Origin of the sequence: Psychrobacter jeotgali (assembly GCF_904846315.1) — a bacterium.
Taxonomy (GTDB): Bacteria; Pseudomonadota; Gammaproteobacteria; order Pseudomonadales; family Moraxellaceae; genus Psychrobacter; species Psychrobacter jeotgali.
Window position 1 is genome coordinate 865,071 of the sequence record NZ_CAJHAF010000001.1, and the last position, 115,343, is coordinate 980,413.

Genomic DNA, 115,343 nt, shown 5'->3' on the forward strand with positions numbered 1-115,343 from the left:
CAAGCAGCAGACGCAGTAGGGGTGCAGATTACGCGCTTTGCTAAAGCGGCTGAAAACACATCTGATGATAAGTAAAAATGCCATTGATTGGGACGGCTCAAGTGCTTTGGGCGCTTTAGATTTGGCGGCTATAAAAATAGTTCCGCCTGAGGCGCTACAACAGCAATCAGTGAGCGCTGTATTGTTAGCGTTAGGCAGCAATTATCAAGCCCAATACTATTTGCCACAAGTTCGTAAAAAGCTAGCAACGCTAGGGCAAATACAGCTTTCTACCCCTTTTCAAAATTCTGATTTTACCGCTACTCTAGAGCAGCCAAAGCCTGATTATACCAATCAATGTGTGTATTTAGTATTGACAGAAAATATGACTTTAAGCGAGTTGCAGCAAACTTTTAAAAAATTCGAAGTGGACTGCGGCAGGCAGCGTGCGTCTGAAGTAACAGAAAAAAATTCAATAAAAATAGTGCCCATGGATATTGATATTTTACTTATCAAACCGAGTACAAATAAAAATAGCCTAAGCAAAAATTCAATAAACCGTTATAATAATAAAAATGGGGAGGAGTGGGTAATTATGGCTAACCGTTATCCGTTTAAAGCGCATGAGATTATTGGGTTAGAGGAGCTAACTTTAATTGAGTATTGAGAAACAGATAGCAAGTAGGTAGGGTGCGCCCAGCGCACCGATAAAAAACTTATATCATGATATTGGTGCGCTGGGCGCACCCTACGCGCTTGATGCTAAAAAGCTGGGTTAAAAACCCAGCCTACGCAAAAATTAGATGTTTAACAGCTCTAAGCGCTTTGTTTTTTATTAGCTACTGCGCCGTCAAACCTCCGTCAACCACAAATTCTGAACCGGTTGAATAGCTTGAGTCATCGGATGCTAAGAATAGCACCATACCGCTGACTTCTTCAGCCTCTGCAACACGCTTCATAGGAATGGTTTTGGCAAAAGCCTCGACGGCATCTTTGGTATCGCCTTGAGAGATCATTGGAGTAGCAATGACGCCGGGGTGGATAGAGTTAACCCGAATGCCGTGAGGCGCACATTCTAAGGCAGCCGCTTTAGTCATACCCCGTACCGCAAATTTAGAATCGGTATAGCCGATGGCACCGCCGACCAAACCATTGATCGATGAGATATTAATAATGGAACCTTGTTTGGCTTTTTTCATCGATGGAATAACTGCTTTCATACCCAAAAATACCGAAACTTGGTTAATCTCAAGGATCTTACGGTAGTCCTCTACCGAGGTGTCCAAAATTGACTTATGGGTAGTGATACCGGCGTTGTTTACTAGTACATCAATTTTATTAAATTTGTTCTCGGTTTGTTTAACCACTTTATTCCAATCTTCTTCGCTGGTAACATCTTGCTTAACAAACAAAGCGTTATCGCCCAGCTCTTTTGCCAGTGCTTCGCCTTTTTCACTATTGATATCGGTCAAAACTACTTTTGCACCTTCGTTTATACATAAACGGGCATGAGTCTCGCCCATACCTTGAGCTGCGCCGGTAATGATGATAACTTTGTCTTGTAAACGAGCCATGATGTCTCCTAGTATTTTATTTATAATTTATGTTTTCAGTAGATATTAACTAACTATTATAAGCCATAATCACTATTCTTTAGGTAATGAAGCTTAAGGTCTTGTCTTAGATAGGTAAACCCGCTAGAAGTATTTGCAAGGCTAATGCTAAATATTAGATTGGAAGTAAAACTCAGACCTCTAAAAAAAGGAGTTATTGATGTATAAAGAGATATTAGATTTTTGTTTTAATGAAGCCGGTAGTCAAAAGTTTTTTGAAAAAGACTTGGAGTTTGATCGAATACTGATAGAGCGCTTTACTACCGTACTTGAGAGAGCTGCCGCGGCAGAATTTTATACTTGGCGCGCGAGTCCTCAGGGACGTTTGGCTGAGATTATTATATTAGACCAGTTTTCACGTAATATTTACCGCGATACGCCGGCCGCTTTTGCGCAAGACCCGATGGCGCTGACTTTAGCGCAAGAAGCGGTAGCAGCGGGCTTATTGGAGGAATTGAAGTTTGAAGAGCGCAGATTTCTACTCATGCCTTATATGCATAGTGAGTCGAAGCTGATTCATCATGAGGCCGAAAAGCTATTTAAGCAGTACACTAATGATGAAGTATATGGCTTTGAGATCAGGCACAAAGTCATTATAGATCGCTTTGGCCGTTATCCGCATCGCAATGAGATTTTGGGCAGGGTATCTACGCCTGAAGAGCTGGTATTTTTAAAGCAGCCGGGTTCGTCGTTTTAAGGGTTATCAATTGGAAATAGCAATATACTCTAAACAGAGCTATCCACTTTAGCAGCCTGATTCGGTAAGGTGAAAATAGTATCGAAACCTAGCGTAAATAAGAAGGTGTAGACTAAAAAAGCAAGAGTAAGTGATATCTCCATAGTCAGTGCCATCCATATGCCAACCCCGTACCAAATCATATAAAGCGGCAAGCAAACCAAAGTCAAGCCGCCCTCAAAGCCTATAGCATGAATGCTGCGAATGAAAAAGGTGCGCTTGTTAATTTGTTTACGCCTCTCCCAATATTCGAAAAGTGTATTGTAAATAAAATTCCACGCTACAGCAGTACTGGCAATAATCATTGCTAGGATTAGGGATTGCTGGGTATCGCCGCCGCTTAATACCACTAGAATAAGGGTAGTAAGCATGACCGCGAAGATCTCAAAAAGCGTGACGTATAGAACACGGCGTTTGATAGGGCTTAAAGTAATCAATTAAAACTCCAATGAGCCCTGATAGACTTATTAGTAAAAGTAGGCTTTTACCAGCTAGATAATATAAGTCTTATAAATCCTACTTATAAAATTTACTTTTGCTCAGCGCCTGAGCTGTCCATATCATCTTGTCCGATAACATCTAAGTCCTCTAAGCATAATTTCTCATACTCTTTGGTACAAAAGTTAGGATCAATCTTGCACATGGCGGCTTGCAGTTGATCTAGTCGATTTTCAGACTGCTGGATATGCTCGAGCATTTTAGCAAAAGCTTCAGCAACTGGATCTTGCGAGTAAGGATCGATACCGTAAGCTCGGAATGCCGTTTCCCGGGTGGTGCTAGGCTCTGTTACTTTATCTTGAGTAGTCTCTTGTTGGCTATCAGTAGTTTTAGCAGGGGTTTTTTCTTGAGTAGTCGCTGTTTTAGAAGGGATAGGGTTACCTTTTTCGTCATGATAATCAGATATCATGCGTGCCGCACTGCCTACCATAGTGGCATTTGCGGGTACTGGCTTAACTACCACCGCATTAGAGCCGATTTTGGCATTTTTGCCAACAGTGAAGGGTCCCAAAACTTTAGCGCCCGCACCTACCGTCACGCCATCTTCTAAAGTAGGATGACGCTTACCATTATTTTGTGAGACCCCGCCAAGAGTCACCCCATGGTATAAGGTTACGTCGTCACCAATCTCAGCAGTTTCACCAATAACTACACCCACTCCATGATCAATAAAAAATCGTTTACCAATTATGGCAGCAGGATGAATCTCAATTCCGGTAATAATACGGGAACCATAGGAGAGGGCACGCGCTGCGAGTTTTTGTTCATTTTGCCATAGACAGTGCGCTCCGCGGTGTAAAATCAGAGCGTGAATACCAGGATAAGTTAAAATCACCTCCAAGCTGTTACGAGCAGCAGGATCGCGGTTAAATACCGCATCAATGTCTTCTTTTAGGTCATTTTTAATGCTGATAAGCGATTTAAAAAAGGTGGCTGGTAATGACATACAGAGTCCTGTCTATTTGCAGATTTGGTTATATATTGAGTTTAAATATAGCGACATACTATAAAATATAAGCAATTTCACTGATTATTGCTAGCTTATTTAGCTAAATTTTTGTGAGCTTGGCGATAAGGGCGCTTAACAGTTGATACTCTTTTTGATCCAGTTGCAACCTTGATCCCATACGAGATAAGCGTGATGGCAGTGCTTTTAGGTGTTCGCTATCCGCAAGATTACGCTGAATCATAAGCTCGGTCATACGCTGGGTAAGCTGTTGTAATTGCTGCTGGCTGATAGCGGGCTCATCCCATTGTTGACGTACATAAGTATCGAGTGTTGGTGAAGCTAGACTAGCGTTATTATCTTTATCGCTATCATGGCGGGTAACATGAGTTTGTGCATAAGCAAAGATAAAGCTAGCAATCACTTGTACCGCTGACGCTACATTAAGCACTGGATAGTTTGGATTGGCATCGATTTGAATATGATAATCAGCGTAAGACAATTCTTCATTGGTCAGACCGCGATCTTCACGGCCGAATAAGATAGCAATATTAGGTTTGTTGTTCGTTGAAGCCGCCTCAATCGAATCTTGGGAGAAGTGTTGTGTATTCTGTTGTTTATAGAGCGCACTTTGTTTATCAATAAAGCTGAGCATGATTTTGGCGGCTTCAGTAGGCGTAACTACCGGGCGCGGCAAATGCCGACTGCGACTACTAGCGGCAAAAACCAGTTGGCAATCGCTAATGGCTGTCTCTAAAGTGGGACTGGTAATAGCTGCTGCCAAAACTTCACTGCCACCTGCGGCATGTGAGACACTAGTTTCATCGATAGGTAGTTTAGGATCAACGACTGTTAAGCGTGATAGTCCCATGGTGTGCATGGCGCGTGCTGCTGAGCCAATATTGGCAGGCAAAGTGGTGTTGACCATCACTACTTGTAAGCAGGACAGATAATCATCGATGCTAAAAGCGGATGGGGTTGAAGATAATGGTGTCAAAGGGAGCGATACAGAAGAGGGACTCATTAAGGACTCAATCGGTGATTAATTTCATTTTTGACCCGCTGTAATGCTGTAGACAATTGGTCCATAAGCGTACTTTGCTGGTCTATTTTTCGGGCACGGCAAGCTTCTTGTAAATGATCGCTTAGAACGACCAGCTGAGTGGCTCCTAAGTTAGCGCTTGCACCCTTTAGGGTATGAGCTACCTCAAAGCCAGCAGCGTTATCATTAGCCGCTTGCGCTAGTCGCAAAGCTGAGATACGCTGTTCACTATCAGTGATATAGGCTTGTATCAGCTCTACAAAATCATCCTCTAATAATTGGCGCATATCCTCAAACTGTTCATCATCAATAATCTCGCTATCATCGGTGATAGTTTGATTAGCATAAGCTTCGGTCATGGTTTAGCACCCTATAAAGTCAAAAGTAAAGCCAGAGAGTCAATAGCAGTTTAATTATAATGGAAGTGCAAATTCTCTTCATTAATCATGCTTTTGAGCTGTTGTAAATTGTCGTCATTAGGGTAAACTCGCCAGCGCTCAGATAGAGCTACATTGGCAATGGCATAATCCTCATAAATACTCAATCCAAACGGAATACAATTATCATTAATAACCGTTTCGGCATTGTTAAAGGTATCATTTGACTGTTCTTGATTCAAATTTTGATTGACCGCCATCAAATCATTACCTTCTTCATCATACAAGCTTCCACCTGCTGCGCTCTCGTAATAATTATCTGAGCTTTGACTGTCCTCATCGCTATCATAAGCCAAACGCGGCGGCGGAATAAGATGAGCTTGGGCGGATTTGAGTAGCGGCTGCAAGCGGGTTAATAAGCTAATATCATGCCCATGAACTTTTATACTAATCTTTTTGAGCCAGCGCAGGCGGGCATCAATCATACTCATGGCATTATCCAGACGGGCAAATAAACGACCATCCCGCTCGCGAATACTGCCTTTTATTATGACCACTTCATCAACTTTTAGCTGATCTTTCACTCGGTTAAAGCGCTCGGCATAACAGCTGACCTCCAGCCGTGAAGTACCGTCATCTAAAGTGATCACGTTACGATTACCAAAGTTGGCGATATCAATAATAAGCCCGGCAAAATAACAACTGCCGTTATAACCCGTATCAGTTAAGCTATCGAGGCGGGTGCCAGAGGTATAGCGTTTAAGCTCATCTAAATATTCATTAATTGGATGCCCCGTTAGATATAAACCTAAGGTGTTTTTTTCAGCTTTTAGGCGGTGTTTATCGCCCCAAATGAGCTCTGGGGTCATAACTAGTGGCGGTGCGGCGACCACCCCGTCCATTTCACCGAATAAATCCATCATGCCAAGCTCGCCGTTCTTTCGGTCTTGCTCAGCCGCTTGCACCGCGCTTGGCAATTGACTCATTAAAGCGCCGCGAATCTCATAAGCTTCATCGCTTGGCAGGTCTGGGCGCAAAGTAGCGGCAAAGTCATCAAAACAGCCCGCGCTAATTAAAGCCTCTAGCGTACGTTTATTGACCTTTTTGATATCGACACGACGGCAAAAATCATATAGATCCTTAAAAGGACCGTCTTGGCGCCGGGCTGACACGATAGACTCAACTGCGCCTTCACCAACGCCTTTAATCGCGCCCAAACCATAAATAATATTGGTTGGGGTGTCGGCGACAAAATGCCACGCGCTGCGGTTAACCGAGGGGTTGTCCACGCTTAAACCAAAGTTCTCACGGCAGTCATTGATAAAGAACACCACGTTGTCAGTATTGTTCATATCTGAGGTCAGTACCGCTGCCATAAACTCGGCAGGGTAATACTGCTTAAGATAAGCGGTTTGGTACGCCAAAACCCCATAAGCGGCCGAATGTGAGCGGTTAAAACCGTAACCGGCAAACTTCTCCATCAAGTCAAAAACCCCGCCTGAGGTCACCTCATCAATACCTTGAGTCGTCGCCCCTGTCACAAAGATATCGCGCTGTTTGGCCATCTCTTCTGGTTTTTTCTTACCCATAGCGCGGCGCAGCATGTCAGCGCCGCCCAAGCTATAGCCCGCCATCACCTGTGAGATTTGCATGACCTGTTCTTGGTAGACAATAACGCCGTTAGTGTTCTCCAAAATAGGCTCAAGATTGGGATGGTCATAAATCACCTCTTCACGACCATGCTTACGGTCGATATACATCTCAACCATACCGGCATCAAGTGGCCCTGGGCGATACAGCGCACACATAGCGATGACGTCTTCGATATTGGTTGGTTGCAACTTGGCAAGGTACTTTTTCATACCCATGCTTTCTAATTGAAAGACGGCGGTGGTTTTGGCATCTTGGAGTAATTTATAGGCCTTGCTGTCATCAAGTGGCAAGTCTTCTAAGACTAAAGCATCTTTGCCTTCACGCGCCCGGCGCTCATTAATGTTTTTGACCGCCGCATCGATGACGGTTAAGTTACGTAGACCCAAAAAGTCGAACTTGACCAGACCCACGTCTTCGACGTCGTCCTTATCAAATTGACTAACCCTGTGACCTTCATCGTCACAATAAATAGCGCTAAAATCGGTAATTCTATGGGGTGCAATTAAGACTCCGCCGGCGTGCTTACCGACGTTTCGGCAAACGCCTTCGAGTTTAATCGCCATCTCCCAAATCTCAATAGCATCCTCATAATCCATATTATCAGGATTAGAGATTAAATCTTTGAGCTGGGGTTCTTGCTCCAGCGCTTGGCTCAAAGTAATGCCCGGAGTTTTAGGAATTAATTTAGATATTTTATTGGCAAGGAAATATGACTTACTTTGCACTCGCGCCACATCGCGCACCACCGCTTTGGCCGCCATGGTACCAAAGGTAATGATTTGCGAGACCGCCTCACGGCCATAAGTCTGCGCCACATAATCGATCACTCGATCACGGCCTTCAATACAAAAGTCGATATCGAAATCGGGCATAGAGACCCGTTCAGGATTCAAAAAGCGCTCGAATAATAAGTCGTAATGAATAGGGTCAAGGTCGGTAATATTAAGCGCATAAGCGACTAAAGACCCTGCACCAGAACCACGACCAGGACCAACGGGTACGCCGTTAGCTTTTGCCCAGCGGATAAAGTCCATGACGATTAAGAAGTAACCGGGAAAACCCATCGATAAAATAACTTCAAGCTCGTACTCCAGTCTTTCATCGTAAGGCTTACGAATATCAGGCCAGTTGTCACTGCGCTGGTTTATAGGAAATAATTTCTCTAAACGGTTATCAAGTCCCCGCTTGGACTCTGAGCGGAAAAACGACTCAATGGTCTCACCCTCTGGCACCGGAAACTCGGGCAGCACGTTGATACCTAAGGTCAAGGTAACGTTGCAGCGTGTTGCTAAGTTTAAGGTGTTTTCGACTACCTGCGGAATATCGGCAAACAGCGCTTCCATTTGAGCTTGAGTCTTAAGGTACTGCTCGTCTGAATAGAGCCGTGGACGATTAGGGTCGGCAAGGACATAGGAGCCTGCGATACAAACGCGAGCTTCATGCGCATCAAAATCATCTTGCTCTAAAAATCTGACATCATTATGAGCCACGATAGGGATGTTATGCCTGCTACCAGCATGGATAGCAGCTTTAATAAAAGCATCTTCGCCTGAGCGATTAGTGCGTTTAATCGCCAAATATAGACGATCATCAAACTGGGCTTGCCACTCGCTAATGAGCTCGTCCGCCTTTTCGGGCATGGAGCTGACCAATGCTTGACCCACATCTGATTTTTCTGTAAATAACACAATAACACCGGCCGCATGCTCGAGAATATGGCTACGCTTGACGATAGGCGTGCCATGATTATCAGGGTCGGCGCGTCCATCAGTGAACCCAAGGGAGACAATACGGGTGATGTTTTGATAGCCCTCATTATTCATTGCTAATAATACTAGGCGGGTATCCTCATTATCCATAATGACTTCACTACCGATGATAGGCTTGATACCCGCACCCAAACAAGCACGATAAAACTTCACCGTAGCATAAAGATTAGATAAATCAGTCAAAGCCAAGGCGCGCTGATTATCCGCCGCCGCTGCCTTCACCAAGGACTTAATGCGCACGATAGAATCGGTAATTGAATATTCACTGTGAATGCCAAGGTGTACAAATGCCATAGAGGACTCTTACTAATGCGATCAAAAAGAAGGGAGCTAATTATAGGTAGCAATAAAAAGGTAAAGTCAATAGTTAAACCTTTATTATCAGTAACTTAGGCATGGATAAATAGCGAAAGCTGAAATCCATACCTGTTAATCATAGCCGATAATAGTACCATTATTTGCTGCTAACAGCCACTTATTCAAGCAAGTGATGCTAAATGTAGAGCAATAAAAACATGGCTTAAAGAGCTTATGTCAAAAAAGCTCTTTATACCTCAATGATATAAAGAGCTAGTGCAAAAAATTTTAGATTAAAAGGCTTAGATTAAAAATAACCAGCGAAACTAAATCAATACCCAACCACTGCCGCATCGACAATACGCGGATCAGAGGATCCATAAACACCATTTGGCGTCAGCATAATCGATTGAGTAGAGCCCATGGTGGTGTTTGGCGTTACTTTATGGCCCATTGATTCTAGCTTTTCAATGGTATCGACGTTCAGGGCTTTTTCAATACGTATCTCATCGGGCAACCATTGATCATGGATGCGCGGCGCATGCGTAGCCTCAGCGATATTCATATCGTGGTCAATGACGTTGGAGATAATTTGGGTGACGGTGGTAATAATACGGCTACCACCCGGACTGCCTGTGACGATATAAGGGGTGCTGTCTTTAAAGACCAAAGTCGGACTCATCGAGGAGAGGGGACGCTTATTGGCTTCAACGCTGTTTGCTTCACCGCCGGTTAGACCGTAGGCATTGGCGGTGCCGGGTTTGGCGGAGAAATCATCCATCTCATTGTTTAATAAAATACCCGTACCATCAGCGACAAGCCCAGTGCCATAAGAGAAGTTGAGGGTATAAGTATTGGCTACCGCATTACCGTCTTTGTCCACAATAGAGAAGTGCGTGGTCTGATCACTCTCGTACGGTAGTGGGTTATTGGCTTTGACGTTAGAGGCTGGCGTGGCCTTATTTGGATTAATAAGCGTGCGCAGTTTATTAGCATAAGGGCGAGCCGTTAGCCCGCTGACTGGTACCTCGACAAAATCGGCATCCCCTAAATACTCTGCACGGTCGGCATAGGCCAGTTGCATCGCCTCCGCCATCAAGTGAATAGTCTGAGCGCTATTATGCCCATAGTCCTTTAGCGGATAGCCCTCTAAGATGTTTAAAATCTGCACGATATGAATACCACCAGAGGAGGGCGGCGGCATAGAAACCACCTCGTAACCACGATAATTACCTTTAACCGGCGCACGGGCAATGGCCTGATAATTGGCCAAATCCTGCAAGCTCATATTGCCGCCTGCATTATTCACCGCTTTAACCAGCTTGCTTGCAATCTCGCCTTTATAAAATCCATCGTTGCCTTGCTCGGCAATCAATTTCAGCGAGCGGGCAAGCTCAGGCTGATAAAGACGCTCGCCGGGTTGGTAGCTGCTACCATCAGGCTTAAAAAATATTTTCTGGGTACTTGGCCATTTTTGCAGACGATCGCTTAACGCTTCTAGCGACTCTGACAAGCCTGCGGTGACTTCAATACCGTTCTCAGCCAATCCAATCGCTGGCGCCATGACTTGCCCGCGGCTCATAGTGCCATGGTCTTCCAGTGCTTTGAGTAGTCCTGCTACTGTGCCCGGTACTCCAACCGCCAAGCCGTGGTAGCGTGACAAGTCGCTAATGGTGTTACCATCTGCATCTAGATACATATCGCGGGTTGAGCTACTTGGCGCCTTTTCGCGGTAATCCAGCGCGACAGTTTTACCTTGCTTGGCATCATAAATCATCATAAAGCCGCCGCCACCGATATTGCCAGCACGGGGTAGCGTAACGGCTAAAGCAAAACCAACCGCTACCGCTGCATCAACGGCATTACCGCCATCTTTTAATATTTTTAAACCAATATCAGAGGCCAGCGCTTCTTGGCTAGCAACCATGCCGTTTTTTGCCCAAACCGGATGATGAATGGCATCGTTTGAGTAAATAGCTTGATCAACTTTAGCCTTATTGGTAGTAGAAGCAGTAGATACACGCTTAGGATCGGCAGGGGTTATACGGCGAGTCTCAGATACTACCGATGGATTGTCGCTCATAATCGCTAGATTAATCGCGCTGGTATTGATTGATGTGGTATTTATAGTGTTTTGATTATTATCAATAACACTATCGTCAGCGGCATGTGCGGACACCGACATCAGGAGTGCGCTACTGATCAATACTAGGCTGGATTTGAGCGTCAGTTTTCGCTGAAGATTATGGGATTTATCTTTATAGTCATGAGCTGCTAGATTTGGCATTGCAAAATCCTTTTCACAGATAGAGAGGTAATTGGAGAGTAATTGATAATTAGTTGAGGTTATTAATACTAAGGCTAAAATGATTAATACTAAGATAGTAACGAAAACTCAAGGCGGTAGAAAGGTATTTATCGTTTTTCATCATGACACTAAGGTCGGAAAGTGCACTTTTGCTAGTTTTGAGCTTTACCCATGGGTTTTAGTTTTAGAAAGCCTTAAGGATTTGGAGAAATATTAAGAAAGGTAATGTTTGTAGCTTATAGATGAAGGTTTGTCTGATACTATGCAGTATGAAGTGATTGTTAGTTGACAGTTAAGAGGATTGATATGCCAAAAATACTACTGGGTGATGACGACGAAGAATTGACTCAATTATTACAAGAATACCTAAATAATCATGGGGTCGACTGCGATTGTGTCCATAATGGGCAGGCGGTTATTGAGCAGTTAAAAAAGACCGAAGATGCTGCTGCTTATGACTTACTGGTACTGGATATTATGATGCCAAAAATGGATGGCTTAAGTGTGCTGCGTCAACTGCCGACAGTTAGCGATATCCCCGTGATTATGCTCACTGCAAAAGGCGATGAGATTGACCGCATTATTGGGCTGGAGCTGGGCGCTGATGATTATATTACCAAACCCTGTAATCCTCGTGAGCTGCTAGCTCGTATTAATGCCGTTATCAAACGTACTCAGAATAACCATTCTAATAAGATGCAATCAGAGCAGATAGCACTTCCTGAAAGTCGCCTGCATCTCGATCAAACCCAGCGTATCTGCCAGATAGATGGTACTGAGCTGCAAGTGACGGGTACAGAGTTTGACTTGCTATTAGAGTTACTTAAGCAAAAGGGTGAGGTTGTAAGTAAGTCTTGGCTCTCAGAACAAGTGTTGCAACGCGAATTACAACCCTTTGATCGCAGTATTGATGTGCACGTCTCACGCCTGCGCAAAAAACTTCAGCCTTTTCATGATGAGCCTATCAAAGCCATTCGTGGTAAAGGCTATCAGTTGGTCATTTAATAATGAATGCTTCGATAAAAAAACCGCTCATTAAACCGCGCTTAACTTTGTTTTGGCGGCTATTTTTGAGTCTGTTATTAACGATACTATTCACAGTGATAGCCTCAGTGGTGGTTGAACGCTGGCTAAATGAAAGAGCGCTAAGTGCAAGGATGGATGCTCAAATTGAGCAATTACTAATCAAGCGTGAAGCGTTAACGACTGCTTTAGAAGCGGGCGACTTTGCTACAGTTAGGCAACTATACCAGCAAGATAGACGGTTTATGAATCAAATCAGGATATATGATGAGCAAGGCGCCATTATTTTTCCAAGATATGGTCGTATGCAGCAGCGGCACAGGCGGATGCACCAAACAATGCCGCCATCTCAGGACTCTATAGCTCCACCAGCACCCGGAATGCCTCGACACTTAACTAATCCCAGCTCTGAAATCGAGGAAACCGTTATCAACATGGATAATCATCCTGAGATGGAGGATAGCGTCGTTACCTTACCTGAAGGGCAGAGTGTTATTTTGCAAATACGTCCACACCTAGACTTTGCTGATGTGGTAGCGCTGCAACGCAGTAACTTTATAGTGCGCTTGATATTGATTGTGCTTTTCAGTGTGCTGGTATGCCTTTGGCTAAGCCGTACGATGATTCGGCGGATTCGTCATGTACAGAGTACGGTTCGGCAAATGATTGCTGGTAATTATCAGGCTAATCCTGCTATTAATAAGCTTGGCGTCGACGAGTTGGGGCTATTAGCAAAAGATGTGGCGCAGTTATCAACGCGCTTGGTAGATAGTGAGCTGGCACGCAAACAGATGTTAAGTGATATCTCTCATGAGCTGCGTTCACCGCTGGCACGCCTTGAAGTGGCCACTGAGCTGACTCGCGACTTTGCGCCCAATGCCGAGCGTTACCTAGATCGCATCGATAAAGAGTCTGCTCGAATGAATGAGCTGATTGAACAGATTATTCATATCCAGTCGCTACAGATGCAGCAGTATACGCTTGATGATACCGAAAAAGAGCAAGTCAACATCGCTCAAATTATCAGTGAAATTGGACAGGATGTCTGTTTTGAGTTTCAGCATAAAAACGTAAGTTGGGAATGGCAATCGCCTATCGATCAAAGCGCTTGGTCGGTATTTGGCAGTCAAGAGCAGCTGCACAGTGCCTTTGAAAACATCATTCGTAATGCCTTTATGCATACCTTACCCGACTCAGTGGTTAGCGCTAAGATAGCCAAAGTACAGATGGATAATGCGCGACCAGCCATTAAGATTAGCATAGCAGACGAAGGTGAAGGGGTAGCTGAACAGGATTTGGAGCGTATCTTTCAACCCTTCGTTCGCCTTGATTCTGCGCGTCATCGCCAAACTGGGGGTTACGGCTTAGGTTTAGCGATAGTGCATGCTGTAGTTATGGCGCATAAGGGACAAATTACTGCTAAAAATAGAGAGGATGATACTCAAGGATTAATAGTAGAGATTATCTTGCCTAAGTCTTAGTAATAACCTTAGTAATCGAAAAGAGTGCTGAGTCTTAACTACTCAAGAAAAGTGCTATTACTTATTCGGGGCGTATTCTTATAGATATTCAGGATAGACCACAAAGAAAGCTTAAATCCATACATGCTGCTACTGATATCACAGAGTTACAAGTCTAAAATTTGTATGCAATTTTTGACAGTTCTCATAAGTCACCTATGCGGTGGTATCTATTTTATCAAATTTCGTTTGAAGTCATAACTCCTGAAAATCCTATTTAAAGGATTTTCCTTGCGCAGCTAAAATTGGCATACAATTTTTTAACGCTGCTCATAAGTCACCTATGCGGTGATGAAGCGTTAGGCGGTGCAGCTTTGTTTATCGGCACTTTTCTAAGCCACCTACGCGGTGGTGAAGGTCATCTAAGACTAATGGTTTGACAGGTACGTTTTCTAAGCCACCTACGCGGTGGTGAAGTTTTAAACGCATAACGCAATTTGGAATTTAGATTTCTAAGCCACCTACGCGGTGGTGAAGAGATTAGATTGCCGCAAGACCCCGGGCAAGCATTTCTAAGCCACCTACGCGGTGGTGAAGTGAATAGAGAATCCTGCAATCTCATTGATATATTTCTAAGCCACCTACGCGGTGGTGAAGACTCCTACAGGTGGTTGGGTTCGCATTCGATATTTCTAAGCCACCTACGCGGTGGTGAAGTTGATAACTTTGCTAAAACTATGGCGCATGTTTTTCTAAGCCACCTACGCGGTGGTGAAGAGTGCTTTCGTTCTTGCTAGATAGCGAATATCTTTCTAAGCCACCTACGCGGTGGTGAAGCGTAGACAGAGTAAGTGACGGCTGCTAGATCATTTCTAAGCCACCTACGCGGTGGTGAAGGAGTACTAATACCCATTAACTCATCAAATATATTTCTAAGCCACCTACGCGGTGGTGAAGTACGCTCATCGTTCAGTACAGACGGAAACCAATTTCTAAGTCACCTATGCGGTGATGAAGCTTGAAATTCGACGCTAAAATCATCAGACATTTTTCTAAGTCACCTATGCGGTGATGAAGTAGTCGGTATCCAATTGATCATATTGACGATATTTCTAAGTCACCTATGCGGTGATGAAGGGTGAGGTGATTGTACCTGTTTTTGATTTGTTTTTCTAAGTCACCTATGCGGTGATGAAGTTGGTGACTCTATGACTGAGGGCACTAAGGGCTTTCTAAGTCACCTATGCGGTGATGAAGATATTGCGCATTTGGGCACCGACTTGCTGAAATTTCTAAGTCACCTATGCGGTGATGAAGAACATCAACAGTGCAGTTTTTAAGCTGCAAATTTTCTAAGTCACCTATGCGGTGATGAAGGAGTCATGCCAATCTGTACTATTCGACCATCGTTTCTAAGTCACCTATGCGGTGATGAAGGAGCCAGTGACTGAAATCATACCGGCTTACACTTTCTAAGTCACCTATGCGGTGATGAAGTCGATGATGTCTTGTGCAAGCGCCACTGTCATATTTCTAAGTCACCTATGCGGTGATGAAGGACCCATAGCATGCCTTGACTTAAATCTTGCGTTTCTAAGTCACCTATGCGGTGATGAAGCACATTAGTCGCTTTATGTTTGGCGTGATTTTTTTCTAAGTCACCTATGCGGTGATGAAGAGGCAGCGCAGAAAAGGTAAAAATGCGTTTATTTTCTAAGTCACCTATGCGGTGATGAAGCCGGCTTAGAGATGGTCAACACCTTACGCAGTTTTCTAAGTCACCTATGCGGTGATGAAGCGGTCAGGCACTTGCACCGCTTGTTGTATCTTTTTCTAAGTCACCTATGCGGTGATGAAGAGTACAGCGGCGACTTATTCGCCCGACAATGGTTTCTAAGTCACCTATGCGGTGATGAAGTTGGCATAAATGTCCAAACGCACTTGTAGATATTTCTAAGTCACCTATGCGGTGATGAAGAACATAGTGCTGGTTTTGTACTTGCGGTAGTTTTTCTAAGTCACCTATGCGGTGATGAAGTAGTCTTATCACCAACTGTTACGCTTCCTGATTTTCTAAGTCACCTATGCGGTGATGAAGTATTATTATTAACCCTATTGCTACCGCGTCTTTTTCTAAGTCACCTATGCGGTGATGAAGCATCAGCAGCGGCAATAGCAACAGTGTCATGATTTCTAAGTCACCTATGCGGTGATGAAGACCCGTCACATAGCGCTTGATTAGCTCAGACATTTCTAAGTCACCTATGCGGTGATGAAGGCCTAAGACTGCTATTGACTGGCAATGCTGGCTTTCTAAGTCACCTATGCGGTGATGAAGCGAGTATGCAAAAAGTCGGTTATGCGCTTATTTTTCTAAGTCACCTATGCGGTGATGAAGGAAGCAGCCGCAGCATTGCCTGCTGAGAATCCTTTCTAAGTCACCTATGCGGTGATGAAGTTTGTACTTGCGGTAGCTGAATGGGAGTGCTTTTTCTAAGTCACCTATGCGGTGATGAAGCAAGGGGTCTGCAAGGTGAAAGAGGTTTTAGCTTTCTAAGTCACCTATGCGGTGATGAAGTCTCTGACCATACGCGCACAATTACCCATTTGTTTCTAAGTCACCTATGCGGTGATGAAGCTTCTATGCTTCGTGAAGCAACCGGCGGACTGTTTCTAAGTCACCTATGCGGTGATGAAGAGCCTTGGCTGACGCCAATAAGCTTATCTTCGTTTCTAAGTCACCTATGCGGTGATGAAGAAAAATGGGCGGGGGGAGTCATTTTAATTTCTTTTCTAAGTCACCTATGCGGTGATGAAGCAGTGACATCATCCAGTGTTTTCTCTGAGTCGTTTCTAAGTCACCTATGCGGTGATGAAGGCGTTTTGGGTAGTTTTTTCGACACCTTTTATTTTCTAAGTCACCTATGCGGTGATGAAGATCACTAATGATGGTATTACCGGGCATGAATGTTTCTAAGTCACCTATGCGGTGATGAAGCGCGTTATGTGACTGAAACTATACCAGCTGAATTTCTAAGTCACCTATGCGGTGATGAAGAGTGTCGAAGTGCAAGGGCTTGAAGAGCTTGATTTCTAAGTCACCTATGCGGTGATGAAGCAATAGGTCAACTTGAGATCGGACGGTGTTTATTTCTAAGTCACCTATGCGGTGATGAAGTAAACGTTTCGGCTGTCGTCTATTGACTTTGTTTTCTAAGTCACCTATGCGGTGATGAAGTAACAGCGCCGGCATTTTCTGACTCGATAACATTTCTAAGTCACCTATGCGGTGATGAAGAAGGCTCAATCGATGCATATAGGGTTTTAACATTTCTAAGTCACCTATGCGGTGATGAAGAGGAATTATAACTCAAAAAAATCAATTACGACAAGGGTTAGAAGGCAAAATACCCTATTTTACCCTCCATTTTTACCCCTGTCGTAACTGGTTGATTTTATTACAAGTTTTTAAACAGCTCAAAAAAAGGGTTTTTTGCCCAGTTTTTGGGTCATTCGTCATGACTATTTTAGTGGCTTACCAATGTGGTACGGTAACCGTATCTGCCGCATTGTTGATGCCATAACTATTAAACGACCCTTTGACCTCGTTATCTACCATCTCTTGAATAATAGATAAGGTGTAAGGCTGATTATTGCTGATGCTTCTTAAGTTGATATACGGATAGGGTTTATTATCCTGCTTGTGTTTGGCGCAGTGTATCAGCGCCGCCTCCAAAGCAATGCCTTTGTGCTCAGCGAACGCTTCAGCTTGCTTGAGCACGTTTTTATGACGGTAGCGTCTGACTACGACGTGCCCTTTGGCTTTGTCACCAACTCCATTGATGCGCTTCACATGCGCGTAGTCGGTTAATCGCTCTAACCATTTATCGAGATTTAAAGTTTCTAAGTCTTTTTGGTTTTGGGCAAAGACACGCAATTTTAACCCCAGCTTGGATGATTTGCCCTTGTCATCATAATGATAATCAGGGAAGCTGACACCGATAGAATCGATACCGTGCTCGTTTTTCATCTCCGCTAATGCAATATGCAATTGGGTAAATAGCTTACTCCAAATGAAGTAAGGCGCAATCTCAGGGTCGGGGATGATTGTTATTTCTTGATAATGGGTCAAGCTTGTTGTTGAGTCCGTCATGACTTACTCCTTGCCGCTGGCACCGAACACGCCGCCACGGATAAGTACGCCCATCACATAATGCTGCTGGTTGACGTCTGGCGCATCACCTTTTAATACCCAATTATCAAATAGGCTGTAAAAGTCCATTTTATCTTTAGGCTGGCGGAACGCTGTGCCCAATGTCGTCACTGCGCCATAAGGTTCGATAGCGATAGGGAACTCAGCATCAGGATACCAGTCATCGATAGTGCGAATGGCATTGCTCACCTTTTGTGAGTGCATGCCTGCATTGTCCTCAGAGCCTTTTCTATCACTGACACGATATAACACTTTGCTCTTTTTACTACCGGTATCAAGGATCAGTTCCTGTGAAGGATAGACCTCTTGACCATAGCCGATGATAGCTTGCGCCTCCACATATAAAATGATGAACTCATCACCATTTAAACCTGCTTTGATCCAGTCGGCAACTTGCTTAACTGTAGCGTCAGCACTGTCAAAGTTTTTCAGACTATAAGTCTTTGCTTCATCTACAGTAATAGTTTGGTCATTACACTTAACCGTTACTTTGATACTCTCGGTACCGACGCGATTGCGCCATAACCAACGCGCATTGAGAATATTAATAGCATAACGGCGAGCTAATTCATCTAATCCCTGATTATCGATATAGTCGGCAACGACTTGTTCCAAGGCTTGCTGGTAATCTTGGTCATTACAGACATTCGGCTTACCTGTAAAAGGCAAGACTTTAAGGCTAAAACGAGCGATTAAAGTATCATTATTTTCATCCAACGACGCCGAATCTACTTTTTGCAAATTGGCTTTTTCGGTCTCCGCGTCCAGTTTGGCGGGATCATTGGTAATGGCATTTTTTAAGCGATTACTGATTGTACCGCGTACGGATTTTTCTTTGATAACGACGGGGAATGCGGTTTTATTCTCGCCACTTTCTTGACTATCCGTTTGCCAAAGGTAAGCATCTGATACGTCTAGATTGCGCTCAAAAGCTAGAACAGAAGCGGTTTTTAGGGCTGTTTTTGACATGTGATTCTCCATGAATATAAGAAATGAACAGTTAAATGGAACGGGTTTTTGATTGTTTGAAATTTTTAAAATAGGACGAAAATAAATTTAAAATTTCTGATTCTGCGTCACTAAGTATAGTGATTCCTCATTATCGTAATATTGATACCAAAGGGCATCGGCTAAGTCATTAATGCGATGCGGAAATACCCATTTACCAAGGCTATAGATCGCTTCAACATATTGGCTTGGATATTCAGGATTGCGCACGTTTTGCATTATCCCAGCGTCATAAATCTCGGATATACCTTGGAAGCCTACAGGAATAGGAACGAGCCAACCTCTGCCTTGTTTAGATGATTTTGTCTGCCAATCAGTCAAGCCTTGCGCATTATCGATAGGTTCATGTGTCATGGTAGCGGTGCTTATTAGCGCATCCATTGCAGTAGCTTCAGGGTTTTGTTGTTGTAATTGTTCAGTGATACTGGTTAAATCTTTTGGAGCATTCATTAGAATAAAGGCAGGAAGTAACGCTTTACTAAAATTATTAATGTCCTCGGCTGGCACGTAATTAACAGGATCAAAACGATCTAAACTAAGTACGCTACCACCTGCCATACGCTGTTGTTGGATCTTAAATCTGACAGTTTGTAGTAACTTGGTAATTTGATCGTCTTCTAGCATAAAATCATTAGCGTACACCCCAATGACTAAAGAGACTCGTAGATGACAGCGCCCTTCTTCATTAATTGACGCCGTTTTGCCAGATTTAAGGATAGGGTTACGTGTTTGGTTAAAGGTGTAGTCTTTATAACTCGCTTCACGATAGGTTTGCGGTTGACAATCAAAGCAGGCAATGAGTACGCCATCGAGACTAATATCCTCTAATCCATCAACTGTAGCAATCTTACGGCTGAGTGCGTGAATAGCGCCAGTAAATCCAGTGATCGCTGGAAATCCATAGGTGATAGGGCTGGATACGGCGTTGGCATTTTGGATGCGAATGTTTTTGATCATCACGTAGCCCACTAAGTCTTTGTCTGAATAAATAAAACTCATGTAAATGCTCCTTGTCCAAGACGCTGTGATTCTTTTAAGGCATCAGCCATCTCCTTCTCCCATTGGTTTTGTTCGGGATCACCAAAGTCCTTTTTTAACTTTGGAAACTCATTTTTCAGTAAATCTTGTAGCCAAGCTGCAAATTTTGCCTCTATCTCTTGCTGCCAGTATCCTCTCTCAAACTCAGCCTGAAAGTCAGCTTCCCCCTCCAACTCACCTCTGAAAGGATCAAGCCATAACTTTTCGGCATAGTCTAAATTGTTATAATCGGCTGACCAGCCAGCAGGTCGATTGCTTTGCATACTATTGGCGATTTGTAATATTTGCAGCAGTAAGTCATCGAGTATGACTTTGCGAGTATCACGAATACTCATATTGTTATGACGGGTACCAATAATCTTATAGAGCGCATCTAACGTTCTGCGAGTCTTGTAAGCCATCGTTTTGGCATTAAATATACTGCTGGCATTTTTACTAAAACTAAATTCTTGCGTTTGAGTAAAGCTTGGCGGTATAGACGGCAGTAGATAAGTTTTACCGCGCTTTTTGCTCATCAGTTGGCTGACGCCTTGTGGATTACTACCACCAATATTGAGTACAGCTAAGTCTTTGATAGTGACATAGCTTGTCTGTATTTCATTAACCTTGCTTCTATTCTTCTTTGCTAGAGTATTAGCATCTGAGAACTTGATATCTTGAATTTTTTCATACAAGTGATGGGTTAAAGCGGTGGGGTAGAGGGGTATGACACAGTGATAAAAACGCTCTTGAGCTGACTGACTATCATCGATAAGTGGCCATAGAATTTGCTTATTTAACTCATCGGTCTTTGGTGTTTCAATATAGGCCACTACGAGCTTATAAAAGGTATCTTGTATTTGCTCGGAGGTTTCAGTATTGCTATGGAATACTCCGTTGAGAGCGGGATGTTTGGCTTTTATTAGCTCGCTTATAGTGGAGCTGCTGTTGTCTTCATAATAAACTTGTGTTTGCAAAAAAGCGGCAAGAGGTAAGGCGGCCGCGTTACCGCTAGCATCAGTGATAGGGTGTTTAATAGAATGATGACCTACGATAGACTGCTTATTAATAGAGTCAGAAGGAATGTAAATAGCGTTATCTCCTTTAGAGCTGGCATGAACGCCCTTGGAGATATGAGTACCAAAGCTGAGCTGCTTACTCATCCAAGCGTGTGCGTATTCCATCCACGCATCTAGTGCGTATTTATCTTGAGCTTTTTTGATATCTTCTTTAGCTTTTGTCTGCGCATCAATATCATTATCATTGTCTTGTGTCGCTTTCTCCAAGATTTTTATCAAAGATGCTGCTTTTTTATCAAATTGCACACTTAAGAAGCTATCAATAGCTTGTTTAATTTGCGACTGAGTAATATTTTTCATTTCCTAAACCTCAAATTGCAATAAAATATTTTGATCTGTAATGAGATTAACATACTATATTACTATATTGCCACTATATAATTGGTTAAACTTTTATAATAAAAATATTGATAGTGTAGTATTTTGATGTTAGCATAGTTTGACTATCGTGTAGATAGCTTAGAAAACTATTTAATTAGTTGATCTTTTTATTCTTCACCACCGCTTAGGTGGCTTATCATATTGCTATTACTTACGCATGGCGTTATTATAGTGCCATGCCTTATTCACTAATCTTAGGACAATTGTTATGATTGTATCCTTTGCTGATAAGGCAACGGCAGCAATTATTAAAGGAGAATACGCTCGACGTATCCCTGTAGACATTCAAGCTAAAGCTCAAAAAAAGCTTGAAGCCATACATGCTGCTATTGATATTACTGACCTACGAATACCCCCTGGTAATCACTTAGAAAAGCTAAAAGGTGATAGAGAAGGTCAATATAGTATTCGTATAAACCAGCAGTGGCGCATTTGCTTTATATGGTTCAACGGTAATGCAAAAAATGTTGAAATCGTTGATTATCATTAAACTGTTCGGGATTAACTCAAGGAGCATTTTATGTCTATTACGATGCAAAACGCCAAGCACATGGATTTTAGTGATGTAGCATATGGTGATATACCAAAGCGTCTACCTACCGCACCGGGTGAATACCTCAAAACTGAATTCCTAGACGAGTTGGGATTATCAGCTTATGCGCTTGCCCGCGCTACACACATGCCAGATTCGCGTCTAAGCGAAATTATTAATGGCAAACGAGCTATTACTGCTGATACAGCACTACGCCTAGCCAAATACTTCGGTATGTCTGCCCAATTTTGGCTTAATCTGCAAAGCCATTATGATCTTGAGATGACTCGCCGAGAAGTAGCCGATGATATCGATACCATTGAGCCTTATGACATAGCTTAGCTATCAGCTACAACTATGAACGATAACCGTCTTTGAGTACCCCTTCATCTTTCCAACAGCCAAAGCGCTCATCAAAAAACCATCCCAGCTTACTATCATAAACTGAGACCACTGCAAACCTCATTAATATCGTGTTTGGACTCAAGTCAGCGTGTGCTGACTGTACCTCTAGCAAAGTATTGGTAAGACTATCATGCAGCCACGGTGTAACGTGATCATTAGATAACGGCATCAGGTTTGGCTTGATGACCTTGGTTGTCGTAGGCGTCTTTGATAGGCCTTGTGCGCAAGCTTGTTCAGAGTCATACACTACATATTGATGCAAGCTTTCGTTAAACTCATCACTAAGCTCATCGATACTAAGTGCTGGCTCATCGTTATTTAATAAGGGTTTAAAATCCGTGGGTTCAATAATATATTCTGTCTGAGATTGACCTGCTCTAAAGGGCGTGAGACAACTTAGATGTACATGCGAGCGGTTTGAGGTATTAGGGTCTTGCCAGTAGCCATTGACCACATTAGTCTTATCGTTAGCCATCAGGTCTTTTATGACGCTTTGCTCAAGATCGCTTAAATATTGCGATCCATCAAAATCAGAATGGGTATCTATAGCATTATGAATTCTAGATCTAGCATCGATACGCTGTAACTCTGCTTCTCTAAAAACATCTTCACTATTATGACTGGCTAATAGAAAATCTTTTTGCTCAAATCCGGGCTTAGTAAAGACAGCCTCAGCTGCGCCTCTATTGGATTGCTTTAGTGCTCTGATATTATATTGTAATAAGCTGATATTAGGCGTATTTGCTATCTTGTCAGGTCGATGCCGCCATACCCGCCCAGCTAATTGGATAATAGAGCGCATGGATGATGGCTCTACGATTGCCCAATCATAATCGTGGTCGCGTCCAACTTCTGCTACCGCTGTAGCAAGCACGATAAAGATATGATGGGTTTTATCACTATGTGTTTTAATGGCATTAGAGATATGCTCACTGTTAAATATATCATGCTCATTATCACTACCTCGTTTAAGTAGTTTATCGAGTTTGGTTTCTAAGCGATTACGCAGGATCAAAACTTGATTGGCGTGATAGCAGCATAGGTGGTAGTGCGTAGTTTTAGCCGCTGGCGTGTCATCAAGGTTGAACATAGCCATAGCGGTATTCATAAGAGGCTGAATGTTCGCCATGCGAATCAAACCAATACTTACTTGATAAGGATTGTCTTTTTTCTTAATACTATGGTTTAGATGTAATACGCTTGCTTGGTTCAATAACGCTGTGGCAAATTTTTCATAAAAGACAATATGCTGCTCTTTTTCATAAGTGAAGGCTAATGGCAAGATATTTGCTTGACGTCTGATAGGTTGCTGTTCTAAATAATCAATTCTAGCAGCGACAAACTCGCTATGACGTTCTTTAAAACCATCTTTATTAGTACAGGGAGTAATTACACTGTTATTTTCATCGAACCAGCCACAAATGACATTAGGATTAGGCTTTTGTAGCTGAGCGTTAAATAATTGTCTACCAGCCAAGTAAGACGCAAACAACCCTTGCACCATATCTGGTGGCAGAGTCGCAGACGATAGCATTACTCTTGAGCCAAACAGCCCTGCTAGATGTACTAGCCTTGATAGGGCAGGTAAGTCTTTATGATCGAAATCGTCTGGCTCATCCAATATCAAGTCACTACTGAGCAGCCGTAAGATGGGCGCTATATGTTTGCCGCCTCGTTTGCATTCGCTAGCCTGAATAATATGGTCAATCGTACAAACGACCATAGGGGCAAATAATAGTTCCTGAGTTTTTTTACTCTCAATCACCGTGCCTAATCCTAACTCTTCATAATCAGCAATATCGATCTCACTGTCTATCCATTCATCTATCAGTGGATTGGCAGACTCACTACCCAATACCGAGTCGTAGTTTGCAGATTCAAAGCTTTCTTGGTAGTCAGTTAAAAGGTTTGCAGTATCTGTAGTATTAGAGTTTGAGTCCGTTTGGGTCAGCTCAAATAGCTGCTTCTGTGCTGTACCACCCACTAAGACTGCAAGTTGGCTCGCGCTTAATTGTAAGTCCTCTCTAAAACTAAGTCCTGTCTGTAAGGTCAATACTCTAAGACCTAAAGCAACGGTTATACGAGCGCCTTTTTTGGGATCAGACAGAGCATACATAATACGAGCATTACCAATGGTTTTGCCGCCACCAGTTGAGGTCATGTTGACCCCAAAAAAACCATGCTCTTCGCTTTGTACACGATGTTCATAAGCTTGTTTGAATGCTTTATTTTGCCATTTAAAGCGTTTGTGAGCCGTGTTCTTAACCAGAGGATCGTGCCCAATCAGTCGAGGGAGTCCATTATGAATAGCAGGGAGCGAGCGACAAAACTGCGCGGTAAAATCACCAACACCGATTAGATGTTCGTCCAATGCTTGTTTTATTTCATGGGTTTGCCGATCGGTATTGGCAGCAAGCTTATCTTTGAAGTCGACACTACCTTGTGCTCGTCTTTTGTCATTAGCATCCAAACTTGAATAATTATGGTCACCTATCATCAAGCATAGGCGTGATAAGTGTAATAAAAAGGGATCACTAATAGCTTGGTTTTGCTCAGTAGCTTGCTGACTCAGCTGTTGTAGTTGTGGATGCAGTGTTGCCTTCTTTGCCCAGCGTTTTAGTTTGCGCTGCCACAAAGAGCTATAGATAACCAAATCGTCAAACTGCCAAAAGCTTTCCTGTTCAGCATTATTCATGTCAGCAATGCTCTTAGGATTTTTGACCCAATAATCATAAGGTTTTATAAAGGCGTAGAACTTTTGTTGTTCCGCTTTAAGTTTAGGGTTGTTGGCTTTTTTAAGTTTCTCAGCTGTCGATTCATTGAACCAATATGCTGTTAGCGGTGGCAAACGATGATGAGTCACAATTAACCAAGCGACCCAACCGGCAAGCGGCGGCAATTGATCTAACTTGGCTTTATCTACGTCTTGTTGCCATACCTTTGAGGCTGGAGAGTTTGAGCTAAGATAATCAGGTAAATTTCGTAAACGCTCTAGCCACTCTTGATCAGTATTACAATCAGCAATAAGCCATATAAATAACTTTAGCGAAATCCACTCATGGCGATAGGGATCGCCTTTAGAGGATTGATGAAATAGTTTATGTTGAAAACCAATAGTCGATTTACCGATATCATGAAGTAGTGCAGCAATAGTTGCGATAATCTGCATACTTTCGAGCGATGCCCAGTTATTTTCCCATTCTCGATGTAATAGGTTACGCTTTGTCCAATTCACGGGCACCACGCCGACTTCATTAAACTGACGTTTATTGCCCACCACCCATACCAATTCTGTCAGCTGGCGCGTCTTATTACGATGACAGCTTACCGCTGTCGACTTGGTCGCTGACTTGCGCAACAGTTGCTTAACCGTCTGTAATCCATCCTCGGTAATCGCCGTCTGCCAAACATTGTCACCAATTCGGTTAGCAAAGGAATCCAAGATACGCCGTGTGCGCTTGAGTGATTTTTTCTCACATTGAGAGACAAAAGTGACAATCATTTTCTACACCTTCCAGTCGCTAGTCATCGCCAACTGCTTAACCACCTCAAACTGATAATCCAGCGCCTTATGCTTAGTAAACATATTGATGCACTCTTGGCGAAACTCTTGCTCGCTCATGTTTTCACTGGCACAAATAAAGGCAAGAGGTAGCACTAACGCATCTTTAATAATATCAGCAATATCAAACACCAATGCCCCGCGCCGCGTCTTGCCATGCATCACCGCAAAACCGTGTGGAATGCCCAGCGTCCATGCGGTTGTCGCACCGAGTCCATAAGCCAAATAATTACCATGATTGAGAAAGCCATTCGCCTTATCGATACCTTCATGTTCACGAGTAAAGCCGTCATAGCCGGTATTTTTAGCAGCCAGCTTATATAGCTGCTTGGTCAGGCGGGCTTCAAGCTGCAATAAATGCATGACCTCGATTTGCTTATCAATTTGACCAATATTGTCATTAAGCAGTTTCTGTATCGCCTCATTACTACTATCAAAGCCGTGGCGCTTAAAGTCGCTATCTTTACCCCAGACCGCTTGCAGATAAGCAATGCGTGCTATTTGCAACTGCTTGGCAGCAGCGAGGCGCTTGTCTTCATCCCACCACCAGCTCATCCAGCCTTGAATGTATTCAGTCGGTCGATACTCGCTTTGCGGGGTCATCCATTCGACGAAGACTTCACGCTCCGTGCCCATAAACAGCGGCATACCGCCGCCACCGCAAAACCCCACCAGTACGCCAGCTTGCGAGAGCAGACGCATCGCCGCTTGGGTGATAGAGGTTCCCGTACCGAGCAAGATGGAGGTGGTATTAGCAATTGGGATGTTGTAATAAAGATTGGCTTTGTCGTCTTCGGTGAGATAGAGGACGCGGCCATCTTTTTGCATGACCCGGCAGTGGGATAAATAATAGATATTGGCACGTTTGGAGTGCAAGATGGTCTTAAGGTCGGAGGAAACAAAGCTATTATCGGTATAGGGGTTGCTGGGTTTGGGCATGATAGTTCCGTTTATTTAGTATTGCCACAATTGAGTTATGGCTTTTACCTTAACGGAACTTTGTCGGTTAGACAATGAATAAAAACTGCTTTGCGACAACAGTTGTCGTAGAGCTTCGTTATTCATAGCCATTTTATATTATTGGTTTGACTTAAAGCATAGTATTTTAGATGCAATTGACCTTTTTACCGTATATGCTAAGCATATATTTGCCTTGAATGTGTTAAAACTATGGTCATTCCTAAATAAAACTGCCACGTCTTTTATTACCTGTAACTATAATCAATCAAATATGACCCTAACGGAGCTACCCAATTATGGCTTTAAATATGTACTTTAAAAACGGCATGATTCGCAAGACGCGCTGCCGAATCCCTGATGACTTAGTGCGTACCCTTTATCAAATTCATGATAATACCGATTTTCCGCAGTTAACGTGGCTCATTGACAATCTGTATGACAATCCACAAATTGAGCCTGATATTGCGCAAGAACTAGCCGATGAGATGGTCGCGTTTGAGCGCTTAATATTGTCCCTGCACCTGCCTTTTCCTCGCGTACCACTACAAAAGATGCAGACCTTTTTTGAAAAGGCAGTTAGCAATCAACAGACTATTTATAGTAGTAGCGATTGATTTTAATGTTTAGACTTTTTTTTGTTTAAACTGTTTCTATCATTTTAGGCGCGTTTGACCGCTATAAATAGACGCTGCCTAATCATACCCGTCTTGAATCACACCCTAATTAGCCCCATACTCTAAGCACTCCTAATAAAATAAATAGCCTAAGCAAATATGTCTAACAATCCAGAAAACACTCAAAAAGTATCACTCCAAAACCAATCCAATAAACCTATAGACAGCAGTCATACTACTGATCCTAATAAGCAAAATGATAATAAAAAATTAATCGCTCAAAACCCTATTAATGAAGATTTACCTGTACTCGTCAAAGACCAGCACTATCTAAGCCGTCTCGAACGTGAGCTGGCGCGCGCCGCTGTGTCTAAAAGTAAAGCAACTAAGAATAAAGATTCGAACGCTAAAACTGATAATAGTGACGAGAATAAGAACGATAGGTTCCAGAAAGAACTCGCCAAAAAACGCGCCCAATACGACAAAATAAAAACTCGCTCACAGCAAGCGGTGCAAGCACGTATTGATAGCATTCCTGAGAACCTGCCTGATAGATTAAACCTTGATTTGCCCGTCAGTCAGCGTGCCGATGATTTGGTGCAAGCCATTATCGATAACCAAGTTATTATCGTCGCAGGGGAGACCGGTTCTGGTAAGACCACCCAATTGCCTAAGCTGGCTATGATGGCAGGCCGCGGTATCACGGGGCAAATCGGCCATACTCAGCCTAGACGACTAGCGGCAAGAAGTGTTGCCAATCGTATCGCCGAAGAGTTAGGTGAGCAATTAGGGAACACGGTCAGCTTTAAGGTTCGCTTTAACGAGCAAGGTACGGCTCAGTCGGTGGTCAAACTGATGACCGATGGTATTTTGCTCGCTGAATTGGGTCACGATAGGTTTTTAAATAAATATGACACCATCATCATTGATGAAGCGCACGAGCGTAGCCTGAATATCGACTTTATTATGGGTTATCTGAAAAAGCTGTTGCCAAAACGCCCTGATTTAAAAGTGATTATCACCTCAGCGACCCTCGATACCAAGCGCTTTAGTGAGTACTTTAGTCATTACGATAACAAGCTGAAACGCCAAGTCCCTGCGCCTATTTTTAATGTCGAAGGGCGCAGCTTCCCTGTTGAAGTGCGCTATCGTCCGCTCACCGATGAGCCGGTGACCAGCTCTGATGAAGACAGCTACGATGATTTTGAAGAGAACCTGCCACGCGCCGTAGTGGCGGCGGTAGAAGAGTGCTTTAGCGATGCGCAGGATAAAGGTCATGCCGACCAAGCGGATATCTTGATATTTGCCGCCACCGAGGCGGAGATTCGTGAGCTGCAAGACGTACTTGAGCAGCACGGGCCTAAACATACTGAAGTGCTGCCACTCTTTGCACGGCAGACTTATGAAGAGCAGCAGCGTATCTTTCAGCCCTCCGGTCGGGGTCGGCGAATCGTTATCGCCACCAACGTTGCTGAGACTGCGCTTACCGTGCCCGGTATTCGCTATGTGATTGACTTGGGTTTTGCACGGATTTCACGTTATTCTTATCGCTCGCGCGTACAGCGCTTGCCGATTGAAGCCATCTCGCAAGCGGCTGCCAATCAGCGTAAAGGTCGCTGTGGTCGTGTTGCGCCGGGCGTTTGCGTTCGTTTGTATAGCGAGGAGGATTTCACCAGTCGCCCTGAATTTACCGAGCCTGAAATCCTGCGTACCAACTTGGCGTCAGTCATTTTACAAATGGCGAATCTACGCTTAGGTAGCGTCGATGATTTTGACTTTATTGAGCCGCCCGATAGCCGTTTGGTCACCGACGGTCATAAACTGCTCGATGAGCTGGGCGCCATTCCTGCCAAAAATGAAAAGTCTGCGAAATCAGACAATAAGCCAAGCGGCAAACGCCGACAAGGTCTCGACCAGCTGCGTCTGACCCGTACCGGTCAGCAAATGGCGCGAATGCCCATTGACCCGAGGCTGGCACGGATGTTGGTTGGTGGTAGCGACTTTGATTGTATGCGTGAAATGCTAATTGTGGTTGCCGCACTCGCAGTACAAGATCCCCGTGAACGTCCGGCCAATAAACGCCAACAAGCCGACCAGAAGCACGCGCTATTTCGTCAAGATGACTCCGACTTTTTATTTTATTTAAGCTTGTGGAAAGCGCTGTTTGAAAAAGACGAGGACGGTAATAAACTCTCTAACAATCAGCGCCGCCAGTTTGCCAAAAAGCACTATTTAAGCTTCCCGCGGGTGCGTGAATGGCATCAAACCCATCGCCAATTGCTACAAATGGTCACCGAGCTTAAGCTGATTACTGATAAAGGCAACGGCAAAGATGCGCTCAACAGCGACCCGACCAGCGTTGACGATGAAGAAATCAAAGCCGTACGTTACGCACATCTGCACCGTGCTTTAATGACCGGATTATTATCCACTATCGCCCATAAGACTGAAAATCGCGGTGAGTATCTGGCCGCCCGTCAGCAAAAAGCTAAAATCTTCCCCTCGAGTACGGTATTTAAACAAACGCCGCCTTGGGTGATGGCGTTTCAGATGGTGGAGACCTCGCAAGTCTTTATGCGTAACGTCGCCAAGATTGAGCCGGAATGGATTATCTCAGCGGCAGGTGATTTGCTGAAATATCACTACTTTGAGCCGCATTGGTCGAAAAAAACCGGACGGGTCAAAGCCTACGCTCAGATTAGTCTATTTGGCTTAATCATTGTTAGTAAACAGCTGACTAATTATGAGCAGGTCAATTTGTCTGAGTCGCGAGAAATCTTTATCCGTGATGGTTTGGTGACTGGTAATTTTGGTCGGCAAGCGCCGTTCTTGCAGCACAATATGGATAAAATTGCCCATGTTGAGCGTATTGAGGACAAGCTGCGTCGCCGTGATTTATTGGTCGATGAAGAGGCGCTATATCAGTTCTACGATAAAAAAATCCCTGAGCATGTTGCTAGCCGCAAAGCCTTTGAAGACTGGCGAGCTGAAGTGGAAAAGAGCGATAGCAAATATCTATTCTTCACTGATGATGACGTGCTCAATAGCCAAGCGCCAACCACAGGCGACTTCCCTGAGGTGTGGCAATTGGGTGATCTGCGTCTGCCGCTACGCTACGTCTTTGACCCGGCCAGCGACGATGATGGGGTGACCATTCGTGTGCCACTTGCTGCCTTGCCGCAGCTCGATGCTATCGAGCTGTTATGGGGCGTGCCCGGCTGGCGCTTCGAGCTGGTACTACAATTGCTGCGCTCATTACCCAAAGATATTCGCCGTCAAATCGTGCCGATACCGGATACCGCTGACAGCTTGTTTGATGAGCTACAAATAGAGGCCGAGCAAGGCCTGCTCAAGCAGCTGTGCCATGCACTTAATCGTCGTGGCATTATGTCAGTCACCCCCAATGACTTTAACCCGTCCAGCATTGACCGTTATTTACAGCCGCAAATCTGCGTAGTCGATGACAAAAACCGCATCATTGAAAAAGGTCGTGACCTGCAAACTTTGCAGATTCGACATGCCAGCGAGACCAGCCAAGCGGTAAATGAGCAACAAGGAGCGCATACTCAATTCCCTGAGCACTATAGTTTTAGTAAGAATCGGCATAGTGCCGGCGTAGTGATGAAGCAGTTCTCAGCTCTAGTTGCAGACGCGTCAGGCGAGGCGGTATCGATTCACCAATACACCGACGTCAATGCCGCCTTAAAAGCGCATCGCATCGGTGTTTTGACCTTGATAAAAGCCAAGCTTGGTGCGAAGAAAAAACAACTCACCAGCCAAATTGACAAGATATTTAAACTCGCCTTTGCGCCCCTTGGCGACATGGAAAAGCTTAAAACTATCGTTATCGATGCTACTTTGGACGCCACGCTTGAAGAGCATTATGTCCTATTTGACCACAGTAGCGATTTGCCCGAAAGCGCTGATAGCATTGCGGTTGGACTGAGCGAAGAATTGCCTTTCACCGCCGATGAGTATCAGCAAACCCAAGAGGTGGTAATCAAAAACTTCTTACTAACCGGTCAAAACGTCATTAAAACTCTCAAAGAGGTCTATACGCGCTGGCAACGCATTCGCCAAAGTCTACTCATGCTCGATCGTGAGATATTTGGTGAATCCATCGATGATATCGAAGACCAGCTGCAGGATTTGCAGCTATCAAAATTCATCTATCATATGGATTACAGCCACTGGCAGCAGTATCCGCGCTATCTCGAGGCGCTGGAGGTTCGTATTGAGCGCCTTGAGCACAATCTCGAAGCTGACCTCGACGGCGTCTACGCGCTGGACGTGCACATGGAGCGGCTGGCAAATCGTGCCAACGACGAGGCCATCAGCGAGTACCGCTGGATGGTGGAGGAGTACCGTATCCAACTGTTTGCCCAGCCGATGAAAACCCGCATGGCGGTATCACCGAAGCGACTTAGCAAGGTTTGGGATAGGGTAGGTTAAAGCCGTAAAAATTGCAGTAATTCAGCGAGTAGGGTGCGCCCAGCGCACCAATTCCATGCAATATACTTCTTATCGGTGCGCTGGGCGCACCCTACATGAACTATGAACTTACAAAAAAATAATTGATCCAAACCCAGACAACGCTAAAGAGAGAGAACAAAACATGAAAATCGCTATCACCTCTCAAAATAAAAAACACATTACCAATCACGCAGGCAAATGCCGCAAATTTTGGTTGCTGGAGATTGTTGATAATGAGCTCTTATCCAAAGCGTTGATTGAACTACCGAAAGAGGAGAGTATTCGTGCCAGTGGTCAGCTACCTGACGAGTTGCACGGTATTGATAAATTTATCACCAGTGGCATGGGCGAGGGCATGCAGAAACGCTTACAGTCCGCAAATATTGATTATGAAATAACTGAAATGGTTTTGGTAGAGGATTGGTTGGCAAATTACTTAAATTAAATCTTAATATTTCAATAAGTTGACTAATACAAGGTAAGTAAAATATTCGTTACTAAGTTAACGACTTTTAACATAAATCTTTTGTAATCACTAAGGTATTCAAGCTTATATACCTCTATAGTTAACGCATAACAATCTACAAACACATGGTTCTTTTTAGTACTGTCCTTCTTAAGTACTGTCATTCTGAAATTATCAACTAACGGATAGTTCTAAAGTGAGGAGCATAAAAATGAATATATGGAGAATTAAGATGATTACCCCTCAACATAATTCTAAAAATCAGGCGTTACCTAAAAAATGGTTATACGCTTCTTTAGCGGCAGCGACCTTAGTATTAGGCGCTTGTGCTGACAATGATCCTACTGTGACTGAGCCTGAAACTATAGAAACTACAGATAATGTGCAAACGCCTATAGAGCAAGATACCAGTAATGTAGGTCAAGCTAATGCCTCTCCCAGTGATGATATCGTTGTTGAGAATGCTACTGATAATACCACTACGGATGATGTCGGTGTTGCTACCGCTGAGGATTCAGAGCTATTAGAAGAGACTGAGTCAGAAGATAATATTTCAACTTATTAATTGATGGTCTCAAAACGTCAATTTAATACTTTGATTGGAGAGATAACGGCCTGACTACTATAATGCTAATGACAAAGAAGGGCGGTTGTATCTATCAAGGCGAGTAATATAGTGTTAACAGCTTAATGCCCGATGAACAATATGCCCGATGAACAATGGAATGCACGATTAGTTTCTGGCGGATCATGAAAAGGTGCTTAAATAGCGTACACTATAATAAGTGTATCTTATAAAATATGCTTATATAAAGCGTATTAAATGGAGTTATTATGCTGAAATCCTTAGAATTAAAAATTCCGCCAGTCGTACATTTCGCAGTAGTAGGCGGCACTATGTACCTCGTCTCCAAGCAAGTGCCAAAATTTGATTATTCGCTGACAGGCTCAAAAGTGCTGGCAAGCGTAGTTGCCATTTCTGGGGTAACACTAGGGATAAAAGGCGTGATTGAATTCAAAAAAGAGCAAACCACGCCAAACCCGCACACACCAGATAAAGCGACAGCTCTAGTCACTCAAGGTGTATACCAATACAGCCGTAACCCTATGTATTTTGGCCTTTTAACGGTACTCATTGCATGGGGACTGTATTTATCCAATCTTTTAGCTTTTCTCTTATTACCGTTATTCATCATTATAATGAATAGGTTACAAATCAAACCAGAAGAACGGGTGTTAGCTGAAAAGTTTGGTAAAACCTATCAGGCGTATAAAGCTAAGGTGCGACGCTGGATTTAGTAAATGCCTATCTTCTGTTTTCTATCTTCTATGAAGCAGTCTTCTATGAGCAGCTGAGAGGTGGATAATAATTTTTAATAAAAAAGGCTGGATTAGCGATGTCTAATTCCAGCCTTTTACTTATTAGGATTTAATCTTAAAGAGCCAACTCAAAAGAATTTAAATCAAGGGGTTAACTTGGTTTTTGGATAGACCATGTTGGCAGGCGACAAAATATCGTCCAAGGTTATCTTATCCATGAGCTTCTCCTCTAACACGATGTCATAAACACTGCCGCCGGTTTCTTGTGCTTTTCTAGCTACATAAGAAGAGGCATCATAACCCAAATGCGGATTTAGCGCTGTCACTAGGCCAATATTGTTGAATACTTGCACACTACAAGTGTCATTATTCATGATTATGCCATCGATACAGCGGGTGGCAAACATCTCACAAATATTAGCAAGCATACTCATACCTGTAAATAAATTAAAGGCAATAACGGGTTCAAATACGTTTAATTGGAGTTGACCGTTTTCAGAAGCCATTACGATAGCGCTATCGATACCCATCACATGGAAACAAGCTTGGTTAACGACCTCTGGGATGACTGGATTCACTTTCCCAGGCATGATCGAGCTGCCCGGCTGCATCTCTGGTAGACGATACTGCGCAAGTCCTGCCCGCGGTCCAGAAGACTCTAAACGTAAATCATGGGCAATTTTAGACAAGCGTGCGGCAAAAAGGCGGACGTTGCCAGACAAAGCAACATAGGCGCTGGTATCTTGGGTGGCTTCAATCAGGTCTTCAGCAATATAGTAAGGTCTACCCGTGAGCTCAGTTAGGGCTTTAGCGACTTCTTCAGAGTAACCAGCAGGGGCGTTCAAACCCGTACCGATAGCGGTGCCGCCCATGTTAATCTCATGGAATAATACTCGAGTGGACTCAATACGATCCATCTCTTTTTTTATCATAGTAGCAAAAGCATTAAACTCTTGCCCAGCAGTCATAGGTACTGCATCTTGTAGATGAGTGCGACCCATTTTTAAATAATCACCAAACTCTATGCTTTTATCTATAAAGCTTTGATGTAAAATTTTCATTTTAGCCAAAAGATGAGTACAGTAATCGTCCAAAGCGATATTCATCGCAGTAGGATAGGCATCGTTCGTAGACTGCGATAAGTTAACATGGTTATTGGGATGCACATGCTGATATTCGCCTTTATCATGGCCTAATATTTCTAATGCTCGATTGGCAATGACTTCATTGACATTCATGTTGGTTGAGGTGCCGGCACCGCCTTGAAACATATCGACAATAAACTGGTCATGGTACTTATTAGCAATCAGGTCGTCACAGGCAGCGACAATAGCCTCTTTGATGGTGTCATTGAGCACACCTACTTTGTTATTGGCAATGGCTGCCGCTTTTTTGACCGTCGCAAAAGCACGAATAAAAGTAGAAAATTGGTTTAAGCGCACCCCACTAACGGTAAAGTTTTCATAAGCTCGTAGGGTTTGGATGCCGTAGTAAGCGTCAGCAGGCACGTCACGATAGCCGAGTAAATCATGTTCTTGGCGGGTAGTAGATCTCATTCAATAGGACTCCTTTAATAAAAAGACGGGGTTAAATAGGTACACTCTATCAATTAATCATTTTAAAAGACATTATAGGATAAGCCTTTCGCCCCTATATTACTAATGAATATTTATTGCTTAGTACATAAAAAGGTTAAATTCAGTTTTATATATCAACTAGCTGGGCCATTCAGAATATTACGGTATGATATAATTATATAATATAATAATACATATTAATAAAATGATAGCTAGTTTGTCTATGGAAATATATGAGTTATATTACTTCTAAATTAATTTACTTCTAATCGATAAAAAAGGACAGCAACATGTGGAACGAGCGTTATAGTAAACCCGGTTATGCTTACGGTACAGAAGCCAACGATTTCTTAAAGCAGCAATATCAGCAAATTCCAGCAGGCGGGCGGGTATTGTGTTTAGCAGAAGGTGAGGGCAGGAACGCCGTGTTTTTAGCTGAGCAAGGTTTTGAGGTTACGGCTATAGACTTATCTGATGTTGGTTTAGCAAAAGCGATGAAGCTGGCCAGTGAACGAGGGGTCGAGATTTCGACTGAAGTAGCTGATTTAGCAGATTATACCTTTGGTGAGGATAAGTGGGATGGCATTGTCTCTATTTGGGCGCATACGCCTACAGCCGTGCGCCAGCGAATTCACGCGCAGATTATACCAGCATTAAAATCAAATGGCGTGTTTATCTTAGAGGCTTATACTGAGCAGCAACTTAGTATGGAAGGCGTTGGGGGCCCACCAGCTGCACAAAAACAGCGCTTCAACTCATTAGCAAATTTGCGAAATGAGCTATCAGAGCTTGAAGAGGTGGTCGGTGTTGAGAAACAACGTACGATTTCAGAAGGAGAGGCACATCAAGGCCTTAGTGCGGTAGTGCAGTTTGTCGGGAAGAAAAAATAAGCAATTGGCAAAAATAAATATTTTGATGGCTTGGTTACCTAGAGTGGCCAAGCCATTTTTTAGTGATCAAAAGACTATAGTTGACGCCTTATAATCGACTGCTTGTAAAAAGTACGACGCTGCCAAAGTGAGTCACCCAAGAACAAAGGGTGATTGTGCCTTTTTTAAACTCATAAAGCAAAGTGAGAAAATACCTAGGGTATAACTGTCGATAATCTGTTTTGTTTTGTGTGGATAGATTGCTCCGCTTGGAGCTTCTCATTATATTTGCTAATGTAATTATCGATAAGGCAACATTGAATCAACGTCTTATTTTCTGCTTTATTATTAATTAAAATATTTAAAACAATAATATTTAAAACAATAATATTTAAAACACTAACGACATAATTATAAGGGCAACTATTATGAGTAATACTGATAATAAACAGCGCATCATTGATAACTCTGAAGACCTAAAAGACAAAATCACCGAGTCTATCGATGCTTTTAAACTACGCGCAGATTTGCTAATGGCTAATTTAAAAGAGGGTGGTGATGATGGTTACGACCATTCAACGACTACTGCCGGTGAAAAAGGGCTTAAATCAGGCAAAGTGTCGGAATTGACTGTCATTGCACCACTTAAAGAAGGTGGCGCAGAACGTTTAAAAGAGATATTAAAAATAGCTGGCGGCAATTTAAAAGGCGCTACGCGTGTAGGTACGTTACATGATCTGCGCTTCGTATTTTTAGATAATGATACCAGAGTACTATTCTGTACCGCTTATGATGGCGATTGGGACCCTTACATCGACGACTTTGCGACCAAGATTCCTGAACTGATGGATATATTGTTTGGTAGTGTCAAAGGTTGGCCGGGTATCAAAGATCCTAGCGTCAAGCAGTTCATTTTAGATCATCAGATCACCGCTGCTGGCTGGTACGTAGGGGTGCCGCACCTAACGGTACAAGATATCCGCCGCCATGAGCGTATCGTTAAAGGTATCAATAAAGCTTTAGATGAAGCTCAGTCCTAATCGGAGAGATTGAGAAATGCTTGGGCCTATATTGACCTTTGATATCAGCAGAGGGCGATATAGGTTTGATATATGAAGTTTATCCATAAAATTGTATAACAATAAAAATAGGACGACCTATGAGTAAAGTTAACGATAACAACCAACTGACAGATAAGTTGCAGGATTTAAAGGATGAGTTTGGCAACCGTATTGAGGACACTAGTTTTGACACTTGGCTAAAAGATATCAAGGAAGAGGTCGGTGATAGTTTAGAGAGCTTATCACGTAAAGCACGTGGGGTATTTAATCCCAATAAAGTTACCATGCAGCTAGAAGATATCCAGTCCATTATCCTACGTGATCGCCCTACGCCTTATTACGGTACGCTAATTGCTCTGAAGGTTAATGACGCCAACGTCGGTCGGCAAATGTTGGCACAAGTATTGCCTGATGTGACCGGTAGTAAAGAGTGGCACAAAGATATGCAAGCGACGCTATCTATCGTCATGACTTATGAGGGTTTAGCAGCTCTAGGCGTGCCGCAATCTTCATTAGATAGTTTTCCAGAGTCTTTCAAAGCGGGTATGGCAAAGCGAGCTGAGCAGTTGCGTGATTTCGATGTCAATACGCCTGAGAACTGGGCTGCACCCTTTGGCGATAAAGGTGACATCCATGTTTGTGGCGCTGTTATTGCTGATACCAAGGAGAAATGGCAGACCAAATTCAAAGAGCTTAAAGATCACCTTAAGCCCCATATCGATTATGACCACCCAGCTAATGGGGAGATCGAAATTCTTATGGAGCACGATTTCGGCTCGGACGATATGGTTAAAAACGTCTTTGGCTATCGAGACGGAATTAGTAATCCGGAGATCCAAGGTAGCGGTATCCAAACACCGCCAAGCCTTGATGGAGAAGCGATCGCAGCAGGCGAGTTTGTTTTAGGTTATAAAGGAGAAGCGGGTACTATTCCGCCCATGCCGCAGCCTGAAGTTCTAGGTAAAAATGGCTCATTTATGGTACTACGTGCTTACAATAGCCGGGTTGCCGCCTTTAATAAATATCTACAAGATAATACCGAAACTGATGCGGAAGCAGAGTTGCTGGGTGCAAAAATGTGGGGGCGCTGGCGCTCAGGTGCACCGCTCGTTCTCTCTCCTGACCAAGAAAATCAAGATCTAGGCGATGATCCTAATCGTAATAATGCTTTTGGTTATAAAGATGATCCCTATGGTAAGAAGTGCCCGTTTGGGGCTCATGTGCGTCGCATGAATCCTCGTGATAGCAAAGACTTTATCTTATCGGATGTCCGTATTCATCGTATTGTGAGACGCAGCGTTGGCTTTGGGAATGTATTGGCTCCTGATGTGACCGAGGATGATGGCAAAGAGCGTGGTCTATTCTTTATCGGTATCAATGCTCATGCTATGGAAACGGTTGAGTTCTTGCAATCGCAGTGGATTAACGATGGCAATTTTATGAGCTTAGGCGAAGAAAAAGATCCAGTATTAGGCTTACATCAAGGCGATAAAGACAGTGCTGCCGATAAATTTACCGTACCCGCCGACCCTATTCGTAAGCGTTATCATGGTATCGAGACCTTTAATATATTGTATGGCGGTGAGTACTTATTCATTCCAAGTTTGTCAGCACTTAAATGGATTAGTGAGCTTCAATAAAGGAAAATGCTGGGAAACTCAGCCTACGCCAAATAGTAAACGCATTTAATATGCAATTAATGAAAAAGTACTAACAACCCAATAATAAACTAGGAATCCTGATGCTAAACAAACTATTTAAACCCAAATATGTCCCTTACGACTCTAAATATATTGAGCTCACTACCGAAGATGAGCGTAATATTCGCACTATTACTGAAGATATTAAAAGCTACATCTCTCGTAGCGATAAGGCTAGCGATGTTAATTATCATACTCGTGATGCTCACGCCAAAGGTTACTGCGCCCTAAAAGCCAAGTTCGAGATTTTAGATAATTTACCTAAAGAGTATGCTCAAGGCCTGTATGCTGAAGCAGGCATTCATGATGCGGTGATTCGCTTCTCTAACGGCGCCTCGCGAGTAGCGCCTGATCGTAAGCTGGGCTTAGCACAGGGTCTTGCGATTAAAGTGTTTGACGTACCTGGAAAAAAGCTAGCGCCAGGTGAGGAAGACAGCACAACTTTTGATTTCAACTTGATTAATCATCCGGTGTTCTTCTGTAATAGAATCGAAGATTATGCTTATATCTCAAAGCTATTTTTAGAGTTGCCAGAATATGCCGAGAAAGGGGCGAGAGGTAAAGCGCAGTTGGCCTTTAACTGGTTAACTAATTACGGCTCTAAACTACCTACCAAAGAATCATTTAAAACCTTTAAAGCCGTTGGTGGCTTTACCACCATTGAACCAAAAAACACCTTGCTTTATAGCTTTTTTTCGCAAGGTGCGGTACGTCATGGCAATTATATGGGTAAAATTCGGGTCAAACCAACCGAGGCTGCTACGCAAAAAATAACCCGTCGGGATCTAGATCTGGCTACACATGAGGAAGCCATTCGTCCGTTGATTATTGATGAGCTACGCGAGCACGACTATCAGTTTGATATCCAAATTCAGCTGTGTCGCAATCTAAAAAAGCAACCTATTGAAGAATTGACTACTGAATGGAAGGAGTCAGATGCGCCTTTCGTAACGGTAGCCCGACTGACTATTCCATGTCAAGACATACCGGATGATGGCAATTTTGAGGTTATGGAGCATTTATCGTTTACGCCGTTCCGTTGTTTGGAAGAAAATCGCCCTATCGGTAATTTGCAGCAGTCGCGTCTCAAAGCTTATCAGATAGCATCAGAGACTCGCCACAATCTTAATCATGTTAAGCGCCGAGAGCCTAAAAGTTTAAAAGAGACTTTTGCTAAATCTTTCTTTTAACCCTTTAATATGTTATTACCTTCTACCTATTTTTAACAGTAGATATAGCTTTTAACAGTAAGTAAGGTCGCCCGTTAAAAAAACAGCCAATCATTTAATGATTGGCTGTTCCGTTTTCAGTGATTACTTATTTTTTGCATATTATGACATGTTGCAGTTAACGCTATACTGCTGGTTAGCACCCATATGAATGGTCATGATGCCGTAATCAGCTTTGGTTTGCCACTCAAAACCAGTATTAGGATTAGACATGTTGGTATAACGAGCACCAGAGCCTGATACCGCTTGAGTAAGTACCATTTTTTGATTATTTAAACCCACTTTAGGTAAAGTAACATTCAAGTTAGCAGCACTACCATCGGCTGCGTACTCAGCATTGATTCGGCCGTTATCTTCACAAGTAAATGATTGAACAACTTTTTGATTATTAGTATTTGGCGTAGGTGTAGTAGGAGAGTTGGTCGCACAAGCGGCTAGCAATACAGCAAAAGGGGCTACAGCAAGTAATTTTTTCATAATATCCTCAAGATTGTTTCGATAAATATATTGTTGTGAACTTAAGGTTATATAGTACAACGAGAGAAATTATCTGACGTTGTACTTTGAACGCATAATAGTAGCTAAATTGTTTCAAAATATTACTATTGTTTTCATCATAGTTTGGCCCTTTTTAAACTCAAAGATCAATAACTGCTTTGCGGCGCTCTTTACTAAATATAAATACTGAGACAGCACTTAAAATAATCGCTGCCGCTAAAATAAACCTTAGGGTTAATTGCTCAGACAAAAATATTACCCCCATGGCAGCGGCAAGCACGGGTACACAAAACTGCACTACTGCCGCTTGGGTACTTTTGAGTAAGGGCATGGCCACATACCAAAGACTATAACCTATTCCAGAGGTTATGGCACCAGACACACTAGCCAGTAATAAGCCTTCTATACTAATCTCTGAGAGGTAATGAAAGCCTGCTAGTAACAGTAGGGGAATAGCAACAAGGCTTCTAATAAAATTAAAGCCTGTAGCGCGGAGAGGAGACACACATACTTTGCCGCGTATACTGTAAATACCCCAGGCAATGCCGCTTATCATCATAATAACAGCGCCAAATAGCGAAGGCACCGCCGCCGAGGGGAGCATCAAATAAATAAACCCGGCAAAAGCCACTAACGATGATAACCACTGTATTAAGCTCAACTGCTCTTTTTTATAAATACCCCAGCCGATCATAGTAAACTGCACCGCCGCAAATAAAATCAGTGCGCCAGTACCCGTATCAAGCTCGACATAGGCAAGCGAGAAGCAAAGTGCATAAATGATCAAGCTTAGGCTGCTTAACCAACTGCCTTTATCTTTAAAAACATTATCTGTCACAGTATCATTTAGTAAAGTCGTTACTTTTGAGCCAGCGTTAGCATGATTATTAGGTTTATTATGGAGGGTTCTAGCAGTAGTGCGCTGCCGCTGTAGCTGATGCGTATGCAGTAGCATAATAATGCTCAGGCAAACTGCGCCACCCAGTAGACGAATGAGGGTAAAGTTCCAAGGGTCTATATATTCTTTAGTTAACGCCATTCTACAAAGCAAGGAGTTTGCAGCAAAGGCAATTAGCGCAAGGATAGTATATAAGGCAACTTTCAAAAATAATTCCTAAGGATGGATCGTTATTTTATAGCTATATTTTATAGCTATAAAGTAAACTGGCTCACTAAAGGCACAAAATAGCCTAAGCATTTTATTTAGCTCACCTTTTGTTTAATGCATAGAACCACTCAACTACCTGCTGAACTCTGACTTCTCTATCACCACCAATACGCTGAAATGGCTGATCATAATGATTCAACTGACTTTCAAAATAGGCGCTAATCTCTTCCCTTTGATAAGGGCTATCACGCAAATCATCAGCCACCCAAGGAATATCAACTTTAGTTAGTAATATTAAATCGTAACGATGCGCTAAGGCAGCCTTTTTAAGGGCTTCAGGGCAATCGCCGTAATACCACTGGGAGTAAACCATGAGCTCAAACAGGCTAGTGTCGCAAAACAGATAGGGCTGATTTTGCTGGATTTGAGCTTTTTGAACAGCTTCTTTGGCTAATTTGTTTTCTAAGCCTATTTGGCCTTGAGCGATGGGCAGCAAATCCTCCCAGGTACAAGTCAGTTGCTCTTTGTCCCACTTGTCTTGTAAATAGATGCGCATATACTCTGGCACCCATGGGCTATCGAAATAGGCTGCTAAATCCCGAGAAAGAGTAGTCTTACCTGTACTCTCAGCGCCTAAAACAGCCACCTTAAAAACGGATTTAGGCGTATACTGCGTGAGATTGAATGCGGTAGCGACGTTGCCATTCATAATAAGCCCAAATTGCAATGAGGGTGAAGACTACATATTGTAGTGCAGTGAAGGTGAGACCTTTATAAAAATATAACGGTACTGAGATGGCATCGGCGACTATCCACAAAAGCCAGTGTTCGATTTTTCGACTGGCCATAAGCCACATAGCTATCAAAAATAATGCAGTAGTTAGCATGTCAGTATAATCGACCCAAGTAAATAAATGCACACCAAGAACCACACCATCAAAGCTAAAACCATTGTTAATTATAGGACGGAAATAATATACCAATGCCACAAAAACTATAGTGGCCGTTGATAGCAAAGCCATAACTGGAATATCACTTGCTTGAATATGCTCAATACTGATGTCACCTTGCTGAGCATTAGCTTGATCATTGTCTTTGTTTTTTGTCCAATTAAACCAACCATAAATGCCCATAATGGTATAATAAGCGTTGATAAACATGTCACCAAATAGTTGCCATTTCCAAAGTAGATAAACGAAGATGGCTGTACTTACTAGGCCAATAGGAAAGACCCAAACACTGAGCTTACGAGCCAGCAATACACTAGCTACCCCAAATATTACCGCGACAAACTCTAAGACAATAAATAGAGCAGGGTAGTCGGTATATTGTCCAAACAACCAGCCGAATAATTCTGCCATCAGTACTCCTACTTATATTTTTAATGACTTTAATCAATTCTTATTAACTAAATATATGCTTGGGAAGTCTGTTATCTAAAGCATAGCAATTATAACTTATGTTTAGCAAAAGAGGCTTGGTCTTTATAGTTAATCATTTAAAATTGATTATTTGTAACAAAGTATTAGAAAAATAATTATATTCAGGCATAATAAGGGCATTGGTTTTTAGTTTACAGTTATTCACTGATATTATAGCTGTATCATTTTACCCCCTTTTATGCTTATTATTAAGCCAATTAGTAGTAGACAAGGAAGCTTATCATGACGACTTGTATCACCGGCACCGGCCTGTATATACCCCCTTACAGTATTAGTAATGAAGAGCTGGTTAAATCATTTAATCAGTATGTTGATAATTATAACGAACAGCATGCTGATGAGATAGCTAGCGGCGATGTTACGGCACTTGAACACTCCTCCGCTGCATTTATCGAAAAAGTATCTGGTATTAAATCACGTTATGTGATGGAAAAGGATGGTATCTTGGATCCTGAAATCATGGCGCCAGTAATTGCATATCGTAATTTAGGTGAAGAGCTATCAGTGATGGCAGAGATGGGCGCAGCGGCGCTCAAAGACGCACTAAAGGATGCCGGACTTGAAGCTAATGATTTAGACGGTATCATTCTAGCTTGCTCAAACTTTCAGCGCACATATCCGGCGGTTGCCATTGAGATTCAAAACGAGATTGGTATGATAGGCGGTTTTGCTTATGATATGAACGTAGCTTGTAGTGCCGCTACTTTTGGCCTGTCGCAAGCTCATGGTTCAATCGTGTCAGGTCTTGCTAGGCGCGTTGCGGTAGTTAACGTTGAGATTACCTCAGCGCATCTAAATTGGCGCAACCGTGACAGTCATTTTATCTTTGGTGATGTCGCTACAGCAACCATTGTAGAAGAGTTAGATACGCCCAAAGGTTATGAGATTCTAAATGCCAAACTCTTTACTGAATTCTCAACCAATATCAAAAACGAATACGGTTTTATGGATCGCTCAGAGTTCTTAGCCGCTGAAACCCAAATGTATCCAGATATCAAAGAGCCAGTCACCGACAAGCTGTTTTTACAAAATGGTCGCAAAGTCTTCCGTGAAGTCTGCCCAAAGGTGTCTGAAATTATTCTTGAGCATTTACAAGAAAACGATCTAGAGCCGTCAGAGGTCAAGATGATGTGGCTGCATCAAGCAAACGCCAATATGCTGGACCTTATTTTGCGTACGGTAATGGGCAAACAGGCCGACAAGTCGATTGTACCTAGCGTGATTGATGAGTTTGCTAATACCAGCTCAGCCAGTCCAATGATTGTCTTTCATCGTTATAAAGATGAGTTAGCATCAGGTGATTTGGGCGTAATTTGCTCATTTGGTGCCGGTTACTCTATCGGTTCGGTGCTGGTACGCAAAGTTTAGAAGTCATTAGACTTAATCGTTAATGAATAAAAGTAGCTAAGAGCAATCTTGGCTATTTTTTATGGTTTAATTTTAATTTTCTATTTGGTTTAGAGATATTTGACAATATAAGCGTTAAGATTACCCAGTGGTTTTAATTTAACCGCAAAAATTTGCTATAATTGCCTTCTTATTTTCCTTATTTAGATAAAAGTCCTTTTATGAAAGAATCCTTGCGCTTGCGCTTAGACCAAATGGTAGACCGTTACGAAGAAGTCACCGCCTTGCTATCCGACCCTGGTGTGATTAGTGATAATAATAAATTTCGTGAGTTATCCGTTGAACACAGTGATTTGATGGACATCACGACATTATGGCAGAATTATGTACAGGCTGAAACCGATCAGGCTGATGCTGAGAGCATGTTAGAGGATGCGTCAGATCCAGAAATGAAAGAGATGATGATCGATGAAATTGAGACGGCTCGTGATGCTATCAGCGCTATGGAAGAGACGCTGAACGTTATGATGCTGCCAAAAGATCCTAACGATAAAGTACCCGCATTTTTAGAGATTCGTGCAGGAACAGGCGGCGACGAAGCAGCAATATTCTCCGGCGACTTGTTCCGTATGTACCAAAAGTATGCACAGACTCAGGGCTGGACAGTAGAAGTATTGTCTGCTAATGAAGGGGAGCACGGTGGTTATAAAGAAATTATCAGCCGAGTATCGGGCACTGGAGTGTATGGTCGTCTAAAATTTGAATCAGGCGCCCACCGTGTGCAGCGCGTGCCTGAGACTGAAAGCCAAGGCCGCGTGCATACTTCAGCTTGTACCGTTGCGGTGATGCCGGAGGTGCAGATTGATGATTCGGTAGATTTAAACCCCGCTGACATCAAGATGGATACTTTTCGTTCAAGTGGCGCCGGTGGTCAGCACGTCAACACCACCGACTCCGCAGTACGTTTAACCCATATTCCAACCGGCACCGTAGTTGAGTGTCAACAGGAGCGTAGCCAGCATAAAAACCGTGATAAAGCGATGAAAATGCTGATCTCCAAAATCCAGCAGGCTAAAGTACAAGCACAGGTGGATGTAGCAGATTCTATCCGCCGTGATCTGGTAGGTAGTGGCGATCGTAGTGAGCGTATCCGTACTTATAACTTCCCGCAAGGCCGTATGACTGATCACCGTATCAATTTGACTTTATACAAGCTTGATTCGATCATGGAAGGTGATCTAGATGAGCTGCTAGATGCTCTATTACGTGAACATCAGGCTGATTTAATGGCCAGTATTGGTGGCGATTAAAAGCTTAAGTAAATTTGATTGAAGCTTGTCAAAACAAGTGTTATCCGATTTAATAAATGTAATCTGACTCTATATCTAAGCTGACTCTCAAATCATTATGAACTGTTGTAGGCTGGGTTTTTAACCCAGCATTTTGTCTTTATAAAGTCTCTAAGCGGGGTTAAACCCAGCCTACGTCAATAAAGTTGAATAGTTGAGATTACAGTACAGTTTTAGCAAGTTTTTAATAATTCCCAAAGTTTCTAAAGTAGATAAATATAAATCAAACCAACCATTTTGAGATTACTATGTCAAAACAAAACCAAAACAATCAAAATCAAGAAGAGCAAGCACCAACTGTCGAGGAAGCCAATGAGTTGATTGCTCAATTGCAGACCAAATTAGACGATATTATCGCTTCAGGTAAGCAGCCTTATCCTAATCAGTTTAAACGTACCGATTATGCTCAGGATCTACAAACAGCGTTTGAAAGCGTATCAAAACAAGAGATTGAAGAAAAGGCGGCTAAATGCGAAAAAACCCAAGTCAATGTGGCTGGCCGAGTCATGCTTAACCGTGGCTCATTTATTGTCATCCAAGATATGACGGGTCGTATCCAGTTATACGTAGCACGTAAAGAGTTGGATGAAGAGACGCTGGCAAGTATCAAATCGCTCGATTTGGGTGATATCGTGGGAGTATCTGGTTACATTGGACGCTCAGGCAAAGGCGATTTATATGTGCATATCGAAAAGTTTCTTCTACTAACCAAATCATTGCGCCCCATGCCAGATAAGTTCCATGGGCTAGCCGATGTCGAAGCTCGTTATCGTAACCGTCATCTTGATCTGATGACCAATGAAGCCACCCGCGATACGTTTGTAATTCGCAGCCAAGTGATTAGTGGTATTCGTCAGTTTATGCTGAACGAAGACTTTATGGAAGTCGAAACCCCTATGATGCACCCTATCCCTGGCGGGGCGGTCGCCCGTCCATTTGTGACCCATCATAATGCTTTGGATATGCCGCTCTATTTGCGTATTGCGCCTGAGCTTTATTTGAAACGCTTAGTTATTGGTGGGTTTGAGAAAGTGTTTGAGATTAACCGCAGCTTCCGTAACGAAGGGGTATCAACTCGCCACAACCCTGAATTTACCATGATTGAATTCTATCAAGCTTATGCTGATTATCATGACTTGATGGATTTAACTGAACGTTTATTTAACCAATTGGCGCAAGATATTTTAGGCTCTACTGAGCTCACTTACCAAGATGAGACCATCAGTTTAAAAGCACCATTTGCACGCTTAACTATGTCTGCGGCTATCGAAAAATACGCTGAAGGCTTTGATATGTCGCGCATTGATGATCGTGAGTATCTGGCTGATTATGTGGCTAATACCTTGAAACAACCAGTAAAAGAGGTCTTTGGAGTCGGTAAACTTAAAACTATCGTTTTTGAAGAGACCGCTGAGCATAAACTGCGCCAGCCTACCTTTATTACTGAGTATCCTGCTGAAACCTCTCCACTGGCACGCCGTAATGATGATAATCCTGAGATTACTGATCGTTTTGAGCTATTTATCGGTGGTCGTGAGCTGGCTAATGGCTTTAGTGAGCTGAATGATCCAGCCGATCAAGCGGAGCGTTTCCGTGGACAAGTGGCTGAAAAGGATGCAGGAGATGTCGAAGCTATGCACTTTGACGAAGACTATATCGAAGCTTTATCCTATGGTTTACCGCCAACCGCCGGTGAAGGTATTGGGATTGATCGCTTAGTCATGTTGTTCACTGATTCTGCCAGTATTAGAGACGTTATTCTATTCCCGCATATGCGCCGAAAAACGGATTAAATTTGGACTAGGATGTGTTGAAGATTCACAAACATGCCCTCATCATTAATTAAAATTGATGATTAGATAAGTCATAAATCGTTATAAACCCGTAATAAGCCAGACTAAAGTGCTGGCTTATTGCTATAATGAACCCTTAAAAATAATCGTCAATAAAAGCTATTAATGATTCATAATAATCGCTTAAAACAAATGTTTAGCACTGACTTCTTGAAAATAAATACTTTAACTATTTTGCACAATGGATAGCTATGTCGCAGCAATATCAAGTCTTAGCGCGTAAATATCGTCCCAAGAACTTTCATCAGTTGATTGGGCAAACGCATGTTTCGCAGGCATTGATTAATGCGATTGATTACAATCGTTTGCATCATGCTTATCTATTCACAGGCACCCGCGGCGTGGGTAAAACTACTATTGCTCGTATCCTATCGAAATGCTTAAACTGTGATACTGGGGTCACCAGCACCCCATGCGGCGTATGTGATAATTGTGTAGCGATAGATCAAGGTCGTTTTATCGATTTAATTGAGATTGATGCCGCCTCGCGTACCAAAGTTGAGGATACTCGTGAGCTTCTTGATAACGTGCCTTATGCACCGAGTCAAGGGCGCTATAAAGTGTACCTAATCGATGAGGTACATATGTTGTCGACGCACAGTTTTAATGCGCTGCTTAAAACTTTAGAAGAGCCGCCTGAACATGTAAAGTTTTTGCTAGCGACTACAGATCCACAAAAACTACCTATAACTATCATCTCACGTTGTTTACAGTTTGTGCTGCGGCCCTTACCACAAACTTTGCTTAGTGAACATCTAGCAAACATTCTAACTCAAGAGCATGTTGCTTATACGCAGCCAGCCCTTTGGCAGCTTGCAAGTGCGGCAAAAGGTTCAGTACGTGATGCTTTATCACTAACAGATCAAGCCATTGCCTTTGGGCAAGGTGGGCTGGATGATGTCACCGTCAATGAGATGTTGGGCTTGATTGACGCTGCAGATTTAGTGCGTTTGGTTACTGATATTTATAACCATGATAAGTCAGCGGTAGCGGCTCATATTGAGCAGATGCGTGCGCAGATGGTGGATGCGACTAGCATGTTTGATGGGCTTGCTGAATTACTGCACCAACTGGCATTAACTCAGCTGTTACCTGAGGTTGCCTTGAATGTAAATGAGGCTCAAGCTCAGGATATTAATGCATTGGCGCAGCATATGAGTCCTGATGTATTACAGCTCTATTATGAGATTGTGGTACAAGCTCGTGAAGGTATTAAACTGGCCAACACACCGATGCAAGCGCTTGAGATGTGTATTCTGCGTTTACTGGCGTTTCGTCCGCTACCTATTGATGAGGTTCTGGATACCTCAAGCATAACCAGTTCTAATGCTCCAAAAACTGCGCCTGTAGAGCCAAAAAATTTAACCAGCCACGTTGCTACATCAGATGAGGCCAAAACTTATAGTCTCGATAGTATGAGTAGTATAGATAATTCTGAACGAGTAGATTATCCCTATGAGCAGTTCGACGATACTGCTATTGAAAATGATAGCCAATGGATTCAAGAGACTACTTATATTGATGATAGCCCTCTTTTAGATGAAAATGCTTCGGTAAACCAATCCTTTAACAATGAGATAGCTAATCAGGCTGAAACAAATAATCTAGATAGCAAATTATTCACTAATGAAACAGTAGATCCCGAACCAATTAATGAGCCTGAGCCAATTAATGAGCCTGAGCCAATTAATGAGCCTGAGCCAATTAATGAGCCTGAGCCAATTAATGAGCCTGAGCCAATTAATGAGCCTGATGTAAATAGTTCTCAGTTAACTATTAATCCTGATGATCCGCGAACTTTATTGCGCTGTGCTCATCAAGAGCTAACAGGGGAGTGGACACCAGAGAAATGGGACTATTGGTTACAAACTGCCCGTGAAATGGATCATTTGGCCGCAGATGAACTTGCACTAGCGCGCCAAGGTATGATGACTGGCTTATGTAATGGTCAAGCTGTATTTGTTACCGGCGTTGACAGCAAACACTTGCAATCAACTTTCCAGCAGCTAGCGGCCAAGCTGAAAAACGAATACCCACAAGCAGAAATCAGCTTGCAAGTGGATGGTAGTATGATGCAGAGTGATAATAAGACCCCTGAACATCGCCAACAACAAAGAACACTGCAAGCAACTTCTTTAGCTGAGTCTATGTTACTCAAATCGCCTGTAATGCAATATTTGAATGAACGCAGCGAAGGAAGAATGGGTAAAGTGAAACTTACCTAAAGTATTAGTGATACTAGGATATGCTCTAATAATGACATATTCGTTAAAACGTATTTAAGAGGAGGGTAACGAAGAACGAAACAGCAATAAAGCCCAGTGCTGTTACCTTAATTCCTTAAATACTTAGGGGATATATAAAGTTATTTGGACGAAAAAAACATTTTTATACTAAAGCTGTTTTTCTATATCGTCTATAATAATTAAGTTAAATTAAAATATTGTTTAGGTGAGATTATGTTAGATAATTTACGCGGTATGGCTGTGTTCGCCAGTGTGGTCGGACATGGTTCTTTTAGCGGCTCAGCTCGTGAGCTTGGTATCACTACTAGCGCTGTTAGCCAGCAGATACGTTCTTTGGAGAACGATTTAGGAGTAGTGCTACTGCATCGCTCGACTCGTAAGCTGAGCTTAACTGAAGCGGGTGAAAGCTTTTATGAAGCGGCAAAAGATGTGGTCAGTGCAGCTGAAAAAGGTAAAATTAAAGTCAATCAGCTGCGTGATGAGTTAGCAGGAAGTTTGCGCATTGCAACCACTCCTGAGCTTGGCGTTCATCACATATTGCCGGCTTTATCTACTTGGATGGCGGCGCACGATGACTTAAGCATTACCTTTTTAGCAGATAACTATTATGTTGATATGATCGATGAGCGTATCGATGTTGCCATACGTATGAGTCCGAGCATCAATGATACGACATTGAATAATCACCCGTTGTCGGATGTTCGTCAACTGTTAGTGGCCTCGCCTCAATACTTGCGCCAACATAAAAAGATTGAAACTCCCAAAGATTTAGCTGACCATAAGCTTATCTGTATTGAGATCATGAAAGACGCTAGTCAAATCGATCTGATCCAGACAGAAACTGGCAAAAAGTCTCGTCAAAAAATGAGTTCACGCCTTTATACCAATAATGTATTTATGGCCACTACCTTGGCTAAAAATGGTCATGGACTTATGAGAGTGATGGAGATGGACGTCAAAAGAGATTTGGAAAACGGTGATTTAGTTGAAGTGCTAACAGGTTATCAGCTACCAAGCTTTGTCCTATATGCTGTCACCTTAAGTCGTGAACAACAACCCGCAAAAATCACTCGCTGTCTAGAAGTGTTAAAAAAGTATTTTCACGCTAATTAAAGCCTAAAACTAGCATTTAATGTCAACTTGACAAGGTTGGTTTTTGAAACGCTTAAGTTAAGGTTGACCACTATTATATTAAATGGTGCGGTATAAAAAACAAGAAGCCTCTAGATATAATTATATCTAGAGGCTTCTTGTCATAGAAATTCAGTATTTAGCTTATTAAAATAATGGCTTTAATAAATGAATCAAACGCTCAACCAGCTGTTCGCTTTCATCACGCTTGATATTTAGCGGCGGTAATAAGCGTATAACATGACCTCCAGTCACATTAATAATAAGCTGCTGCTCATCTCGAGCACGGTCGACCAGTTGGCTGCAATTCATATCTTCCGGTAGAGCGATACCAATCATCATTCCTGCACCACGGCTGCTAATCTCATAGGACTGCAATTCATTAGTCATACTGTCACGAATAAACTGGCCTTCGGTTACAGCATTGGCCATCACATCATCAGTTGATAACACTTCATAAACGCTGTGAACTACTCGACTAGCTAGCGGTGTACCACCATAGGTTGAGCCATGACTACCGGCACTAAATAAGTCTTTTGCTCGGCCTCGTACCATACAAGCACCGACTGGGAAACCATTGCCCAGTCCCTTGGCAGTGGTCAGGACGTCAGGACGTGCTTTGCTGTGCTGATAAGCAAAATATTTACCCGTACGCCCATTACCGGTCTGTACCTCGTCAAGCATGAACAACCACTCATGAGCATCACATTCAGCTTGTAGTTGCTCCAAATAAGTAAAACCATTAGCCGCAGTGTTCAGTCCGCCTTCACCTTGAATGGGCTCTACGAGGATAGCGCAGATATCGTCATAATCTTGAGCGGCCTGCTTAACTGCTGCAATATCGCCAAAGGGTACACGGATAAAATCATCGTCTAGAGTAAAGAAGCCTTCGCGTGCTTTAGGATTAGCAGTTGCCGACACTGATAATAAAGTGCGACCATGAAACGACTTCTCCATAACGATAACTTTTGGACGTTTAAAACCGCGCTGATAAGCATATAAACGCGCTAGCTTCAAAGCTGCTTCATTAGCCTCAGCTCCACTATTAGCAAAGAATACACTATCCATCTGAGCCGCCTTACAAAGCGTTTCACCTGCACGCTCTTGCCAATCAATACCAAATAAATTACTGGTGTGGACTAGCGTTGCTGCCTGCTGTTGGATAGCTTCAGTAACTTGTGGATGGCAATGGCCCAAACCACATACTGCAATGCCAGTCAGCGCATCCAAATAGGGCGTATCATCTTTAGTGTATAGCCAGCTACCGTGCCCGCGAGTGAAGCTAATAGGCTGACGGTTATAGGTAGGCATCAGATAAGTTGCTGACATGTAGATATCCTTAGCGTGTTCGATTAGCAGTTAAAATAGTGATAAAGGGTAGAAGAGAAAGCAATTATTAAAGGGATATAAACGATTAAAGCTCATCAGAGAAGGGCGTAGACTCTGCAGGTAAACTGTATTCTTCGCTTGCCCACGCACCTAAGTCAATGAGCTTACAGCGCTCACTACAAAATGGTTTAAATTTATTATCCTGCCAAGCTGTTTGAGTACCACAGCGCGGACAAGGATAGGTTTTGGGTACAGAGCTAGAAGTCGTTTGAGTCATAATAAAGTAAAATTATCATCAATGAATAAGAATCGTTATAATAGCACGCAGTTGTTAAAAGACAACCATAGCCAAATAAGTTCTGCTGCTAATTATAAGTATAAGCGATAGCAAAAATAGTAAATAGCCTAAGCAGAACTAATTACTAATAAACCATAATCCCACCAATAAACCTAATCAGAACTAGTATATGAAAAATCAAAATATAACCAATGAAATAAAAATCTCACATCAAAAAAAACGTGCTTTTCAACCTGGAAAACTCTCGCCACCGCGTAATTTCTCAATTCCTGCTGCACTAGATAGTACTAAACCCCTAGTGCTTGAGATTGGAGCGGGGAAGGGCATGCATGCGTTGAGCTTTGCAGCTGCCCACCCTAACCAGCAGTTAGTCGCCATTGAGCGCACTCGTAATAAATTTGAAGCTTTTGTTAAGCTTGCTCAGCAGCGAAAATTAGCTAACCTAGTGCCTGTTCATGCCGATGCCATAGCTTGGACTGTGCATGCTTTATCGCCGAATAATGTTGCACGCATATACATCCTTTATCCTAATCCTGAGCAAAATAACCCTAACCAGCAGTGGCTTAATATGCCGTTTTTTGAATTTTTATTATCGAGGTTAGAGGAGGGTGGGCAAATCATCTTAGCTACTAATATCGAGAGCTATATGGACAATGCTGAACACAAGGCGATAACGGGTTGGCAGCTGCCTACATCACGGATACAAGTTCCACAGGATAGCCAACGTACTCATTTTGAAGTTAAGTATTTGGCTCGGAATGAGATTTGCTGGCAATTAACAATAACTAAACCTAAGGGTTATAGCACTCGATTTGATGATTGGAAAGCCAAAAGTATTGAGCATACCCAGTTATAGCTACTATTCGTAAGGAAAAGAATAGTATTATTGCTTTTCTTTATCAGCCTATTAGATATAAAATAGCCTAAGCAAATAAATGAATACAAAAAGTAAAAAAGCCGCTAAAAGCGGCCAAAAAATTTAGATAAGTTCTAGCTATAAAAAAGGTTTCACTAATCTATTAGAGTCAGTATGAGCATTAATTACAGTTAAAAAGGTATATGCCCCTATAAACTTACGGCTGATAAACATAAACTCTTTTGGGGGTAGATTGAATTCGAACGATTGAATAGCCTGAGTAGCAGCAGCAGATATACGTGAATGTAATTTACTATTCGCCCAAATATAACGTTGCTGAGAATCTAAACAATCTGCAGGAATATCTGGATTAGTAGCAGGTAGACTAAAAGGTTCTGTAGCCAATAAAAACAAAGAAGCTATATCACTTTTAACTTTGTTACTCATAGTATTGAAAAAATCATAACCAACCATACTTTCCATCATCGCTTGATGATCGTGATAATAGCCGGCCCGAAGTAAGTTTCTAGCGATCGTTAATAGGGTGTTATCAAACTGGCGAATAGCACCAAAATCTAATAGTACTAACTTATCTATTTCATTTTCGTTACTATTGATGCGAACTAAATAATTACCAAAGTTGGGGTCTGTCTGCATCTCACCCCATACAAATATCTCTCGCATCATAATCTCTATAGCCGCCTGACCAATAGCATTGCGACGTTCAGCAGAGAGCGATTGCAGTTTTTCAGAGGTTACAGGAACCCCAGATTCATAGCTCATACAAAGTAAACGCTTACTAGAGTAGTGGCGGTTGATTTTAGGTACGGCATAGCGTGGGTCATCTTGTAAACGACCATAAAAACGCTCTGTAGTGGCCGCTTCAACAGCATAATCAACTTCAACATGAAGAAGGTCTCGAATTTCTTCGAACCAAGCATCAAGAGCACGGGTCTGCGGAACCGCGTTACTAACTTTTAATAAACGCTTGAATAACGCTAAATCAGAGTCGATAGCATCAGCTACACCCGGATATTGTATTTTTAATACCACTTGTTCACCAGTAGCTAGTACGGTGGCACGGTGAACTTGCGCAAGAGAAGCGGTACCAATGGGCACGGGATCTACTTCAAGTTCATTGAGCTTATCACCCAAAGTTTGTTGCAAAGTATATTCTATTTTTGGCCAAGCGAGGGTAGCGGTATCATCATTTAGAGTTTGCAGCGCACGAGTAATTTCAGGGGGTAGAATATGCTCGCCGTACATGGCCAACATTTGGCCAATTTTAACTACTGAGCCTTTTAGCTTCCCCAGTTCTTCAGCTACATAGTTAGCCTGCGCCTCCATAAATGCTTGATTACGCTTTGAGCGGGCTTCTTTGCCTAAAAACATTCCTGAAACACTATTACCCGCCCAGCGGCGACCAATATTTAAAGAGGTTTTGGCAATAGATAGCCGTCGCTCTAGTCCCGAGGTTTTCAGGTTATCGATTGATTGCTTACTACTAGACGGTTTGGAGGTATCATTTTCCATAAATAGCATCATTTATCAGGTTGTTAATGATTTGCGGGCTAATACCAGCAATACAAGAGATATAACGAGAATGACTAAAATTGTATCATACAAAGCAATAATGCTTCGTAAGCGTTAGCTACAGGCTGGCGACTATTCAGTACTTTACTTTAAACATAGCCTGATAATTACAGGCTAATATAGAATAAAAATATGACCTAGCATCACACTAGGTCAACTATAAAAAGTAAAGACTATTAAGTCTGCTTAGTATCACTTGCTTATAACTTAGAAAATAAGTTAATGGTTAGTCGGAGCACTATTGATCATGTCACGTGTAATGGCATGATGACCAATATCTCGGCGATACTGTGCACCATCAAAGCTAATAGCGCCTGTTACTGTCAAGGCCGCTTGTTGAGCATCCAAAATAGTATTCGCTAATGCAGTAACGCAAAGCACACGTCCGCCATCAGTAACTATCTCTTTATCTTCGTCCACGGCACTATCGGCATCCAAACTGTCTACCTTCTGACCATCAGCAAATGCGGTGCCAGCATGAAAGACCTTTACCGATGGATTACTCTTATCCGTAAGTTCTGGTAACCCAGCAATTACGTCGCCTTTAGAAGACGATTCGGGATATCCTTCTGAGGCAATTACAATACCAAGAGCAGGGCGTGGATCCCATTGTGCTTGTTTTGGTAGTTGACCTTTTAGCCCTTGGTTGACCAAATCAGCCATTGAAGACTGCAAGCGCATGAGAATAGGCTGAGTTTCTGGATCACCAAAGCGGCAGTTAAACTCGATAACATAGGGATCGCTTGATTCATCAATCATAAGCCCTGCATACAAAAATCCAGTATAAGGATGGCCGGCAGCATTCATGGCATCAACCACTGGCTGAATAACCTGAGTCATGACTTTATCATGAACCTCTTGAGTAACCACAGGCGCAGGTGAGTAGGCGCCCATCCCGCCAGTATTTGGACCCGTATCACCTTCAAAAGCACGCTTATGATCTTGACTGGTTGCCATTGGTAAAATATTATCACCGTCAATCATACAAATAAAACTAGCTTCTTCACCCACTAAACACTGCTCAATAACCACTCGACTGCCTGCATCGCCGAATTTATTATCAGCCAGCATGTCATCAATAGCAGCATTGGCTTGCTCGGTAGTCTCAGCAACGATAACGCCTTTACCCGCCGCCAAACCATCAGCTTTAATTACAATAGGGGCGCCTTGTTCTTTAACATAGTCTTTGGCACTCGCAGCATCAGTAAAACCTTGATAAGCTGCCGTTGGAATATTATGCTCAATCATAAACTCTTTAGCAAAGGTCTTTGAGCCTTCTAACTGTGCGCAATAGGCAGTAGGGCCCCAAGCTTTGATACCAGCATCACGACAAGCATCTATAATACCATTCACTAGCGGTGCTTCAGGTCCTACGATCACCATATCGATAGCATTGTTTTTACAGAAATTAATCACTGAGCTGTGATCTGAATCATCACCAGTAACATCCAAAATAACGTTTTGACATTTAGTCTCAAGGGCAGTACCTGCATTGCCAGGAGCAACATAAACTTGTTGTACCTTATCATCTTTTGCACATTGCCAAGCCAGCGCATGCTCGCGGCCACCTGCACCAATTACCAAAATATTCATCATACGTTTTGCCCTTACTGATAATTATTATTTAACTGTTAATGAATTAAAAATATTCTATTCTAAAGCGATAAGCCATTAATCAGTACTTATGCTAAGTATTATTGTATTCTAACAAATAAACCCCTCCGATTGCCATGAGTATCCACTTGTCAGCCCAGTAACCTTGATATCATAGAGACTAATAGAGAGGTCAGCAGCTAATAATTAATAGCAAATGCCTATTATTCTATGATTCAAGGTTATGAGATTTATCTTTATTCATAAAATGATGTCGAATGCTTTAGCTGGGTTGATAACTGCGTTACAATCGAAGCAATCAATATGGATATTTAGCGGTCAATCAGTCAATTAACGCTCGGACGCTTAGCTAATTAGACATCTGATGGCTAACATTGATAGCCTATCATCAATAACGATTTTAATAGCGCTCGTAAACTAACAACAAACTTATAGATTATAAAAAAGGACCAGCATTATGCCCAATTCTCTTAGCATTGCCAAAGAGCGTATTGGCCAGATTAGTGATATTGCTATCAATTATGTGCAAAAGGATAAATCACTACTCGATCACTTTATCAATAGTTATTATCGTTCATTGCATCACGAGGTTGCAGACGCTTTGAGTGATGATGACTTAGCAGGAATGGCGCTGCATCACTTTACTTTATTTAAAGCCTATGAAGGCAGTAAACCGCAGATTGCCATTTTAAACCCTATGGCTGAAGAACAGCATTTTCATAGCTCACACACCATAGTGCAAGTGGTGGCTTATGATCGTCCATTTTTAGTAGATACGATTTTAATGACCCTTGAGTCCGAAGGTATCGATGTTCATCGCACTTATAATACCATTATCAGTGTTGAGCGTGATGATAAGGGCAATGTCGTGGATGTTGAGCATGCGGATGAAAGCAACACCCGTCACATGTCGCTGATTCATTGTGAGATTGCCTACCAAGACGATGATAAGCTAGCAGCGTTACAACAGTTATTATTAAATAAAGTAGATACGCTAGATACAGTCGTTGGCGATTGGCAAGATATGCAAACACGGCTCAATGAGATTAAAACTGAGTTAAGCACCCAAACGTTGCCTGAGATTTTTTACTCAAAATCGGAGGTCAAAGCATTTTTAGATTGGGTATCAGACGATAATTTTATCTTTTTAGGCTTTCGAGAGTATCGTTTAGAAGATAACGGCGAGGATTTAGATTTATTTGCTATCGGCAATAGTGGACTGGGGCTGCTACGTGGTTCAAGCGAAGATACTTTATCAGAGAGTTTTAATGAGCTGCCAGCTAATCTCAAAAAATTGCTGACAGAGCCAAGAGTTATCATGTTATCTAAATCAAGCCGGGTATCACCTATTCATCGTCCGGTATATATGGATTTTTTGGGTATTCATAAGTTTGATGATAAAGGTAAGCTCGTTGGCGAATATCGCTTTATCGGTTTATTTACCTCACAGGCTTATCAGCTAAGCGTACAAGACATTCCGTTGCTACGCGAAAAATCCAATCAAATCATGGCTATGGTGGATTTACCCCGTGATGGCCATGCCTATCAAAAAATGAAGAATATCATCAATAGTTTGCCTCGTGATGATTTGTTTCAAGCTAATGTCAAAGAGCTCTATCCCATAGTTGCAGGCATAGCGCAGCTGCAGAACAAGAAAAAGCTGCGGCTATTTACTCGTATTGATCACTACCAGCGCTTTGTCTCTTGCTTGGTTTATATCCCACGTGAAAAGTTCAATACCGAGCTGCGGGTCAAGGTGCAAAATGTACTAAAAGAAGCTTATGGCGGCACTTCGTCAGGATTTATTACTGAGTTTAACGAATCGGAGCATGCTCGAGTACATGTTCATGTGCGTACCGTACCAGGTCAAGTCAATAGCGTTAATACCAGTGAGCTTGAAGCTGAGCTATCAGCTTTGATGGAGTCTTGGCGTGATCAGTACCAAAAAATGCTGCTGGATAATGTTGGCGAGCAGCAAGCCAATGTCTTAATGCGCCAGTTTTTATCTTATATGCCAGCTGCTTACCAAGAGCGCTTCGATACTCGTACAGCGGTTGAGGATACCAAACGTCTCGCCAGCCTAAATGATGAGCAGTCGATGATTTGGCATTTATATCAATCAACCGGTGACGCCAGTAATCAGCTACATCTTAAGCTTTATGGCCGTAATCAGCCGGTTATATTATCTAAAGTACTGCCTATACTAGAGAATTTTGGGGTATCGGTGATATCAGCACAAACTTATGAGTTTGATCTGCCAGAGCAGCCTATATGGCTACAAGAATATGAGCTAACTTTAGAGCATGTAGATAAAGTAGATATCAAGCTGGTGCGCTCACAATTTGAGGATAGCCTCAAGCGTATTTGGGCGGGTCTAGTTGAAAGTGACCCCTTTAACGAGCTGGTACTGACAACCGAGCTTGGTACGTATGATGTAGTGGTGCTGCGTGCCTTATCAAGTTATATGCGCCAAGCACGTGCACCGTTCTCCAGCAGCTATATTCAACAAACAGTGGTTAAAAATAGCGACATTAGTGTGGCGCTTAGTAATCTGTTTGACGCTCGACTCAATCCTAAGCATAGTGAAGAGGAGCGCGCTGAAAAAACCAGTCAAATTCAAGAGCATATTAATAGTGCATTGGCTAATGTTGAAAGTTTGGATGAAGACCGCATTTTGCGTTGGTATTTAGATCTAATCAACGCTGTGCTGCGTACTAACTTTTATCAAACCGATGAAAATGGTGAGCGTAAAGACAGATTATCATTTAAGTTTTTGGCTGCAGACATCCCTAATCTGCCCAAACCTAAGCCGATGTTTGAGATTTTTGTTTATTCGCCAAGAGTAGAAGCGGTGCACCTGCGCGGCGGTAAAGTTGCTCGTGGCGGTCTGCGCTGGTCAGATCGTATGGAAGATTTTCGTACCGAAGTGCTGGGTCTAGTCAAAGCGCAAATGGTCAAAAACGCGGTTATCGTACCGGTAGGATCAAAAGGCGGCTTCATCGTTAAGACTAAAACCATGGCTGATGGCCGTGAAGTCTTTCAAGCTGAAGGCATTGCTTGCTATCAGGCATTTTTGCGCGGTATGCTCGATGTCACCGACAATATTGTCGATGGAGAAATAGTCCCGCCAGCCAATACTGTACGTCACGATGAAGCTGATCCGTATTTAGTAGTTGCAGCAGATAAAGGCACGGCGACTTTCTCCGATATCGCCAACGCTTTATCAAGCGAGTACAAATTTTGGCTGGATGATGCCTTTGCCTCTGGCGGTTCAGTAGGTTATGACCACAAAGCAATGGGAATCACGGCACGTGGCGGCTGGGAGTCGGTCAAACGCCACTTCCGTATGCGCGGAATGGACATCCAAAATCGTGACGACTTCACCGTCGTCGGTATTGGTGATATGAGCGGTGATGTATTTGGTAATGGTATGCTACGCTCCACCCATACTAAATTGGTTGCCGCCTTTAACCATCTACATATCTTTATTGACCCCAATCCTACCGATACTGAGGCCGCTTATGCTGAGCGCGAGCGCTTATTTAATATGCCACGCTCGACTTGGGATGATTATGAAAAATCGCTCATTAGCCAAGGTGGCGGGGTGTTTTCGCGTCAGGACAAAACTATCGTTATCAGTGATGAGATGAAAGAAGTCTTTGCTATTGAAGCGGATAGCCTAGCGCCAAATGAGCTTATCAGCGCCTTATTAAAAGCACCGGTGGATCTCATTTGGAATGGGGGTATCGGCACTTATGTCAAGAGTGCTAATGAGAGTCACGCCGATGTCGGCGACCGTGCCAATGACGCAGTGCGGGTCAATGGAGGGGAGCTGCGTACAGCTATCGTTGGTGAAGGCGGTAATCTAGGCTTTACCCAGCAAGGGCGTATCGAATACGCACAAACAGGCGGCCGTATCTATACTGACGCCATTGATAACTCAGGCGGCGTGAACTGCTCGGATCATGAGGTTAATATCAAGATTCTATTAGGAAAAGTGGTCGAGCAGGGCGACATGACGCTCAAACAGCGTAACGAGCTGCTTGAGAGTATGACCGATAGCGTTGCTAAATTAGTGCTGCGTCAAAACTATCTACAGCCGCAAGCACTTGAGCTCAGCCAAATCCGTGCCAGCGCAAATTTGAGCGATCATCAGCGCTTTATTCAAATGCTAGAAGGTGAAGGGCGCCTTGACCGAGCTATTGAATATTTGCCATCTGATGAGGAGATAGCCCGTCGCCAAAAAGCGGGTACCGGCCTTACTAATCCTGAGCTAGCAGTCGTCATGGCTTATGGAAAAATGTGGGTCTATGATAATCTGCTTTTATCGGACTTACCTGATGCGCCGTATTTTATTAATGAGCTACGTAAGTATTTTCCTGATGAACTGGTTGAGCGTTTCTTTGATGAGATGACGAAGCATCGTCTGAATCGTGAGATTATCAGTACTTATCTCACTAATAGCGTAGTCAATCGCTTGGGTATCGAGGCGCTGTTCCGTCTTCATGAGGAAACCGGGCAAACACTGGCCACTATTATTCGTGCGTATGCCATTACTCGTGAGGTGTTTGAGGTCAAAGACGCCTGGCAGCTGCTTGAGTCGCTCGATAATAAAGTCGATGCAACCTTGCTACTGAAGCTTGAGCTACGCCTACGTGATGCGCTTGAGAATGGCGTGGTTTGGTTTATTAATGCCTTTGGGCAAGACTTGCAAGTTGCTGATATGATTGAACGCTTCGGCGATAGTGTGGCGCAGTTGACTCGATCAGGCGGTTTTATCGAACAACAATTTGCCCAATATCTGGCGGATGAGACGGCAAGCTTGACTGCCGATGGGCTAGCCGATAGCAATGCCGCTTTATTTGCGATTATGCCTTATCATGTCGATGCCCTTGATACTGCCTTGCTAGCTGAAAAATACGAGCGCCCGGTCGATGATATTGCTGCCTTATACTTTGAAGCGTATCAAGTGCTACAGCTCGATTGGATGATCGATAACATTAATGATTTGCCGCAGCAAAATTATTGGGATCGTAGGGCTCGCCATGCGCTCGTTAACGAGTTGACTCGTAGTTTACGTCTGCTTATGAATGCAGTGTTAACAGAATCGGAAGCCAAGCAAGCCTTTGAGGATTGGAAAGCACGCCACAAAGCTCAGCTTGAGGCTATCACGGCAGAGATGCAAAAGCTCGACGACGAAGATCAAGTTATCAGCCTCTCGACTTTGTCAGTATTAATGAGTGAGGTTAGCAGTTTAGTGACAAAGTAGGTTTATAAATAAAATTAGATAGCGTTTGATCGCACTAAAAAGCCATCGTTAATAAATTAATGGTGGCTTTTTGGTCATTTAAAACAAATAAAGCTTAAACTAATAAAGAAGAACTAAGGATAAATAATGAGCACACAAATCTTTAAAGTAGTCAGGAACTCAGTTAAATACTGGTATATACCCCTTATTGTCGGGGTTATCCTTATTGGATTAGGGATTTATACTTTTGTGTCACCCGAAGCATCTTATTTGGCGCTGGCTTTACTATTTAGTCTATCATTTTTAATTTCAGGCTTGTTTGAGATAGCATTTTCAATAGCCAATAAAGACGTTTTAGACAACTGGGGCTGGACGCTTGCTTTTGGTGTATTAACTTTAGCTGTCGGCGTACTACTATTAATTAATCCCGCAATCTCTATGATAACGCTTGCTTTCTATGTCGGGTTTTTAATTCTATTTCGCTCTATTAGCGCTATCGGGTATGCCATCGATTTTAAACGCTACGGCATCTCAGACTGGGGAGTGCTGATGTTAATAGGGGTTTTGGGATTAATATTCGCCTTTTTACTAATATGGAATCCTATCCTGTCTGGCATGACCATACTTATTTGGACGGGTTTGGCCTTGATAACTAGTGGTATCTTCAGTGTTTATTTTTCTTTGAAATTGAAAAAGCTAAATACTTTGCCTGACAAGCTCTCTGATAGACTGCGTAATCAGCTAGAGTTGGTTAGAAGGGAAGTTGATGAAGAGTTAAAAAGGTAAGTAAACTATTGCTTTGATTTGCATAGCAAAAAAGCCACTATTAATTGCTAATAGTGGCTTTTTATTGTTTGGTTATAAATGAAAAGAATAAAAACGTACACTAAAAACCAGATTTAATCCAAATTAATCAGACTCTCTAAACGTACCAACTCGCCTTGCTTTTCAACCCATACTTTATCCGCATCATCACGATAACTATCAAATTGCGGCTCTACAACCACTTTGACCCTATCATCAATAAATCCATATTTGCCAGCTTTCTTATAAGCATAGAGTTGGTGATATAGCAATTTACTAATGGGCGCGTCAGAGGAGAGGAGCAGCTTGCCATTAGCATCGATAATTTGCGCGCTAATAATGTCGTCTTCGATATCCTGACTCATGCCCTCGGCACTACTACCAGCGACTAAAGTACTGCGCAAAAATAATGGCACACCATCATAATCGTTAAACAATTCGATATGCTGATTGGCTGCTAATGGGATAATGATACCATTGTTTTGGTCGATCAATGCTGTTTTAGCTTGTGAGCTGACTTGCAGGTATAACGGCTTGCCAGTACAGGCATTTAGCGGATAAATGCTGTCATACTTCGGCATAATTGCCCAATAGCCTCTATCATCCAGCAGCCCTGTTAACCCGCTATTTTTAGCAATTATAAAAAAATCTTGGTCATAATCCGAATCATAATGGGCGTGCTCGACACGAGCGTCTGATAACGGATAAATCCAATCGCCATAACGATTGATAATGCCTTGTTGGCTTATATCTTGCGTTGCATCAGTGACATTAATATTAGCATCAGTACCACCATTTATACTCACAATAAAGCTGGTGGCAATATCAGGTTCGGTATGAATATCATCATACTCAAAAGGAATGATTATCTCGCCAGCGGCGTTTGCCACGCCATATTTGTCATGCTGTTTGGCCAGTAAATAAGTATCCATCAATATGTAAGCATCGGTGAGATTGTCCAGCAATACTTTGCCATCTAAGTTTTGTAGCTGTTGAGTATTGCCATCTTTATTAACCAGCTTGCCCGCAAAGGGTTCTCTATTTTCAATACGTTCAAAATAACTATTGGGCAGATAACCGGCACAATTGATGGTCGCATGGGTAGGAATGCTTATTATAAAAGCTGTCGTTATTAAAGCAGATATACGCACTACTTTAACAACCCTGTTTTTTATACTCATACCTTACTCTCAACTAATTAACTTTTTCGATGTAGGCTGGTCATTGCTGGCTTTATTTGATTTTATATTCATCTCACATCCCTTAGCTTCAATTGCTAATACGATAACAGCCTTGACCGGTAATCTCACTATAGCCACCTGAGAGTTTTTTGACTTGAATTTGGGTCAAAATGCGCTCTTTTAAGGCTTGTACATGGGAGATAACACCGATAAGTTTACCTTCTTGTTGCAGGCTAGTCAGGGTATCAAGGGCAATGTCCAGCGACTCTTCATCGAGAGTGCCAAAACCTTCATCCAAAAACAGCGAGTCGACACGAATATTATTACTCGCCATCTGCGAGAGTCCTAATGCTAAGGCAAGGCTGATAATAAAACCTTCGCCACCGGAGAGATTTTTGGTACTACGAGTATCGCCGCCTTGATAATTGTCAATAACGTTGAGCTCCAGCGCATTATTATCATCACGAATCAGTAGGTAGCGGTCGCTCATTTTATGCAATTGGGTATTGGCATGGCTGACCATAATGTCAAAGGTGAGACCTTGGGCAAAGGTGCGATACTTTTTGCCACTACTTGAGCCTATGAGGTCATTGAGCTGTTGCCACACTTGTAGTTTGTCTTTTTGAGCATTGATAGCGTCAAGCTGGGCCAGCTGGTTTTGTTTTTTATCTTCATTGTCTTTGAGCTGCTGACTGATTGCGCCGATAGACTCAATTAAGCGTTTGCTTTTATCCGCCACTTGCGTTTGTTGTTCAATCAGCATTTCTCTATTATCAGTAGTCAGTGGCTGTGCTTGTTTGTCAGCAAGTGCTTGCCGGGTATCTTTTAATAACGACTGCGCTTGCTTGAGTCTATAATGAATATTTTGTTGCTGCTGATTGAGCGTACTGCGCTCCTCAATGGATAACCGTGCGGCAACAAAATCTACCTCATCAGCAAAGTCGGAGGCGGCAAGTGCTGAGTTAAAGGTGTTTTCTTGAGCGTCAAGGGCAGTTGTCGCGGTGGTCAGCTGGTCATGAAGCTGTTGTTTTTTATCTTGTAATTGCTTAAGTATATGTTCGGCATTATCTAACTGTCTTTGTGCCGAGGTCTTTGCAGTATTAGTCTGTTCAAGTAAAATGCGTAAGCGGCTCTCTTCTTCGTCAGGGTTGCTGTTCGCTTTGTTGGACGCTTTGTCAGCGAAAATATCCTGCCGCTCTGCCGTTATTTGCACAAGTGCTTGGGTTTTATTGTTAATGGTTTGAGTCAGGGTACCCAGTTCATCATCTTCTTTATTCAGCTGGGCTTGCTTGGTATCGATTTGGGTGCCCAAGGTGCTAAGCGTGGTTAGCAGATTTTGCCGCTCATCTTTATAAGCATTAAACTGCTTTTTTAATTGCACTAATGCACCACGCTGCTGCCGCAACATATCAATCTGAATCTCATAGTCCGCTTGGTTTAAGACATTTTTCTTATCAATGCTGTCTATTAAGGGTTGCAGTGAGGATAAAATATTTAAGTCTGAATGTGGTTTATATTTATTGAATTTATCAGCCAAGTACTTATTTATCAAAGATAAAATAGCATCCTTCAGGGTTACCAATTCAACAAAGTTAACGCTCATTTTATTGTCGATACTGTCTATCGATGACACACCAATTCTAATATCAGCTTCAATCTTATTTATCTCACCTGCCAGCTTATACTGGATTTGCTCCAAAGACTCCAGCGTTTTACTGATGGTAGCACCCTTATCGCTAAGCACTTCATATTGGGTTAAGGTGGTCTTTAGATGTTGTTTACGCTCGGCAAGTTGGTCTTTGCTGGTATTTAGCAGCGCTAAAGCGTCTTTTATTAGGCTAAAATTAGCCGAATCACTATCATTATGAGCATCAGTTATCTGCTGACTAAGCGACTCCATGTCCCTGCCAGTCTGTTCGAGAGGAGCAAGGGTTTTGCTAATAACATTCGTATATGTTTTATCCAAAAGCGCCTGTATAAACTGACTGCTATCAGCGCATAGGGTTTTTATTTGCACGTATAGCTGGCTTTGCTGCTCTTGTAGCTGTCCAAGCTGGTTTTGTTTGGTCGCTTGCTGGATACGATGTTTGGATAAGGTTTGTTCTAAGTTATTGATAGTGCTATCTAAATCAGCTATTTGTTTTTGGATTTTATTGGTTTCAGTGTTTGACTGCAGATGCGGGTGCTTGTCGCTATAAGGATGTTCAAGTGCACCGCAAAGCGGGCAGGGGTCGCCGTCTTTTAACTGAGCAATATAGCGCTCTAAGCTTGCCACTTGTTGTAATGAATCGAGCAGGTTTTGTTTGTCTTGACGTCTATCTTTAGCGGCTAAAATAGCTGATTCGTTCTCAGTAATTTTGCTAGATATTATCGCTAAATCATTATCAATAGCGGTTAGATTAGCTGTTATCTTACTACTTTGCGTAGCAAACTCATCAAGACGCTGTAGTTTAAAGCTCACTTTTTCAAACTGACTACTGAGGTGGTCCACCTGCTCTTGCTCACCTCGCATATCCGCCAAAGACTGGGTTTGCGTGAGGGTATTCTGCTGTTTTTGCACAGCGGTTAACTCGTCACGGCTTTTAGTAATCAAGGCTTTATTAGCGTCTTGCTGCTGCTGATAATTATCAAGGTTAGCTTGATATTGGCGGTTGTTATTATCATGGTTAAGCTTGTCGTTTGCCAATACTGCATTGTCTTGCAATAGCGCTTTTAAACGGCTGCAATGATTATCAAAGTTGGCGGTATCCGTATCGATATCATTAAGCGCATTTGCCGCTGCAAGATTTTCTTCTACAGTTGCCAGCGCGCTTTTGGTTTGAGTTAAGCGGTTTCTATGATTATCGATATCGACACGCAGACGCTGGGTACTGGTGGTTAGGATTTGTTGACGCTGGCGCTGGTCATCCAAGATATGGGTTTGCTGATTGATATCGCTATCGAGCTTGCGGGCTTGGGCGATTTTGGGTAGGGCGGTTTGCATCTCCTCATTGGCCTCTTGCACACGCTCGTTGGCTAATTTTAATTCGGTATCTGCTTGCTCTAGGCGTTGTTGTTGCTGAGGCAATTGCTGCGCAACTTGTTGCTGATCATTTTGCAAACGCTTAACGGTGTCACGGTTATAGCTAAGCTGGCTATGTTGGCTGTCTATCTCCAGCGCTTTATTAGCCGCTTTAAGACGCTTGGCATCAGGGATAAAGTCTTGCTGCGCTTGCGTGGCACTCTCCAGCTCATGCTCATAAGTGCTAAGCTTATTTTTTAATTCTGTAACGCTATCGAGCCATTTTATTTGCTCGCCTAAAGCATGAATAATCTGCTGCTGCTTGTTTTGGTCGCTTTGATGCGTTTTTAAAGTCGCTTTTAGCTCATCTTCTTTATCATTATCCAATAACGTCAGACCGTCTAAGCCGTATTGTAATTTACTCAGAACCTCTTCTTCCGTGCGTTTTTTATCAAAAACCTGTGCTGAGATAGTGGCGTAAATATCAGTGCCCGTGATTTTCTCTAGGATATCCGCGCGCTCATCCGATTTGGCCTTTAAAAAAGCAGAAAAACTACCTTGCGCCAGCAAAATCGAGCGGGTGAACTGCTGGAAATCCATGCGCGTTAATTCGATAATTTTGTCTTTGGTACGTGAGAGTTTGCTTTCTAAAATCTCATCGCCTTTTGACGCATCGGCTAGGTTTATTTTGGCGACTTCATGAATGGCGTCTTGCAAATTGCCATCAGGCTTATTATAAGCGCGGCGCTGACCCCAGCGGCAGCGATAGTGGATGCCATTTAAATCAATCACCACCTCGGCAAAGCATTCTGCCGTTTGCCGTGTCATCACTTCATTGCTGGTTTTGCTAATGCTATTGATACGCGGCGTCTCGCCATATAGCGCCAAACAAACGGCATCCAAAATCGTGGTCTTGCCAGCGCCCGTTTGTCCAGTAATGGCAAAAATACCCTCGTTAATAAAGGCAGGGTCGGCAAAGTCGATATGCCATTCGCCTTTAAGAGAGTTGAGGTTTTTGAGTCGGAGTTCGATTAGGCGCATGGTTTGGTCTTTATGATTTTAGATTTAAAAAGGAGGTTATGTTTTCTGTTGTATTTTCTAACGATAAAGTCAATGTGCCTGCAATAATTTTTACTTGCGTGCTGTGCCTACGCAGACAGAGGCTGCGCAATACTTATTGCAGGCACACTTATCAAAGATGTGTTAGTTATTTTTCAATAATAAAGTAAGGCTTTTCAAAACTATTCCGCCAACTTATCGTCATGATGAAGGTCATATAGTATTTGCTGATAAGCATCACGCAGCGCCTCTTTTTGGGTTTCGGCAACTTCATGCACCTCTAAACAGCGCTCAAACACGTCCATTTCATTTAAATCTTGTAGGGTCTCATCGCTTTGCTGTTGATTCAGTACTTTATTATAAGTGCGGGTGTTTTTAATTTTTAACACTTCACAGGGAAGACCTTCTACCATGGCAGCGACTTCTTCACGCAGCTCGCTGACAATTTCATCGCCGGTATAAATGACCTCTAACCATACTGATTCGTCATCGTTAAGCGCTGTAATCGTGGCCGATATGGTCTCACTAACAGTCGCAAGGTCGCCTGAAACTTGAGCGAGTTTTTGAAAGCAAGGAATGGGTAAAGAAGTAATTTGCATTTGATTGGTTTGGTTTTGATGAAGCACTTTAGCATTACAACCAGCATGCTGGTTGGCACTTGTTTTATCCGCTAAAGCTTGATCAATTTCACTTTCTTCTAAGCTTTCTTTAATGATTTCTTCAACGTTTGTATCTTCATCCGTTGTTTCATCAAAACCAAATAAGTCATCCATAAAATCACTGGTCTGATTAACAACTTTTTTAATAGTCTTTTCTACGGTTTTAGGTGCTAGCGTTTCTGTAACTGGTAAGTCCAAGATTTTATCAGTTACTTTTGACCCTAATAGCTCATTATTTGCTTGGTTTAAAGCATCGACAAACTTGACCAACAATACTTGTTTTTGCTGACGGGCTTCACCAAAACCCATCGCAATAGGCGAGCCTGAATAGCGAATATGTTCTTGCCCGCCCACGCGCTGCGGTACGTGCAAGTGCCCAAGTGCCACGTAATCAAAACGCTCATCGAACATCTCGGCAGAAACCTTGCCCAACGAGCCGACATAAAGGTCACGCACGCCGTCATCTTCCGTGGTTTTGCCGCCCGCTGCAAATAAATGCCCGGTGGCAATGATAGGAATATGGCCCTGATGGGTTTCAATCAGCTTGCTTTGATAGTTTTTAGCAATCGTGGCGACTTCATCGTAATGAGCACGGATACCTTTAATGACATTGGCATCTTTGCTATCCATAGACTCGCCAGCGCTGCTACTGCGCACATCGCGGTCACGCAAATAAGGCACGGCAGCGATGATGCAGTGTGGATTACCGTCTATATCGTCTAACACCAACACTTCATCGTTTAGGTCTTCACAAGCGGTACCGATGACATGAACGTTTAAAAACTTGAGCACCTGACTGGGCGCATCCAAAAAAGTCGGGGAATCATGATTGCCGGCGACGATGACGATATGCTGGCAGCAAGACCTTGAGACGCGCCCCAAAAACTCATAATACAAGGCTTGCGCTCGATTGCTTGGGGTCATGGTATCAAAGATATCGCCGGCAACAATAAGCACATCCACCTTTTGGGCGCTAATGGTGTCTTCTAACCACTTTAAAAACGCTTCAAACTCTTCGTAACGCATACGCCCATAAAGCCTACGCCCCAAATGCCAATCGGAGGTATGCAGAATGGTTAAGGGTTTAGCATAATTTTTTGTAGTATGAGAAGTAGACATAACTGAACTTAATGAGGGTCAATAGAAAGCGTTTATTTTAGCAAGAATTGGCGGGATTTGCTGAGTTAGAATTCATACAATAAAAAACCCTTGCCAATATTACTAGCAAGGGTTCTATATTTATCTAACCATCATTTATATAACTATCAAATCTAACTTATGGCTGCTTATGCTGAGGTTTTTACATCTGATAGCGCCGTTATCATCGACAACGCATGTGCTTGTTGGCGAGCAGGATTAGTAGTGGCTACATCGTCTTTTGGCGTCGCAGCCGTCCCGCCGCGCAGCCAATTACTTTCGGTATTACTAACCTCTTTATTATGTATATTGTACCAAGCCAAATCGTCATGCAAGCTGACCACATCACCCATAATCAGTAGTGCGGGTGTGGGTAATTGTGCCTTTTCTTGTTTGGCAACAATGTTTGCAAGCGTGCCGGTTAAGACTTGCTGATTGGGCATGCTGGCATTGGAGACGATAGCAATAGGCGTCTCAGCGGCGCGCCCAGCCTGAATCAAGCCTTCGGTTAAACGGCCTAGCGAATGCAGACCCATATAAAACACCACGGTCTCATCGGTATCAAGCAAATTCTCAAACTTCTCATTGGGCGCGCCCGCCTTTAAAAACCCAGTGACAAAACGCACCGACTGCGCATGGTCACGATGGGTCAAAGGAATACCCGCATAGCTGGCAGCGGCATTGGCAGCGGTGATGCCGGGCACCACTTGATAAGGAATATCATGGGCGTGCAAACTTTCAACCTCCTCGCCGCCGCGCCCAAAGATAAACGGGTCGCCGCCTTTTAGACGTACCACGCGGCGCCCTTTTTTGGCTTCGTTAATCAATAACTGATTGATACCCAATTGCGCTACCGCATGGTTGCTGCGTTTTTTACCGACGAATACTTTATCGGCATCACGGCGGCACAGATCTAATACTTGCGGCGAAACCAGTGCATCATAAAAGACGATATCGGCTTGTTGCATCAGGCGCAATGCTTTAAAGGTTAGTAGCTCTGGATCACCAGGACCTGCACCAACGATATAGACTTCGCCAACGTTTGCTTGCCCTGCTTGAGTATGGTTTTCCTCAATGATAATAGATGATTCAGCGGCTTGCACGGGTGCGCTTGCTGATACCGAATGTTTATTCTGCTGATTTGATTGTTGGCTAATGGAAGCCGCAGAGCTTTGTTGATGCAGCTTATGCACATTTTCATTAATCGTTTTACTGTGGGCGATTTGCGCGGCAGTTTCGTTTAAGTCTTTTTGCAATAGGGCTGCGGCCTCCCGCTCGTTACCTGCGAACATCAGCTCGCTGACTTTTCCTTCAAACGCGCGCTCCCAAAACTGCCGACGTCCTGTCAATGTAGGAATTTTAGTTTTGACCTCCGCTCGAAAGTCGCCTGCAAGCTTAGCCAGTTTGCCATAGCCTTGCGGGATAAGGGTCTCAAGTCTTGCCCGCAAAAGGCGCGCTAACACCGGCGCTTTACCATTCGATGAGATGCCAATCACAATCGGATTGCGGTCAACGATAGCAGGGAAGATAAAGTCGCATAAATCTGGGGTATCGACTACATTGACCGGAATATTAAGCTCGGTGGCATCGGCATGAATTTGATGATTCAATTTCTCATCGTCAGTTCCTGCAATGATAACGCGCGCCCCTGTCATATAGGCTTTATTGTAATGCTCAAAAATGAGCTCGTGCTTTTCGTTATTGTTTTTAGAGTTTTTTAGTAGCGCTTGCAGCTCATCGCAAATATCTGGAGCAACGACGGTGATACTGGCACCCGCTCGGCTTAATAAATCGGCTTTGCGCAGCGCCACATCGCCGCCACCAACGATAAGTACTTTGCGATTTTCTAGTTTAAAAAATAGCGGAAAGGTATTCATAACGTTACCCGTCATTCAATTTAAAATATGCAGCCATTATGAATTATCATGAGCGAAGGCTCACTTAGTGAATTGGCATTAGTATAGTTATATTTGTCATAAGAAAAGTAGTTTTTGACTGATAAGGGAATAGATTACAATCAATCTAACAGAGGCTAACATTAGGGCTTGGTTAATCATGTTAGTCTATTTTAAATAAAACCAAACACACAACAATAAATAAGGATAAGCAAAATGAAGTTACAAGACAGAGTAGCCATCATATTCGGCGGTACCTCAGGACTAGGAGAAGCCACCGCAAAAGCTTATGCAGACGAGGGCGCAAAAGTAGTCGTTACTGGACGTGATGATAAAGACGGCAATCGCATCGTCAAAGACATTAAAGATAAGGGGCAAGAGGCTATCTTCGTAAAAGCTGACGTATCCAAAGGCTCTGATATTCAAGCGGTGGTTGATAAAGCGCTAGAGACTTACGGTCAAATTGACATTTTATACAACGGCGCAGGCATCCATGACGCTTATGACAACGCAGTTGAGCTGGATGAAGAGTTGTACGATAAGCTAATGGCGATTAATGTCAAAGCACCTTATTTAGCGGCAAAAGCGGTGATTCCACACTTTATCAAACAAGGTAAGGGTGCAATTATCAATGTCGGCTCGCAAGCGACACAAATGGCGGGGCCGGGTGGTTCGGCTTATGTGACCTCCAAACATGCGATGCTCGGATTTACTAAGCAATTGGCGTTTGATTTTGGAAGTAAAGGCGTCAAAGTCAATATTCTATCGCCAGGCTTTATTGAGACCCCTATGACAGAGGGTATCGAGGACGAGCGTTTAGAGCGTATTCCAGCCCAGCGTGCCGGCAAGCCAGAAGAAATTGCGGCGTTGGCGGTATTCTTAGCTTCCGATGATTCAAACTATATGCACGGCGCCAACGTCTTTATGGATGGTGGCTGGGTGCTCGGTCGTAAATAACTAAAAATATTAGCAAGCTTTTTACCAGTTTTACTCGTAAAAAAAGCCCTTTCAAATTGAGAGGGCTTTTCAGTTTTGGGAGTGGAGATGTAGTCAAATCTAAGTAAAATTGAAGATTTTACCACGTGCTGCTGGGATTAATTTTGCGCAGCCTCTGTCAGCGTAGACACAGCATGCAAGGGAAATTCATACCAGCAGCACGATACCGTACCGTTTTTAAAGTTTCTAATAAAGCTTATAGCTGCGTATGCAAACCACATTCACGGCTCTCTTCAACCTTGGTGGGGTCAAAGTAATCATGCTCGTTTGGCAAGTTATGCTCGTCTAAATACTTGTCTAAATCGGCATCGTTTTTCTCAAACAGTGGCGCGACTTTTAACACCCCATCCTTTGACAGGCTGAGCACATCAAGCCCTTGACGGAATTCAGTTTGGTCTTTACGAATAGCGTTGAACCAGACGTCAGGCTTTAGCTCATCAAGCGCACGGCGGAAGGGTTCAAGCTTAACTTGTTCGGTAAATTCGTCATGCTGCGGATTATCAATCCCTGGAATCCCATTCATAGTGGCATCACGATGGGCGGCGGTTTGCTTAGGGATATAAGTGACGACATTAAGGTTTAAGTCTTTAATCAGCTTATTGGCAAAGCGATAAGTCGCATCAGTATTATAACCAGAATCTACCCATAAAACAGTGATATCAGGACGCTGCTTGGCAACTAAATGTAAGATAGCGGATTCGTATGGGCGAAAATTAGTGGTAATAATCGGGTTTTTGGCTTGGCTCAGCGCCCATTCAACGATTTGTTCGGGTGATTTACCTTGCAAGTCTTTATTGGCTTGGTCGATGTCTAAATTAGGGTGTAATTGGCTCATTTGTTATCCTTAAAAGTAATTGAGAAGCTTAATATATTTATTGGGTTTTAATTTAGTATGAACTGTCGTAGGGTGGGTTAGTTTTTCAAACTCTCGTAGAGAGTGCTGATAAAACGTAACCCACCATTTTGTATTATGCTAATAGAAAATCCTATTTAAAGGATTTTCCTTGCAAGCCTAACCAAGCAGTGCTTCGTTTTTACGGCTTTCAGGTTACGCTGTCGCTAACCCACCCTACAAAATATTTCAATACTTAAAAATAGGTTATGGTTATAAAAATTTAAAAAAGGTAATAAAAACTAAGACCCTGCAAACATAGGGAGCGCTGAAGCGTTGCGCCCATCATAACTACTGGCAAGCGCGGTAAATGCCTGCTCAATATTAAATGCTGCGTCTGGATGAACGTCATGCTCAGTAAGTACAAAACTATCAACGCCTACACGTAATAAATAAGCAATTTGATCACGGCCAAACTCGCCAGCGATACGAATCTCGTCTTTGTAGCCCAGTTGGCGCAAAGTTTGTACGAAACTAAAGCCGCGCCCATCAGCGAATTTTGGCACGTGAATGACGATTAGCGATTGTTTTAATAAAAATTCAGTTAATGCTATTAAAACCTCAGTGTCTGTATCGGCGGTAATCCAAACACCTAAATGGCTACTATGTTGAACTATCAGCTCGTATACTTCATTTATTAGGCCACTAGCTAGCGTCCCCTCATTATTGAGTAAGTCGGTGAGCGGCACTACTACTGCAGGTTTTTCTTGTCTTTGCAGTAGTTCAAGCAAGGTAATCCCGCTGAGGGTAATACCACTTGGCAAGTCATCAGTCTTAAGCGCCAGCCAACTGTCCTCTGCACTGATATCTACACCATGGCTATCGAGTATGTGGTGATTAGCCATAAACCTTCTCCTTAAAGGGATCAATACCGACACGCTCGACCAATTCACCAAAGCTCTCAACGTCATTTTCAGTAGTTGCACGTAGATCGACGTAGACATCAACGATCTGTTGAATAGTATCCGCTACTGCTTCGGTCGGGACGGAGCGGCCGAGTATTTTGCCCAATTTGGCATCGTTACTTGAGTTACCGCCAAGGCTGATTTGATACCAGTTCTCGCCTTTTTTGTCGACACCGAGGATTCCGATATCGCCGGTATGATGATGGGCGCAAGCATTGATACAGCCCGACATATTGAGGCGGATATCACCCAAATCATACAGATAATCCAAATCGCTAAACTGCTTCTCAATTTGTTCAGCAATATTATGGGTAGTAGCATTGGCGAGCGAGCAAAAATCCCAGCCGGGGCAGACAATCATATCAGTTAAAGTGTTGATATTAGGGCGGGCTAAATGCAAGTCTGATAGCTGCTGCCATAGCTCGTATAATTTATTCACTTCGACATCAGCGAACACTAGGTTTTGCTGATAAGTACCACGGAGCTCACCAAAGCTATACTGGTCAGCAAGGTCGGCGAGGGCGTCCATCTGCGAGTCAGTGACATCACCAGAAGGCACGTATTTACCGTCAACGAGACCTGCTTTTAAGGAAATTACCACTGCACGGTAACCGGCAGTCTTATGCGCTACCGTATTTTGCTGATACCAATTGGCGAAGTCTTTATTATCCGCTAATTGCTTTTGCAGCTCTGACTGAACGTGCAGGGCGTCGAACGTTTTATAATCTGGCTCACTAAAGAAACTGCTAGCATGCTCAAAGTTCGCCTCTGTCAGCGTCAGCGGGCCGTCTTTAGTATGCGCTTCCCACTCAGCATTGACGAGCTTGGCAAATTCGCGGCCGCCTAAAGTATCGACCAAGATTTTGATGCGTGATCTATATTTGCTACCTTTATCACGGCGACCATTTAGGTTATAAATGCGCAAAATAGCGTCTAAATAACTAAGCAAATGCTCACGAGGTAAAAACTCATTAATGACTTTACCAAGGACTGGGATACGACCGAGACCGCCGCCTACCAAAACTTCAAAACCAAGCTCGCCCTCAATGTTTTTCTTTAAATGCAGGCCTATATCGTGCACTCGGGTGGCAGCGCGGTCGTTTTCAGTGCCGATAACGGCAATTTTAAATTTACGCGGCAGAAAAGCAAACTCAGGATGAAAGGTTGACCACTGACGAATAATCTCGCAATAAGGGCGCGGATCAGCAATCTCTTCTTTGTGAATCCCGGCGTAAGGGTCGGTGGTGGTGTTACGAATACAATTACCCGAAGTCTGAATGGCATGCATCTGTACCGAAGCTAGCTCCGCTAAAATATCAGGGACATCCTCAAGTTTTGGCCAGTTCAGCTGAATATTGGTACGGGTGGTGAAATGTCCGTAGCCTTTATCATATTTACGGGTAATCTCGGCCAATTTGCGTAGCTGATAGCTGGCAAGTAGACCATAAGGAATGGCGATACGTAGCATCGGCGCATAGCGCTGAATATAGAGACCGTTTTGCAGACGTAGCGGCAGATACTGCTCTTCGGGCAATTCGCCTGCCAAAAAGCGCTCGGTTTGGTCACGAAACTGGGCGACCCGTTCTTCCACCAGTGTTTGATCGGCGTAATTATATTGGTACATAACGTCATCTCAATAGTGATTTGCGTGTGTAATATTATTGATATAAGCGTGCTTTAAAGTAAAGTTAATCATTAATAAAAATGGGCTTAAAGCAATATAGGCTGACATCATATAAGCAACCACACCAAAACATAAATTCCTATAAGTCATATCCATAGTAAAAGTCAGCATAAATTTTCATAACTAAAATTCGGTAGCCTATGTTTATTCAGTTTATAAGCCAATTTACTACTCATCACTAAGGTTAAAAAATATGACATCCCTAACCCCTAATCAAGAACCCTCAAAACTTGTCCCACCACACGGTAGCGATACACTGAAACCTTTGTTATTAAAAGGCGACGCGCGCATTGAGGCGCTCAAGCTCGCTAGTACGCTACCTGCCATTACGCTTAGCTCACGCGAGCGCGGTGATTTAATCATGCTGGGTATTGGTGGTTTTACCCCGCTGGATGGCTTTATGAATCAGGCTGACTGGCAAGGGGTGGTCGATGAGATGCGCCTCAAATCTGGTCACAACGCTGGCTTATTTTGGCCGATACCCATTACGTTATCAGCACCCAAGGTATTGACCGATGGCTTAAACCAAGGTGATAAAGTGGCGTTGGTTGCTGAAGATGGTGAGATCATGGGTATTATTACCGTTGAAGAAACTTACGATATCGATAAAAATCATGAATGTCAGCAAGTCTTTACCACCACTGATCCTGAGCATCCAGGCGTACAGCAAGTCCTCAATCAAGGCGAAGTCAATGTAGCTGGAAGCGTTGAGGTATTAAGCGAAGGCGAGTTTCCTGAGCTATATCCGGAGATTTATAAAACCCCTAGCGAGACTCGTGCATTGCTAGCTGACAAAGGCTGGAAAACCGTTGCCGCTTTCCAAACCCGTAATCCGATGCACCGCTCGCATGAGTACTTAGCTAAAATAGCCATTGAAATCTGCGATGGTGTACTCATTCATTCCTTGCTTGGTGCGCTAAAACCGGGCGATATTCCTGCTGAAGTGCGTCAAGAAGCCATTAAAACCCTGATTGATAATTACTTTAAGGCTGACACCGTTATTCAAGCGGGTTATCCACTTGATATGCGCTATGCAGGTCCCCGTGAAGCGTTATTGCATGCGCTGTTTCGCCAAAACTATGGTTGTAGTCATCTGATTGTCGGGCGTGATCATGCCGGCGTGGGCGATTATTATGGCGCGTTCGATGCCCAAGCTATTTTTGATAGCATCGATAAAGACGATCTCATTACCGAGCCGTTAAAGATTGGCTGGACGTTTTGGTGCAACGCTTGCCAAGCGATGGCGTCTGATAAAACCTGCCCGCATGATGCTCAAGAGCATGTCAAAGTATCGGGCACTAAGCTGCGTAAGGCGCTGTCAGAAGATCTTGAAGTACCCGAGAACTTTAGCCGTCCAGAAGTCCTTGCCATTTTGCGTGAGTACTATGCTGGTATTGCTAAAGAAGAGCGTGCTGAAGTCAAATTGACAGGAGCTTCTGCGGTATAAATAGCAATTTTTCGTTGATATAGTTAATGAGCTATAAAAAGAACATAGTGCTACTGGGATGCTTTCTTTTAAAATATTGGTTGCGCAGCCTCTGTGAAGTATACGCAAGCAGCCAGCAAGGAAAATTTATACCAGTAGCAGGTTTAAACCTGTATCACAGTTTTACTTCCAACTGACTATAAGCCAAACAAATAATAAAAAGGTATCAGACTTATTCTCTGATACCTTTTTTATAGCTCTATACTTCAATATTTCATATGTTTTATTAATTAAGCTCTAAGCTTCCCTCAAGCTTTTGATACTCACCAACAATTGAGCCGCCACCGGAGCAAAAACGATTGAACGCATATTTATCTTGGCTATCGATAATCAGTTTATCATCTTTAAATTGAAAAAAAGCCCTGCTGTCATTGATAGTACTGTGAAACACAAATCCATGGGCGTGGTCTTGACCCATTAAGGTGGCGCTGCCATCAAATGTACAAGTAGGCTTTTTTATATCGCTACGGGCACGCACGCTTATATTGATGCCATCTTTATTATTGTCATTGGCTCGCACCATCACGGCTACCCAATCATAACCTTGTTGGCGTTTACTATAGCCTTCAGAGACATAATTACCGATCACGATTTGCACGGCTGGAGAGGATTTTGTTTGCGCCGGTATCGTAGCGCTTACCTTATTAACCGCACTGTTATTTGTACTGTTATTGCTAGCCGTGACGTTATTGCAGCCTATTAAACCCATAACGCTCATTAAGAAAAGAGAAGATAAAGATAGAATTTTGCTCATATAAAAGCCTTTGTAAGTACAAATTAGCGCCATTGTAACTAATAGTGATTAAAAAATAACCACCTTAATTGTATTAGATTAACTAATAAACCTACTTATGCCAAGTTAAATCAATAGGCTCTAAGAGGTTGTGGTATTCATTATTCCATTTTGGCAGAAACATACGCATATTCATCATTAAAGATAATAAGCTAGTGCTGTTAGCATACTTGCATTACATAACGAACACCTTTGAGGTCACTATGACAGTCTATAGCACAAAACCAACTAGCCTTTATAAGAATAAAGCCCTTAGCCATAAAAATAGAGCCCTTAGCGCTTTTAGTATCGCTGGCGTTGCCCTTACTTTGGGACTTACTGGCTGTAGCAATAATGAAACCGCAGAAACCACTATCAATGCAGACGGTAGTGAGTCAACCACGGCAGGTCAAAATATTGAACTGCTCAATGTCTCTTATGATGTGGCACGCGACTTTTATAAAGACTATAACCCGATGTTTGTAGAACAGTACCAAGCTGAGAACCCAGATAGTGAAGTACTCATTAAGCAGTCACATGGCGGTTCAAGTAAACAAGCACTGTCAGTAGCTAATGGCTTACAAGCCGATGTGGCGACTATGAATCAAGGCTCAGATATCGAGCTACTAGAAAAAGAGGGCTTGGTGGATAGTGATTGGGAGCAGCAGTTTCCTGATAATGCCGTACCCTTTACCAGCACCATCGTATTCTTAGTGCGTAAAGACAATCCAAAAAATATCAATGAGTGGGAGGATTTAACCCAGCCAGGTGTTGAGATTGTCATGGCCAATCCAAAAGTTACCGGTAATGGTCGTTATGCATTCTTGGGCGCTTATGGTTACGGTCTACATGCTTTTGACAACGAAGAGGAGCCGGCAAAAGGCTACGTAAGAGACCTGCTAAAAAATGTCAAAGTTTATGAGAATGGTGGACGAGCGGCGACCACAACCTTCGTTCAACGCGGTATTGGCGATGTCCTGATTACCTTTGAGAACGAAGCCAACCTTGCAGCCACTAAGTTTGGCGCCGGTCAAGTAGATATCGTTTATCCTGACTATTCTATCAAGTCAGAAAGCCCAGTGGCGGTGGTAAAGTCGGTCACCGACAAAAAAGGCACGACGGCGGCAGCAAAAGCTTACTTAGATTACCTATGGAGCGAGCCTGCCCAGCAATTGGCTGCTGATCTCTATTTGCGTCCAAGTGTACAAAGTGTACTGGATAAAAATAGCAATAAACTGCCACCAATTGAGACCTTCCGTCCTAACGATGCCTTTGGTTCATGGGATGAGATTATGGGTACTTATTTTAGTGATGGTGGGGTGTTCGATCAGTTGGCCATCAACGCTCCGCAGTAGTCTTTTTAAGTGGTAAAAGTCTACCCTTAGGACATGGCTCAAGCGCGCTATGTCCTTTCTTTTTCTTCAAACGATATAGCGTATAAAGATGCGTACCATCAAGCTAGGCAATAGCAATAGGACATCATTATGAGTGCACAAAATTCTCCTGCCAGCCAGCACGCTGCCAAATCTACTAGCAAACGAAGCTGGCTGCTGCGACTGCGTCAGCGCAATGTGTTGCCGGGATTTGGGCTGAGCATGGGTATCACCGTCTTTAGCTTATCATTATTGGTGGTATTACCGTTTGCAATGATGGCTTATACCACCACTCAGATGGGCTGGTCGGGATTTTGGGAGACCATCTCGCAGCCGCAAGTGACTGCCGCTATCAAGCTAAGTTTAGGAATGGCATTCTTAGCGATGCTGACCAACATGGTGTTTGGCACCTTGGTGGCGTGGGTATTGGTACGCTATGAGTTTTGGGGTAAGTCAATGATTAATGCGTTGGTAGATTTGCCCTTTGCCTTGCCAACGGCGGTAACGGGTATCTCTTTGGCAACCCTTTATGCACCAAACGGCTTGATAGGGCAGTGGTTTGCAAAGCTTGGCGTGCAAGTCGCTTTTACCCCATTAGGCATTTGGCTGGCTTTAGTAGTCGTCAGCTTCCCCTTTATCGTGCGTGCCGTACAGCCAGTATTAGCAGAATTAGCGGTTGAATTTGAAGAAGCGGCGGCAGTATTGGGCGCTAATCGTTTAACCACTTTTCGTAAGGTTATCTTGCCTGAGCTATTACCCGCACTCTTGATGGGCGCTGGCATGATGTTCGCCCGTGCCACCGGCGAGTATGGCTCAGTGATTTTTATCGCTGGAAATATCCCCATGCAGTCTGAGATTCTACCTATTATTATCATCAGTAAGCTGGAGCAGTTCGATATCCAAGGGGCCTCAGCGGTGGCACTATTTATGCTGATGATCTCGTTTGTGATCTTATTAACCATTAACATCGTACAGTGGAAGCTGTCACGCCGCGTAGGAGCACGCTGATATGCAAATAGCTAATAGCTACGACTACCAGAGCAATCCGGCGACCAAAGATTCGCTATGGGTAAGACGTTTTTTTATCACCATCGCTGTGTTATTTATGATAATTATGCTGGTTATTCCGCTGCTAGCCGTGTTCTATGAAGCGCTAAAAAATGGCTGGGAGTTATATATTGCCGCTTTGGTTGAACCTGAAGCGCTGCAAGCCATTAAGCTGACTTTGATTACCGCTGCTATCGTCTTGCCTATTAATATGGTGATGGGGGTTGCTATTGCTTGGCTGGTGACTCGCTATCAGTTTAAAGGTAAACAGTTGGTGACCACCTTACTTGATTTGCCGTTTTCGGTGTCGCCAGTGGTAGCCGGTCTCATGTTTATCTTATTGTTTGGACTCAACTCACCGGTTGGCGGCTGGCTTGAGAGCATGGGATTTCAGATTATCTTTGCGGTACCCGGCATTGTGCTCGCCACGCTATTTGTGACCTTCCCGTTTGTGGCGCGTGAGCTTATTCCGGTGATGCAGACCCAAGGCGATAGTGAAGAGCAGGCGGCACTCACTTTAGGCGCTAGCGGTTGGCAAACCTTTTGGCACATTACATTACCTAATATTAAATGGGCGCTGCTTTATGGTTTGATTTTGACCAATGCGCGCGCTATGGGCGAGTTTGGCGCGGTGAGCGTAGTATCAGGACACATTCGCGGCGAGACTAATACCATGCCGCTATTGGTTGAGATTGCTTATAACGAATATAACTTTACCGCCGCCTTTGCCTTATCTAGCTTACTAGCAGCTTTGGCACTGGTAACGCTATTGGTGCAGCAAGTCATGACCAAGATGCAAGAGCGCAAATTCGTTAAGTCTGAGCGTTTGGCCGCCGCGCCTGAATTGCCAGTTAGTGCTAATAAAGTAGCGCAAGTAGGGGCCGAATAAGCTTTATCAATATTGATACGTCAACATTAATACTGCTTAACAAAATATAGAAGCATCAATAAGAGATCTGAAAATGAGCATTGAAATACGCAACGTAAATAAAACCTTTGGCGACTTTACCGCCTTAGATAATATTAATATCACCGTCCCTACCGGTAAGCTCACGACTTTGCTTGGCCCTTCAGGCTGCGGTAAAACCACTTTATTACGTATTATCGCTGGGCTTGAGTACGCTGATTCGGGACAAATACTGTTCGATGATCTGGACGTGACGCATACGCCGGTACAAAAGCGCCATATTGGCTTTATGTTTCAACATTACGCCCTGTTTCGGCATAAAAATATCGCCGATAATATCGCCTTTGGACTGACCTTATTGCCCAAAAATGAGCGGCCTAGCAAGACTGAGATTAAGCAGCGCGTAGCCGAGCTGTTGGAGTTAGTGCAACTGCCGCAACTGGCCAATGCCTATCCGCATCAGTTATCAGGCGGTCAGCGGCAGCGGATTGCGCTGGCACGGGCGCTGGCGGTAAAACCTAAGTTATTATTGTTAGATGAGCCTTTTGGTGCGCTCGACGCCAAAGTACGTAAAGAGCTGCGCACTTGGCTTAAGAATATCCACCACGAGCTTGGCATTACTAGCATTATGGTGACTCATGACCAAGAAGAGGCACGAGCGGTATCGGATGAGATTGTGGTTATGAATCATGGACAAGTCGAACAAGTAGGCACCTCGGAGGAGCTGATTAACCAACCCGCCAGCGCTTTTGTCAGTGACTTTTTAGATTTGGTCTAGCCAGTAGTCCATCATCTGAGTATAAATAATATCCATAAAAAAAGACTTAAATTATTAGGTCTTTTTTTATGGATATTTAAACTAGCTTTAATGGGCTACGGTCCTGCTATCAGGTTGGTCTTTTAAAGTTTGATAGGTGATATTAAGAATATCTTCACACCATTCTGGCAAATCCTCAGCAACTTCATACCACATCCAAGTACCATCGCGCACACAATCAAGAATTCCTAATTTTTTAAGATGATTAAGATGTCTTGATATTGTCGGCTGGGGTTGATTGAGCATTTCAACCAGTTCGCCAACACAGCGCGACTCTTTTTTAAATAGAATTTGAAATATTCTTAAACGAGTAGGATCAGATAGCACTTTAAATAAGTCCAAAGGCTGCATGGATAGGCTTAAGCTAGACATATTATATCCCTAAGTGAATTGTTAAATAATTGAATAATTTAGCGCAATTAACAGGTGATTGAAAGTTATTTTATTAGTTATCGTCCAATATAAACTATAAATACTCTCAAAACACTCTATTTTTATTAAATTATACTTAATAGTCAGTCTTTGTTTATTAAAACGAAATAATCGACTTTGTAAAAGTTGTTGTAAATGGTAATTATTATCGTTAGTATAAGCAGTATCAAATATAAATATTTAAGTGATTGATAGTTAGGGTAATAAAGCCGTATCAACAAGTAAGAATAGTAGAGTAGGAGCAAGTCTATGTACGTCTGTATCTGTAACAGTGTCAAGGAAAAGCAAATTCAAGCCGCTATTGCTTCTGGTATCGATACCCTTGACGGTCTCAAAGACACTTTAGATGTGGCCACTTGTTGTGGCTGCTGCGAGCCTATGGTCAAGGATTATCTTGATGAGCACCATGCCAAAGTTGATAGCTTAGCTTATGCCGTTTGATAATAAGTTACCCTATATCCAGTATTTTTAGCTAAAATAATTAGAGCTTGTTCCATCATTATGAGCTCTAAATCCTGCCCTATTACTTCCATTCCTAGTTTTTAATGTTACCTTTCAATGCTGCTAAATAATGCTACTAATTAATCCTACTGAGCATACCTAGCTGGCGTGTTATAATGCCTAATCAACAATAAATCCGATAGCCGCTACAGTCGCAGCTTATTTGCTACTACTATAGTGGCTATCGTTATAAAAAATAGGGGAGTGCATATTATGATAGGCAGCCAAAAAGTTATCGATTATCTAAATTTTTTATTGGGCGGGGAGCTGGCGGCTCGCGATCAGTATTTTATCCATTCTGAGATGTATGCAGAATGGCATTATGGCAAGCTCTATGAGCGTATTCATCACGAAATGGATGATGAAACCATGCATGCGCAAGCGATTATTCGTCGTATTATGATGTTAGATGGCACACCTAATATGCAAGTTGACGAGATTAATATCGGTAAGACGGTCCCTGAGATGTTGCAGTTAGATTTAGATTTAGAATATAAAGTACGACAACACTTAAAAGACGGTATTGCTCTTTGTGAACAAGAACAAGATTATGTGACTCGTGAGATGCTGGTTGAACAGCTCAAAGATACCGAAGAGGATCATGCCCACTGGTTAGAACAGCAACTGCGCCTTATTGATATGGTCGGCCTACCTAATTACCTACAAAGTCAGATCGCTGAAGTTCCACCTAACATTGTTTAGTAAAAACGAGGTTTAGTAAAAACGAGCGATAAAGGCTATAAAAGACTAAAAGGTAATAATAAGGAGAATAACCATGAAAGCGAATAAAGATATTATTCGAGCGTTAAATAAAGTATTAGGACAGTCGCTGATTGCGATTAATCAATACTTTTTGCATGCGCGTATTGCACGGCATTGGGGGCTTGAGGCGCTTAATGAGAACTTTTATCAGCAGTCTATTGCTGAGATGAAGTGGTCGGATGACCTAATAGCGCGTATTTTGTTATTAGGTGGCTTACCAAATCTACAAGATTATGGAAAGATGTTTATCGCCGAAGACGTGCCGGAGATGATTGATTGTAACCTGCGTTTAGAGAAGCAAAAGTTTGACATCATTACTGATGCCGTAACTCTATGTGAATCCAATCAAGACTATGTCTCACGCAAATTATTAGTGGGACTCAAAGATGGCAATGAAGAATATGAAGACTGGTTAGAGACTCAGCAAGATCTAATCGAAGCGGTAGGCGTAGAAAGATACATCCAATCACAAATGAATAATGACACGCCTTAATTTTCATTATTAAATCAGCCAAACATGCCAGCATAGCTCTCAGACCAGCATAACATTAAGAAGTGTTATGCTGGTTTTTTATACGGATAACTTTTAATCTTTACATTAGGACATGCTTTAGTACATTCCACGACCATCTTCAGGTTTGAGCCGCAAAAAGTGTAAACCTGAGAGGATCGTTATCCCGCCTAGTATCCAGTAAGTACTCTGAAAAGCCAGCAGCATATCAAGCCCTATGCGTTCGCGTAATAGGTTCAAAACCGCCGCACCAAAGGCAATACCAAAGCTAATAGCCAACTGTTGATTGACCGCCATCAAACTATTGCCACTACTGGTCTCGGTACCCTCCAAATCGCCAATAGTGAGGGTGTTCATCGCACTAAACTGCATAGAATTACAGGCACCCATCACCGTTAAAACAGGGATAAACCACATCCAATGCGAAGGATCATTAAACTGAGCTAAGACGATAATCAAAATACCCAAGAGTCCGGTGTTATAAACCAGAACTTTACGATAGCTAAAACGCTGGATAATCTTACTGACCCAAGGCTTGATTCCTATAGCACCAACAGCAATGGGGGCAAGTAACCAACCCGCCTGTGATGGTGAGTATTCAAACACCACTTGCAGTAGCAAGGGGAGTAGAAATGGCACCGCACTAATACCTAGCCGAGTAAAGAGGTTACCGACGATACCGATGCGAAAGGTGCGAATATTGAATAAGGTTAAGGGAAATAAGGGACCTTGTTTTTTTCTAGCATGCCAAACATAAATGCCTATCAATGTCGCAGAGAGGATACCCAGTAGTAAGCCATACAGTCCACGCCCTGATTGCGAGCCAAATTCGACTGCTAACGTAAATCCGCTGGCAGCGGCTGCAAATAATAAGAATCCTGTCCAGTCTAGACGCTGGGTATCCTCAAATAATGAAGGCACTAGTTTTCTACCCATGATAAAACCAAGCAGTCCCATTGGAATATTGATTAAAAATATCCAGTGCCAGCTGAAATATTGCACAATATAACCACCCAATATAGGGCCTACCAACGGTGCTACCAAAGCAGGAATGACTGCAAAGTTCATGACCGTTAATAGCTTATTACGCGGATAAGACTTGACTAAGATTAAGCGCGCAACTGGGGTCATCATCGCGCCGCCGATCCCTTGCACTACTCGTGAAGCAATCAGCAGATCTAAAGTGGGCGAGGCGGCGCAAAGTAATGAGCCAATAGAAAATATAATAATCGCCGTCAAAAACACCCGCCGAGTGCCATATTTATCTGCCAAAAATCCGCTAATTGGAATAAAGATAGCTAAAGTTAAGGCATAGCTGATCACCGCCCATTGCATTTTAAGGGGTGACTCACCTAGTGCTTGCGCCATTTGGGGTAACGAGGTGTTCAAAATGGTGGCGTCTAAAATCTGCATAAACAGCGCTACCGCCAATATATAAGGTAGGTATTTATCTTGGGTCGGGGTTAGCGTTACCATACGGGACGTCACCATTTCTTTTTTAAACCTGTGGTCATTTGAGTATTGGCTACATAAGCAATACGCTTGCTTTTATTTTTATAAAACTATTAGTATTTTTATAATGCTATGAAAACGTGCGTAGTATAAGAATAACCAGCGGGCAATTAAAGATGTGCATAGTAACTGATTAATAATAGCTGAGTAATAGCGGCTGAATAATGACTAGATTGCTTGCCAGTTAAAAATAACTACATTAATTACATGAGAGGCCTTTTATAGGCGGGCATGGAGTCGTTATAGTAGAGCATCTCTAATAACAACAAAGGAGCTTTTATGAGTAATAATCAGCAATCTACTAATAATAAAGATGCGCAAAATAATAACTATATGCCGCCCAAAGTCTGGACTCAGGATAAAGACAATGGGGGCAAATTTGCTAGTATCAATCGCCCAACGGCAGGGGCTCGCCACGAGCAGGTATTGCCAGTAGGAGAGGCGCCCTTACAATTGTATTCACTAAACACCCCAAATGGCGTCAAGGTAAATATCCTCTTAGAAGAGCTGGCTGAGCTTGGTATTGCCGACGCTGCCTATGATGCTTATGAAATAGATATCTCTGAAGGGAAACAGTTCGGCTCCGGTTTTGTCGCTATTAATCCTAATTCTAAGATTCCTGCTTTGGTGGATCATTCTGCCCATAATGAAAATGGTGAGCCGCTTGCTATCTTTGAATCTGGGGCAATTATGCTATATTTAGCAGAAAAATTCGAGGCTTTCGTTCCTATGAAGCAAGGAGCAGAGCGTGCTGCCTGCTTATCTTGGCTGATGTGGCAGATGGGTAGTGCCCCATTCTTAGGAGGCGGTTTTGGTCACTTTTACGCTTATGCACCCGAGCCTATGGAATATCCAATAAATCGCTATACCATGGAAACCAAACGTCAGCTCGATGTCTTAGATACACATCTACAGGATAATGAATATATGTGCGGTAACGGTAAAGAGCGTTACAACATTGCTGACATGATTATTTGGGCATGGTATGGACAGCTGGCCTTAGGTGAGCTTTATGAAGCTGGAGAATTTTTACAAGTCGATAGCTATAAAAACCTAAAACGCTGGGCTGAACAGATAGCTAAACGTCCAGCAGTTAAGAGGGCAGTGGATTTACCATTAAAACCAATTACTTAAGCTTGTCTGTTTTTATAATCGTCCTAAATACGTATTAGATCAGTAAAGACCAATTCAGTGAATAACTGATTGGTCTTACTTTTAGAAAATTTAACTACAAAAACCGCTAATTTTAGTATACTTTAAAAAAGAAATGACAGTTTTGGGTAGCCAGAACTGTTTTTTTAGCTCATAGTATATTTACATAATGATATATTTGTATAATAATTAGAAACATTAGTGCGCTAAGATGACGATTTTTTAGCAAGCCCATTAAATAAAGATTGATTAATTAAGCCTTTTAGACCAACAGGTAGCCAACATATAGTGTGAGCCAATAGTGAAGGATATAAAACTATAAATAGCAGGACGATGAATGATCAACTGGTATTTAACTAAGATTTTTGAGGAGCAATAATGAAGAATGCTAACTCACCATTTTTATCTTTGGTGCCAACCAACTGGATGGTCCCTGTGTTATTTGCTTTAAGTGCTTTATCTATGAGCTCAATAAATCATGCAGCCACAGATTTTACTAATAAAGACTGGCAAGTGGTGTGTGACAATACGCGTACCTGCCGGCTAGCGGGCTATCAAGCGGAAAATAACAGTGACTTTCCGGTCTCTGTGCTGTTGGTACGCCGAGCGGGTAGCGATGCCGAGGTCATTGGTAAAGTAAAACTCGGCGGCGCTAAAGAAGGGGCGGCAAAGTCCTTAATGCAATTAGGCAATCGTCACCGTATATCTTTATTTATTAATGGTCAGGATTTGGGAGAAACCAAACCATTCTCTAATACCTCAGGCGATGCTGACTTAACCAAAACGCAGGTCAATGCTTTGGTCGAGGCTTTAACAAAATCCAGTAAGATTGAGTTGGTAGTACGTAATTCACGCTGGCGCTTATCTGATAAGGGTGCTACCGCAGTAATGCTCAAAGCTGACGAGGTGCAAGGACGTACGGGTACCCCTAGTGCTTTTGTCAGTGCTAGTGGCACCGTTAAGTCCAATAGCAAAGTATTGCCACCCAGCCCTCCGCCTGCTCTGCGTTTAGTGACGCCTGACCCTAAAGCAAGATCGAATAACAATGCTTCGTTTCGTATGAAGCGTTCAGAATTAGCAGCGATGATGAAGGGCACAATGAAACAGGCTGATGATGATTGTCCTAACTTGAGCAACGACTTACCGTGGCGTATTGTGCGGTTAAATCAGTCAAAGTTATTGGCGCAGCATAATTGTTGGAATGGAGCTTATAACACCGGTGATGGCATGTGGGTGCTTAATGACACTGCGCCTTACGACCCTACTTTAGTGACGGTTAGTGCCACCAGCTATAAAGATGGCAAAATAAGTGCCGTACAAAAAGGCCGCGGTATTGGTGACTGTTTGTCCCAAACAGACTGGGTTTGGAGTGGTAAAAAATTCGTCAAAAGCCATGAAAGTACGACCGGTCTGTGCCGGATGATAGAGTCTGGCGGGGCGTGGCAACTACCTACTTATGTAACAGAAGTAAAGGTGATTAGCGCTAATACTAACTAATCGGCCTTTGAGCTGACTAAGGGTAGCGTATTTTTTGAGAATATTTAAAATATAGATAGGTATAGTTCATCGACTGTGCTATACTGCGTCGCCACGTTAGATAGACTAACGTAGATTATGAGATTGATAACATCGCCTGCGATTTTGGGTCTAGGATGACCATGAGTAATTGTTGCCGATGATTTTGTGTACTTAAATAATGTTTGAATTATCATACTATTATTTATGACTCATACCTTATCTACTAGCCATTAAATTTTTAGTATAGGCTAGATTGATTATTAAAAAGCCCCTATCTACTTTAGAAAAAGTATCGATAAGTCGCTGATAATAGCCAATGATAAGACACTCGGCACTACCACCAAAATACGTCAGACAGCACGTTAGACCTCTTACCAAATTGATTGGCTTTTAGCTTATCAGCTTGCCGTTATCGAAAATTTTCGATAAACGCTCGTGGTGATTATTGAGGCTTTGTGATGAGCGGTTATCAGTGGTAGGCATCAAGCTTGTTGAATTTGCAACGGCTTTATTTACTACCAAGGATACTCATGACTGACATCTTATCTGCAATGCTAGATTCTGAAAACACCTCTACAGCTACTTCTGCTGAAAACATCAATACTGAAACACCGGCTAATGAGATTAGCTTTACCGACCTTAATATTGCCAAGCCGATTTTGACTGCCCTAGAGCGCAGTGGCTACACCAACCCAACGCCTATTCAAGCCCAAGCGATCCCTTTTGCATTAGAAGGTCGTGACCTTTTATTATCGGCGCAAACGGGTAGTGGTAAGACCGCTGCTTTCGTTATTCCGGTACTGGATCGTTTAAGCCGTGCCACTAGTTTCGATAAATTAACCAAAGCGCTAATTTTAACGCCAACTCGTGAGCTTGCTCAGCAGGTCCATGATAGCGTGCGCACTTATTCTAAAGATATGCGCGGCTTATTCTGTGTACCATTAGTGGGCGGAGCGCCTTACAATGGTCAGATCACAGCACTTAGAAAAGGCGTACAAGTTATTGTAGCCACGCCTGGTCGTCTGCTTGATCACATCAAAGCGGGCCGCGTTGATCTATCAAACCTTGAAGTGCTAGTGCTTGACGAAGCGGACCGTATGCTAGACATGGGCTTTGCTGATGATATCAATGATATCTTGAAAGCGGCTCCTACTGAGCGTCAGACTATTATGTGTTCGGCGACTTGGGATGGCCCTGTAGGCAAAATTGCAGCGACCTTTACCAAAAATCCTGAGCGTGTCGCCATCAAGGTAGAGTCGGCTCATATTGACGAAAAAGTATATTACTGTGACGACTTTAATCACAAGAACAAAATCTTAGACAAGATTGTTTGTGATCCTGATATGGAGCAAGTTATCATCTTTGCTGCTACCAAACGCAGTACTGAGAAGCTTGCCAAACAGCTTCAAGAAGATGGCCATAAAGCCAGCTTCCTACACGGCGACTTGCCACAAAGCAAGCGTAATCGTATCGTGCAAGACCTGCGTAACGGTAAATGCAAAATCTTAGTCGCAACTGATGTTGCTGCTCGTGGTTTAGATGTGCCAGCAATCTCACACGTGATTAACTATGATCTGCCGCGCCAAACCGAAGACTATGTGCATCGTATCGGTCGTTGTGGCCGTGCTGGTCGTACTGGTATTGCTATTAGCTTATGCAGCATGGACGATCGCCCACAATTAAACGCCATCAACCGTTATCTTAATCGTAAAATGGAAGTAGAAGTCATTGAAGGTATGGAGCCTAAAAAGACTTATGTTCCTAGCGATGATAAAGGTAAAGGTCGCGGCCGTGGACGCGCTCGCTCGAATGGTGGTGGTCAAGGACGTGGCCGTTCAGGTGGCTATGCTGGCAAGTCTAGTGGTGGTGGTCAAGGCCGTGGTCGCTCAAGTGATAGCGCAGCGACTGGTCAGCGTGCTAGTAACGATAGCGGATATGCCGGTAAGCCGCGCGATTCATCAGGTAAGCCAAAAGATCGCTTCGGCGGCAAACCTTATCAAGGCAAGCGCAGTGGCCCTAGCCGCGGTGACGGCAGTAGCGCTCCACGTGGCGAGCGTGCTGCAACGGGCCGTGGTCGTCCAAGCGGTAGCCAAGGTCGTCCAGCCAATCGTTCAGGCGGTCAAGGTCGCCCAAACGGTAACCGTGGTAAAAACTCATAATAGATTTTTATTTAACTATTAAGTTAAATCTATATAGTTTTAAAATTTATAGATAATTTAAAAAAGCCAGATACTCGTTATCTGGCTTTTTTGTATTTTAACAAAAGCATTGCTAAATATAAAAATTTTATAAAAGTACGGCGACTGATTTAGTTAAAATGTCTGCTTGCAGCTATGTTTAGCCCTGTCTATACTGCAAGGTTTTTAGGCTATCCTCATTTTAATTACCTATGGAGCTACTAGATGCTCGCTATTGCTTACCCCCAAATAGACAGCCTGCCGCTAGCGTTTGGCATTATCATGGCTATTATTGGTCTGGTATTTTATACCCAAGCGCTACCGGGTAAATTTTGGCGACGTTTTTATGCGGTATTGCCAGGTATCGTTCTATGCTGCTTTATACCTGCGACGCTTAATAGTTTAGGGGTCTTTGCTGAAGGGGTGGGTTCGCAGATTTATGGCTTTACCGCTACTTATCTGCTGCCGGCAAGTTTGCTACTGATGACGCTGTCTATGGATGTGCCCAAAATTTTGGGACTGGGCTGGAAAGCGATTGCAATGTTCTTTGCCGCCAGTGTGGCTATTGTTATTAGCGGCCCTATCAGTTTGGGCATGGCTAAATGGGTCTCGCCTGAGATGTTTAGCGATGATACGCTATGGCGCGGCTTTTCGGCGGTAGCGGGTAGCTGGATCGGCGGGGCGGCGAACCAAGCAGCCATGAAGGAGCTGTTTGGGGTCAGCGATGATTTGTTCGGTATGATGATTTTGGTCGATACCACCAATGCTTCACTGTGGTTATTGGCCATTTTGATTTTAGCCAAGCACAGCGACAAGATAGACCGATTATTGAAGGCCGATACTAGCAGTATTGAAAAAGTGGTCGCTGCGGTTGAAAGCTACGAGCGTGATCACGCCCGCCCAGCCACTTTGAATGATTTAATGGTGATGTTTGGGCTATGCTTCGCTATGGTTGGCGTTGCCCATTTTGTTGGTGCTCAAATTGCAGAGGCTTTTGCGCCCTATAGCTGGGCAGTGCAATATAGTTTTGCTAGCTCATTTTTTTGGATGGTGGTGATTATTACTTTAATTGGAGTCATCTTCTCCTTTACCAAAATTCGCCGGCTTGATCATGTAGGCGCTTCCAAAGTCGGTACGGTTTTTATCTTTGTACTGATTGCCGCTATTGGTATGCAGATTAATTTAGCAGGTATCGTTTCGCAGTGGCGTTTACTGCTTATTGGTTTGGTGTGGATGAGCCTTCATATCATTATGATTTTTATCTTTGCTAGAGTTATTCGTGCGCCGTTTTTCTTTTTAGCGGTCGGCTCTAACGCTAATACCGGCGGAGCATCCTCAGCACCTATCGTTGCTACCGCTTTTCATCCTTCATTGGCTCCAGTGGGGGTATTCTTAGGAATATTAGGTTATGCGGTAGGTACTTTTGGGGGTTATATAAGTACTCAGCTCATGCGTTTGGTGGTGGGATAAACTGCTCATTAAATAGATTATTTACGATAATAAAAAAGCAGCATAAATAAGTTTATGCTGCTTTTTTTAAGCTAATGATTTAATTTTTAAAGCGTCTTAACTCTATGATGGTGAAGACTTAGGCTTCAAAATGAATAACCGAGCGAATACTTTCCCCTTTTTCCATCAGCTCAAAGGCTTCGTTGATATCCTCTAATGGCATGGTGTGAGTAATGAAGTCATTCAAAGGAATCTCGCCTGCTAAATAACGCTCAACGTAGCCGGGTAGTTCTGTACGGCCTTTGACCCCGCCAAATGCTGAGCCTTTCCAAACTCGGCCGGTTACCAGCTGGAATGGACGGGTTGAGATCTCTTTACCAGCGCCTGCAACCCCAATAATGACCGACTCGCCCCAACCTTTATGACAGCATTCAAGGGCTGAGCGCATGACATCGACGTTACCGATACATTCAAATGAATAATCCACGCCGCCATCGGTCAGCTCAACGATAACATCCTGAATCGGCTTATCATAATCTTTTGGATTAATACAATCGGTGGCACCCAGCTTTTTGGCCAGATCAAACTTGCTCTCGTTAATATCGATTCCGATAATACGGCTGGCTTTGGCCATTTTTGCGCCGATAATAGCGGACAGTCCGATGCCGCCTAGACCAAAGATAGCGACAGTATCACCTTCTTCAACCTTGGCGGTATTCATGACCGCGCCCATACCGGTAGTAACGCCGCATCCTAATAAGCAGACTTCTTCTAAAGGCGCCTCTTTATTGACTTTAGCTAAAGATATCTCTGGCAAGACGGTGTATTCAGAAAAGGTTGAGCAGCCCATGTAATGATAAATGGGTTCGCCGTCTTTATAAAAACGGGTAGTACCGTCTGGCATGAGGCCTTTACCTTGAGTCTCACGTACTGCAGAGCATAGGTTAGTTTTACCTGAACGGCACATTTTGCAAACGCCGCATTCTGCAGTATATAAAGGGATGACATGGTCGCCGACTGCAACGCTGGTCACGCCTTCGCCAATTTGTTCAACGATACCGCCACCTTCATGACCTAAAATAGCGGGGAAAACCCCTTCTGGATCTTCACCTGACAAAGTATAAGCGTCAGTATGGCAGACGCCGCTGGCAATGATTTTCACCAACACTTCGCCTTTGCGAGGTAGCATGACATCGACTTCTTCTATTGATAGCGGCTCGTTAGGCCCCCAAGCAATGGCGGCCTTAGATTTAATAAATTTATCAGTGGTATTAGGTTGCTTTGACATAGCGATACTTCCTTCTTTTTAATTTTAATGAATTTTAGGTTATGGTGACTATTTTATATTATTTCTATGTTAATGATAATATAGTGAAATCGAAAATATCTTTTACAAGGTAGTAATAATCATGCAGTGGGAAGGGATTAGTGAATTTGTTTATGTTGCCGAGCACGAAAGCTTTACCAAAGCTGCAAAAAAGCTGGGTATCTCCACCGCACAAGTGAGCCGGCAAGTAAGCGCTTTAGAGCAGCGTCTTAATACTAAGCTTCTCTATCGTACCACCCGTAAGGTGTCATTAACAGAGGAGGGGCGAGTGTTTTATGAGCATTGCCGGGTAATATTGGATGATCTTAATGCCGCTGAGCAGGCGCTAAGTAATCTACAATCAAAACCTCAAGGTAAAATAAAACTGACGGCGCCTGTCACTTATGGCGAGCAGCAGTTATTGCCGCTAGTAAACGATTTTATGCTGCAGTATAGCGATATTGAAGTCACGGCTTTTTTGACCAACCAAACCGTTGATTTGATTGAGGGTGGCTATGATTTAGCGATTCGTATTGGCAATCTAAACGACTCGACTATGATGGCTAAAAAACTGAGCAGCCGCACCAGTTTTGTCTGTGCGTCGCCTACTTATTTGGATAAATACGGTACTCCGCAGCGTTTGGCTGATCTTAGGCTGCATAACTGTCTACTTGGGACGCTAGATTATTGGCGATTTAAGACTACTGATAAGGAACAAAAAGTTCAGGCGCGCGGCACAGTGCGCTATAACAGCGGCTATAGCTTAGTGGATGCGGCGTTAAAAGGCTTGGGTATCGTACAGCTCCCTGATTATTATGTGCAAAAACATCTAGAGAGCGGCGCGCTGGTCAGTTTACTGGATAAATACCGAGAACCTGAAGAAGATATCTGGGCTATTTATCCGCACAACCGTCATTTATCATCAAAAATTAGACATCTGCTAGACCATTTAGCGGCCCATTTACCTAAGCAATAATTAGAATACTGCTTGGATTTAATGCCTGCTTATTGAAGTTGTTATAACTATTTAGTGGTAAGCCAGTTGTATATCATCCATTTTATAAAGTTATCCTTTTGTCTCTCTGTGCAAGGATAAGTAAGCCTGCCGCAAGTTTTTATGTAGTCATGTTAGACTCTTTTGCGATACTAAAAATATTCAGCCAAACCTACTTAAAATTATAAATTAAAAACAGATATCCCAAGTATTAATAGGAACCGCTACTTTATGAATAATAATAATTTAATCAATAATGGCTCAGCTATAAGTGATCAAGATAATAATAAGTCAAAACCACGTCACAGTATGAAAAACCGCATTCAAAACCATGCTAAAAATAGTAATGCTCAACATGGCATTCAAGTCAGGGGCGCCCGCGTTCATAACCTAAAGAATATCGACGTTGATTTGCCGCGTGATGCGCTGGTGGTATTTACAGGGATATCAGGCTCAGGAAAGTCATCGCTGGCTTTTGGGACTTTATTTGCCGAGTCGCAGCGGCGCTATTTGGATTCGGTAGCCCCTTATGCGCGCCGCCTGATTGACCAAGTGGAGGAGCCTGATGTCGATGTGATAGAAGGGTTGCCGCCAGCGGTCGCCTTGCAGCAGCAACGAGGGACGCCCTCGGTGCGCTCATCGGTGGCGAGCGTTACTACCATCTCCAATGCGCTACGTATGCTGTATTCGCGGGCAGGGGAGTATCCGGCTGGGCAAGAGATGCTCTATGCTGATGCCTTCTCGCCCAATACGCCAGAGGGCGCTTGTAGGGCGTGCTCAGGTATTGGCCGGGTGTTTGATGTGACTGAAGATTTGATGGTGCCCGACGACACCAAGTCCATTCGCGAGCGCGCTATTGCTTCATGGCCGGGGGCGTGGCAAGGTCAAAATCTAAGCCGGATATTGACCACGCTTGGTTATGATATCGATACCCCTTGGCATAAACTGCCCAAAAAGTCCCGCGACTGGATTTTGTTCACCGATGAGACCCCAACGGTGCCGGTCTATCCTGAATATAATCTTGAGCAAACGCGCCAAGCGCTTGAGCAAGGGGAAAAGCCCAATTATATGGGCACTTATATCAGTGCTAGAAACTTTATTCTAAAGTCATTTACCACCACTCAAAGCTCGCGAGTCAAAAAGCGGGTTTCGCAGTTTATGCAAATCTCTGTATGCCCAGAATGCCATGGCAAAAAGCTCAAAAAGGAATCACTAGCGGTTAAATTTGCCGGTCTCGATATTGGTGAGCTGTCACAATTAACCTTGACAGAACTAGCGACTAAGCTGCAAAGTGCCGCCCATGCCCACTTTAATAGCCCAAACTATGAGCACAATAACTATGAGCAGAACTATGAAAAAACCCCTGAAAAAGCTATCGTAGCGCAGCGTATTACTAGTGATATCTTAGCGCGCGTTGAAGCATTGACCAAACTGGGCTTGGGATATTTATCGCTTGAGCGCACCACGCCGACTTTGTCTCCAGGCGAGCTACAGCGCCTTAGATTAGCCACCCAAATTCGCTCGCAACTGTTCGGGGTGGTTTATGTGCTTGATGAGCCATCGGCGGGTCTGCATCCTGCTGATACGCAAGCCCTGCTCGGTGCCTTGGATGAGCTGATAGCCGCTGGCAATTCAGTCTTTGTGGTTGAGCATGATGTGAGCGTTATCCGCCATGCCGATTGGGTGGTCGATGTCGGGCCCAAGGCTGGCGTGCATGGCGGCGAGATTGTTTATAGTGGGCCTGTAGAAGGTCTGCAAGGTATTAAAGAGTCATCGACAGCGCAATATCTGTTCACTGATAAAAACAGCGAAAACAAACAAGCCCTTAGGCAACCTACTGCTTGGCTTAAGCTTGCTGAGATAGAGCGCAATAATATTCAAGGTTTAGATGCTGAGTTTCCGCTAGGGGTGCTCACTAGCGTTACTGGCGTGTCCGGTTCAGGGAAATCAAGTTTGGTCAGTCAAGCGCTAGTTGAGCTGGTCAATGAAGCATTGGGGAAAGACGTGGTCACCCAAGCACCAACCGATGAAGCGGACTTGCTGGAGCAAGAATTTGAAGCACCAATCGGAGGCTATATTGTCTCTGGCATGGATAAAGTGAGCCGGCTGGTGAATATTAACCAAAAAGCCATTGGCCGTACCCCGCGCTCAAACCTTGCCACTTATACTGGACTCTTTGATTATGTGCGTAAATTATTTGCCGCGACCGAGACGGCAAAAGCGCGCGGTTATGATGCTGGGCGCTTTTCATTTAATACGCCGAAAGGACGTTGTCCAAATTGTGAAGGCTTAGGATTTGTCAGCGTTGAGCTGTTATTTTTGCCCAGTGTTTATGCGCCCTGCCAAGTTTGTCATGGACAGCGCTATAACGATGAGACGCTTGAGGTTACTTATCGAGATAAAAACATTGCTGAGGTGCTGAGTCTAACCGTTGAAAAAGCCTATGAGTTTTTTGCCAATGAAGCGCCTATTTTGCGTGCCTTAGATGCTTTGTTGCAAGTGGGACTTGGCTATCTGCGTTTGGGTCAGCCAGCCACTGAATTATCAGGCGGGGAGGCGCAGCGTATTAAGCTGGCAACCGAGCTACAACGTATCCAGCGCGGCGATACCCTTTATATCCTCGATGAGCCGACTACCGGTCTTCATCCTGCTGATGTTTCTATGCTAATGGCACAATTAAATGGGCTGGTTGATTCTGGTAATACGGTCATTATGGTCGAGCACGATATGCAAGTGGCGAGTAGTAGCGACTGGATTATCGATATGGGGCCGGGAGCCGGGGACGCAGGCGGGCAGATTGTCGCTCAAGGGACGCCAGTTAAAGTAGCGCAGTCAAAGACTAGCCGAACCGCGCCTTTTTTATTGGTTTAAATCTATGAGTTTATCAATAGTAACTACCTAACTATTTACAAAACAACTAATCCCAATAATCATCAGGGCAGGCAGGCAATTCTACTAAAGTACGGCGTAGCGCCTCAGCCCATTGACGACTGATATCAATAAAATATTCGTCATCCGCTTCAATACGGCGGCCTTTGGGGATGGTTAAGCTATCATTTTGATAAATGACAAAATCTACGGGCATGCCAACGGATAAGTTGGAGTGAATGGTCGAGTCAAACGATAACATTAAAGCTTGAGCGGCATGATTGACCCCCGTATCGTATTTGACCGAGCGATCAAGAATGGGTTTACCATATTTGCTTTCGCCCAACTGAAAGAAAGGCGTGTCCCTCGTGGCTCGAATACAGTTGCCTTCAGGGTAAATCATATATAATTCAGGTGCTTGACCTTTTATTTGACCGCCCAATAAAAACGAGCTGGTAAAGGTACCGCTATTATTATCATTTGCTACTTCCTGTGCATGCACCATAACACTGCGCATGCATTCGCCAACCATTTGTGCTGCATCAAATAAAGTCGCTACGGTATGAAGGTTGTGCTCGTGAAGCTGATTGATATCGTTTTGTAGTTTATTAAACACCGCTTGTGAGGTGGCAAGGCTACCGGCGGTCTGCAAGACTATGAAGCGCTCGCCCTCAACACCGTATTGATAGAGCTTGCGAAAAGTTGAGATGTGGTCAACGCCTGCATTGGTACGGGTGTCGCTGGCAAAAATCATACCTTCTTTTAGACGAATAGCGGCGCAGTAAGTCATAGATTGTCCTAATGAAGTAAAAAGGCGAGCATAGTAAAAATCAGATACGGTTATGATAACCTTGTAACCAGCACTTGACTGTAAAGACTCTCATAACCACCGCCCATGCGCACACCGCGTACTGGTGCTGCATCTGAATAATCGCGTCCAATGGCAACGTAAACATGGGCACTTGGCTGGAACATCTGATTGGAGATATCAAAAGTGTACCAGTAGCCATCAAGCCAAACCTCAGCCCAAGCGTGGCTTGCCATATGGTTTTCGGTATCGTCATATAGATAGCCGGACACGTAACGGGCAGGGATTTGTTTATCACGCAGGCAGCCGACAAACACATGGGTATGGTCTTGGCAAACGCCAGAACCCATTGCAAAAGCTTCGGCGGCCGTCGTGCCCACATGAGTAGTATTTTTTACAAAAGGCATTTTCATGATCAGGGCATTAGCCAACTCTTTGAGGCTCTCAAGGCTATAGTTCTCTAAATAAGGCGCGGCAAACTCACGCATCGCCTCCGAGCACTCGGTAAGTGGGCTTTGTACGGTAAACAATAAGTAGGGGACGTTGTCAGTGTCTTTTAAGCGCTCAGTTTCGGTGTTGATCTCAACGATACCAGATGCCTGCATTTGCAAATTGTCATGAGATTCATTGCGGCTTAAGGTTAACCAGTCATTGCCAAAACCATCTTTTTGACTGGTTGCCACTTTGGGTAGCATGACATTCCACTGGTGAATAACTTGGTGCGGCAATTGCATCGGCGTCATCCGGATATATTGCACGCTGCGCTGGGCAAGCTCTCCGTAGTAATAGTTGGTTTGATGACTGATTTGAAGTTTCATAGTAGTTTCCTATTTAGCTGCTTTCTACTGATATTTTTAATTGTTTTGCTACGTTTTTATAATCAAACGCCTTGCTGGAGAATGATATTAAACTCTTGGCTTATCAGTTTAAAATCACTAAACTGTTTGGACTGAATCATCTGATTGGTTAGGCGAATAAGTTCACGCCAGCGAGTATTTTCTGGTAGCTGATTGATCCAATGTTTAAACGCTAAGCTTACTGCAGTAGTCTCTTCATCTAATAAAACCGCACGCTCAAGCTGTTCAAAATGTCGTCCCAATTGCCAAAAGCAGGTTACCGTCGGGTGTTCTTGTTTCATCGCGGCATTACAGGCGTGTAGCTGTAGGGTCGCTGCTCGATAAGTCCCTGCGCTTGATAGCCTTTTTATGAGGTTATATAGTTCTGCGGTATCTTTACCGATGACCCCTTTAGCTTCTTGGACATTGGTTTCGATGGAGCTGACCACGCTTGGGATTCTTTTCTGCTCCAAATCATAGAGTATTTGCCCTTTCATGACCTTTAGCGAGTCGTTAATATCAGCATCGAAACCTAAATGGTTAACTAGGTGTTGTACTTGCGCTTTTTTGAGATCGCTATTGATCAGCTGTTTGATAATATTGTCGTAGTAATAGAGGCGCTCGCTATATCTGCCAAGCCAAATTAAATAGCTGGCGGTCGAGAGTAGTAATATCATGGGCGCATCATCAAGGTCTTCATAACCGGCTTCGATCGGTTGTACACGGTTGTGATAGCTGGCGTGACTAGCGGCGCTAATTTCTTGATTATGGCTTGAAGCGGCTTTGCTAGCGGTCGATGAGTGGCTTTTGTCCAACTTGCTGTCATCAACTACCCAAGTGTCTTTGATGCCGCCGCCTTGGGAGGAGTTGACAACTAACGAGCCTTCAACCATCGCCACCCGAGTGAGACCGCCCGGCACGATATCTACCGAGCCATCGCCGTGACTTAGGATAAAGGGGCGTAGGTCAATATGACGCGGGGCAATGCCATCGCTGACGGCGGTAGGATTGGTGGACAGTGAAATGGTCGGCTGAGCAATAAAACCGGTAGGATTGGCAAGCAGCCGCTGACGATAATCGCTAATCTCCTGCTTGGTCGATGTCGGTCCGATGAGCATACCGTAACCGCCTGAGCCTTGCGTTTCTTTAACTACCAACTTATCTAAATTATCAAGCACATAAGACAATTCATCCGGCTTACGGCATTGATAAGTTTCGATATTGGGCAAGAGTGGCTTCTCATTTAAATAAAACTCAATCATGTCCGGCACAAAGGCATATAAGCTTTTATCATCAGCAACACCTGTACCCGGAGCATTAACGATGACCACATTGCCAGAGCGATAGGCACTCATTAGACCTGAGACCCCCAAGATAGAGCTGGAGTTGAAGGCTAATGGGTCAATATAAGGGTCATCAATACGGCGATAAATCACATCAACTTGCACTTTACCGCGAATACCTTGCATATAAACCTTGCTATCCTCAACCACCAAATCATAGCCATGAACCAATGGGACGCTCATTTCATGTGCCAAAAAAGCATGCTCATAATAGGCACTGTTAAAGCGCCCTGGGGTTAAGATGACTATTTGCGGATCATATTTGCTGGTTGAGCTCGCAAGACAAGCTTTGAGCCGTTTGGGGTAGTCACTAATATCCAATACGGGGGTATGGGCGAATAAGTCTGAGAGTAAAGTCTCGGATATATTGCGACTCTCAAGCATGTAAGACACGCCGGAAGGGGTACGTAAATTGTCTTCTAAAACACAGAACCGTCCGGTCTCATCACGAATCAAATCAATACCGCTGATGTGCGAATATATCGGTTTATCCAGCTCAATCCCCATCATCCATGGCTCGTAACAACCGCTAGCATAGACATAGCTGGCGGGGACGACACCTTCTTTCATGATAGCTTGATCGTGGTAGATGTCATGCAAAAAGGCGTTCAAAGCCGTAATCCGCTGCTGGCAACCTTTTTTTACTTGCTGCCATTCACTAGCGGCAATAATGCGGGGAATGATGTCAAAAGGTATCATGCGCTCAATATTTTTAGCATCGCTATAAACGGTAAAGGTAACGCCTTTTCGATAAAATATATTCTCAGCTTGCTCATTGAGATGATTGAGCCCATCGACACTGATATCCTCTATCCAGTCGCCAACCGCTTGGGCGACCGGGCGATACTCGCCATTATCTGCCTTGAGCTCATCAAAGCATTGCGGTTTTTTTGCAGGGCTTGATAGGGTAGCTGCAGTAGTAGCCTGACTAGGTTCCGTAGACTGGGTTTGGCTGTGATCTTCGGCTTTATCTTGATTTTGGTTCTGGCTCTGAGACTGGGTGGCTTCTTTATTCATAAATACCTCACGCATCCTTGGTAAAGTCATTATTTATTACAGAACATCAGTTTTATTTGAGCAACATACATCTGATAAATCCGCTATACATCCTGTATCTTATATTGACTATAGCGCGTCTAGGGGGTAATAAACAACAGAGGTTTAGTCTTCTGTGTTATTAAAGTTGTATTATTAAAAGGTTCTAGCGAGGAAAATAAGAAGTGGCAGAATCGCATCTTAACAAAGTTAACTTAACAATCGATGCGTGGCATCCATCCTACACATAGCTCTATAATAGTGAGAAATAAGGTATAAACGCTAATATTAAGGAAAACCATGTTCAACATAATAAAAGACTGGCGCGAGCAGCGCATATTAGATAATAGCGAATTTACTCAAGCGGATTGGATGCAAGCGGCTAAGCGCATTGTGATATTAGACAGACTGAGCAAGGATGAGCTAAATCGCCTATTTGAATTGGCAACTCTATTCTTAGATGAGAAGTCCATCAACGGGGCACAAGGTTTTGAGATTACCGATAGAGTAAGGCTATCTATTGCTTTGCAGGCCTGTTTGCCGATTCTAAATCTAGGACTTGAGTGGTATAAAGGCTGGTCTTCGATCATCATTTATCCGGGTTCTTATAAAAGCGAGACCAAAACCATGGACGAATTCGGCATTGTGCATGAAGGTCAGCAGCATCGTAGCGGCGAGGCATGGCAGCGCGGGCCGGTAGTCTTGTCGTGGAAGGATGCTAAACACTCAGGCGAGCGCGATGGTCATAATGTGGTCATTCATGAGTTCGTGCACAAGCTTGATATGCTCAACGGTAGTGCCAATGGTTTTCCGCCGATGCAGCCTGATATGGATCCTACGCGCTGGACTGAGATTATGACCCGTGATTTTGAAGACTTTCAACAACATCGTAAGTCCGGTCTTGATCGCTATGGTGCAACCAATCCGGCGGAATTCTTTGCGGTATTGAGTGAGGTGTTTTTTGAGACCCCGCAAAAGCTGATTGATGCTTATCCTGACATTTATGACGTTATGGTGAAGTTTTTTCGGCAAGATCCACTATAATAATTATTTATTAAAAAAACTTTATAACCAATAACTTACTTGAGTTTTAGAAGGTTTTTGTAGGGTGCGCCCAGCGCACCAAACATCTAATAATTATAAGCAGAAAGGGTAGTGCGTCACCATTTTTTTTATATAAAACAGTAAGTTAAGTCGTCCATTGTTCATTAACAATAGCAACTAAGTAACGTTGACCTTGATACTCATCGAATACTAGACGCATAATGCGCCAATCCATCCCAGCATATTCTTCCGTGCCTTTATAATAAAACTCAACAAAATCAGAATTTTGGTATATTTTATTAATATTATTAATCATATTACCGCTGTGCTTGAACTCATTGATACTAGGCGTCGATTCATTAAAGGTGCTAGCATCAACCCAAGTGTCGAGATATTCAGGTAGCGGTATGACTAATGGCTCGCCAGTACCATCTAAAGCACCCCAAGTGAAGCGAATTTTGGGCTCTTGCAAGTATTGCGCAAATTGAGCACGGGTAAAGACTTTGTCAGACTCAGGACGCACGTAAGCGTACATTGAGAAACGGACACCACGTGTTGGATGAATATCTTTAACGATTCGAGCATAATCGTTATTAGCTAATGCGCGTTGAATACGTGAAGCTTGCTGGGTGATAGTTTGTTGACTGATATCGGAGGCAATTGGCGTCGATGAGTTATTATTTTGCTGGCTAGAGATAACCGCGTTATTTTCAGCAGAAGATTGACAGCCGGTAACCGCTAGCGCAGCTACAAGACATCCAGTAGCAGATAATCGGTATAAGTGTGATTTAGGTTTATCAAAAATAGATGACGACACCATAATAATATCCTTAATATTAAAGATGCTTATATAAGCGCATAGCTATTAAAGTAGCAGATATTATATGGAGGATATGTAATATTTGGTTTAAGATTCTATTCTTGAATTCTCTAAAAGCCGTTAGTTTGTTTTCGTATAATGTATATTATGTTAAATAGACGCTATTTAGTGCTGTGCTGTATGCTAGTTTAAAGTCTGAGTTGTCAAAACTTAGACTCATTGCTTTGAATTTCTCAGATGCTTGAGTGCTTGATGATACCCTATCCTTTTAACTCTCAAGTGATAACATATTCATAATCAGTTTAATTAGCGTCTCTTTTTGATTGGGGTCTGACTCTGCTACTAGCAAAGTTAAGGCAGCAAGTCCGGTATTATTGATGACCATATCGCCCTCATCATTGAGCAATCTGCCGTTACGATGCAAAAAATCGACAAACAAAAAAGCGCCGCTGCGTTTATTGCCATCCGTAAAGGGATGGTTCTTGACCATAAAATATAATAAGTGCGCCGCTTTACTCTCAATCGTTGGATACGCAGGCTCGCCAAATACCGTTTGCTGCAAGTTGCCCAGCACGCTATCTAAACCGTCACCGCGAGGTCTGGCAAATAGCTCAGTTGCTTCGCCGCGAGATATAAGCTGTGCTTTTAGGTCATTTAATGCGCTCATAGCCTCATCGGTGGTCGGCAAAGTACCACCAGCCTGCCCTGCAGGGTCATCAAGTAGTCCTTCGTCATAGCGTTGCAGCCATAAAAAGGTTTGGGTATAACGACTGATAATTTCAATCAGTCCGCGCCCTTCGTCAGTCTTTAACTCAGGACTTTGGGCAGTCTTTTTAATCAAAGCCAACGCTTGCTGCAATTCGCTAGAGTTTTTATCAAATCGTTGCTGGTTTAGCGTGTAGCCTTGAATAAGGTATTCGCGTAGGCGCTGGGTTGCCCAAATACGAAACTGCGTGCCTTTTTTCGAATTAACCCGATAACCTACTGAGATAATGGCATCCAAATTATAAAAACGAATGTTACGCCGTACTTGGCGTTTACCTTCTTGTCGAACTACCGAGGATTCCTCGGTAGTTGCTTCTTGGTCAAGCTCACCTTCGTTATAGATGTTTTTTAGGTGTAAACTGATAGTATCCGTATCTTTTTCAAACAATACCGCTAACTGAGCTTGCGAAAGCCATAAAGTATCGTGCTCTAGACGAATCTCTATCGCTGTTTGCCCATCATCCGCTTGATATATCTCTATCTTTGATTGGCTATTATCTATACTGTTGCTATCTATGCTATCTATAGTTTTCATTGGTATTCCATTATGAAGATATTATGTCAACTTAGCATTATAAGATGAGAAAATCTAAATTATTGTAGATTCGCTATAATCAGCGCCGACTGAGCGACAAATACGCTTGAATTAACACCGTTGGCAACTGATTGGCCATCGTTTGCAAACACAAGGCTCCGGTTTGCTTACTAAGCCTTTGCTGGAGCTGCTGGCGCGACTGTTGATAGTCGACCAAGGCATGATATAGCAGCGCATCATCCATATTCTCTGGTATGACATCACCGTATAAGCGCTCATATATAGCTTGCTCCATCAGATTGGCAAATACCACGTTATGACGCTTTGAGAGCAGGTTCACCGCTTGGATAAGCTCATCCGATGCCTCGGCACGGGTATTGGTAATGAGCACAATAATGCTGCGCTTTTTAAGCTTCTTCATCAAGTCTTGTGCTGCCATCAGATAGTCGCCGGTTTGCATGGTCGGTTTGATGTCAGCGGTTTCGTTGAGCAGGTCACGAATCAGAGTACTGCCTTTTTTGGGCGGTAAAAAAACCTCAATACCGCCAAAAGTCATCAGTCCCACGCGGTCGCTTTGCTTATTGGCAATATAAGCCAGCAGCAGCACGGCATTAAGCACTTTATCAAAGTAGCGTCCATAACGGGCAATCTCAATACTATCTAAACCTTCATTGTTAATAGTTTCATCAATAGCACTTTCATCATGATACACATCTTGATGGCGCATTTGCTCGCCGCAATCTAACAAGAATACTAAGTCTTGGTCGTTATCATCCTCATAGGACTTACTCATAAGCTTGCGCAGACGCGAGCTGGCTTTCCAGTCGATTTGGCGAATCGCATCACCAGCACTGTATTCACGAAGGTCTAAAAAGTCGCTGCCCTGCCCCTCTTTAGTCAGCGCTTGCACGCCAGCTTGGCGGCTTTTTTCAAAGATAACCGACAACTGATTGTTAAGTAGTCCTGAAAAATCAGCCAATACTCGTAGGTATTGCGCTGAATGGGCTGGCTGGGTAATAGTTGAAGAAGACTTAGGTTTATCATTAGATTGATAATTGGAACCATGAAATGAATGGACAGTAGAAGTATCATTTGCTGGTATGATTAAAGCACGTCGCCACAAGCGCATGGGCGATGCTATTCGTAAATAACTGTCACCAAAATAGCCCGTACCGCGCTCAGATGGCAGCACTGGATAGCAAATGGTTATCGTATTGGCTTGATTATTTGGCGCGGTAGTTGGTGTGCTAGTTGGCTGGTTTTCTATAGTATTTTCTATAGAGTTTGCTGAAGGCGTCAATAGCGGCATATCAAAGGCAATTGACATCGCATCTAGCAAGGTTAAATGATTAGGATAATCATCATAAAACTCTAAACGGATACTTTTTATGAATCCAAGCTTATTAAAAGGTTTAAATGAAGCGCCAGAAAAGCTGAGTGAAACCTCAATATCTATCTCATGATAAATGGGCACATTACTGGGGAACTTGCGGCTAACCTGATAGCTTGATGCCTGACTTATAGCAATAAGCATTATAATATCTAGCACGCATGCGATTACCAATACTACCAAGGCTAGAGCGCACAGATAATATAAAAGGTTTGAGACAGACTCTAACGCAGAACTGCCAAAACCTGAGGTCATATCAAGTGCAGTCGCTACCACTAGCACAAGCCACCAAAGGAGCACTATTTTCACCAGTTTAGTGCTGGGCTGAAACTGGCGCAGTCGTTGCCAAAAGCTAAGTTTGGGCTGAACTTGAATTTGAGAAGATGGCGTGTGTTGAGCGTGCGCTTGATTCATTGTTTTCTCTTTTTTTGCCAAGTGCTACTGGTATAAATTTTACTTGCGTGCTGTATTCACAGAGGCTGCGCAAAATTCATTCCAGCAGCACTGCAATATTTTCATTGCCTCGGCGCTGCCACTGAAGACACCACTTGCTGTATGACTTGCTCGCTCCGTACGCCTTCAATCTGATAATCCGGACTTAAGGTAATACGGTGGCGTAGTACCGCCCCTGCCACACTGACAATATCGTCAGGAGTCACATAATGTCGCCCATTTATCAGGGCTTTGGCTCTTGCGGCGCGTAATAGTGCAATGCTCCCTCGCGGCCCTGCCCCTATGCTAATGCCTTGATGCTGGCGGGTCATACGGGTAATTTGCAAGGCATAGCTCACCACTCTGTCATCTAAGCTGACTACTGCCGCCAGCTTTTGTAATTTGATAAGGCGCTCAGGGCTCATGACTTGCGGCACAGCGGATAAATCAAGCGTTGCGCCAATATTGCCATTGAGTACCGTTTTTAGCATCAGCGCTTCGTTGTCTTCAGTAGGATAATCAATCAGGATATTAAACAAAAACCTATCCAGCTGCGCCTCGGGCAGCGGATAAGTGCCTTCGTGGTCAAGGGGATTTTGGGTAGCGATAGTGATAAAAGGGTCAGCGACATCATAAGTTGTACCCTCAATCGTCACTTGCTGTTCTTGCATGACTTCAAGTAGCGCCGCTTGGGTCTTGGCAGAAGCGCGATTGATTTCATCAGCCAAAAGCAGGTTACAAAACACCGGCCCACGGCGCACTTTCCACTCACCCGTTTGTATATCATATAAGGTATGACCGGTGATATCAGCCGGCATCAAGTCAGGGGTAAACTGTACTCGATGGTAGATGCCGCCGATTGCTTTGGCATAGGCTTTGACCATTAAGGTCTTGCCAAGCCCCGGCAATCCTTCAATAAGCGCATGCCCGCCAGCGATAAGGCAGATACATAGCTGCTCGATAATATCACGTTGACCAATGACGCTACGCCCAACCGCATCCATGAGCGCATGAGCTTGCTTTGCCGCCATTTGCCACGTTTCAGCACTGATATTAGGCATCGTTTCTGGCGATGTTGACTTATGTATGGTAGGTGCAGCTTCTGATAGTGTTTGATTTGCTGATGTCTCGTTTTTAACTTCAGGCATAGGCGTAGTATTAGTACTAGAATTGTTAGATAGACTGTTATCAAAACTATTATTAAGGGCGCTATCGAGATTGGGGTTTGGGTCGGTCATTTTGTTATCCTAAGCTTAGGGTCGGTGCAAATAAGAAGGTAATGATTGTAGTGTGCTATATAGTTGATTGACTTTAAAACTGTTAACGTGCTGCTGGTACAAATTTTACTTGCGTGCTGTGCCTACGCCGACAGAGGCTGCGCAAAATTTATACCAGCAGCACTTTGTTGAACGCCATTTATTCCAGCAGCCATTGTATCGTCCATAACGTTTGCGTCGCTTGGGTAAAAGCAAACGCTTGAGTGCTTTGCTGACCAAGAGCCGCGCGTAATCTGGCAGGTGTTATCGCCGCTTTGATAAAGTCTTCATTAGTAAGCAGCAGATTATTATCGTTATCCTGACTCAAAGCACGGGTATCATTTATATCAACTATATCAGCGTTGGACGCTAATAAAGGCAATGTTAAGCGCTCCTTTTTGGCTTGCAGGCGAGCAAGAAGCAAATGATGTAGCGCTTCAATGGATATAGGGTTTGAGGAGCTATTCCCCGTATTCGGCTGTGCGGTGTCGTTTAGATGCTCATTTATCAATAAACGCACTTTGTCTTTGGTAGCTCGAGTGAGCTTTTGGGCATTATCTTGATGCCAGCCAAAGCGGCCGACTTGGCGAAAATAGCGCATAATATCGCGGCTTTGAGAAGTAGGCAGCAGCGCCATTTTGCCAAAGCGATTGTACAGCGACCACAGCCACAACACCGCCAATAATCCCAGTCCCAATAACGCTGGACGTGCCTGCTTCCATAGCATTAGTGGCAGTGGGTCAATATCAGTATTCGGCAATATCCACACCTCGCTACTGTCCGCAGTCAAGTCGATGAGCCAAGCGGCATTATCGGCGCTAAGCAAGGATAAAACATAACCCGAATCTAGCAGCTCATGCAGCGCTGACACGGGTAGCGCGTCTGTAGTATTGACCTGTTCCTGTTCTGCCCTTTCTATCCCTTCTGGCCCTTCTGGCATCCCCGCCTCTGCAATATCAAGCATCTCAAGGTTAGGATTGGGATTGCTAAAAGCTTCGCTATCGCTAATAACGCTTAAGCGCCCTTGACCAAAAGTCGTATCCAAGTAGATATTATCAGCCGGATAGAACAAATCTACTAGCTTATCATCCTCTAATGCCAGCATAGCAGTTAGCAGTTCAGGCAGTCTTTTGAGAATGTCGCTGTCTTCATCATCTGCTTCATTGTTCGCTACATTTTCATCTTTGATTTGGGCGTTTTTTGATTCATTTGATTTAAAGTTTGGCGCGGCTTGTTTTAAGGCTGTTAAGCTAGTATTAATATAGCGGCGTATAAGAACAGCCTGCGTTTGCTTATCTTTAGGAGCAGAACCTTGGTAAGTCGCTTCACTATCAGGATGTAGCGCCTCAAATAAGGTAGACTCAAGCGCACTGCCATAATGGTCTACCTCGACCATGCGCAGCTGGTCTTGACCGTCACCTAAAGCCAGTAAGGATAACGGCTGGGCTCGTAACAGCTCCTCTATGGTAAGGCTAACAAATGCTTGCGTGGACTTAGCTTGCTCGAGTGCTTGTTGCTGATTTTGTTCTGTTTCAATATCATCAAGTAATCTATCAATCTCAGCTTCTATCTCACCAGAGACCTCAATATCAACCCCGTCAAATGACGTATCATCTGGCTCGACTAAAAAGATACCCAGCTGGTTTAAAAATGCATTACCACTGTCTAATACCGCCATCAGCTCACTCAAACGCTCATCATTAGCGATAGTCTCAGGGCTAGCTTTCTGCGCTTGTAGCGTATCCAAACGCTTTAGTGCCGCTTGCATATCTTCATTATCAGCACTTTGTGCAGTAAAGGTAATCAGGTGTCCGCCCTGCTCTATCCAAGATTTGAGCACATCAAAACGTGCCGGCGTAAGCTTAGTACCAATGCTATTGATAATCAAAGTAGGTCTAGGGCCAGCGCCCGAATATTGGCTACTCTCAAGCTCAGGTAAATCCTCAATCAAGGCTTTTAGGTCGCTATCGAGTAACGTAGTTGCGACCTCATCACCACGCTGCGAGTTAATAAGTAGCTCAGCGGCGTAATACGGATTGTACTGTGCTTGAGGATTAAGGGTATAATCGGTGCGACTCACCCGCTCAAAGTTATGCAAAAACCACCAAATTGACCATATAAATCCGGCAACAATAACCAGTACCATTAGCAAATAAAAAGGACTTATTGAACGTCCGGCTATATGGATTCTGCGCCCGTCAGGTTTAAAGTCGTTGCTTGAGCTGCTTGATGAGCGCTGGCTTGAGGTTTTATTGGACATCAGCGCCTCCTGTGCCTTTAGGGTATTCAGATATAGGTGGCAGATACTCAAGCCATATACCTGCCTTTTCACCCAGCTGGGCGCTTAGCTGCTCAGCGTGCTGCGCTCGAGTGCGCTTATCATAAGCGCTCTGTATCCATAAGCTGATGATTTGGCTAACATAATTGATAGCGCTGTTAGCATTGACAGAGCTATTAGAATGGTTTGAATGGCCAGTGGGTACTGCTAAATCTTCAATTTGCGCCAATTGCTCAATTTGGGCAAGGCACTGTTTTTCAGTAGCAGCGACATTGATAGTCAACTGCTGAGTGGTAGCAAGCCATCTGAGGCTACCGCGATAAAGCAGGGACGCCGCTTGGGTCAGCTTATCCTCAGCAAGGAGTTGTTTGACCCTTTTTGGCAGCTGCTCATGGTCTGGCAGCTGCTCCCATCCTTGCTCGCTATAGCTAGCCACATTGCTATCAATGCTGGTGCGGCGTTTGCTATTTGCGCGCAGAGGATTGACCCAGCCTGCCAGATAACCTGCTCGGCGTAGCACCCAAATGATAAACCCTATCAAAGTGGCTACTAGCAATACTTTTAGTAATAAAGAAAATACATTAATAAAACCGTCAGTATTGAAGCCATCACCAAATATAAACTTAAGTAATTCTCGCAACCAAGTCACATCAGCCGAGCTTTCCTTAGGTTTCTCGATAGCCTCCCACGACTTAATCTCATCGATGTTGGCATAAACGTCGCTGGTGACGATGCGGCTTAAATCTTGACGTACAGCGCTGCTATTTTTTATCGCCGCTTTTGCATCTATACCCTGTTCGCTATCGAAGACGGGCGCTGCATTTTTATTGTCATTGTCGTTGTTAGTGTTAGTGCCATCAGCGCTTGGTATCTCGCTGCTCGAGATAGTGGTGTTCTCTGATATAACCAGCGGCGGTACGGTCGCATCAGGAGTTGCCGCTAAGCTGGCATGATTGAATATCACGACAAGGGCAATGATTAAGGTAGTGGTTAAGGTTAAGCGTACTCGTTTTATAGAAAAAACCTTTTGAATAAAGAGTAAAAACTGATGAGGAGAATTAAAGGGAAAAATAATAGCATCAAAGCGCATCACTATTGCCCCTCAGCGGTATTAGAAGCGCTGCTAATCTGGCTTTGAGTATTGTTCTGAACGCCATCCAAATTATTCAAATGACCCAGTCCACCGGACTCTTGCAGCTCCGCTAAAGGGCTAGCTTGTGATGCCTGATAACGCCCGCGCAACTGCTTAAATACCAACTCTACATCCCAGCCTTCAAGTAGACAGCGTTTGGTCAAATAAACAGCAAAACCGCTCGCTACAAAAAATGGCGCGACGATACTGGCCGCCAAGAAATACAATGCGCCCCAAGCCAGCTCAAGCCATAGCGTTTGATACTCCAAAATCGTAAATAAAGTGTCTGTTTTGACCATGCCCGTAGGTATCAGCTGCCATAGCAGTATCACCGCTGCAATGCTCAGTATGGTCTCAATATTGACCAATACAATCGTATGCCAGCTAAGCCCGCCGCCTTGTCCACGCGCAAGGATTGACAAGCGCATTTTAAATTGAGCTTTGCTTGGTTTTTCAAGCATTAATATCGGCAACATAAGCTGCCTTTGTAGTGACAGCCGCTTTTTAAATAGCAAGATAAAGCCGTAAGATTTAGCACTGCGCCAGCCGCTCTTAATAGTATGCTTGATGGGCGGCGGCTCGGTAAACAACGCTTGTCCTAACCAAGCAATCATGGGCTTCTCGTAAATGGGTTTAAGCCACCAAAAGACCAAACCACCAAACGCGCCCATCGCCACACCAAAATTTATATTAAGCAGCATACCGCCCAAATAAAACAGCACATAAATGGGCAGCGCCATACCTAGCCAAATCTGCCATAACGGTACAAACCAATGCCGCGCCATCGCCATCCCTAAATCCAAAGCTTGCGCGGTGCTCATCGGCCGAATAGCCACTTTCATGCTATCTATATTCATGAGCGCCTCTCTAAACTTTGCGTAACGACTTCTGCTTTATCAGTTTTATCAGTTTCGGACTCTACTGCTGTTGCAGCACCAAACTCTCGTCTGCCTGCTAGGCATAGATAGCCGATGACCATTGCCCATAATAAGGCGGCTACGATATATTTGACTAGGTCTGGTATCAAGGGTGATGACGACCAAAAAGCCTCGATAAAGGCGGCTATAAAGGTCATAGTTGCCGCGCCAATAAGCAGCTCAATACTTTGCTTGCCAGCGATTTTAAAGGCATCGATACGCCGATAGTTGCCGGGCATAAATAGCGACTGCGCTAGCCGCAGCCCCGCCGCGCCGCTAATCACCGCTGCGGTCAGCTCAAAGGAGCCGTGTCCTACGACAAAGGGCCAAAAGGTCTCACCAAAGCCCACGCCTGATAAATGCCCAGCCACGCCGCCGATGACCACCCCATTGTATAACAGGCTAAGTAGCGTACCGATACCGGCGAATAGGCCCATACCATAAATACGAAAATCAATGCCGACATTATTCATAATATAATAGCCAAACATCGCAATATCAGTGTCTGAGCGTCTCTCGCTATCGCGTCCGACCATCTCATTGGCAGGATTGTACATCTCCTCCATCTGATACACTTGCTCGGCTGGCATGACGCTATAGAGCATGTCTGATTGCTCAAAGCTTGCCCAGCCCATCAAAATCGCTGGCAACAAAAAGAACGCCAGACTCAGCCAAAACAGATTGGCATGCAGGCGCAGTCGTACCGGAAAGGTATAGCTAAAAAATCGATAGATGCGGGTCAACAGATGACTATCCCGCTGATATAGATGACGGTGACCTTTGATAACCAGCTCATGCAGATAGTGCACCAGCTGCGGGCTATAGTGGCGCTGTTTTGCTAAGGCATAATGCTGGCAGGTGATGCGGTATAGACTGACAAATTCATAGCCTGAGGCGTTATTGTCGTTAAACGATGGGTTAAGTGCCGTGTTAGAGGCGTTATTCAAATCTGCGGTTTTAGAACGCTTCTTACTATTTTTGCCTTTACAGCTCTTGTCTTTACGACTCTCCAATTGCGCTAACAACTCAGATAGCCGAGTCCAAGTCGCGCTATGCTGGCTTTCAAAGTGCTGCTGCTTCATGAGCGCCTCCCTTTTTGAGAATGCTCGGAGTGTTGAGAGTGCATAGCAGTAGTCGCTTCACTATCAAGCGGCTGACCCTGAATCATCCTAGCTTTTTGTAGCACGGCTTGCTGCACGGCTACTTTTTGCGCCGCAGGGCTTTGCACTGTTGTGGTTATCAGTGGAGTGAGCACGCTGGCAATCTCTTGCTGGCGCGCCTCGGACAAAAATCCAACACGTTCAGTATAAGCAACCAAGGCTTGTTGCTCATTGAGTAGTAGCGGATAAAAAAACAGTGCAGATGCCGAATCAAAAGTAGCGGCAGCAGGGCCAGTAGCAGAAAAGTTATTAGAATGACTTTGAGTATGATGGCTTTGAATATGGTTACTTTGAGTATTATTGTTGCTTAGAGGTTTATGGCTTTGAGCATTTAAGTTTGCTGGATTCTCAGGCGTCGCAAACGACCCATAGATACTTCTATACAACTTGCTCAAGTTATCCTTTTGCTCATAAACCACCAGCGTGCCTGCAACGATATCGCCTAGGCGCTGCGAGCGCTTGGTAAACATAATAGTTAAGATACCGGCGGCAAAACCAAAGGGCAAAAAGTCCGCCACTCGTAATAAGTTACGGGTCAGCGAGGAGGTAAGAGAAATGGGCGTCCCATCATCATGACAGACGTAGATGCCCTGTCTTTTTTTACCCGGGGTCATACCGCGGCGATACACCTCAAAATATACCGGATAGAGCCACGTAATCAAAAAATAAGCAATAGCAATGATACCCGTACCCGCCGTACCAAAAAAGGCGCTGATGCTACCGACAATGATAATAATGACCGCCCGAATAAGGAAATCAATCAACCACGCTGATAACCTTGGGGTAAGCCCCGCTGGCATCAGAGTCAGTAGCAAACCTTCAGGGGTTGGGTGCTTAGCAATATTGTCAATCTGCGCATCACTTGGTATCGTACAAGTATCATTCATTAGTTTCATAGAACAAAGGCGTTTCTGCTATCGTTACAAACTCTTCATAAGTTAAAGCACTTGTCGAGAGCGGCTGTTGATTAACCACATTATCATCAGTAGTCGTAGGAGTATCCGCTGCGCTTTCAGTGGAAGACGTTACTAGGTTATCAGCAGCATCGTTTTTCGCCCTTTCAATCTGTGCTTGTGCATCATCTAGAGTAATTTGAGTTTCTACCAGACTTTCATCTACATAGCTTGGTAGCAGGCTTGGCAATAAAAGCGAGCCTAGAATGCCCAGTACAAAGAAAATAGGAATGAGCATTGCCAGCCAAAACTGACCTTTGGTATAAGGGGCTGGCGGCAGCCCAAATCTATTAATACCCTCATCACCACGCGCAAAAATCAAGTATAGATAAAACAGTAAATTAACCAAAGGGATAAAGGTGATTAGTATCAGCCAGCCCGACTTGTCCAAATCATGCAAGCGCCTACGCGGTAATAAAATAGAGGTGTAGATAGACATAGGAATAATAACGATATAGACCAGTAGCAGCGATGAGCTATTCACGCTATTACCAAATACGCCACTCAAAGCCATCAGGATAAATACTATTACAAAAGCCAGCAATCCCCAAATCATACTAATAGCTAAGTATTGAATACGCCCTACTCGGCCTTCTAAGGAGTACCAACGGCTGCTATTGTAGTGGTTATTATTGAGCTGGTCGGCTGAAAATACAGTGGTGGTTGGAGCGGAGTAATAGTTAGAAGGGTCTGAATGATTTAGTTCAATAGGATTATTTTGCTTCTTTTTTAAGAAATCTTTCATATATATACCAGACAATTG

General features: G+C 43.4%; 86 protein-coding genes and 1 CRISPR repeat array (1 of these 87 only partly in view). Of the genes, 40 read left to right on the forward strand and 46 right to left on the reverse strand.

Annotated features, from left to right (window positions below; all coding sequences use genetic code 11):
* Together folB and JMX18_RS03575 are read left to right on the forward strand one after the other, a co-directional pair.
* A protein-coding gene (gene folB / locus JMX18_RS03570) for a dihydroneopterin aldolase (protein ID WP_201584287.1) crosses the window boundary here: on the forward strand, positions 1-75 show its end. Its footprint begins 321 nt before the window's first position; the window shows 75 of its 396 coding nt (coding positions 322-396); the start codon falls outside the window, past its left edge; its stop codon occupies positions 73-75.
* Positions 65-646: a 2-amino-4-hydroxy-6-hydroxymethyldihydropteridine diphosphokinase gene (locus JMX18_RS03575; protein WP_201584290.1), complete on the forward strand. Its 582-nt coding sequence runs from the start codon at positions 65-67 to the stop codon at positions 644-646. The genes folB and JMX18_RS03575 overlap by 11 nt, the downstream gene beginning before the upstream one ends.
* Positions 647-818: 172 nt before the next feature.
* Here the strand turns inward: JMX18_RS03575 and JMX18_RS03580 are convergent, their stop codons facing one another.
* Positions 819-1,553 (reverse strand): glucose 1-dehydrogenase, encoded by a 735-nt coding sequence (locus JMX18_RS03580; RefSeq protein ID WP_201584292.1) that lies wholly within the window; start codon positions 1,551-1,553, stop codon positions 819-821.
* Positions 1,554-1,749: 196 nt separating this feature from the next.
* On the opposite strand from JMX18_RS03580, the gene JMX18_RS03585 reads away from it, so the two are divergent.
* Complete coding sequence (locus JMX18_RS03585) at positions 1,750-2,289, forward strand: DUF924 family protein (RefSeq protein ID WP_201584295.1); 540 nt, start codon at positions 1,750-1,752, stop codon at positions 2,287-2,289.
* Positions 2,290-2,318: 29 nt separating this feature from the next.
* Here JMX18_RS03585 and JMX18_RS03590 read toward each other — a convergent pair whose 3' ends face one another.
* From JMX18_RS03590 to ggt, 6 genes are all read right to left on the reverse strand, one after another.
* Positions 2,319-2,765, reverse strand: a complete 447-nt coding sequence (locus tag JMX18_RS03590) for a PACE efflux transporter (RefSeq protein WP_201584310.1) — start codon at positions 2,763-2,765, stop codon at positions 2,319-2,321.
* A 92-nt stretch (positions 2,766-2,857) separates the two neighbouring features.
* A complete protein-coding gene (gene cysE / locus JMX18_RS03595; protein ID WP_406947361.1) occupies positions 2,858-3,733 on the reverse strand; it encodes a serine O-acetyltransferase in 876 nt (291 codons plus the stop codon).
* A 142-nt stretch (positions 3,734-3,875) separates the two neighbouring features.
* A complete protein-coding gene (locus tag JMX18_RS03600; protein ID WP_227674681.1) occupies positions 3,876-4,700 on the reverse strand; it encodes an RNA methyltransferase in 825 nt (274 codons plus the stop codon).
* Between the two features lie 95 nt (positions 4,701-4,795).
* The gene (locus JMX18_RS03605; RefSeq protein ID WP_201584318.1) at positions 4,796-5,173 is read right to left on the reverse strand and encodes an Hpt domain-containing protein; all 378 of its coding nucleotides are present in this window, start codon (positions 5,171-5,173) and stop codon (positions 4,796-4,798) included.
* A gap of 50 nt (positions 5,174-5,223) precedes the next feature.
* Positions 5,224-8,907, reverse strand: a complete 3,684-nt coding sequence (gene dnaE, locus JMX18_RS03610) for a DNA polymerase III subunit alpha (protein ID WP_201584321.1) — start codon at positions 8,905-8,907, stop codon at positions 5,224-5,226.
* 334 nt (positions 8,908-9,241) lie between these two features.
* The gene (gene ggt, locus JMX18_RS03615; RefSeq protein WP_201584324.1) at positions 9,242-11,197 is read right to left on the reverse strand and encodes a gamma-glutamyltransferase; all 1,956 of its coding nucleotides are present in this window, start codon (positions 11,195-11,197) and stop codon (positions 9,242-9,244) included.
* 327 nt (positions 11,198-11,524) lie between these two features.
* On the opposite strand from ggt, the gene JMX18_RS03620 reads away from it, so the two are divergent.
* Together JMX18_RS03620 and JMX18_RS03625 are read left to right on the forward strand one after the other, a co-directional pair.
* The gene (locus JMX18_RS03620; RefSeq protein WP_201584326.1) at positions 11,525-12,223 is read left to right on the forward strand and encodes a response regulator transcription factor; all 699 of its coding nucleotides are present in this window, start codon (positions 11,525-11,527) and stop codon (positions 12,221-12,223) included.
* 2 nt (positions 12,224-12,225) lie between these two features.
* On the forward strand, positions 12,226-13,722 hold the full coding sequence (locus tag JMX18_RS03625; RefSeq protein WP_201584329.1) for a sensor histidine kinase: 1,497 nt from the start codon (positions 12,226-12,228) through the stop codon (positions 13,720-13,722).
* Between the two features lie 308 nt (positions 13,723-14,030).
* A CRISPR array of direct repeats spans positions 14,031-17,059; the repeat unit is 28 nt; unit sequence TTTCTAAGTCACCTATGCGGTGATGAAG.
* A 177-nt stretch (positions 17,060-17,236) separates the two neighbouring features.
* Here the strand turns inward: JMX18_RS03625 and cas6f are convergent.
* The 4 genes from cas6f to csy1 all read right to left on the reverse strand — a co-directional run bounded on the left by cas6f (position 17,237) and on the right by csy1 (position 21,318).
* Positions 17,237-17,854 (reverse strand): type I-F CRISPR-associated endoribonuclease Cas6/Csy4, encoded by a 618-nt coding sequence (cas6f, locus tag JMX18_RS03630; RefSeq protein ID WP_201584344.1) that lies wholly within the window; start codon positions 17,852-17,854, stop codon positions 17,237-17,239.
* Positions 17,855-17,857: 3 nt separating this feature from the next.
* Positions 17,858-18,883 carry a type I-F CRISPR-associated protein Csy3 gene (gene csy3 / locus JMX18_RS03635; protein WP_201584347.1) on the reverse strand — a complete coding sequence of 342 codons (1,026 nt, stop codon included), beginning with the start codon at positions 18,881-18,883 and terminating at the stop codon, positions 17,858-17,860.
* Positions 18,884-18,970: 87 nt separating this feature from the next.
* Entirely contained in the window at positions 18,971-19,921 is a 951-nt protein-coding gene (gene csy2 / locus JMX18_RS03640) for a type I-F CRISPR-associated protein Csy2 (protein ID WP_201584350.1), read from the reverse strand.
* The gene (gene csy1, locus JMX18_RS03645) at positions 19,918-21,318 is read right to left on the reverse strand and encodes a type I-F CRISPR-associated protein Csy1 (protein WP_201584353.1); all 1,401 of its coding nucleotides are present in this window, start codon (positions 21,316-21,318) and stop codon (positions 19,918-19,920) included. Before csy1 ends, csy2 begins: the two co-directional genes overlap by 4 nt.
* A 289-nt stretch (positions 21,319-21,607) precedes the next feature.
* On the opposite strand from csy1, the gene JMX18_RS03650 reads away from it, so the two are divergent.
* Positions 21,608-21,889, forward strand: a complete 282-nt coding sequence (locus tag JMX18_RS03650) for a type II toxin-antitoxin system RelE/ParE family toxin (protein WP_201584356.1) — start codon at positions 21,608-21,610, stop codon at positions 21,887-21,889.
* A 30-nt stretch (positions 21,890-21,919) separates the two neighbouring features.
* On the forward strand, positions 21,920-22,273 hold the full coding sequence (locus tag JMX18_RS03655) for a HigA family addiction module antitoxin (protein WP_201584359.1): 354 nt from the start codon (positions 21,920-21,922) through the stop codon (positions 22,271-22,273).
* 13 nt (positions 22,274-22,286) lie between these two features.
* Here JMX18_RS03655 and cas3f read toward each other — a convergent pair whose 3' ends face one another.
* Both cas3f and cas1f read right to left on the reverse strand, forming a co-directional pair.
* The gene (gene cas3f, locus JMX18_RS03660; protein WP_201584362.1) at positions 22,287-25,838 is read right to left on the reverse strand and encodes a type I-F CRISPR-associated helicase Cas3f; all 3,552 of its coding nucleotides are present in this window, start codon (positions 25,836-25,838) and stop codon (positions 22,287-22,289) included.
* Between the two features lie 3 nt (positions 25,839-25,841).
* Positions 25,842-26,837: a type I-F CRISPR-associated endonuclease Cas1f gene (cas1f, locus tag JMX18_RS03665; protein WP_201584365.1), complete on the reverse strand. Its 996-nt coding sequence runs from the start codon at positions 26,835-26,837 to the stop codon at positions 25,842-25,844.
* A gap of 317 nt (positions 26,838-27,154) precedes the next feature.
* Here cas1f and JMX18_RS03670 point away from each other — a divergent pair, with 317 nt between their 5' ends.
* The 5 genes from JMX18_RS03670 (at position 27,155) to JMX18_RS03690 (ending at position 33,710) form a co-directional block, all read left to right on the forward strand.
* Entirely contained in the window at positions 27,155-27,472 is a 318-nt protein-coding gene (locus JMX18_RS03670; RefSeq protein WP_201584368.1) for a hypothetical protein, read from the forward strand.
* A gap of 159 nt (positions 27,473-27,631) precedes the next feature.
* Positions 27,632-31,924 carry an ATP-dependent RNA helicase HrpA gene (gene hrpA / locus JMX18_RS03675; RefSeq protein ID WP_227674549.1) on the forward strand — a complete coding sequence of 1,431 codons (4,293 nt, stop codon included), beginning with the start codon at positions 27,632-27,634 and terminating at the stop codon, positions 31,922-31,924.
* 163 nt (positions 31,925-32,087) lie between these two features.
* Positions 32,088-32,390, forward strand: a complete 303-nt coding sequence (locus JMX18_RS03680) for a NifB/NifX family molybdenum-iron cluster-binding protein (protein ID WP_201584372.1) — start codon at positions 32,088-32,090, stop codon at positions 32,388-32,390.
* A 253-nt stretch (positions 32,391-32,643) separates the two neighbouring features.
* Positions 32,644-32,976, forward strand: a complete 333-nt coding sequence (locus JMX18_RS03685) for a hypothetical protein (RefSeq protein ID WP_201584375.1) — start codon at positions 32,644-32,646, stop codon at positions 32,974-32,976.
* A gap of 269 nt (positions 32,977-33,245) precedes the next feature.
* Positions 33,246-33,710 carry a methyltransferase family protein gene (locus JMX18_RS03690; protein ID WP_201584378.1) on the forward strand — a complete coding sequence of 155 codons (465 nt, stop codon included), beginning with the start codon at positions 33,246-33,248 and terminating at the stop codon, positions 33,708-33,710.
* A gap of 164 nt (positions 33,711-33,874) precedes the next feature.
* Here the strand turns inward: JMX18_RS03690 and aspA are convergent, their stop codons facing one another.
* Positions 33,875-35,287 (reverse strand): aspartate ammonia-lyase, encoded by a 1,413-nt coding sequence (gene aspA, locus JMX18_RS03695; protein WP_201584381.1) that lies wholly within the window; start codon positions 35,285-35,287, stop codon positions 33,875-33,877.
* Positions 35,288-35,598: 311 nt separating this feature from the next.
* Between aspA and JMX18_RS03700 the strand changes: the two genes are divergently transcribed.
* The 4 genes from JMX18_RS03700 to JMX18_RS03715 all read left to right on the forward strand — a co-directional run bounded on the left by JMX18_RS03700 (position 35,599) and on the right by JMX18_RS03715 (position 40,128).
* Positions 35,599-36,198 (forward strand): class I SAM-dependent methyltransferase, encoded by a 600-nt coding sequence (locus tag JMX18_RS03700; RefSeq protein ID WP_201584386.1) that lies wholly within the window; start codon positions 35,599-35,601, stop codon positions 36,196-36,198.
* A 407-nt stretch (positions 36,199-36,605) separates the two neighbouring features.
* Entirely contained in the window at positions 36,606-37,217 is a 612-nt protein-coding gene (locus tag JMX18_RS03705; RefSeq protein WP_265088809.1) for a hypothetical protein, read from the forward strand.
* A 119-nt stretch (positions 37,218-37,336) separates the two neighbouring features.
* Entirely contained in the window at positions 37,337-38,878 is a 1,542-nt protein-coding gene (locus JMX18_RS03710; RefSeq protein ID WP_201584389.1) for a Dyp-type peroxidase, read from the forward strand.
* A 101-nt stretch (positions 38,879-38,979) separates the two neighbouring features.
* On the forward strand, positions 38,980-40,128 hold the full coding sequence (locus JMX18_RS03715; protein ID WP_201584392.1) for a catalase family protein: 1,149 nt from the start codon (positions 38,980-38,982) through the stop codon (positions 40,126-40,128).
* Positions 40,129-40,269: 141 nt separating this feature from the next.
* Here the strand turns inward: JMX18_RS03715 and JMX18_RS03720 are convergent, their stop codons facing one another.
* From JMX18_RS03720 to pnuC, 4 genes are all read right to left on the reverse strand, one after another.
* Positions 40,270-40,644 (reverse strand): MliC family protein, encoded by a 375-nt coding sequence (locus JMX18_RS03720; RefSeq protein ID WP_201584395.1) that lies wholly within the window; start codon positions 40,642-40,644, stop codon positions 40,270-40,272.
* Positions 40,645-40,804: 160 nt separating this feature from the next.
* Complete coding sequence (locus JMX18_RS03725) at positions 40,805-41,770, reverse strand: DMT family transporter (protein WP_201584398.1); 966 nt, start codon at positions 41,768-41,770, stop codon at positions 40,805-40,807.
* A gap of 103 nt (positions 41,771-41,873) precedes the next feature.
* Entirely contained in the window at positions 41,874-42,482 is a 609-nt protein-coding gene (locus JMX18_RS03730) for an AAA family ATPase (protein WP_201584401.1), read from the reverse strand.
* Positions 42,433-43,134, reverse strand: coding sequence for a nicotinamide riboside transporter PnuC (pnuC, locus tag JMX18_RS03735; protein WP_201584403.1), 702 nt, complete (start codon positions 43,132-43,134; stop codon positions 42,433-42,435). Before pnuC ends, JMX18_RS03730 begins: the two co-directional genes overlap by 50 nt.
* A gap of 303 nt (positions 43,135-43,437) precedes the next feature.
* Between pnuC and JMX18_RS03740 the strand changes: the two genes are divergently transcribed.
* From JMX18_RS03740 to JMX18_RS03760, 5 genes are all read left to right on the forward strand, one after another.
* A complete protein-coding gene (locus JMX18_RS03740) occupies positions 43,438-44,583 on the forward strand; it encodes a beta-ketoacyl-ACP synthase III (RefSeq protein WP_201584406.1) in 1,146 nt (381 codons plus the stop codon).
* Positions 44,584-44,783: 200 nt separating this feature from the next.
* Positions 44,784-45,872 carry a peptide chain release factor 1 gene (gene prfA, locus JMX18_RS03745; protein ID WP_201584409.1) on the forward strand — a complete coding sequence of 363 codons (1,089 nt, stop codon included), beginning with the start codon at positions 44,784-44,786 and terminating at the stop codon, positions 45,870-45,872.
* Positions 45,873-46,159: 287 nt separating this feature from the next.
* Positions 46,160-47,704 carry a lysine--tRNA ligase gene (lysS, locus tag JMX18_RS03750; RefSeq protein ID WP_201584412.1) on the forward strand — a complete coding sequence of 515 codons (1,545 nt, stop codon included), beginning with the start codon at positions 46,160-46,162 and terminating at the stop codon, positions 47,702-47,704.
* 251 nt (positions 47,705-47,955) lie between these two features.
* Positions 47,956-49,989: a DNA polymerase III subunit gamma/tau gene (dnaX, locus tag JMX18_RS03755; RefSeq protein WP_201584415.1), complete on the forward strand. Its 2,034-nt coding sequence runs from the start codon at positions 47,956-47,958 to the stop codon at positions 49,987-49,989.
* 234 nt (positions 49,990-50,223) lie between these two features.
* A complete protein-coding gene (locus JMX18_RS03760; RefSeq protein WP_201584418.1) occupies positions 50,224-51,123 on the forward strand; it encodes a LysR family transcriptional regulator in 900 nt (299 codons plus the stop codon).
* A gap of 165 nt (positions 51,124-51,288) precedes the next feature.
* Here JMX18_RS03760 and JMX18_RS03765 read toward each other — a convergent pair whose 3' ends face one another.
* Together JMX18_RS03765 and JMX18_RS03770 are read right to left on the reverse strand one after the other, a co-directional pair.
* Entirely contained in the window at positions 51,289-52,470 is a 1,182-nt protein-coding gene (locus tag JMX18_RS03765; RefSeq protein WP_201584421.1) for an aspartate aminotransferase family protein, read from the reverse strand.
* Positions 52,471-52,555: 85 nt separating this feature from the next.
* Positions 52,556-52,747 (reverse strand): DNA gyrase inhibitor YacG, encoded by a 192-nt coding sequence (locus tag JMX18_RS03770; RefSeq protein WP_201584424.1) that lies wholly within the window; start codon positions 52,745-52,747, stop codon positions 52,556-52,558.
* Positions 52,748-52,937: 190 nt separating this feature from the next.
* Here JMX18_RS03770 and JMX18_RS03775 point away from each other — a divergent pair, with 190 nt between their 5' ends.
* Entirely contained in the window at positions 52,938-53,624 is a 687-nt protein-coding gene (locus JMX18_RS03775) for a DUF938 domain-containing protein (RefSeq protein ID WP_201584427.1), read from the forward strand.
* Positions 53,625-53,762: 138 nt separating this feature from the next.
* Here the strand turns inward: JMX18_RS03775 and JMX18_RS03780 are convergent, their stop codons facing one another.
* Both JMX18_RS03780 and purD read right to left on the reverse strand, forming a co-directional pair.
* Positions 53,763-55,157, reverse strand: a complete 1,395-nt coding sequence (locus tag JMX18_RS03780) for an ABC1 kinase family protein (protein WP_201584431.1) — start codon at positions 55,155-55,157, stop codon at positions 53,763-53,765.
* A 279-nt stretch (positions 55,158-55,436) separates the two neighbouring features.
* Positions 55,437-56,810, reverse strand: coding sequence for a phosphoribosylamine--glycine ligase (gene purD, locus JMX18_RS03785; RefSeq protein ID WP_201588207.1), 1,374 nt, complete (start codon positions 56,808-56,810; stop codon positions 55,437-55,439).
* Positions 56,811-57,288: 478 nt separating this feature from the next.
* On the opposite strand from purD, the gene JMX18_RS03790 reads away from it, so the two are divergent.
* Positions 57,289-62,100, forward strand: coding sequence for an NAD-glutamate dehydrogenase (locus JMX18_RS03790; protein WP_201584433.1), 4,812 nt, complete (start codon positions 57,289-57,291; stop codon positions 62,098-62,100).
* Positions 62,101-62,226: 126 nt separating this feature from the next.
* Entirely contained in the window at positions 62,227-62,865 is a 639-nt protein-coding gene (locus tag JMX18_RS03795; RefSeq protein WP_201584435.1) for an HdeD family acid-resistance protein, read from the forward strand.
* A 113-nt stretch (positions 62,866-62,978) separates the two neighbouring features.
* Here the strand turns inward: JMX18_RS03795 and JMX18_RS03800 are convergent, their stop codons facing one another.
* The 4 genes from JMX18_RS03800 to cobA form a co-directional block, all read right to left on the reverse strand.
* The gene (locus tag JMX18_RS03800; protein ID WP_201584438.1) at positions 62,979-64,064 is read right to left on the reverse strand and encodes a WG repeat-containing protein; all 1,086 of its coding nucleotides are present in this window, start codon (positions 64,062-64,064) and stop codon (positions 62,979-62,981) included.
* Positions 64,065-64,152: 88 nt separating this feature from the next.
* Positions 64,153-68,106: an AAA family ATPase gene (locus JMX18_RS03805; RefSeq protein WP_201584440.1), complete on the reverse strand. Its 3,954-nt coding sequence runs from the start codon at positions 68,104-68,106 to the stop codon at positions 64,153-64,155.
* 200 nt (positions 68,107-68,306) lie between these two features.
* Complete coding sequence (locus JMX18_RS03810) at positions 68,307-69,902, reverse strand: exonuclease SbcCD subunit D C-terminal domain-containing protein (RefSeq protein WP_201584441.1); 1,596 nt, start codon at positions 69,900-69,902, stop codon at positions 68,307-68,309.
* Positions 69,903-70,069: 167 nt separating this feature from the next.
* Positions 70,070-71,797 carry a uroporphyrinogen-III C-methyltransferase gene (gene cobA / locus JMX18_RS03815; protein ID WP_201584443.1) on the reverse strand — a complete coding sequence of 576 codons (1,728 nt, stop codon included), beginning with the start codon at positions 71,795-71,797 and terminating at the stop codon, positions 70,070-70,072.
* Between the two features lie 234 nt (positions 71,798-72,031).
* Between cobA and JMX18_RS03820 the strand changes: the two genes are divergently transcribed.
* Complete coding sequence (locus tag JMX18_RS03820) at positions 72,032-72,772, forward strand: SDR family NAD(P)-dependent oxidoreductase (protein WP_201584445.1); 741 nt, start codon at positions 72,032-72,034, stop codon at positions 72,770-72,772.
* Positions 72,773-73,007: 235 nt separating this feature from the next.
* Here JMX18_RS03820 and JMX18_RS03825 read toward each other — a convergent pair whose 3' ends face one another.
* The 3 genes from JMX18_RS03825 to JMX18_RS03835 form a co-directional block, all read right to left on the reverse strand.
* Positions 73,008-73,646: a phosphoadenosine phosphosulfate reductase domain-containing protein gene (locus tag JMX18_RS03825; RefSeq protein WP_201584459.1), complete on the reverse strand. Its 639-nt coding sequence runs from the start codon at positions 73,644-73,646 to the stop codon at positions 73,008-73,010.
* A 299-nt stretch (positions 73,647-73,945) separates the two neighbouring features.
* Positions 73,946-74,548 (reverse strand): DUF934 domain-containing protein, encoded by a 603-nt coding sequence (locus JMX18_RS03830; RefSeq protein ID WP_201584462.1) that lies wholly within the window; start codon positions 74,546-74,548, stop codon positions 73,946-73,948.
* Positions 74,541-76,232: a nitrite/sulfite reductase gene (locus JMX18_RS03835; RefSeq protein WP_201584465.1), complete on the reverse strand. Its 1,692-nt coding sequence runs from the start codon at positions 76,230-76,232 to the stop codon at positions 74,541-74,543. The genes JMX18_RS03830 and JMX18_RS03835 overlap by 8 nt, the downstream gene beginning before the upstream one ends.
* A gap of 253 nt (positions 76,233-76,485) precedes the next feature.
* On the opposite strand from JMX18_RS03835, the gene sat reads away from it, so the two are divergent.
* Positions 76,486-77,739 (forward strand): sulfate adenylyltransferase, encoded by a 1,254-nt coding sequence (gene sat, locus JMX18_RS03840; RefSeq protein ID WP_201584468.1) that lies wholly within the window; start codon positions 76,486-76,488, stop codon positions 77,737-77,739.
* Positions 77,740-78,004: 265 nt separating this feature from the next.
* Here the strand turns inward: sat and JMX18_RS03845 are convergent, their stop codons facing one another.
* Positions 78,005-78,532 carry a hypothetical protein gene (locus JMX18_RS03845; RefSeq protein ID WP_201584471.1) on the reverse strand — a complete coding sequence of 176 codons (528 nt, stop codon included), beginning with the start codon at positions 78,530-78,532 and terminating at the stop codon, positions 78,005-78,007.
* 242 nt (positions 78,533-78,774) lie between these two features.
* On the opposite strand from JMX18_RS03845, the gene JMX18_RS03850 reads away from it, so the two are divergent.
* The 4 genes from JMX18_RS03850 (at position 78,775) to JMX18_RS03865 (ending at position 82,655) form a co-directional block, all read left to right on the forward strand.
* A complete protein-coding gene (locus JMX18_RS03850) occupies positions 78,775-79,905 on the forward strand; it encodes a sulfate ABC transporter substrate-binding protein (RefSeq protein WP_201584474.1) in 1,131 nt (376 codons plus the stop codon).
* Positions 79,906-80,034: 129 nt separating this feature from the next.
* Entirely contained in the window at positions 80,035-80,931 is an 897-nt protein-coding gene (gene cysT / locus JMX18_RS03855) for a sulfate ABC transporter permease subunit CysT (RefSeq protein WP_201584477.1), read from the forward strand.
* Between the two features lies 1 nt (position 80,932).
* Entirely contained in the window at positions 80,933-81,859 is a 927-nt protein-coding gene (gene cysW, locus JMX18_RS03860) for a sulfate ABC transporter permease subunit CysW (RefSeq protein WP_201584491.1), read from the forward strand.
* 73 nt (positions 81,860-81,932) lie between these two features.
* Positions 81,933-82,655, forward strand: coding sequence for a sulfate/molybdate ABC transporter ATP-binding protein (locus JMX18_RS03865; RefSeq protein WP_201584494.1), 723 nt, complete (start codon positions 81,933-81,935; stop codon positions 82,653-82,655).
* An 87-nt stretch (positions 82,656-82,742) separates the two neighbouring features.
* Here JMX18_RS03865 and JMX18_RS03870 read toward each other — a convergent pair whose 3' ends face one another.
* The gene (locus tag JMX18_RS03870) at positions 82,743-83,066 is read right to left on the reverse strand and encodes an ArsR/SmtB family transcription factor (protein WP_201584497.1); all 324 of its coding nucleotides are present in this window, start codon (positions 83,064-83,066) and stop codon (positions 82,743-82,745) included.
* Positions 83,067-83,375: 309 nt separating this feature from the next.
* Here JMX18_RS03870 and JMX18_RS03875 point away from each other — a divergent pair, with 309 nt between their 5' ends.
* The 3 genes from JMX18_RS03875 (at position 83,376) to bfr (JMX18_RS03885) (ending at position 84,882) form a co-directional block, all read left to right on the forward strand.
* Positions 83,376-83,567 (forward strand): (2Fe-2S)-binding protein, encoded by a 192-nt coding sequence (locus tag JMX18_RS03875; RefSeq protein ID WP_201584510.1) that lies wholly within the window; start codon positions 83,376-83,378, stop codon positions 83,565-83,567.
* A gap of 273 nt (positions 83,568-83,840) precedes the next feature.
* Positions 83,841-84,329 (forward strand): bacterioferritin, encoded by a 489-nt coding sequence (gene bfr, locus JMX18_RS03880; protein ID WP_201584526.1) that lies wholly within the window; start codon positions 83,841-83,843, stop codon positions 84,327-84,329.
* 73 nt (positions 84,330-84,402) lie between these two features.
* Positions 84,403-84,882, forward strand: a complete 480-nt coding sequence (gene bfr, locus JMX18_RS03885; RefSeq protein ID WP_201584543.1) for a bacterioferritin — start codon at positions 84,403-84,405, stop codon at positions 84,880-84,882.
* Positions 84,883-84,999: 117 nt separating this feature from the next.
* Here bfr (JMX18_RS03885) and JMX18_RS03890 read toward each other — a convergent pair whose 3' ends face one another.
* The gene (locus tag JMX18_RS03890; protein ID WP_201584559.1) at positions 85,000-86,376 is read right to left on the reverse strand and encodes a DHA2 family efflux MFS transporter permease subunit; all 1,377 of its coding nucleotides are present in this window, start codon (positions 86,374-86,376) and stop codon (positions 85,000-85,002) included.
* Between the two features lie 315 nt (positions 86,377-86,691).
* On the opposite strand from JMX18_RS03890, the gene yghU reads away from it, so the two are divergent.
* The 4 genes from yghU (at position 86,692) to JMX18_RS03910 (ending at position 92,729) form a co-directional block, all read left to right on the forward strand.
* The gene (gene yghU / locus JMX18_RS03895) at positions 86,692-87,546 is read left to right on the forward strand and encodes a glutathione-dependent disulfide-bond oxidoreductase (RefSeq protein ID WP_201584562.1); all 855 of its coding nucleotides are present in this window, start codon (positions 86,692-86,694) and stop codon (positions 87,544-87,546) included.
* A gap of 396 nt (positions 87,547-87,942) precedes the next feature.
* Positions 87,943-89,061, forward strand: coding sequence for a DUF1176 domain-containing protein (locus JMX18_RS03900; protein ID WP_201584566.1), 1,119 nt, complete (start codon positions 87,943-87,945; stop codon positions 89,059-89,061).
* A gap of 551 nt (positions 89,062-89,612) precedes the next feature.
* Positions 89,613-91,241, forward strand: a complete 1,629-nt coding sequence (locus JMX18_RS03905) for a DEAD/DEAH box helicase (protein ID WP_201584569.1) — start codon at positions 89,613-89,615, stop codon at positions 91,239-91,241.
* Positions 91,242-91,484: 243 nt separating this feature from the next.
* Complete coding sequence (locus tag JMX18_RS03910) at positions 91,485-92,729, forward strand: DUF819 family protein (protein ID WP_201584572.1); 1,245 nt, start codon at positions 91,485-91,487, stop codon at positions 92,727-92,729.
* Between the two features lie 118 nt (positions 92,730-92,847).
* On the opposite strand, the gene JMX18_RS03915 is transcribed toward JMX18_RS03910, so the two are convergent.
* Positions 92,848-93,963 (reverse strand): S-(hydroxymethyl)glutathione dehydrogenase/class III alcohol dehydrogenase, encoded by a 1,116-nt coding sequence (locus JMX18_RS03915; RefSeq protein ID WP_227674685.1) that lies wholly within the window; start codon positions 93,961-93,963, stop codon positions 92,848-92,850.
* A gap of 154 nt (positions 93,964-94,117) precedes the next feature.
* On the opposite strand from JMX18_RS03915, the gene JMX18_RS03920 reads away from it, so the two are divergent.
* Together JMX18_RS03920 and uvrA are read left to right on the forward strand one after the other, a co-directional pair.
* Positions 94,118-94,990 carry a LysR family transcriptional regulator gene (locus tag JMX18_RS03920; RefSeq protein ID WP_201584578.1) on the forward strand — a complete coding sequence of 291 codons (873 nt, stop codon included), beginning with the start codon at positions 94,118-94,120 and terminating at the stop codon, positions 94,988-94,990.
* Between the two features lie 327 nt (positions 94,991-95,317).
* Positions 95,318-97,879 carry an excinuclease ABC subunit UvrA gene (gene uvrA / locus JMX18_RS03925; protein WP_201588208.1) on the forward strand — a complete coding sequence of 854 codons (2,562 nt, stop codon included), beginning with the start codon at positions 95,318-95,320 and terminating at the stop codon, positions 97,877-97,879.
* A gap of 46 nt (positions 97,880-97,925) precedes the next feature.
* Here the strand turns inward: uvrA and JMX18_RS03930 are convergent, their stop codons facing one another.
* The 3 genes from JMX18_RS03930 to JMX18_RS03940 all read right to left on the reverse strand — a co-directional run bounded on the left by JMX18_RS03930 (position 97,926) and on the right by JMX18_RS03940 (position 101,880).
* A complete protein-coding gene (locus JMX18_RS03930) occupies positions 97,926-98,666 on the reverse strand; it encodes a peptidase (RefSeq protein ID WP_201584581.1) in 741 nt (246 codons plus the stop codon).
* A gap of 50 nt (positions 98,667-98,716) precedes the next feature.
* Positions 98,717-99,502, reverse strand: a complete 786-nt coding sequence (locus JMX18_RS03935; protein ID WP_201584584.1) for a transglutaminase family protein — start codon at positions 99,500-99,502, stop codon at positions 98,717-98,719.
* A gap of 62 nt (positions 99,503-99,564) precedes the next feature.
* The gene (locus JMX18_RS03940; protein WP_201584587.1) at positions 99,565-101,880 is read right to left on the reverse strand and encodes a circularly permuted type 2 ATP-grasp protein; all 2,316 of its coding nucleotides are present in this window, start codon (positions 101,878-101,880) and stop codon (positions 99,565-99,567) included.
* 318 nt (positions 101,881-102,198) lie between these two features.
* On the opposite strand from JMX18_RS03940, the gene JMX18_RS03945 reads away from it, so the two are divergent.
* Positions 102,199-102,942, forward strand: a complete 744-nt coding sequence (locus JMX18_RS03945; RefSeq protein WP_201584590.1) for a M90 family metallopeptidase — start codon at positions 102,199-102,201, stop codon at positions 102,940-102,942.
* Positions 102,943-103,087: 145 nt separating this feature from the next.
* On the opposite strand, the gene JMX18_RS03950 is transcribed toward JMX18_RS03945, so the two are convergent.
* The 10 genes from JMX18_RS03950 to JMX18_RS03995 form a co-directional block, all read right to left on the reverse strand.
* Entirely contained in the window at positions 103,088-103,762 is a 675-nt protein-coding gene (locus tag JMX18_RS03950; protein WP_201584593.1) for a hypothetical protein, read from the reverse strand.
* 268 nt (positions 103,763-104,030) lie between these two features.
* Positions 104,031-105,062, reverse strand: a complete 1,032-nt coding sequence (gene rhuM, locus JMX18_RS03955) for a RhuM family protein (protein ID WP_201584597.1) — start codon at positions 105,060-105,062, stop codon at positions 104,031-104,033.
* A gap of 79 nt (positions 105,063-105,141) precedes the next feature.
* Positions 105,142-106,866: a DUF58 domain-containing protein gene (locus tag JMX18_RS03960; RefSeq protein ID WP_201584600.1), complete on the reverse strand. Its 1,725-nt coding sequence runs from the start codon at positions 106,864-106,866 to the stop codon at positions 105,142-105,144.
* A 101-nt stretch (positions 106,867-106,967) separates the two neighbouring features.
* Positions 106,968-108,122 carry an AAA family ATPase gene (locus tag JMX18_RS03965; RefSeq protein WP_265088810.1) on the reverse strand — a complete coding sequence of 385 codons (1,155 nt, stop codon included), beginning with the start codon at positions 108,120-108,122 and terminating at the stop codon, positions 106,968-106,970.
* Positions 108,123-108,300: 178 nt separating this feature from the next.
* Positions 108,301-110,400, reverse strand: a complete 2,100-nt coding sequence (locus JMX18_RS03970; protein ID WP_201584603.1) for a hypothetical protein — start codon at positions 110,398-110,400, stop codon at positions 108,301-108,303.
* Positions 110,390-111,508 (reverse strand): hypothetical protein, encoded by a 1,119-nt coding sequence (locus tag JMX18_RS03975; protein ID WP_201584606.1) that lies wholly within the window; start codon positions 111,506-111,508, stop codon positions 110,390-110,392. The genes JMX18_RS03970 and JMX18_RS03975 overlap by 11 nt, the downstream gene beginning before the upstream one ends.
* Before the next feature lie 2 nt (positions 111,509-111,510).
* Positions 111,511-112,407, reverse strand: coding sequence for a hypothetical protein (locus JMX18_RS03980; protein ID WP_201584609.1), 897 nt, complete (start codon positions 112,405-112,407; stop codon positions 111,511-111,513).
* On the reverse strand, positions 112,404-113,549 hold the full coding sequence (locus tag JMX18_RS03985) for a stage II sporulation protein M (RefSeq protein WP_201584612.1): 1,146 nt from the start codon (positions 113,547-113,549) through the stop codon (positions 112,404-112,406). Before JMX18_RS03985 ends, JMX18_RS03980 begins: the two co-directional genes overlap by 4 nt.
* On the reverse strand, positions 113,546-114,523 hold the full coding sequence (locus JMX18_RS03990) for an RDD family protein (protein WP_201584615.1): 978 nt from the start codon (positions 114,521-114,523) through the stop codon (positions 113,546-113,548). Before JMX18_RS03990 ends, JMX18_RS03985 begins: the two co-directional genes overlap by 4 nt.
* Entirely contained in the window at positions 114,507-115,325 is an 819-nt protein-coding gene (locus tag JMX18_RS03995; RefSeq protein ID WP_201584618.1) for a DUF805 domain-containing protein, read from the reverse strand. The genes JMX18_RS03990 and JMX18_RS03995 overlap by 17 nt, the downstream gene beginning before the upstream one ends.
* Positions 115,326-115,343 lie beyond the last annotated feature (18 nt).

Coding starts and splice junctions, on each gene's coding strand:
- JMX18_RS03950 (WP_201584593.1), bottom strand. CDS start 103,762: ATGGTGTCGTCATCTATTTTTGATAAACCTAAATCACACTTATACCGA.
- JMX18_RS03985 (WP_201584612.1), bottom strand. CDS start 113,549: ATGAAGCAGCAGCACTTTGAAAGCCAGCATAGCGCGACTTGGACTCGG.
- ggt (WP_201584324.1), bottom strand. CDS start 11,197: ATGCCAAATCTAGCAGCTCATGACTATAAAGATAAATCCCATAATCTT.
- JMX18_RS03935 (WP_201584584.1), bottom strand. CDS start 99,502: ATGAAACTTCAAATCAGTCATCAAACCAACTATTACTACGGAGAGCTT.
- JMX18_RS03705 (WP_265088809.1), top strand. CDS start 36,606: ATGAGTAATACTGATAATAAACAGCGCATCATTGATAACTCTGAAGAC.
- JMX18_RS03790 (WP_201584433.1), top strand. CDS start 57,289: ATGCCCAATTCTCTTAGCATTGCCAAAGAGCGTATTGGCCAGATTAGT.
- csy3 (WP_201584347.1), bottom strand. CDS start 18,883: ATGTCAAAAACAGCCCTAAAAACCGCTTCTGTTCTAGCTTTTGAGCGC.
- cobA (WP_201584443.1), bottom strand. CDS start 71,797: ATGAATACCTTTCCGCTATTTTTTAAACTAGAAAATCGCAAAGTACTT.
- aspA (WP_201584381.1), bottom strand. CDS start 35,287: ATGAGATCTACTACCCGCCAAGAACATGATTTACTCGGCTATCGTGAC.
- JMX18_RS03710 (WP_201584389.1), top strand. CDS start 37,337: ATGAGTAAAGTTAACGATAACAACCAACTGACAGATAAGTTGCAGGAT.
- JMX18_RS03580 (WP_201584292.1), bottom strand. CDS start 1,553: ATGGCTCGTTTACAAGACAAAGTTATCATCATTACCGGCGCAGCTCAA.
- JMX18_RS03865 (WP_201584494.1), top strand. CDS start 81,933: ATGAGCATTGAAATACGCAACGTAAATAAAACCTTTGGCGACTTTACC.
- JMX18_RS03900 (WP_201584566.1), top strand. CDS start 87,943: ATGAAGAATGCTAACTCACCATTTTTATCTTTGGTGCCAACCAACTGG.
- JMX18_RS03875 (WP_201584510.1), top strand. CDS start 83,376: ATGTACGTCTGTATCTGTAACAGTGTCAAGGAAAAGCAAATTCAAGCC.
- csy1 (WP_201584353.1), bottom strand. CDS start 21,318: ATGAAAAATATTACTCAGTCGCAAATTAAACAAGCTATTGATAGCTTC.
- rhuM (WP_201584597.1), bottom strand. CDS start 105,062: ATGAAAACTATAGATAGCATAGATAGCAACAGTATAGATAATAGCCAA.
- JMX18_RS03670 (WP_201584368.1), top strand. CDS start 27,155: ATGGCTTTAAATATGTACTTTAAAAACGGCATGATTCGCAAGACGCGC.
- JMX18_RS03835 (WP_201584465.1), bottom strand. CDS start 76,232: ATGTACCAATATAATTACGCCGATCAAACACTGGTGGAAGAACGGGTC.
- cas6f (WP_201584344.1), bottom strand. CDS start 17,854: ATGACGGACTCAACAACAAGCTTGACCCATTATCAAGAAATAACAATC.
- JMX18_RS03905 (WP_201584569.1), top strand. CDS start 89,613: ATGACTGACATCTTATCTGCAATGCTAGATTCTGAAAACACCTCTACA.
- sat (WP_201584468.1), top strand. CDS start 76,486: ATGACATCCCTAACCCCTAATCAAGAACCCTCAAAACTTGTCCCACCA.
- JMX18_RS03770 (WP_201584424.1), bottom strand. CDS start 52,747: ATGACTCAAACGACTTCTAGCTCTGTACCCAAAACCTATCCTTGTCCG.
- JMX18_RS03930 (WP_201584581.1), bottom strand. CDS start 98,666: ATGACTTACTGCGCCGCTATTCGTCTAAAAGAAGGTATGATTTTTGCC.
- JMX18_RS03890 (WP_201584559.1), bottom strand. CDS start 86,376: ATGGTAACGCTAACCCCGACCCAAGATAAATACCTACCTTATATATTG.
- JMX18_RS03810 (WP_201584441.1), bottom strand. CDS start 69,902: ATGTCTACTTCTCATACTACAAAAAATTATGCTAAACCCTTAACCATT.
- JMX18_RS03685 (WP_201584375.1), top strand. CDS start 32,644: ATGATTACCCCTCAACATAATTCTAAAAATCAGGCGTTACCTAAAAAA.
- uvrA (WP_201588208.1), top strand. CDS start 95,318: ATGAAAAACCGCATTCAAAACCATGCTAAAAATAGTAATGCTCAACAT.
- bfr (WP_201584543.1), top strand. CDS start 84,403: ATGAAAGCGAATAAAGATATTATTCGAGCGTTAAATAAAGTATTAGGA.
- JMX18_RS03920 (WP_201584578.1), top strand. CDS start 94,118: ATGCAGTGGGAAGGGATTAGTGAATTTGTTTATGTTGCCGAGCACGAA.
- JMX18_RS03820 (WP_201584445.1), top strand. CDS start 72,032: ATGAAGTTACAAGACAGAGTAGCCATCATATTCGGCGGTACCTCAGGA.
- bfr (WP_201584526.1), top strand. CDS start 83,841: ATGATAGGCAGCCAAAAAGTTATCGATTATCTAAATTTTTTATTGGGC.
- JMX18_RS03760 (WP_201584418.1), top strand. CDS start 50,224: ATGTTAGATAATTTACGCGGTATGGCTGTGTTCGCCAGTGTGGTCGGA.
- JMX18_RS03805 (WP_201584440.1), bottom strand. CDS start 68,106: ATGCGCCTAATCGAACTCCGACTCAAAAACCTCAACTCTCTTAAAGGC.
- JMX18_RS03830 (WP_201584462.1), bottom strand. CDS start 74,548: ATGGCTAATCACCACATACTCGATAGCCATGGTGTAGATATCAGTGCA.
- JMX18_RS03730 (WP_201584401.1), bottom strand. CDS start 42,482: ATGAATGGCAACGTCGCTACCGCATTCAATCTCACGCAGTATACGCCT.
- cas3f (WP_201584362.1), bottom strand. CDS start 25,838: ATGATTGTCACTTTTGTCTCTCAATGTGAGAAAAAATCACTCAAGCGC.
- JMX18_RS03795 (WP_201584435.1), top strand. CDS start 62,227: ATGAGCACACAAATCTTTAAAGTAGTCAGGAACTCAGTTAAATACTGG.
- JMX18_RS03910 (WP_201584572.1), top strand. CDS start 91,485: ATGCTCGCTATTGCTTACCCCCAAATAGACAGCCTGCCGCTAGCGTTT.
- JMX18_RS03990 (WP_201584615.1), bottom strand. CDS start 114,523: ATGAAACTAATGAATGATACTTGTACGATACCAAGTGATGCGCAGATT.
- JMX18_RS03870 (WP_201584497.1), bottom strand. CDS start 83,066: ATGTCTAGCTTAAGCCTATCCATGCAGCCTTTGGACTTATTTAAAGTG.
- JMX18_RS03995 (WP_201584618.1), bottom strand. CDS start 115,325: ATGAAAGATTTCTTAAAAAAGAAGCAAAATAATCCTATTGAACTAAAT.
- JMX18_RS03960 (WP_201584600.1), bottom strand. CDS start 106,866: ATGAATCAAGCGCACGCTCAACACACGCCATCTTCTCAAATTCAAGTT.
- pnuC (WP_201584403.1), bottom strand. CDS start 43,134: ATGGCAGAATTATTCGGCTGGTTGTTTGGACAATATACCGACTACCCT.
- hrpA (WP_227674549.1), top strand. CDS start 27,632: ATGTCTAACAATCCAGAAAACACTCAAAAAGTATCACTCCAAAACCAA.
- JMX18_RS03650 (WP_201584356.1), top strand. CDS start 21,608: ATGATTGTATCCTTTGCTGATAAGGCAACGGCAGCAATTATTAAAGGA.
- JMX18_RS03690 (WP_201584378.1), top strand. CDS start 33,246: ATGCTGAAATCCTTAGAATTAAAAATTCCGCCAGTCGTACATTTCGCA.
- yghU (WP_201584562.1), top strand. CDS start 86,692: ATGAGTAATAATCAGCAATCTACTAATAATAAAGATGCGCAAAATAAT.
- JMX18_RS03680 (WP_201584372.1), top strand. CDS start 32,088: ATGAAAATCGCTATCACCTCTCAAAATAAAAAACACATTACCAATCAC.
- purD (WP_201588207.1), bottom strand. CDS start 56,810: ATGAATATTTTGGTAATTGGTGCAGGTGGCCGCGAGCATGCGCTGGCT.
- JMX18_RS03970 (WP_201584603.1), bottom strand. CDS start 110,400: ATGTCCAATAAAACCTCAAGCCAGCGCTCATCAAGCAGCTCAAGCAAC.
- JMX18_RS03575 (WP_201584290.1), top strand. CDS start 65: ATGATAAGTAAAAATGCCATTGATTGGGACGGCTCAAGTGCTTTGGGC.
- JMX18_RS03945 (WP_201584590.1), top strand. CDS start 102,199: ATGTTCAACATAATAAAAGACTGGCGCGAGCAGCGCATATTAGATAAT.
- JMX18_RS03600 (WP_227674681.1), bottom strand. CDS start 4,700: ATGGTCAACACCACTTTGCCTGCCAATATTGGCTCAGCAGCACGCGCC.
- prfA (WP_201584409.1), top strand. CDS start 44,784: ATGAAAGAATCCTTGCGCTTGCGCTTAGACCAAATGGTAGACCGTTAC.
- JMX18_RS03700 (WP_201584386.1), top strand. CDS start 35,599: ATGTGGAACGAGCGTTATAGTAAACCCGGTTATGCTTACGGTACAGAA.
- JMX18_RS03765 (WP_201584421.1), bottom strand. CDS start 52,470: ATGTCAGCAACTTATCTGATGCCTACCTATAACCGTCAGCCTATTAGC.
- lysS (WP_201584412.1), top strand. CDS start 46,160: ATGTCAAAACAAAACCAAAACAATCAAAATCAAGAAGAGCAAGCACCA.
- JMX18_RS03845 (WP_201584471.1), bottom strand. CDS start 78,532: ATGAGCAAAATTCTATCTTTATCTTCTCTTTTCTTAATGAGCGTTATG.
- JMX18_RS03655 (WP_201584359.1), top strand. CDS start 21,920: ATGTCTATTACGATGCAAAACGCCAAGCACATGGATTTTAGTGATGTA.
- JMX18_RS03720 (WP_201584395.1), bottom strand. CDS start 40,644: ATGAAAAAATTACTTGCTGTAGCCCCTTTTGCTGTATTGCTAGCCGCT.
- JMX18_RS03715 (WP_201584392.1), top strand. CDS start 38,980: ATGCTAAACAAACTATTTAAACCCAAATATGTCCCTTACGACTCTAAA.
- JMX18_RS03780 (WP_201584431.1), bottom strand. CDS start 55,157: ATGGAAAATGATACCTCCAAACCGTCTAGTAGTAAGCAATCAATCGAT.
- JMX18_RS03980 (WP_201584609.1), bottom strand. CDS start 112,407: ATGAATATAGATAGCATGAAAGTGGCTATTCGGCCGATGAGCACCGCG.
- JMX18_RS03605 (WP_201584318.1), bottom strand. CDS start 5,173: ATGACCGAAGCTTATGCTAATCAAACTATCACCGATGATAGCGAGATT.
- JMX18_RS03620 (WP_201584326.1), top strand. CDS start 11,525: ATGCCAAAAATACTACTGGGTGATGACGACGAAGAATTGACTCAATTA.
- JMX18_RS03825 (WP_201584459.1), bottom strand. CDS start 73,646: ATGAGCCAATTACACCCTAATTTAGACATCGACCAAGCCAATAAAGAC.
- JMX18_RS03975 (WP_201584606.1), bottom strand. CDS start 111,508: ATGCGCTTTGATGCTATTATTTTTCCCTTTAATTCTCCTCATCAGTTT.
- cysT (WP_201584477.1), top strand. CDS start 80,035: ATGAGTGCACAAAATTCTCCTGCCAGCCAGCACGCTGCCAAATCTACT.
- JMX18_RS03800 (WP_201584438.1), bottom strand. CDS start 64,064: ATGAGTATAAAAAACAGGGTTGTTAAAGTAGTGCGTATATCTGCTTTA.
- csy2 (WP_201584350.1), bottom strand. CDS start 19,921: ATGAGTTTTATTTATTCAGACAAAGACTTAGTGGGCTACGTGATGATC.
- dnaX (WP_201584415.1), top strand. CDS start 47,956: ATGTCGCAGCAATATCAAGTCTTAGCGCGTAAATATCGTCCCAAGAAC.
- JMX18_RS03940 (WP_201584587.1), bottom strand. CDS start 101,880: ATGAATAAAGAAGCCACCCAGTCTCAGAGCCAGAACCAAAATCAAGAT.
- JMX18_RS03625 (WP_201584329.1), top strand. CDS start 12,226: ATGAATGCTTCGATAAAAAAACCGCTCATTAAACCGCGCTTAACTTTG.
- dnaE (WP_201584321.1), bottom strand. CDS start 8,907: ATGGCATTTGTACACCTTGGCATTCACAGTGAATATTCAATTACCGAT.
- cas1f (WP_201584365.1), bottom strand. CDS start 26,837: ATGCCCAAACCCAGCAACCCCTATACCGATAATAGCTTTGTTTCCTCC.
- cysW (WP_201584491.1), top strand. CDS start 80,933: ATGCAAATAGCTAATAGCTACGACTACCAGAGCAATCCGGCGACCAAA.
- JMX18_RS03965 (WP_265088810.1), bottom strand. CDS start 108,122: ATGACCGACCCAAACCCCAATCTCGATAGCGCCCTTAATAATAGTTTT.
- JMX18_RS03850 (WP_201584474.1), top strand. CDS start 78,775: ATGACAGTCTATAGCACAAAACCAACTAGCCTTTATAAGAATAAAGCC.
- JMX18_RS03775 (WP_201584427.1), top strand. CDS start 52,938: ATGAAAAATCAAAATATAACCAATGAAATAAAAATCTCACATCAAAAA.
- JMX18_RS03740 (WP_201584406.1), top strand. CDS start 43,438: ATGACGACTTGTATCACCGGCACCGGCCTGTATATACCCCCTTACAGT.